This is a genomic window from Flavobacterium celericrescens, from assembly GCF_011392075.1.
Classification (GTDB): domain Bacteria; phylum Bacteroidota; class Bacteroidia; order Flavobacteriales; family Flavobacteriaceae; genus Flavobacterium; species Flavobacterium celericrescens.
Genome location: NZ_JAAJBV010000001.1, coordinates 403,700 through 519,042, shown reverse-complemented (window position 1 = coordinate 519,042; position 115,343 = coordinate 403,700). Strand labels below are relative to the sequence as shown.

Below are 115,343 nucleotides of genomic sequence, written 5' to 3'. Positions count from 1 at the left end.
CTGTTTTATAATAATGAGCCGATTGTTTTGCATTTCCTACATAAAACTCAACATAATCAGTTCCTAAAAGTGGAAGAAAGTCTTGTGCTCCTTCAAATATTTTTTCTAATCCGTACTCTACAGATTTTACTTCTTTTGCCATATTCTAATATATTTTATTAGGTAAAAAATTACCAAAATTGTGTTTAAATTAATTATTCGTCTAACCAAGATTTAAAGTAATCATCGTCAGAAATTGCCATTGCGTCTTCAGTTACCATTAAAGGTTTAAATGTATCAACCATTACTGCTAATTCTAAAGTTTCTTTCTTACCTATACTTCTTTCTGCAGCTCCTGGATGCGGCCCATGAGGAATACCAGCAGGATGTAAAGAAATATTTCCAGCTTTAATATCATTTCTGCTCATGAAATCACCATCAACATAGTACAACACCTCATCAGCATCAATATTACTATGGTTATAAGGCGCTGGAATAGCTAAAGGATGGTAATCGTATAATCTTGGTACAAATGAACAAATTACAAAAGCGCTCGTTTCAAAAGTTTGATGAATTGGCGGAGGTAAATGAATTCTACCTGTAATCGGCTCAAAATCATGAATTGAAAAAGCATATGGATAATTAAATCCGTCATATCCAATTACATCAAATGGATGTGAAGCATAAACTAATTCGAAAATTTCGTCTTTCTTTTTAACTTTAACTACGAAATCTCCTTTTTCATTATAAGTTTCTAATTCTTCTGGACGGCGAATATCTCTTTCACAAAAAGGAGAATGTTCTAATAATTGTCCAAACCAGTTTCTGTATTGTTTTGGTGTATATACTGGCGCATGAGATTCTACAATAAACAAACGATTGTCTTCAGTATCAAAATCAATTTTATAAATCATTCCGCGTGGAACAACTAAATAATCCCCATACTGAAAATCTAAATTTCCAAGCATTGTTCTTAATTTCCCTGTTCCTTTATGAATAAAAATGACTTCGTCTGAATCTGTATTTTTATAAAAATAATCGGTTGTAGATTTTCTAGGTGCAGCTAAAACAATGTGGCAATCAGAATTTGTTAAAACAATTTTTCTACTTTCTAAAAAATCGTCTTGTGGTGCCACATCAAAACCTCGTAATTTATAGGACTGAATATTATTTGATTTTGCGATTTTTGGCGCAACACTATATTGTCTTCTTATTTCTTTAACCTGAGTTGGTCTTTGCTCGTGATATGAATTGGTTGACATTCCGTCAAAACCTACTGTTCCGAACAACTGTTCATAATACAAATCGCCATTTGGTTTACGAAATTGTATATGACGTTTACGAGGAATTTCTCCTAATTTATGATATATTGGCATTGTGTTTTTTGTTTAAATGTTAAAATAAAAAGTTAAAGCACTAGCTAAACTTTACTCATTAATCAAAAAAAAGCACCACTCACTCAGGATTTCTCTTGATGAGGAATTTAAGATGCGACAATAAACCTATCCAAAATGGTTTCATACAATACAAATATCGTAAAAAAATGAAAAAAGCCACTAAAAAGTGGCTTAATTTTATTGTTGATTTTCTTTCCCTAATTTGGCATTTCGTTTTCCATAAAGAAAATACACTATTATTCCGATAACCAACCACCCTAAAGAAAGCATTTGAGCTTCTTTACTTAAGTTAATCATCAAATATGTATTAATAAGTATTCCGCAAACGGCAATTACAGGTAAAGCAGGTACTTTAAATGTTCTTTCTATGTTTGGTTGTTTAACTCTTAGTATCCATACCGCAACACAAACCATGGTAAAGGCAAATAGCGTCCCAAAACTTGTCATGTCGGCCAATTTATTAATTGGAGTAAATGCAGCAACAATAGCAATCACACCTCCTAATATCATTAAATTTGTTTTTGGTGTTCCAGAAATTGGATTAATTCTTGAAAATACTTGAGGAATAAGTCCGTCTTTTGACATTCCTAAGAAAATTCTAGATTGACCCATAATCATAACCATTAATACAGAAATTAATCCGACAGTAGCAGCAATGGTGATAATATATCCTGCCCATGCTTGACCAGCAATATCAAAAGCATAAGCAACTGGAGCTTTAATTGCATCTGGATATTGTCCTAGTGGATCAAAATCTTTATAATTCATCATTCCTGTTAATACAAGTGAAACAAGAATATATAAAAGCGTACAAATTAATAAAGACGCAATAATTGCAAAAGGAACGTCTTTTTTAGGATTTTTAGCTTCTCCCGCCTGTGTTGATACAGCATCAAATCCAACATAAGCAAAAAAGATTGCCGCGGCTCCAGAAACAATTCCAGCTATACCATATGCATCATGAGTGGTTTCTTTATCTATAATTTGTGTTGCCTCAGGAATAAATGGCGTCCAATTTTCAATATTAATAAAGAAAGCTCCAGCAATAATTACAAATATAATAGCTGAAACTTTAAGAATAACTATTAAATTATTTGCTTTAGCTGCACTTTGAGTTCCTTTGATTAATATAGAAATCACAAACAAAACTATTAAGAAAGCAGGTAAGTTCATTGAAAACCCTTCTCCTGTATAACTCGCTGGATCTGAAGTTAGCCATTCCGGAAGCTTTATTCCAAACATTTTGAGTAGTTTATTAAAATATCCGGACCAAGACACTGCGACAGTCATTGACCCCATGGCATATTCTAATATTAATCCCCAACCAATTATCCATGCAAAAATTTCGCCAATTGTTCCATAGGCATAAGCATAAGCCGAACCTTCAACAGGTAAAATTGATGCAAACTCTGAATAGCAAAGGGCTGCAAAAACACATGCTATACCGGCGATGATAAAAGAAATTGCCAAAGCAGGGCCAGCATGATAATAAGCACCTGTTCCTGTTAAAACAAAAATTCCTCCACCAATAATAGCTCCTACTCCAATTGCAGTCAAACTCCATTTTCCGAGAACTTTCTTCAATTCACTTTTTTTCATATCAGCTTCAAAAGCAGAAACTGGTTTAACTCTCCAAATAGACATAAATAATTATTTAAAATTTGAGTTCCAAAAATAAACTTTTTTGAAAACAATACGACAGAAAATTACATTTAATGTATTTTTTTTGTGATTTTTTGATTTTAAAACCAAAAACCTACCGAAAACCAAGTGAAGTGATCACCCGTTTCAGGCGACCAAGAATGTTTTATTTCTAAAGGTCCAATAATAGATTCCATCCCATAGCCAATACCATAACCCGTATATCGAGGCTTTACCAACCAGCCTTCTGTATGTTCAAAAATCCTATTACCCACATTAGCAAAATTTGCTGTAAAATTTAGATGGTGCTTTTTATAAAATTCATAATCTGTTGTTATAGATCCTTTTACATAGCTATCTCCTGCTAAACTTAAAAAATCATACCCAAGAAATGGCTTGATATTATTAACCGAAACAAAACCATAACCACCTAAAACAAAATCAAAAAATGAAATTGTTCGTTCGCCAATAGCAAATCCGCCTTCAGTTTGCAACTTAATTGTAGCTCTTTTAACGGGTTGAAATACAATTCCTATATCTGCTTTTGCTATAGAAAAACGTTCAAACTCATTTGTATAATCTGAAGAATATAAAAATGTTTTTAAATCTCCGGAAAAATACCAGCCTTTCTTTGGAAAATATTTTTGATTAAATGTGTCATACTTTAAATAGCCAAAAGCGGATAAATAATTGCTTTTATCAAAAACAGGCTTCGTATTTTGAAGTGTTTCTGATTCAATATTTAAATATTTAAACTCTAATCCAGCACCAAAAGAAAATTTTTGAGCGAAAATTGTTTGCACATATGCTTGATTAGTTAAGTCGGCAAAATCTATATTCACAGAATTTATTCCTAAATCGGTAAAAATTACGCCATTTTCAAAATCGGTAGCAATGTTTCTGTTGAAAGAATTAAATTTTGAATTAAAACCAAAGCTCCAATAAAATCCATTATCAATATAATAATCAAAATTATACCTGAAATTATCGCCCAAAATAACATCTAAAGAAGCAACATCGTTTTTTACAATCATTTTCTTGTGCGTATAGTTAACTAAAACACCACTTTTATATAAATCATCATAATGCAATCCGAATTTTAAAAATGTATTGTTCTTATTTTCTTTAAGATTTAATGTTAATCTTTCTCCTTTTTGTGTTTTTTCAAAAGAATAACTTATCGCACTAAAATTTTGTGTTGCATTTAAATTTGAAATTCCTTTTTCTATCTGCGTTACTGGAATTTTTGTGTTCTTTTTAATTTTTAACTTCCCTACAATATATGCTCTAGTATAATTTTCTAATTTATTAAAGGTAATATCTCTAATAAATATAGAATCATTTTGAACCACTCTGTATAAGGGTTTTTCATCTACATTTCTCAAAGGCAACAACTCTTTGATATATTCTTTGGCTTTTTCGTTTCCTTTTTTAATAATTTCTTGTCCTTTATCAAAAGATACAACTGAATAACCTTTAATGTCTGGTTGGATATAAATATTGGTTAAACTTCGTTTTCCTTCCATTTTTTCAATCATCGAAAAATTATTAATTTGAGATAAAACAGCGGTGACATCTTTTAATTGTTCTCTATTTTTTAAACCATCTTGCACATCAATTCCAATGATAAAATCAACGTCTCTATTTTTTAATTCTTCAATAGGATAATTATTAACTACACCACCATCTATTAGCAATCTTCCATTAATTTCAACAGGATTATACAATGTTGGTAAAGCACCACTTGCAATTATTGCTTGCGCTAAAATGCCTTCATCTAAAACAATTTGCTCTCCGGTTTCAACGTCGGTAGCAATACAAAGAAAAGGAATGGGTAGTTTATCAAAATCTCTCACATCACTTACATGTTGTGTTAATCTTGACATCAAATTAAAATTATATAGTCCTTTTGAAAGTCCAGAAGGCAATCCTAATTTAAAATTATTGAACGGAAGTGTTAAGGCATAAATTTCGTCATTTCGTTTTTCATAAAATGATTTTGATTCGCGCGGTGTATAATCTTGAAGTAAAGCATCAACATCTATTTTAGAAAAAATAGAGTCTAGTTGATTTCCTGTATAACCCGAAGCATATAAACCACCCACAACAGCTCCCATACTAGTTCCCGCGATATAATCTACTTGTATACCCAGCGAATCAATTACTTTTAAAACACCAATATGAGCTAATCCTTTAGCGCCACCACCGCTTAAAACAAGTCCGATTTTTGGTCGCGCATTTTCTTGTCCTAAGCTGATTTGGGTTAAAAATAGTAGGCTTACAAACAAGAAGATTTTTTTCATGTGCATTATTTATTATTCTTGTAAAAGTCGGAAATTTTTTTGGCTTTTGAAACACCTACAACCTCAGAAATTGCTTTTTCGTCGGCATTTTGCAATCTTTTAACACTTTTAAAATGTTTCATTAATGCAATCATCGTTTTTTCACCGATTCCTGGAATACTTTCCAAACTATTGGTTAAAGCCGATTTACTTCGTTTATCGCGATGATGCGTAATTCCAAATCGATGTGCTTCGTTTCGTAAATACTGAATCACTTTCAAGGTTTCCGATTTTTTATCCAAATACAACGGCACCGAATCACCCGGATAAAACAATTCTTCCAAACGTTTTGCAATTCCGATAATGGCAATTTTTCCTCTTAAACCTAAATCATCAATGCTTTTTAATGCTGATGATAATTGCCCTTTTCCTCCATCAATAATAATCAATTGTGGTAAAGGTTGATTTTCATCTAACATACGTTTGTATCTTCGATACACCACTTCTTCCATCGAAGCGAAATCATTTGGACCTTCAACCGTTTTGATATTGAAATGACGATAATCTTTCTTACTCGGTTTTCCATCTTTAAACACCACGCAAGCCGAAACTGGATTCGTTCCTTGAATATTTGAATTATCAAAACACTCGATGTGTCTTGGCTCTACTGATAATCGCAAATCTTTTTGCATTTGTGCCATAATGCGATTCGTATGACGTTCTGGATCAACGATTTGAATTTGTTTTAATTGATCTAATCGGTAATATTTGGCATTACGTTCTGATAAATCTAAAATTTGCTTTTTATCACCTAATTGAGGAACGGTAACTTTTATATTTTCACCCAAATCAATCGCAAAAGGAACCACAATTTCTCGTGCATTCAAATGAAAACGTTCGCGCAATTCTACTACGGCTAATTCCAACAATTCTTCATTAGTTTCGTCTAATTTTTTCTTTAATTCCAACGTATGCGAACGCACGATTGCACCATGCGAAATCTGTAAAAAGTTCACATATGCCATCGTTTCATCGGAAATAATAGAAAACACATCCAAATTGGTGATTTTCGGATTCAAAACCGTAGAACGCGATTGGTAATTTTCTAAAACTTCAATTTTTTCTTTGATTTTTTGCGCTTCTTCAAACTTCATTTCCATCGCCAAATCGGTCATTAATTTCTTGAAATCTTTCAAACTTTCTTTGAAATTTCCCTTTAAAATTTGACGGATTTTTTCGACTTGATTTTGATAGTTTTCAGCCATTTCATATCCTTCACAAGCGCCTTTGCAATTGCCAATGTGATATTCCAGACAGACTTTGAATTTTCCAGAATCGATATTCGCTTTTGATAAATCGTAAGTACAAGTTCGAAGTGGATACAATTCTTTAATCAAATCTAAAATCGTGTGAACGGTTTTAAAACTCGTGTACGGTCCAAAGTATTCCGAACCATCTTTAATCATTTTTCGAGTAGAGAAAATTCTTGGAAATCGTTCGTTTTTAATGCAAATCCAAGGATAGGTTTTGTCATCGCGGAGCAAGACATTATAACGTGGTTGTAGCTTTTTAATTAAGTTGTTTTCTAACAGTAACGCATCGGTTTCCGTAGGAACAACAATGTGTTTTATGGTTACAATTTTCTTAACTAAAACAGAAGTTTTATAATTGTCGTGGTTCTTGGTAAAATACGATTGAACCCGTTTTTTTAAGTTTTTTGCTTTTCCTACATATAGAATTTTTCCTTCCTTATCATAATACTGATACACACCCGGATTATCAGGCAAGGTTTGGATTTGAAGTTCTAATGGTGTTTGCATTTTTTAAGAAAAGAGTAAAGAACAAAGATAATAGATTTGTTTTAATTGGCACGCTGATGAAACGGATGCTTTGCAGCGCAGATGAAACGGATTTAAACATTGTGCTATTTGCTTTTAAAATGCATGTTCCAATAAAAAATTGATTTTTGAACTTGTTCTTGAACTTGTTCTTGAACTTTTCGTATTTTTAACACCTTAGAATCAACCAAATGACAGCCTCAAAACCACTTGTAATACTAAAAGAAACCATTTTAGCGGGCGAAAGCAAAACCATTAACATGGAAATTGCCAAGTTGCACACCATGAACAAATTGAAAATTCCCATTATTGTGGAACGTTCAAAACTAGATGGCCCAACGGTTTTATTCACAGCTTGTTTGCATGGCGATGAAATCAACGGAACCGAAATTGTACGTCAGTTAATCATTCAAAAAATCAACAAACCAAAACGCGGCACCATTATTTGTATTCCGATTATCAATATTTTTGGATTTGTTAATCAAACACGTGAATTTCCCGATGGTCGCGATTTGAATCGAGTTTTTCCTGGAAGCAAAACAGGTTCGTTGGCGAGTCGTTTTGCGTATTATATTTTGAAAGACATTATTCCGCACGTGGATTATGCAATTGACTTTCATGCAGGTGGCGCCAGTCGTTTTAATGCTCCTCAAATTAGAATTGTACCTGAAAATCCAGAACTTAAAGAACTTTCTGATGTTTTCAATGCACCTTTTACGTTGTATTCGAAAAATATTTCGGGTTCGTTTCGAAATTCTTGCGATAAATTAGATGTTAAAATGTTACTTTTTGAAGGTGGAAAATCATTGGATTTAAACGATACAGTAACACAAGAAGCTGTAGAAGGAACCAAGCGTTTTTTACATCATTTAGAGATGCTAAATCCAAGGAAAAAAATAGCAAATTGCGAAAATAAAACCATTTACATCGAAAAATCGAATTGGATAAGAGCTAAATATTCAGGGATGTTTCATGGTTTAACCGCGATTGGTAGTTTTGTTAAAAAAGGGGATTTATTGGCTACTATTTCTGACCCTTATGGAAAAATCGAACATAAAGTAAAAGCACCTCATGAAGGTTATATTATTAATGTGAATGATGCGCCAATTATTTATCAAGGCGATGCTATTTTTCATATTTCTACACATTTAGCATAAAAACCTAACAATTGTCATATTTTATTGATTTGGCTCTACGTATTTTCGCTAAAATTTTTAGGTATGCAATTTTGGAAAAAACTTACGCAAGAAGAACGAAAACAGAAAATACAATCGGCTCTAAAAGGAAATGTTAACTTTTCTAAAGACGCTTCATTAGGCTATCCAGCATCAAAATTAGACGGACGCGTTTTCTATGATGATGCGCCATTTTTAAAAGATGCGCCTACGCTTCAAACCTACGTTGCTAATCCAAATAACATTGGATGTCACACTTTTGGCACTTCCGAAAAAGCTTTTTTTGGCACACAAGAAATTGAACGCGAAGTATTAAATGTAATTGCCGTTGACATTTTTAAAGCCAAAGAAAATGAATTCGATGGTTATATCGCTCCTGGTGGAACGGAAGCAAATATTCAAGCCATTTGGGTTTTTAGAAATGAATTCATTCATAAATTCGATGCGAAATTAGACGAAATCGCCATTTTAGCTTCGGAAGACACACATTATTCCATTCCAAAAGCTTCTAATTTATTGCAAATTGATTGGTTGAAAATTCCTGTGGCTTTTGAAAATCGTGAAATTGATACAATTGCTTTGGAAAACATCATTTCGGAAGCTAAAAATAAAGGTAAAAAATACTTCATTGCGGTTTCGAATATGGGAACAACTATGTTTGGTTCGGTTGATAATCCTAATGATTATATTTCTGTTTTAGAGAAACACAGCGTTACTTATCGTTTGCATATTGATGGTGCTTATGGTGGATTTGTCTATCCGTTTAGTAATCAAAAATCGAATATCAACTTTAGTAATCCAAAAATTAGTTCGATTACGATTGATGCCCACAAAATGTTGCAAGCTCCTTATGGAACAGGTGTTTTTGTTTGCCGAAAAGGTTTAATCGAAAACGTATTAACCAAAGAAGCGGAATACGTTGAAGGAATGGATTTAACCCTTTGCGGAAGTCGCTCTGGTGCAAATGCGGTGGCGGTTTGGATGATTTTATTCACATATGGCGCTTATGGTTGGTTTGAAAAAGTGAGTGTTTTACAAATGCGTACCCAATTTCTATGTAATGAATTAGACAATTTAAACATCAAATATTTCCGCGAACCGTTTATGAATATCGTAACGATTCATGCCGAATCTATTCCAGAAAAAATTGCTGAAAAGTATGATTTGGTGCCACAACAACACAATGAACACAACAAATGGTACAAAATTGTGTTAATGGATCACGTAGAAGTAGAACATTTGACTAAATTTATAGACGAATTGAAAGCGTCTGTAAATGGATAAGAAAGAAGCAAGAAAAAAGAGCAAAGAAGCAAGAAAACTGATTTCTCAAGAGGAAATCGAAGACAAAAGCTTGGCGATTGCGAACCAATTGTTGCGTATGGACATTTGGGACAAATTGTATTACCATTTGTTTTTAACGATTGAAGAGCAAAAAGAAATCAATACCGAATATATCCTTCAAATTTTAGCGGGAAAAGATAAAGAAATCGTCATTTCAAAGTGCAAATTTGCTACTTTAGGAATGACGCATTTTTTATTAACGGATAATACCAAAATCAAAAAGAACAGTTACAACGTTCCTGAACCGGTTGATGGTTTAGAAGTGCCTGATGCGAAAATTGATGTGGTTTTTGTGCCGCTTTTAGCTTACGATAAGCAAGGAAATCGCGTTGGCTACGGCAAAGGTTTCTACGATAACTTTCTAAGTAAATGCAAGCCCGAAACGATAAAAATTGGGTTATCTTTCTTCCCTCCTGAAGAAAAAATTGAAGATGTTTCTGAAAGTGATGTTAAGTTGGATTTTTGTGTGACGCCTGAGGGGATTTTACAATTTTTAAATTAAACGTATGAAATTCAATTTTAAAATGGTTTTCAGAAGTTTTGTAGTATTCTTTTTGATAGTCGTACTAATTCATTTTGCAATACCTAAACTTGAATTTAGTAAACCTGAACTAAATAGAGGTTTTGGAACTTTTTTTAATATTTTTTGTGTTCTTTTTTCTGTTCTATTATTTTTAAAAATCAGAACAATCAAAAACAAAGTGATGACTATTATTTGTGCTATTTTGAATTTTACTTTTCTGCTCGGAGTGCTAATCAACTTCTATATTTACTCCAACAAAATTGACCCACAAACTCAATTCTTTGACATTTCGACTATTTATAGACATAAAAGTCAAAAAAATGACAAAATTATTTCTCAATATTATGTGAATTGGAAAACGAATAAACATATTCCAACGAATAATAGAGTTTATGATTTTGGGCCATTTCGATACTTTATCGAATATGATATCGATACATTAAATCTCGATACAAAAGAATGGGTAAAAGAAAGATAGATTTTTATTCTGCCGAAACTTCCTCTTTATCCGCATGAGCAAACGCTCTTTTATTAAAAACAATTAAAATACCAACACCTGTTGAAATCGCTACATCGGCTACATTAAAAATAGCGTTGAAAAAAGTAAAATGTTTTCCGCCAACACCCGGTAGCCACGAAGGCAAATTACCTTCCCAAATAGGGAAATAAAACATATCTACTACTTCTCCATGAAACCAAGTTCCGTAAGGATCATTAGAAAAAGCTGTTGCTACTTGATGGTAACTATCGTTAAAAATTACGCCATAAAACACAGAATCTATAATATTTCCTAATGCGCCAGTGAAAATTAAGGCAATGGCAACAATCAAAAAATTAGAACTATTTTTCTTTACAGCATCACACAACCACCATGCAATTCCACCAACAGCAATAATTCTAAAAAGAGTTAGTACAAGCTTTCCATATTCTCCTGGGATTTCTGCACCCCAAGCCATGCCTTCGTTTTCTATAAAGTGAATACGAAACCACTCAAAAACTTTTACTTCTTCGTTGATGAAAAAATGTGTTTTGATATATATTTTTGAAATTTGATCAATTAGCAAAATGCTAATGATTAATAAATAAGCTTTCTTTAAAGACATTTGCAATTATTTTTGGCAAAAATAGTGGTTTTTATGAAATAAAAAACGCTCCAAAGGGAGCGTTAGTCAAATTTTGTAAAAAGATTAACGTTGTAAATTCTTAGCTTCTATACTCATAGTAGCATGAGGAACAATTTTTAATCTTTCTTTCCCTATTAATTTGCCAGTAACTTTACAAATACCATACGTTTTGTTTTCGATACGAATTAAGGCATTTTTTAAATCTCGGATAAATTTTTCTTGACGAATAGCTAACTGCGAATTGGCTTCTTTACTCATTGTTTCGCTTCCTTCTTCAAATGCTTTAAACGTTGGAGATGTATCATCTGTTCCGTTATTTAAATCATTCATATATGCGCTTTTAATAAGCTCTAAATCGCCTTTTGCTTTTTCTAATTTGTTTTGAATAAGTGCTTTAAATTCTGCTAAATCAGCATCTGAATATCTAACTTGCTCCTCTACCATAATTTCAATATTTTATAGTGTTAAACGTGTTTTCAGTAAATCTTTCGATTTCCTATTTTGAAATTAATATACTTGTTTTTATATCATCAAACTCAATTTCTATACCATTTTCGATTTTTTCTTCGAAAATTAATGATTCTGTTAGTGTTTCTGACTTAATATACTCTGAATTTGCTAAAACGGCTTCCTCTAATTGTGCGTTTTTTTCCATTTTTACAACAATCTTATCAGTAACCTCAAAACCTGAATCTTTTCTAATATTTTGAATACGATTGACTAACTCTCTTGCCACTCCTTCTTTTCTTAATTCATCTGAAATTGTGATGTCTAAAGCCACTGTAATTCCATTAGAATTTGCAACCAACCAACCTTCGATATCTTGTGAAGAAATCTCTACATCATCTAGTGATAAAGTTATACTTTTTCCTGAAATATCAATAACCAACTCACCATCACGCTCTAGTTTTGCAATTTCTTCTTGTTTAAAATTTTGTATCTCTTTGGAAATCAATCCCATATCTTTTCCAAAACGCGGTCCTAATGTTTTAAAATTAGGCTTAATTTGCTTCACTAAAACACCCGAAGCATCATCTAATAATTCAACTTCTTTCACATTTACTTCAGCCTTAATTAAGTTAGAAACCGCCTCGATTTCAGCACGTTGATTAGCGTCAAGTACAGGAATCATAACCTTTTGCAACGGTTGACGCACTTTTATCATTTCTTTTTTACGAAGTGATAAAACTAATGAAGAAACCGTTTGCGCTTTCAACATTTTACTCTCTAACGACTTATCAACAAAGTTTTCAACCAAAACTGGAAACTGCGCCAAATGTACACTGTCATAATTTTCTGACGATGTTGCTAACGTTAAATCTCTGTAAAGTTTATCCATAAAAAATGGTGCAATTGGCGCTCCTAATTTAGAAACAGTCAACAAACATGTGTATAATGTTTGATAAGCCGCGATTTTATCTTGTGCATAATCACCTTTCCAGAATCTTCTTCTACACAAACGAACGTACCAGTTACTCAAGTTTTCTTGAACGAAATCAGATATAGCACGAGCCGCTTTTGTTGGTTCGTAATCCGCATATGCTTCATCTACAACTTGAATTAAAGTATGTAATTCCGATAAAATCCAACGGTCAATTTCTGGTCTTTCTTCTAATGGAACTTCGGCTTCACTATAAGTAAATCCATCAATATTAGCATATAACGAGAAAAACGAATACGTGTTGTATAATGTTCCAAAGAATTTTCTACGAACCTCAGCCACACCTTCGATATCAAATTTTAAGTTATCCCAAGGATTTGCATTCGAAATCATGTACCAACGCGTAGCATCTGGACCATATTCAGCCAAAGTAGTGAATGGGTCCACCGCATTTCCTAAACGTTTCGACATTTTTTGTCCGTTTTTGTCTAAAACTAATCCGTTTGAAACTACGTTTTTGTATGCGATTTTATCAAAAACTAAAGTTCCAATCGCATGTAATGTATAAAACCAACCGCGAGTTTGGTCAACACCTTCTGCGATGAAATCAGCTGGAAACGCTTTGTTTTCGTCTATTAATTCTTTGTTTTCGAATGGATAATGCCATTGTGCATAAGGCATCGCGCCTGAATCAAACCAAACGTCAATTAAATCCGTTTCGCGTTTCATTGGCTTTCCTGTTGGAGAAACTAAAACAATTCCGTCAACCACGTTTTTATGTAAATCCACTAAATCGTAGTTAGCTTCACTCATGTCGCCAATTTTAAATCCTTTGTACGGATTTTCTTTTTGGAAACCTGCTGCGATAGACTTCTCGATTTCGTTGTATAATTCCTCAACTGAACCCACTAACATTTCTTCAGTTCCGTCTTCACTTCTCCAAATTGGTAATGGAATTCCCCAATATCTAGAACGTGATAAATTCCAATCGTTAGCGTTTTTTAACCAATTTCCGAAACGACCTTCTCCTGTAGCTTTTGGTTTCCAGTTGATGGTTTCGTTTAAGTCGAACATTCTATCTTTGATTTCGGTTACTTTGATGAACCAAGAATCTAGTGGATAATATAAAATTGGTTTGTCGGTTCTCCAACAATGTGGGTAACTGTGGACGTATTTTTCAACCTTAAAGGCTTTATTTTCTTCTTTTAATTGGATAGCGATTTCTACGTCAGCTGAACGCTCTGGCGCTTCTCCGTCGTTGTAATATTCGTTTTTAACGTATTTCCCAGAATAATCACCTAAACCTTGGATGAATCTTCCTTGTAAGTCTACCAATGGCACAGGATTCCCATTTTCGTCTAAGACTAACATTGGCGGTACTTCTGGAGTAGCTTCTTTAGCAACTTTAGCATCATCAGCTCCGAATGTTGGTGCTGTGTGCACAATTCCAGTTCCATCTTCCGTTGTTACGAAATCTCCTGAAATTACTCTAAACGCATTTTCAGGATTTTGATATGGTAATGCTAATGGTAATAATTGTTCGTAACGAATTCCTACTAAATCAGCACCTTTTGCTTCGGCTAAAATTTGGTAGGGAATCTTTTTATCTTCTGATTTGTAATTTGTAAAATCAGCATCTGATTCTGTAGCAAAATACTTTCCTCCGAATTGTTTTCCAACTAAATTCTTAGCTAAAACTACGTTTACCGCTTCAAAAGTATATTGATTGAATGTTTTTACTAAAACATAATCAATTTTTGGTCCAACGGTTAACGCTGTGTTACTTGGCAACGTCCAAGGAGTTGTCGTCCAAGCTAAGAAATGAACCGTTCCAAAACCTTGTAAAAAACTTGGTAACGTTTCGTCTTTTGCTTTGAATTGCGCTACAATCGTGGTATCCGTAACATCACGGTATGAACCTGGTTGATTCACTTCGTGTGAAGATAAACCTGTTCCCGCTTTTGGAGAATACGGTTGGATTGTGTAACCTTTGTATAGTAAATCTTTGTTATAAATTTGTTTTAGCAACCACCAAACGGTTTCCATGTATTTGGATTTGTATGTCACATAAGGATCTTCCATATCTACCCAATATCCCATTTTTTCCGTAAGGTCATTCCATACGTCGGTGTAACGCATAACCGTTCTTTTACACGCTTCGTTGTATTCAGTAACCGAAATGGTTTTTCCGATATCTTCTTTGGTGATGCCTAATTCTTTTTCGGTACCTAATTCTACAGGTAAACCGTGCGTATCCCAACCCGCTTTACGCTTAACTTGGTAGCCTTTTTGAGTTTTATAACGACAAAAAATATCCTTAATCGCACGCGCCATCACGTGGTGAATTCCAGGCAAACCATTTGCAGATGGTGGCCCTTCAAAAAACACGTAAGGTGTAGCTCCTTCGCGAGAAGTAACCGATTGCTCAAAGACGTTATTTTTCTTCCAAAAATCAAGAACTTCTGACGCTACTGTTGGCAAGTCAAGTCCTTTGTATTCAGTAAATTTTGTACTCATTTTGTCGCTTTCTTAAATCAATTTGCGAAAGTAATGAATTTTAATAAAAGAGAATAGAAAATAGATAAAAGAGAATAGACTTTTATCGAAAATTTAGAAAGAAAGATGATTTTTTATTATTTTATGAAAATACTTCCTTTAAAACTTCTAACGATTTTGGTTTTTTGAAGCCTTCGAGATGTAACGTGTAAAAATCTAAGAGGATTTTTAGCAAAATTTGGCGTTCAATCCCAGCAAATACTTTTTGGTCGGCATCAAATCTTAAGTCCAATAGTTTTTTAAACAAATGCGTTTCGTGTTCGGTTAATGAATTTACACTTTGAAAAGGTGTAAAATAACCTTCTTTAGTATCAAAAAAAGGAAAATCAATTTCAGTCACATCGGGATAAAAACCTAAGTATTTAGTAACTTCCATCATTAAAATTAGATGAAAATTTGCCATTTCGTCGTGTGTATCTAACCAAAGTAAAGCTGTTTCTAAAAAGGAAAATAAGTTTTGATTTTTCTCTTCTTCTTTGATGGCGTGATGTAAAATTTCAGAGAGAAAAATTACAATCGTGCTTTTAACGATATCTGTGTTTATGGTATAATAACTATGTGCTAATCGGATTTCTTTAAAATGTTCGAGTGTACCTTTGTTTTTGTGATTGGCTTCGATTTCAATAATAGTTAATGGCTGAAAATATGCAATTTTTTGATTCGCTTTTTTATTGGAATATGCACTAGGAACGAAATAACTTTTCAAACCATCACTTTCAGTAAAACATTTGACAATCAAGCTTTTTTCTTGATACTTTAAGGCAGAAAGAACGATGGCTTTAGTTTTGACTAGCATTATCGAATAATCATCACTTTTTTAACCGTAGAATCCATTCCGTCTTCTGAGGCCACAAAAATCATATACACACCAGAAGCTACTTTGTATTTGCCAAACGCAGTAGTATCCCATTCAATTGTTCCGCCAGAAGTAGTAGTTTCGTGAACTAAATTTCCTTCTATATCTGTAATTTTTACATTTGCTTTATCAGTTAATCCGCTAATTTTTACCGTTCCTAAAAACTCTGGACGCACTGGGTTTGGATAGACATAAACATTTGCTAAATCATCACTTGGCTTCGTTGATGTACCTAAAAACGACACCATTCCTTTATCTGTTGCAAAAAATACTTCACCTGACACACCATCAATTTCTATGTCGTTTATATTATTGCTAGGCAAAGGAGAATTGTTTTTTGTGAATTGATAATTTGTTTGCTGTCCATTTGCAGAAACCAAAAACACACCTCCATCAGCAATTGAGACCCATTTTCTGTTTGCTCCATCAACTGCAATATCTAAAATAGTTTGCTGATAAAACAACTCTTGTGCTAAATCTCCTTCTTGAATAATAATTGAATTTGCTGTTAATTCCGTTTCGGTTATGAATCTATCAACAGAAACTACTCTTAATCCTGAGTAAGTTCCAATCCATAATTGATTTCTGTTGTCAACAGCTACACATCTTACATCATTATCTGGTAAATTTCCTGTTGTTGAATTTAATACTATAAATTTATTGTTGTAATTTTCATTAAATGCAATTAATCCATCATTTATTGATGGAATCCATTTTGTTTTGTTCTTATCAATTGCCATTGGTCCATATCTTCCTGTTGCAACAGTTGGAGCAATTCCATCCAAACTATAGGATTGCCATTGACCATTTGCGTTGAGAACTTTTATTGCTCTTTCTACAAAGGCATTTGTCATCCATAGATTTCCATCTTTATCAAAAGCTGGACTATTCACCCTAACATCAATGTATGTAGGATTTGGTGGTGTAAGAACAAGCGATTCCAAACCGTTTGGACCTGTATTAGCTTGATTAAAAAGTTCAATTGTACCTCCTTGTATTTTTAATAATCCTGAAAAATAAGAAGTAGCATAAATTTGTGTTTGATTATTAGGGTTAATTACCAAATCACATATTGATTTTGCTTGAAAAATATCGTTATATGGAATTAATTCCCAGCCATCATCTTTTGAATATTTACTGATTCCATATTCTTCAAGTGGATAAGGATTGTATTGACGCGTATAATCTCCATAAACTGCCCACAGATAATTTAGTGCTTTTTTTACTCTGAAAATATAATTTCTTACAGGTCCGTTCGGAGACATATTCTCAAAAACCGTTGGATTTGTTATATCAGTTGAAAACAAGCCGTCTTTTTCTGTTCCTATGTATAATTTAGTTCCAACTACTGTTGCTGCAGTAAACACTGCATTAAAATTTGGAATGGAAGTTATATTTGCTAATTGAGTAAAGGTTTGATTTAATACATAAACGTGATTTGACGTTGTAACTATTAACTCTGTTCCGTTGGTTTTTATTTTTAAACCCGCTTGTATATGATTTAAAATTTCTTGAAAAACTGTTCCATTATAACGATAAGTCCTTGCATTTGTATTCATCCCAATTAATTCGTTATTGAACGTTACAATTCCAGACCAATAACCCCCATCAAAGGTTTGCCATTGACTAAAATCATACAAATTTGGGTTGGTTAGATTTCCTTTTCGAATACCAAAATCTCTAGTTACCGCATAAATTTCATTGCCTAAAACCGTAGTTTGTAACACTTGTGTTTCTTCTCCTGAAGTTCCTATAAAATAGGTAATTATGAATTCTGATGTAGCTACATCAACTACAGAAATACCATAATCTGTTGAAATATAAAGCCTTCCGTTGTGCTCATAAAAATCATTAATCTTCTTTTTATTTGGTGGCACTGGCACTTCATTAATAATATCAACCTTTGTTGTTATTGAGCCGTCTGAATTAATTATTAACAACAAGCCGTTAGTGTTTCCAACAAACGTTTTGTTTGTTAATTCAGAATGGTGAATTGTGGTTATTGACTCAGGTTTTAATCCGTTTATGGAATTATAAATAGTTAAATCGCTTGAAAGAAGTGCTTTGGAAAAAACAGCATTTTGGGTTGCCGCAAAAACTTTATCGGTTGCACTTTCAACATCAACAATTTCGTTGTATGAAAAATAACCTTTCCATAACTGATTGTTTTGTTGCGCAAAAAACAACTGAGAAACAAAAATTAAATATATCCAAATGATTTTTTTCATTGCAAATGTTTACTACAAATATACTACAAACGTATTAATTTCAATTTTGATATGTGAATGTATAAAAAAAGCGCTTCCAAATAAATGAAAACGCTTTTTATTATTTAAAAGATATGTTTATTAAACCACACCTTGAGCTAACATTGCATCAGCAACTTTTACGAAACCAGCAATATTTGCACCTTTCACATAGTTTACATAACCATCTGATTCTGTTCCATAAGTTCTACATTGACTATGAATTCCAACCATGATATCTTTTAATCGCATATCAACTTCTTCGCTTGTCCAATTTAAACGAATAGAATTTTGTGTCATTTCTAAACCAGAAGCAGCTACTCCACCTGCATTTGCCGCTTTTCCAGGAGCAAACAATACTTTTGCGTCTAGAAATTGTTTAATAGCATCAAGAGTACAAGGCATATTGGCTGCCTCAGTAACACACATTACACCATTAGCTATTAATTTTTTAGCATCTTCTTCGTTTAATTCATTTTGTGTTGCACATGGAATTGCGATATCAACTTTAGCCTCCCATGGGCTTTTTCCTTTATGAAAAACAGCACTTGGATATTTTTCAACAAAAGCTTCTGCTCTGTTGTCTCCACTTGCTCTCATTTCTAACATGAAATCAATTTTTTCACCAGAAATTCCATCAGCATCATAAATATATCCATCAGGACCAGAAATTGTCACCAACTTCCCACCTAATTCATTAACTTTCAAAGCAACGCCCCAAGCAACATTTCCAAAACCAGAGATAGCCACTGTTTTACCAGCAATTTTTTCTCCTTTAGTTTTTAACATTTGCTCTGTAAAATAAACTACTCCATATCCTGTAGCTTCAGGACGAATTAAAGAACCTCCATAAGCTAAACCTTTTCCGGTTAAAACTCCTGTAAATTCATTTCTAATTCTTTTATATTGACCAAACATATAACCAATTTCTCTTGCTCCAACACCAATGTCTCCAGCAGGAACGTCTAAATCTGGTCCAATATGACGACATAATTCTGTCATAAAAGATTGGCAAAAACGCATTACTTCAGCATCTGATTTTCCTTGTGGATCAAAATCAGAACCTCCTTTTCCACCACCCATTGGAAGTGTAGTTAAGCTGTTTTTGAAAACTTGTTCAAAAGCCAAAAACTTAAGAACTGATAAATTTACTGTGTTATGAAAACGGATACCACCTTTATAAGGTCCAATTGCCGAATTCATTTGAATACGGAAACCTCTGTTTACTTGAATTTCTCCTTTATCATCAACCCAAGGCACTCTAAAAATTACAGCTCTTTCAGGTTCTGCAATTCTTAACAACAAGTTTTTTCCATCATATTTTTTATTGTCAGCTATAAAAGGAATAACTGTTTCTGCAAATTCTTTTACAGCTTGTAAAAATTCTGGTTCATTTGGATTTTTGGCTGACACTTGAGCCATAAAATCATTAATTTTTTGTTCCATCTTTATTCTAAAATAATTTAGATCAATTAATCTATTTACTCAATTATTTGCTTAATAAAACGTTTTCGTAATTTTAAGTCGACAAATATACATTTTAAATATTACTTGTTATATTTTTAGCAAAATTTTATAATTGCTGTTATATATTTTTTTAGACATGAAAAAAATGACAATAATTTAAACAAGAAAAAGGATGATTTTTTTTTGAAGTGTTGTTTGTTTTTATATATTTGTCCGATAATGGAAAAATTATAGCAATGACTAAAAAATGTAAAACCCTACTAATATTGCTTTTAGGCGTAAATTTTTCGATGACAGCTCAATTTGGCTTTTCGCATGAAGTTGGTGCTTTTGTTGGAGGTGTAGCAATGCAATCTGATTTTGGAGTAAGACACGATTTTGACACAAACAAAGGAAATACTGGGTTTGCGGTTGGTTTAGTTCACTATCTTAATTTTTCATACAGAGCTGAATGTAATTGTTATACTCCAGAAACTTATTTTAACGACCACTTCAAATTACGTTCGGAATTATCGTACAATAGTACTAATTTAGAGCATTTTGGTAAATGGGTTGAAAAAAACTCTATCACGGGTAACCAATTAAAAGCAATGAAGGGTGAAGCCAAAGTTACTGATATTGGTATGCAATTAGAATATTTCCCATTAAGTATTAGAGAATTTACAGCTACTGATGGCGCTTGGGGTCCATTTATTGGATTAGGAGCTCATTATACATTTTTTCAAAACGGAACTTACTCAGAATTAGGAGCGATGGATACTCCAATTTCAACTCCTATTAAATATTATGGAGCTTGGTCTGACGAAGGCGGGAGTACTTGGTCTGTTGTAGCAAGTGTAGGTACACGTTATAAATTAACGGAATTATCTGATTTATTCGCTGAAGTTAGATGGCAATACTACTTTTCTGATTGGGTTGATGGTTTAAACCCAGATCCTGAACTTTATCCTGAAAACAAAGCTAACGATTGGAATGCTTGGTTTCATTTTGGATACATTTATTACTTAAATTAATGACTGAAAACATAAAAAAATCCCGATTCTCACGAATCGGGATTTTTTGTTTTTATTATTTCTATTATTTAAAAGCTTGTTCTAAATCAGCTAATAAATCTTCGATATCTTCAATTCCTACACTCAAACGAACTAAATCATCGGAAATACCCACTTCTTTTCTTTTATCTTCTGGAATAGATGCGTGCGTCATTAAAGCTGGATGATTCGCTAACGATTCCACTCCTCCTAATGACTCTGCTAAAGTGAATACTTTTAAATTTTCTAAAAACTTAATCGCATCTTCTTTTTTACCTGATTTGAAAGTAAAGGTTACCATTCCACCAAAACCACTCATTTGCTTTTTTGCAATTTCATGATAAGGATGTGAAGCTAATCCTGGATAATATACTCTTTCCACTAAAGGATGATTATCTAAATATGTTGCTACTTTTTCTCCATTTTCGCAATGACGTTGTACACGTAAATGCAATGTTTTGATTCCTCTTAAAACCAAGAAAGAATCCATTGGTCCTAATGTTGCTCCTGTTGCAAATTGTTTGAAGTGTAATTCTTCACCTAACGCTTTGTCTTTAATAATTAAAGCTCCCGCAATAACATCAGAATGACCTCCTAAATATTTAGTTGCCGAATGCATCACAATATCAGCACCTAAATCTAATGGTTTTTGCAAATAAGGTGTTGCGAAGGTATTATCTACGGCAAATAAAATATTGTGCTTTTTTGTGATTTGAGCAATCGCAGCAATATCCGCTAATTTCATTAAAGGATTTGTTGGTGTTTCCACCCAAACCAATTTCGTGTTTTCATTAATTAACGATTGGAATTTCTCCAAATCATTCATATCTACAAAATGAAATTTGATACCACTATCTTTATATAATCTAGTGAACAATCTATAAGTTCCACCATATAAATCGTCCATAGCGATGATTTCATCACCTGCTTTAAACATACGTAATAAGCAATCTGTTGCTGCTAATCCTGAAGAAAAAGCTAAACCTCTTGCTCCGTTTTCGATACTTGCTAAAGCGTCTTCTAAAGCCGTTCTTGTTGGATTTGCTGCTCTACTGTATTCATAATCACCAACTGGTTTCCCAGGACTTGATTGCACATAAGTCGAAGTTTGAAACACCGGAGGCATTACAGCTCCCGTTACTTTTTCATGATGCTGCCCACCATGTATGGTTTTGGTATTGAATTTCATTTTTAAAAATTTTTTACAAAGGTAATAAGATTAAAGGAATTTTTTTATCGACATCATAATTCCTAAATGGATGCCTTCATGATAATTATTAAACTCCATCGCCTCTTTCCATGTTCCTAAATGAAATCCTGTTTTAGTTTGATACGGATGATATTCTTTAAAAACTCCGGCTTCAAAATCAGCTTTCGTTTTTTCAACCATTTCGGATAATAATTTCTTGATTTCATCAACTTCAGCTTGCGTAGTTTTTCCATCTGGTCGCGAACCGTTTTGATATTTCTCAAAAAGCGAATCTGGAATATGCATTGGCAAACCCGATAAAGCATATACCAATTTCTGTTGGGAAACAACTACGTGTCCCAAATTCCAAATCAAATTATTACTCATTCCTGCTGGAATTGTATTGAGTTGTTCTAATGAATAATTATCAAAAAACTTCAAATAAATATTTCTGCTAGTTTCCCAAATTTTAAAAGTTGCTTCCATGTCTAATTTTTTTATAAAATTACTGATTTTTAGAATTCAAAAGGCTGTATTTTTGCATCAGAAATTGAAAAACATCAAAATGAACAAAATATACTATTTGGCTTCGTGTGATACGTGCCGAAAAATCATCAAATCACTTCCAAATTCAGATAAATTAACGTTTATTGATATTCGCCAAAATCCAATTTCGGAAAGCGATTTGGAAGAAATGTATAAACTTTCGGGAAGTTACGAAGCGCTTTTCAGCAAAAAAGCGCAATTGTATAAATCATTAGGTTTAAAAGATAAAAATCTAACGGAAGCCGATTTTAAAAAATACCTTTTAGAACATTACACGTTTTTGAGTCGCCCAGTTTTTATTATCGATGGGAAGATTTACATTGGAAATAGTCCAAAAAACATTCACGAAGTAATTACCGTTTTAAGCTAATGTCAAAAAGAAGTTGGGCACTAGTTGCCGCTACCTTAGTTTCCATCATTTACGGCGTAACTTTTACGATTGCTAAAGATGTAATGCCAAAATATGTTGACGCTTTCGGATTTATCGTGATGCGTGTTGGTGGTTCGGTTTTGTTATTTTGGTTGATTTCCTTTTTTGGACCCAAAGAAAAAATCACTAAAGAAGATTTTCCTCGAATTATTGCAGCTGCATTCTTCGGCGTAGCTTTCAATATGCTGACTTTTTTCAAAGGATTGAGCTACACTTCACCTATTATGGGAGCCGTTTTGATGGTAACCACACCTATGATTGTTTTGGTTTTATCAGCATTCATCATGAAAGAACGCATGGAAAACCGAAAAGTGTTGGGAATCATTTTAGGCTTAGCTGGAACGATAACTTTAATTCTCTATGGAAAATCATTGGTAAACGCTACAAACGCATCTTTAGGAAATTTATTGGTTTTCGTAAATGCCGTTTCTTACGGATTTTACCTCATTATAGTAAAGAAATTAATGGATAAATACAACGCCTTCACTTTCGTAAAGTGGATTTACACTTTTGGTTTTTTGATGGTATTACCATTTGGTTGGGGCGAATTTCAAGCCATAGATTTTGCTGATTTGCCAACTGATATTGTCTGGAAAATAGGTTTTGTTGTGGTATTTTCAACCTTCTTAACCTATTTGCTGAATTTAGTCTCCATGCGCGAATTAAAACCAACAACTGTTGCGGTTTTCATCTATTTACAACCCCTTTTCGCTACTATTTTCGCTGTAAGTTTAGGTAAAGACGATTTAAGTTTGGTAAAATTGATTTCAGCTGTGTTGATATTTATTGGGGTTTATTTAGTAACGCAGAAAAAAGTGACTAATGACAAGTAATAGTAACTAGCCTTTTTGAAAAAACTAATCACTATTCACTCTTCACTAATTACTAAGAACTTTTCTTATCTTTGAAGACATTTTTATAACGTATGATACACTCCATGACGGGTTTTGGGAAAGCATCTTTGCAATTACCAACCAAAAAAATTACCGTAGAAATCAAATCGCTAAACAGTAAAGGTTTAGACTTAAATACGCGAATGCCATCGGTTTTTCGTGAAATGGAATTGGGTTTACGCAATCAAATTTCGCAACGTTTAGAGCGCGGAAAGGTTGATTTTTCGCTTTATGTAGAAGTAACTGGCGAAGAAACGACTTCAAAAATCAATGTGCCAATTGTAAAAGGTTACATTAACCAAATGAAAGCCGTAATTCCAAATGCAGATGAAACGGAATTAATGAAAATGGCCGTTCGTATGCCCGATGCTTTAAAAACAGAACGCGACGAAATTGATGAAAACGAATGGAAACAGATCCAAACCGTGATTGATGAAGCGTTGGAAAACATAGCGAATTTTAGAAAAGATGAAGGTGCTTCTTTGGAAAAAGAATTCCAATTGCGCATTTCAAACATCAATAATTTAATGAACGAAGCCGTTTCTTACGATGCGGAACGCGTGGAAACCGTAAAAACTCGTTTAAGAACTGCATTAGACGAATTACAAGTCAATGTAGATGAAAATCGTTTCGAACAAGAATTGATTTTTTATCTAGAAAAATACGATATTACCGAAGAAAAAGTGCGTTTGGGCAACCATTTGAACTATTTTCTAGAAACCTTAAACGGAACAGAAGCCAACGGAAGAAAATTAGGTTTCATTACCCAAGAAATGGGAAGAGAAATCAACACCATGGGTTCTAAATCCAACCATACCGAAATGCAAAAATTGGTAGTGATGATGAAAGATGAATTGGAAAAGATTAAGGAGCAAGTTTTGAATGTTCTTTAATTTTTAGTAAAAAGTGACAAGTGAATAGTAAAAAGCCAAAAAATGAGTAGTATAAGTTCATATAAAGATTTATTAATTTGGAAAAAAGGAATTGTTCTAGTGGTAAAAGTTTATCAATTAACTAAAGCATTCCCATCGGAAGAATTATATGCTCTAACAAACCAAATTAAAAGAGCTTCAGTTTCAATTCCATCTAACATAGCAGAAGGATATGGAAGAAACACTGATAAATCTTTTAGTCATTTTATAGATATCTCAAGAGGTTCTTTATGCGAATTAGAAACCCAATTAATCATAGCGAAAGAATTAGGTTTTATTGTTAATTTTGAATTGTATAATGAAATTTTAGAACTTATTATAGAAGAATCTAAAATGATAAATGCTTTTTCTAAGTCACTTAAATAAGCTTTTCACTTATCACTAATTACTTATCACTAGAAAATAACACAACACAATGACCAAAGGAAAATTATTAGTATTCTCTGCGCCATCAGGTTCAGGAAAGACCACTATAGTAAGACATTTATTAGCCCAACCCGATTTGAATTTAGAATTTTCGATTTCGTGTACTACTCGTGCGCCTCGTGGCGAAGAAGTAGATGGAAAAGATTATTATTTCATCTCTTGGGACGAATTCAAAAAGCACATTAAAGCAGAAGATTTCGTAGAATGGGAAGAAGTCTACACCGATAATTTCTACGGCACTTTAAAAACCGAAGTAGAACGCATCTGGGCTTTAGGAAAGCACGTAATTTTTGATATTGACGTAGCAGGTGGATTGCGTATTAAAAGCAAATTTCCAAACGAAACGTTAGCCGTTTTCGTAAAACCACCAAGTGTTGACGAATTAAAGCGTCGTTTAAAACAACGTTCTACAGAAAGCGAAGACAAAATCAACATGCGTATCGCAAAAGCATCAGTAGAATTAGCAACTGCGCCACAATTTGACACCATCATCAAAAATTATGATTTAGATGTGGCAAAAGAAGATGCTTATCAACTTGTGAAAGATTTTATAAATAAAGAGTAATTAGTAAAAAGTGATTAGTAATTAGCTTAAAATGAATGAAATAAAATCATACAAAGATTTATTAATCTGGAAAAAAGGAATTACAATTGTAAAATTAGTTTATCAACTTGTAAAAACTTTTCCTCAAGAAGAAATGTATGCGCTTTCAAGTCAATTAAAAAGAGCTTCTGTATCAATTCCTTCAAATATTGCTGAAGGTTATGGTAGAAATACAGATAAATCATTTAGTCACTTTTTAGATATCGCAAGAGGTTCTCTATTTGAAATTGAAACACAATTGATTATTGCGAAAGAATTAGACTTTATTACTAATTTGGAATTATTTCATGAATTATTAAATCAAATTGAAGAAGAGTCAAAAATGATTAACGCTTTTTCCAAAACGCTTAAAGCTAATCACTAATCACTCTTTACTAATCACTAAAACAATGAAAATCGGATTGTATTTCGGAACATTTAATCCCATTCACATTGGGCATTTAATTATTGCCAATCACATGGCAGAGCATTCTGATTTGGATCAAATTTGGATGGTAGTTACACCGCATAATCCACACAAGCAAAAAAGTTCGTTATTAGATGATTACCATCGTTTGCACATGGTGCATTTGGCAACCGAAGATTTTCCAAAAATAAAACCTTCGGATATTGAATTCAAGTTACCTCAACCGAATTATACCGTAAATACTTTAGCGCATTTACAAGAGAAATTCCCAAAAAACGAATTTTCATTAATCATGGGCGAAGACAATTTGAACTCGCTTCACAAGTGGAAAAACTATGAAGTTATTTTGCAAAACCACAATATTTATGTCTATCCAAGATTAAATTCCGGGGAAATTGACGAGCAATTTGTAAATCATCCAAAAATTCACAGAGTTGGTGCTCCTGTGATTGAATTGTCCTCAACATTCATTCGCGAAAGCATTAAAAAAGGTAAAAATGTGGTTCCGATGTTACCGAATAAAGTTTGGGAATATGTGGAACATAATTTGTTTTATAAGAAGTAATTTCAAAGAAATATGAACATAGATTTTGAAAAACAAATCGAAAATTTACCTAAAAAAGGGAACTCAATAAAAGACAAACTTTTTAATAAAGATTATTTTTTGCGTTCAACTGAATTTGGCGCTTCAACAATTGATAAAGAAGAAATTATCTTTGATAGTAAAAAATCAAATAATAGAACATTAATAATAATTGGATTAGCAATTGTTTTTATATGTTTTAGATTTAAAGGCAGTGATAATTTTATTCCAATTTTAATTTTTTCAGGAATTGGAATGATTGCAAATATTATTTATTTGAAATTAAGAAAAAATAAGTTGATAAAAATTAATTTATCAGGTTTTGAAATCGAAAACATCAAATTTGAATGGGATGATATTTATGATTTTGGTGCGTTAGTTAAACCTACGCGACATATTACTTATTATGAATTGATAATTTTTTCAAAATCAAAAGGTAAAAAGGTCTATAGCTTATATAATTATCAAAGCGATAAAGATGATATTCTAAAAAACTTGAATTACTTCAAGAAAAAGTTTGAAACTAATAAAAATATCTCTTAACATTCCTTTACCATTCGTTCCCAATCCCATTGCGTAACTTTGTATTCTTAAAAAAATAAAATGTTATGCTAAACTTCGAATTATACAATCCTGTAAACTATGTCTTTGGAAAAGGACAAATTGCTAAACTAACTGATTTAGTTCCATCAAACACTAAGATTCTGCTTGCTTATGGCGGCGGAAGTATCTTCAAAAATGGCGTTTACGACCAAGTAAAAGCCGCTTTACCCAATCACGATATTGTGGAATTTGGTGGTATCGAACCCAATCCTCGTTTTGAAACTTTGATGAAAGCCGTTGAAATTATTCGTACTGAAAAAATTGGTTTCATCTTAGCTGTTGGTGGCGGAAGCGTAATTGATGGTGTGAAATTTATTTCGGCAGCCGTTAATTTTGATGGCGACGAAGCGGATATTTTGAAAAAACGTATTTTATTCAAAGATGTTGCCACTGTTATTCCTTTTGGAACGGTTTTAACCTTACCAGCAACAGGTTCAGAAATGAATTCAGGCGCTGTGGTTACGATTGAAGCTACACAAGAAAAATTAACGCTTGGCGGAAGTGCTTTATTCCCAGTATTTTCAATTGTAGATCCAACGGTAATTACTTCGTTACCAAAAAGACAATTGCAAAACGGAGTTGTGGATGCGTTCACGCACGTTATGGAGCAATATTTGACTTATACACACGATGCATTATTACAAGACCGAATTTCTGAAAGTATTTTACAAACATTAATTGAGATTGGTCCAGATGTAGTAGAAAATCCAAGTGATTATAAATTGGCTTCCAACTTTGTTTGGAGTGCTACCATGGCGTTAAATGGCTTAATTCAAAAAGGAGTTCCTTCGGATTGGGCAACGCACATGATTGGTCATGAATTAACTGCTTTATACGAAATTGACCACGCAAGAACTTTGGCAATCATTGGTCCAAACTTATACCGCGTAATGTTCGATACGAAAAAAGATAAATTAGCACAATACGGCCAACGCGTTTGGAACATTCAAGGCAATTCAACTGAAGAAATTGCAGAAAAAGCGATTGAAAAAACGGTTGAGTTCTTCCACAAAATGGGCATGAAAACCAAAATTTCTGAAAACGCAGAAAACATCGAAAAAACTGCTGATTTCATCGTAAATCGTTTTGAAGAAAGAGGTTGGAAAGCCATGGGTGAAAAGCAAAATATTACTTTAGAAAAAGTAAGAGCGATTGTAGAAATGAGTTATTAAAATCGCTTCGAGCAAACGTTTTTTGTAAATCCTTTTAAAATGATTATTTTTGGTTTTCTAAATCGAAACACATAATGGAAAAAAAGCCAAAGTTTGCCGTCATTGGAGGAGGAAGTTGGGCTACTGCAATTGCAAAAATGCTTTGTGAAAATCAAGATGAAATTGCTTGGTACATGCGAAGTACTTATGCTATTGAGCATTTAAAACATCAAAAACACAATCCAAACTACTTGAGTTCGGTTGCGTTTGACACCAATAAATTAAAACTTACAAATGATATCAACGAGGCGGTGGCTTATGCTGATTATCTAATTTTTGTAATTCCTTCTGCTTTTTTGAGCAAAGAATTAGAAAGTTTGACTGAAAGCTTAAAAGATAAATTCATTTTTTCTGCTATCAAAGGAATTGTTCCAGAGTCGAGCTTAATTGTAGGCGAACATTTTCATACCAAATACGATATCCCATTTGAAAATATTGGGGTTATCACGGGTCCGTGTCATGCAGAAGAAGTAGCAATGGAACGTTTATCGTACTTAACTATTGCCTGTAGCGATAAGAAAAAAGCCAAATTTGTGGCTAAAAATCTAAGTTCACATTACATCAAAGCAAAAACTTCTGATGATATCATTGGAACTGAATATGCTGCCGTTTTAAAGAATATTTATGCTATTGCAGCTGGAATTGCGCATGGTTTAGGCTATGGTGATAACTTTCAAGCGGTTTTAATGAGTAACGGTATTCGTGAAATGAAGAAATTCATTCGTAAAGTGCATCGCATGAAGCGAAATATTAATAATTCGGCTTATTTAGGTGATTTATTAGTAACTGGTTATTCCGTATTTTCTCGAAACAGAATGTTTGGAAACATGATTGGAAAAGGCTACACCGTAAAATCAGCACAAATGGAAATGAGTATGGTGGCTGAAGGATATTACGCTGTAAAAAGTGCTTATAAATTAAATCAAGAATACGGAGCTGATACTCCAATTATTGACGCTGTTTATGAAATTTTATACGAAAATAAAGACGCAAAAACTGTTTTTAAAGAATTAACAGATAAATTAAATTAATTTTAATTTATTGCATTAACACAATTAAAAGATGTAAATAATTGATTTTCATTTGTTTATGTCTTTTTTTATAAAAAATAATTTCACATAAAACATTGATTTACAAATAAATAGCACTGTTTCTCTTGGTGTAAAATAGAAATAGTATTTTCGCAAAATAATAAAAAAAATATGGACAATCTTATCAATCATCCTGGGATTATTACTGCATTTACCATCACTATTTTGGCAATGCTAATTCTTGATTTAGGTGTTTTAAACAAAAAAGGACATGTAGTTTCTAATCGAGAAGCAGCTATCTGGTCAGCGGTATGGATTTCGCTAGCTATGGGTTTTAGTGCAATTATTTACCACTACATGGGAGCCGAAAAATTCATGCAATTTCAAGGCGCGTATTGGATTGAAAAAGCGCTTTCGGTTGATAATTTATTTGTTTTTATTTTAGTTTTTGGTTATTTCAATGTTGCCAAAGAAGCCCAACACAAAGTGTTATTTTGGGGAGTAATTGGTGCTTTGGTTTTTAGAGCTATTTTTATTTTTACCGGAGTTTGGTTACTGAATTACACCTATTTACCCGAAATGGAATTGTTTGGACAAGTAGTAAAAATCAATTATTTACTAACCATTTTCGGAATTATTCTAATTGTTGCGGGAATCAAATCAGGTTTTAGTGATGAAGAAGATGAAGGAAGCAAAGATTTTAGCAAAAGTGCCGGTTCTAAATTTGTACACAAGTTTTTTAAAGTAAGTCCTAATTTTGATGGCGATAAATTTTTCACCATTCAAAACGGAATCAAAATGGCAACGCCTTTATTTGTGGTGGTCGCTATTGTTGAGTTTACCGATTTATTATTTGCGGTAGATAGTATTCCTGCCATTTTCGCCATTGCTCCAAATGATCCGTTTATTTTGTACACATCGAATATTTTTGCGATTTTAGGATTACGTTCGTTGTATTTCCTTTTAGCAAACTTCATGTATATGTTTAGTAAATTAAAATATGGATTAGCTATTATCTTAACTTTTATCGGTGTAAAAATGATTGTAGCGCCATTTTACCATATTGAAACCACTGTGTCGTTAATGGTAGTTGGTGGCGTGTTAATCTTGTCTGTAATCGCTTCTTTGCTCTTTCCTGATAAAGATTAATTTCAAAATATATATCAATAAAAAAGGTTGTCTGTTGAGACAACCTTTTTTATTAGTAGTGAACTTTACTTTATCGTAATCTCATCTACAAAAATAAATGCATCTCCACCAGCACCTTGATGCCATTCTGGTAGTTTGCCGAAGTTTTTAGCGATTACCTTTACGTAACGTGCTTTTTTATCTTTAGTTTCGTTTGAAGTGAAATTTAGAATTGTATTTTCTTCTAATTTTGGGTTTAAAGTATTGTTTACCGAACCGAAAAACGTAAAATTCACATTGTCTTCCGAAATATAATAATCGACTTTAGTTGGCATTAAAATCCATGAACGTTGGTCTTGTAAAAAGCGTGCTGAAATTTCATTAACACTTTTCACTTCTTTTAAATCCACCACCGCTTCAAAATCCTGACTTTGGTAGCCTTGCCAATCGCCTTTTCTCCAGTTCTCCGTTCCTAAAATACCATCTAACAATCCTTCTGGACCTCCGGCATGGTATTGTGGATTGTAAACTGATTTGATGTTGATGCTGTAGTTGTTTGGTTTTTTGAAGAAAGTTGCGGAAATAGTATTGCTTTTTTGTCCATTTTTTTCAATATAAGCAAATACATTTGTTGTTAAATCAATTACAAATGGTTTGGTGTATTTTATAAATATTCTATCATCTAATTTTGAAGTTGTATCATTTGTAGAATAAAAAATCACATCATTTAAATTTTGAGATTTCAATTCAATCTTCAAATTATCTTTAAATGCTTTACTCTCCGCTTGAATTACTGGAACTGGGATAATTAAATTGTATTCTTTTGAAGATCGTAAATAGTTTACTTCAAAACCAAAAGAAGAATTATCTACTATTATTTCTTTTTTATTAATTACATCATCGCTCCCATTTTCAAGTTTTACTTTAATTTCATCAAAAAAAGGCTTAATTACAGTCCAACTAAAATTGCGGTTTCCAGGAGTAACATTGTAAATCCCCATCGAACTCAACACATACCAAGCACTCATTTGACCACAATCTTCGTTTCCAATTAAACCATCTGGCGTATTGGTATAAAAATTATCTAAAATATACTTGACTTTTGCATTCGTTTTTTCAGGTTTTCCTACATAATCGTACAAATACGCCATGTGGTGACTTGGCTCGTTTCCGTGCGCATATTGGCCAATTAAACCCGTAACATCGACTTGTTCTCTACCGGTAGTTTTGCTTTCGCTATTGAACATTTCATCTAACTTGGCTTCGAATTTTTCTTTTCCTCCATAAGCTTGAATCATACCTTCAATATCTTGTGGTACGAAAAATGAGTATTGCCACGAATTGCCTTCGGTAAAATTATTATTGACTTCACGAGGATCAAAAGGTTTATCCCAACCGCCGTTTTTCTTTGGACGCATGAAACCAGTTTCCCAATCGAAAATGTTTTTCCAGTTTTGAGAACGTTTCATGAAATATTGGTAATCTTCTTTCTTGTTTAAAATTTGAGCCATTTGGGCAATACACCAATCGTCATAAGCATATTCTAAGGTTTTAGAAACGCTTTCGTGTTCGTCATCAATCGAAATGAAACCGTTTTTCTTGTAAGCATCCAAGCCTAAAACATCACGCATCGCAGAAGCTTTGCTGGCTTCAAAAGCTTTTTCGTAATCAAAACCAGTAATTCCTTTTGCCATCGCATCGGCAATTACAGAAACGGAATGATATCCAATCATACAATCCGTTTCATTAGAAGCCAATTCCCAAACGGGTAATCTGCCACCTTGTTCGTATTGTTTGATGAAAGTATTAATGTAATCAGCAGTACGTTTTTTATCAATTAAAGTATACAACGGATGTGCGCCTCTAAACGTATCCCAAAGCGAGAACACCGTGTAATAATCAAATCCTTCGGCAACATGAATTTTATTGTCTCTACCGCGGTATTTTCCATCTAAATCTTGAGCGATGTTTGGTTGCATCATCGTGTGATACAAAGCCGTGTAGAAAATCGCTAGCTTGTTTTTATCTTCAGAAGTAACTTCAATTTTTGATAATTCTTTGTTCCAAAGTGCAATAGCTGCTTTATGTACTTTATCGAAATCCCAATGTTTGATTTCGGAACTGTTTAATTTAGCTCCTTCATAACTTGTTGGCGAAAGTGATACTTTTACGAGGATTTTTTCACCTTTTTTGACTTGTTTTGAAAGACTTATTGCGGATTCTGTACCACCCGAATATTCGTCAGATAGCGAGTGCATATAATCTCCATTACTTTTAACCTTGGTAAGTTTTAGTGGTACATTAAACTCAATTCTGGCATATACGTATTGATCTCTTGCCCAAGCTTCACTTCTTCGCGATATTTCAATTGTTCTACTATTGATAATATGAATTTCCCCTTCCAACAATTTATCACGATGATTCAAATCTAAAATAATATTCGCTTGTCCTGCTTTGTTAAACGTGTATTCATGAAAACCAACACGTGTTGAAGCAGTTAAACGCACATCGATGTTGTGTTTGTCTAATTTCACGGAGTAAAATCCAGCGGAAGCTTTTTCATTGGCATGCGAAAAAGTAGAAGAATACACTTTATTATCAAACGAAGGTTCTCCCATAGTCGGCATCAACATGATATCTCCATAATCGGAAACACCGGTTCCATTCAAATGCGTGTGCGAAAATCCGTAAATCACATTATCGGAATAATGATAACCTCCGCAGCCATCCCAACTGCCATCGATTCTAGTGTCAGGAGAAAGTTGCACCATTCCGTAAGGCACAGTAGCACCAGGAAAAGTGTGTCCGTGACCGCCAGTTCCAATAAATGGGTTGACGTGTTTGGCTAAATCTTGTGCTTGGGAAATCGTAGTAGTAAAAAAGGCTAAAGCAATAAGAAATGGTTTCATGTTGTGTTGTTGAAAAAATTTCTTAAAGGTAAAAATATTTTCTTTTTAAATACAAAAAACCACGAATACAGAAATCAATTCGTGCATTCGTGGTTTTACTATTTTGATTTACGAAAATCTAATTCGCGAAAACGCCTCTTTTGTTGATAATTGGTAAATCAGCAGTAGCTTTTTCATTGATGGAATTGGTTCTGAAAACAAAGGTTTTATCGAATAATTGTCCGTTTGAAAAGTACGACAACATGAATTCGTTATTCAATTGTAAAACGTTATTTTCTAACAATTCTACTTTAACGGCAGTTTTTGGTTCTACTTTGGCAAATGCATGACGGAATGTTCCTGTTTTGCGTTCTTCTCCATTGATTAAACCATAAGCGCGTGAAACTACCATAGCCATTTCCAACAAATTATCGGTGTCGTTTACTAAGTAAGCGTACCAAGAATTCTCCATAAAATCGTCGTTCCATTCTTGAAAAGCTACAATGTGAACGTTTGCTACTTTTGGGATGATAATGTCTTTTTTCATTGAAATAGTAGTAAGATTAAAGAATTAATTATTAAGACTTTAACTTAATTATATACTCGATTTGAATTGCTCTAAGAAACGAACGTCGTTTTCATAAAACATACGGATATCGCCAATTTGATACAACAACATCGCAATACGCTCAACCCCCATTCCGAAAGCAAAACCTGTGTGTTCGTCTGGATTGATGCCGCAGTTTTTCAATACGTTAGGATCAACCATTCCGCAACCACCAATTTCTAACCAACCGGTTCCTTTGGTAATTCGGTAATCGGTTTCGGTTTTTAATCCCCAGTAAATATCGATTTCAGCACTTGGCTCTGTAAATGGAAAATACGACGGACGTAAACGAATTTTTGATTTTCCGAACATTTCTTTAGTGAAATATAACAACGTTTGTTTTAAATCGGCAAAGGAAACATCTTTATCAATATACAAACCTTCCACTTGATGGAAAATACAGTGCGAACGCGAAGAAACAGCCTCGTTACGAAAAACTCTTCCTGGAGAAATCGTACGAATTGGCGGTTTGTTGTTTTCCATATAACGCACTTGCACTGATGAAGTGTGAGTTCTCAACAAAACATCTGGATTCGTTTGAATAAAAAACGTATCCTGCATGTCTCTTGCCGGATGGTATTCTGGTAAATTTAATGCAGTAAAATTGTGCCAATCATCCTCTATTTCTGGACCTTCAGACACGTTGAAACCAATGGTTGAAAAAATATCAATCATTTGGTTTTTTACAATAGAAATTGGGTGACGCGAACCAATGTTCATCGCTTCTCCTGGACGCGTGGTATCGCCGTAAATTCCTTTTGCTTCTTCTTTATTTTCTAAAGCGTCTTGAATAGATTTTACCTTTTCTTCTGCCGAAGTTTTCAATTCGTTGATTACTTGACCAAATTCTTTCTTTTGTTCGTTTGGAACATTTTTGAATTCGGCAAAAAAGTCTTTCAACAAGCCTTTACTTCCTAAATACTTAATTCGGAAAGCTTCTAATTGTTCTTTATTATCGGTTTGAAAAGCTTTTACTTCTTCAATATGGGCTTTAATCGTTTCTGTCATCGCGCGTTTTGTAAAATGCAAATTTAGTTATTTTTAGTGATTAGTAAATAAAAAAGTGAATAGTAACTAGTAATTAGTGATTAGCCAAAAAACACTAAAAAGGAAAGCTAATTACTAATCACTCTTCACTAATTACTCTATTAATTCTTTCTCTAAAAAGTAGCTAACAATTGCTTCTTTCATTAGTACTGCTTGTTCGCCTGCTTTTAGTGGTGGCAATTCTTCTTTTACTTTGTAATGCGGCCAACCTTCGTTATCAAAATACTCAAATTCGTAGTAACCATAAGGTTCTAACAAACGACAAATGGCAATGTGCATAAGGTTTACTTTTTCGTCTTTTTTGAAAGTAGCATGAATTTTTCCTAATTCTTGTACACCGATTAGGTAAATAATTCCTTCTAAATCAAGGTCTTCTCCGCCTGAAAATTTTTCTGATAATATATTGACAACGCTTTCCCAACGCTGTTTTAATTGTTCGTCTCTGGACATGTTTTAAATTTAGAAGTTAGAATTTAGAAATTAGAATTCTATTTGTTTTCTAATAAATAATTGCAAAGATAACAACAGAAAACTACTTTCAACAATTCTTTTATCTTTGTTCTTTCATCTATTTTCTTTCAAATGAGTTTTATTGATATTGTTTTTGCGGTTTTATTAGGTTTTGCGGTTTATAAAGGGTTGAAAAACGGACTTTTTGTAGAAGTCGCTTCGTTTGTTGCTTTGATTTTAGGAATTTATTTAGCGATTAAATTTTCTAGTTTAGTTGGTGCTATTTTTACTGGATTTGTACCAAGTTGGAATCCGAAATATATTGAAATAACCGCTTTTATCATTACGTTTTTATTGGTGGTGATTGGGATTCACTTAAGCGCAAAAATTCTAACCAAATTAGCTGATTTTGCTTTTCTAGGTTGGATAAACAAATTAGCTGGTGTGATTTTTAGCTTGTTGAAAACGATTTTAGCTTTGAGTGTAGTACTTTTTATTTTTGAAAAAATCAACATCAATAACATGCTACTTTCTAAAGAAACACAAGAGAATTCGATATTTTATAATCCAATTCAGAATATTTCAAAAGCAATTTATCCTACGATTGAAGGTTGGTATGATAGTTTGAAGAAGGAAGTTGAGAGTGAGGAGAAATAGTTACTCTGTAACACCGATTATTACACCAAAATTCCCATCGATTTGCTCCCAATTTTTCTCTGGAAGATAGGTTCTTGATACAAATCCATCTAAGTATAAGGCATTTTTACAACCCAGTTTTTTAAAATATTCGGCAAAATCATAAAAATTGATTTCCTTTTTTGAAATAGCAAATATGATTTGATTGTTTGGTAAAATTCCAACACCATTACGAATATTCAAATTGGTTGAATTCTTTTTAAATGCAGCATGAATTTCGCCATCAATTACCAACATTGGTCCCGATTGCGTTGCGTATTTTATCATTCCATTGTTTACAAAATCTTCTGTTTTGCAAATTATTAGATTTTTGTCCGTTGTGAGATAAAATATCCCATTAGGCTTTAAATAAAAATTACCATTCCCGTTTGAAGTGTCTATTTCTGATTTAGTAATTGTTTTTTCAACATACAATCCTTGTGGTGAATTGTCTTTTTTATACATTCCGCCATTTGTTGAAAATAGTAGTTTTTTGTTTTTATTTTTTAGCCAAGAAATTAGATTTTCAGCATTCTTAAAATGCTCATCTTTTTCATTTTTCCAAAAAAATTCCAAGTTTTGCTTTTTTGGATTCACAATATAACTTACAAATCTATCATCTTCATTTGATGGTTTCCCAAATTGATAAAACCCAACTGAAATTGACGCTATGATTAATAAAATTATAAGTGTGCCTTTTTTTGACATGATGAAATTATTTCTTCACTTCCTTAATCGCTTCTTTGTCAATCCACGCTTTGGTTTTATCGGTTAGTTCTACTTGTTTCCAATTGCCTAATTCTTCTAAAACGAAAACTTTTGTGCCTTCGTGAAGCGTTACTACATCTTCCGAGCTGTTTTTTGGTTCTGCTTTTAAAGTCGTTGATTCTGAAAAAACGATGGCTGGATTGTAATTCGCGTCGAATTTCTTCTGTAAAAAGGCAGAGAAAACAGTTACACCAATTCCAATTAAAAACAACAGAAACAAACTGAAGAAAGTACGTTTTAAAAATACTGTATTTCCAAAATAATAACCTAAAAACGAAAGTAAACTCAAAAACGCAATAATAACCGCAATCCAAGCCCAAGTGTCATAATGAAATGTACTGGTGAACTCTTTTACCATTTTCTTAAAACCTACTTCTTGAAGGATTTTAATGTCGTCTATTGCCGTTTTTTGAGCAAATGATAGATTGGTTTGAATAGCTTCGTCATCTGGGCTTAAAAGCAATGCTTTTTCGTAATTGTAAATTGATGGCGCTACTTTTCCAAGTTTGTAATAGCAATTGGCGATATTAAAATACAAATCAGCCGATTCGTTGCCTTTATTGGCAATACTTTCGAAAGATTGCAACGCTTGTTCGTAATCGCCTTTATTGTATAAATCGTTTGCTTTTTTGAATGTAGCATCGATGGATTCGCTTGCATTAGCAAATGAAAACAAAAACAAAAGGAAAAGTATAATCTTGTTTTTCATTATTTCAATTGTTTTTCAAGTTCTGAAATTCGTTCCACAGCTCGTTCAAAATCATTAGTCATGGCAATATCTGTTGCTGGAGCGTATCTTGCGAATTCGCAATCGTTCATTAATTCCATTAATTGAGAAATACTTTCTTCTGAAGCGTTTCGTTGTTGTAGCAATTCTATGATATTGTCTTTACTCATTTCAACGGTTTCAATATGTAATTTGGCTTTTAGGAAATTGTGTAATGCCTTTTCCATTGCCATATAGAACGGCACTTTATCTCCCATTTGTTTTTTAGCATCAGACAAATATTTCTTCACTAACTTGCTATTTTGTCTGATTCTATTTCCAACAACATCGGCATCTTTAGCTTCTTTTTGTTTTCTAGCAATCATCACAATTGGAATCAATAATAATGGTGCTAACAACAAACTATAAAACAATCCCGAACCTAAGAAATCTTCTCTCGATTTTGAAACGAATTCGGTTTTCAACTTATTGAACTGGAATACTTCTTTTTTCTGAATGGCTTGTTTATTCGTGTTTTGATTATTTGCAATAGCAGTTCCATCACCTTCTAAAACATCAATTATTATTTCTTTTGATTTGATGGTTTTATACGATTTACTTGCCAAATCATAGTAAGAAAACTCGATTGGTTTAATAGTATATTTTCCTTTAAATTGAGGAATTATCGTGTATTTATCCGAAATTTTACCAACCATTCCTGTAACTGGCGTTTGCACATTTTCGGTATGCGCTGGGTCGTACATTTCCAAAGCGCTTGGGACTACTGGTTTTGGCAATGTAAATAATTTTAGATTTCCTTTTCCAGAAACACTTACTTCTAAATCTAATGATTCACCTGCTTTTAAAGTAGTTTTTGATGGCGTTACTTTGAAATCATATTTCCCTACAGCTCCTGTATAACTTGCTGGTTTTCCGTTTTCAGGCAATGGTTTAACATTGATAGTTTGTATTCCTGTAGAAAGTGATTTTTCTACTGTTTTCATCTCTAATCTACCAAACCAATCACTTCTTCCTGTTGGCACCTCAGCATCTACATCAATCTTAAAAGGTTCTATTTTTTTTGCGCCCGCTTCTAAAGGATATAAAATCACTTTTCTAAGCACCACAACGCCATAATCTTTACCGTTATATTTACCTTTTTCGGCACGAAGTTGTTTCATATCAATATATTGACTCCAAAAATCTTCATATTTTGGTGCTTGAAAATTTCTGAAGTTAGAAACCGAGCTATTATAAGGAAAATATAATTTGTAAATTACAGTAACGGGTTCGTTTACATGCGGGTTTTTAGTAGATAATTCTCCTACTAAATGAATTCCCTCGCCAAAATCATAGTTTTGTTGTCGTTGTCTTGGATTTTGTCCTTGATAGTTTGGCAATTGGATAGGATCGGTAATTGTAATTTTTATAGGTTGTGATTTATAAATCGTTCCGTTATATTCTATAGTTGCAGAACCAATCGTGAAAGTTCCTTTTTTGGTAGGTGTTAAATAATAATAATACTTTGTGTATACCTTTCTTTTATGAGTTATTTTCCCATTTACATAAAAAGTCTCTTCATCTTGGCCTTTAAAGATTGTAGGTCCACTTATTTTAAAGCCCTCAAATTTTGGTGGTTCAAAATTATCCCCTTCATTGTTAATTATAAAAACAAGCTGTATGTTTTCATTTATCCCATAAGAATTTCTTTCCGTTTTTGCTTCAAATTTTACTTGAGCAGAAACCGAAAATGATAAAAAAAATATTAAGCCTAAAACTATCTTTTTCATTTATTACCAATCTTTTTCATTTGAAACAGGACGTGCTTTTATCTTTTTAGCGTTCACCTTGTCCTGTACTTTCTTTTCAGCGTTGTTTACTGCATCTAAAATATTGTCGATACGTTGCTTGTCGGCTCCACTTGGTCTTGGTGATTCGTTTTTATCTTCTTTTTTGTCACCGTTACCTTTATCTTTTTGCTTATCGCCTTCTTTATTTTGGTTTTTCTGATTGTCTTTGTTAGAATCTTTTTTATCGTTTCCTTTATTGTTTTTTCCGTCTTTATTTTCTGGTTGCTGTTTATTGTCTTGACCTCCTCCGCCTTTGTTGTCTTTTTTGTTGTTTTTTGGTGGTGGGTTTTCTTTTTTCTTCTTTTTGGCTAAAGCATAGTTATAGCGCGTTTCTTCATCATGTGGATTATTTCGTAACGCATTTTTATATGCCTCGGCAGCAGCTTCATAATTTTTATCCAACATAAATGTATTGCCTAAATTATGATAAAGTCGGTGCTTTTCATTTTTCGTTTTTGCCGATTCTAATGCTTGAATGTATTTAATTTGTGCTTCGCCCGGCTGATTTTGACGATAGATGCTATTTCCTAAATTGTATCCAGCCACTGCTTTTTTAGGCGATTTTTTTGATTCGGTTACACGATAATCTGCTTCGGCATTGGTGTAATTTTTTTGTGCAAAAGATTGATTCCCGTTATACAGATTTTTATCTTTCTCTTGACTAAAAAGAACACCACTTATCAATAAAACAACTATGTAAACTATCTTATTCATGCTTTTTTTCGTTAAATAAATTCAACTTTTGCACCCAATTTGTTTTTTTCTCTAACAAAAAAACATCTGCTAAAAGTAATAAAAAACCCAATCCTAAAAACCATTGATATTGTGATTCAAAATCGGCTATTTGTTGGGATTCAAATTCTGATTTTTCAATTTTATCTAATGATTTTTTTACTTCTTCAACTACCTCTTTTGTAGAAGAACCCACAATGTATTTTGACTTGGTTTTATTGGCAATATTTTGTAATACTTCTGGATATAATTTTGTGATGACGTTTTCTCCGTTTTGGTCTTTTTTATAGGACGCAATGTTTCCTCTATCGTCTTTTAACGGAATTAAAGCGCCTTTTTCTGTGCCTACGCCAATGGTTAAAATTCGAACACCTTTTTCTTGCGCCATTTCGATAGCTTCGTCAGCACCATCGCCATGATCTTCTCCATCGGAAACTAAAATAATTAGTTTGCTTGTGTCTTTTATATCAAAATAATCCACCGAAAGTTTAATCGCATCGTTAAAAGCCGTTCCTTGCGAAGAAACCATGTTGGTATTCATGCTTTGCAAGTACATTTTAGCAATGCTATAATCGGTAGTCATGGGTAAAACTGGATATGCGCTTCCGGCATAACCCACAATTCCAACGCGGTCATTTCCGAATTGATTGATGATTTGCGAAACCAATTGTTTTGTTTTTTCCAATCGGTTTGGCGCTACGTCTTCGGCTAACATACTTTTGGAAATATCAATTGCAAAAACAATATCAATTCCTTGTCGTCTTACGGTTTCCATTTTGGTTCCCATTTTTGGGTTTACCAAAGCAATTATCACGCAAGCCAAAGCCAAAAGCAAAATAATCAATTTTAAAACGGGTTTAAAGGTTGATTTTTCGGGACTTAATTTTTTAAACAATTCCAAATCGGCAAAAGCAGCTTGCTTTTTTCTTTTCCAAAATAAATTGAATAGAAAAAGTGCCACTACAATTGGAATGAGTGCTAATAAATAAAAATATTTTGGGTTTTCTAATTCAAACATTTTCTCTTTTTCTAAACGATTCCTCTAAAAACTGAATTTCGTAATAATGCTTCAATTCCTAACAAACCAAAAGCGATGAGTGCGAATATTTTATATTTTTCGTCGTAATTATAGAATTTTTTCTCATCAATTTCTGTGGTTTCTAACTTATTAATTTCGTCATAAATGGCTTGAAGTTTTTGGTTTGATGTAGCTCTAAAGTATTTTGCATCGGTTGTTTTTGCAATTTCCTGCATTAATTTTTGGTCGATTTCTACAGGCATCATTCTAAAAACTAATTTTCCGTTGGCATCTTTTGCTACAGGAAACATTGCTTTTCCGTTGGTTCCAATTCCTATTGTATACACTTTTATTCCGTATTCTTTAGCAATTTCGGCAGCTGTTCTTGGGTCAATTGTTCCAGAATTGTTGACACCATCGGTCAATAAAATGATGATTCTACTTTTTGCTTTGCTGTCTTTTATTCGATTAATTGCAGTGGCTAAACCAACGCCTATTCCAGTACCGTCTTCAATAATAGAATCGTCAAATTCAACAGTTTTTAGTGATTGTAAAATAATGGCTTTATCAGAAGTTACAGGCGTTCTGGTATAACTTTCACCTGCGTAAACTACTAAACCAATTCTATCATTAACTCTATCTTGTACAAAGGTTGATGCTACTTTTTTCAAAGCTTCTAAACGATTTGGTTTTAAATCGTTTGCCAACATACTACTCGATACGTCAATTGCCATTACAATATCAATTCCTTTGGTGGTTTTTGATTTCGATGTTACATCAACGCTTCTTGGTCGTGCCAATGCGATAATGACGAAACTCAATGCGATTAATCGTAAAATATACAAAAATGGTTTGGCTTTTGCTAAGAAAGTTCTATTCTGTTTAAATGGTGTAACCGAACTCATTTTCAAAGTTGCTGAAAGCTGATTGCGATTGTAAAATAACCAAGCAATTGCGATTGGTAAAACCAAAAACAGCCACAAAAATTCTGGATTTAAAAAAGTTACTTTTCCCATTATTTTTTTGCTTTTCTTAGTTCAATAGAATTTTGAATTTTCTCAATAATTTGTTTTGCGTGCTCATCATCTTCCTTATAAATTAAGAAAAACTCTTGTGCGCCACCCGCTTGAGCAAAAACCACAATTTCGTAACTCATTTTTTGATCTTCTTTCGTAATTTCATTAAAAGCAGTAAAACTTCCGTAGGCTTTTTTGCCTGATAATCCTTTTACATTTTCAAAATCAGCTGTTTTTACGATGATGTTTTTTGCTCCTAAACGTTCTAATTCTTTTAAATCAGTATCCAAAGCAACTTCCAAATCTAATTTAGTAGTGTCTTTAAATGCTGTCGTAATCAAAACAATTGAAAAATTATCAATCAAACTTCCATACATAAATCGATTATTTGATTTAACATTTTCTGGAAGGTTATTTTGAATTTTTTCGTCATTATTTCGTTTCAGAACTTTTGGTGTTTCAATTATTATTGCTGGTTCGCCATACTCTGAAGTTACCCATTCTTTTTCTAATAATTCTTCTGTTGTGTGACCAATGTAATTGTCTTTTAAATAATCTAACCCAAAAGTATAAGCAAAAATTCCGACCGAAATCACAAATAAAACAACTGCAATTCCAACTGAAACAGCTGTTCGTATGAATTTTTGTTTTTTCAATTCTTTTCTTCGAACTTCTTCTGCAAAAAGAGCTTCGGCTTGTTCTTCAGTTCTTGGTAATGCTTTATCAACGATTAATAAAAATTTATCAACGATACTTTTGTCTTTTTCAATTTCAAATTGTAATGGTTTTGATTTGGCAAATTTTACTAAATCCGCATTTTCTAAAACCTGACGAAATTTGTCTAATTCTTCACGATTTACGAACATTTTTTTCTCTGAAATTGCCTTTTTCAACGAATCCAACAACTCGCTCGATGTGCTTTCCATTGCTGGAATATGAATTGATTCTTCAATGTAAGTTCGGGCAATATCAGTCATTTCCGAATAATATTCTTTCACATCTCCCTTTTGAACCAGTTGCTTTTTATCTAAATTTTGAAGATAAGCAATTGCTTTTTCAATGGGTGAAGCAAAAAATTCTTCTTCTTTGACTTTGCCTTTTTGTAATCGTTTAATAATAAAGTAAGAACCAAAGCCTGAAGCAATTATCAAAGCTAGTAAAACCAACAATTTCCACCATTCGCTACTTGGTTCTTCTTCGGTGGCAATGATGTCTTTGATATCATACATTTGCTGTTTTGTGGTGTCGACTTTTACATTGTTTACCACTATGGAAAGCGAATCGGTTCGAAATTCTTTATTGTTTATTTTTACTAACAATCTCGGAATCAAATATTTTCCTGAATCAAATTGTGTTAATTCATACTTTTTAATTAATTCATATTGTGAATTATTTTTAATGGTATCGATTGGATATGATTCTAAAATTTCTAATGCTCCAAAAAACTTTCCTTCTGGAAAAACAACTTTATCTTTTGCGTTTACCGAAGCTTTTAGCGTTAAATTAAATTGCGACCCAATTTTAATTTGTGAAGAATCAATAGAAGTTGTCAATTTTTGAGCCGAAGTAACGACAGAAAACAACAATATCATCAGCCATTTAAAAGCTGATTGCATTATTTTTATATTATTTTCTATTTGAATTTTCATTTTTCTCATATTCATTATACCTACAAGGTCTTAAAAACCTTGCAGGAAAAACTAATTTCTCGCTTTAAAATAACCCAATAACTTGGTTACATAGCTTTCATCTACTCTCGAGCTAATTGTTCCGGCGCCACATTTTGAAAAAACATCCTTGAAATAATTTACATTTTCATGATAGTATTTTTCATAATCCATTCGGACTTTTTTAGAATTGGTATCTACCAAAAGTGTTTCGCCTGTTTCAGCATCTAACATATTTACAATTCCAATGTTTGGAATACTTTCTTCTCTTTGATCAAAAACACGAATTCCAGTTACATCATGTCGTTTTGAAGCAATTTTTAGCGTGTGCTCGTAATCTTTCACCATGAAATCGGAAATTAAAAACACAATGGCTTTCTTTTTTAAAACGCTTGATAAATATTTTAAGGCTTGCGATAAATCGGTTTTTTTGCTTTTTGGCTCAAATTCAATTAACTCGCGAATGATTCGCAATACGTGTGATTTTCCTTTTTTTGGAGGAATAAACAATTCGATTTGGTCAGAAAACAAAAGCAACCCAATTTTATCATTATTTTGCGTTGCCGAAAAAGCTAATGTGGCAGCAATTTCAGTAACCATATCTTTTTTTAACTGATTTTTTGTCCCAAAACTTTCAGAACCCGAAATATCCACAATTAACATCATGGTTAATTCACGTTCTTCTTCAAACACTTTTACAAAAGGTTCGTTGTAGCGAGCCGTTACATTCCAATCAATAGCTCTAACGTCGTCGCCATATTGGTATTGACGAACTTCTGAAAACGTCATTCCGCGTCCTTTAAAAGACGTGTGATATTCACCCGAAAAGATATGATCACTCAATCTTCGGGTTTTGATTTCAATTTTTCGAACTTTCTTTAGAATTTCTTTGGTATCCATTTTTATTAGTTGGCAGTCGCAGTTGACAGTCGCAGTATTAAAACAGTATTATCTGAAAACTGAGACTGAACACTGATAACTAAATTAAGGCACTTCAATTTCGTTTACGATTTTGCTGATAATGTCTTCTGTGGTTACATTTTCGGCTTCGGCTTCGTAAGTGATTCCGATTCTGTGACGTAATACATCGTATACTACAGCACGAACGTCTTCTGGAATTACGTACCCTCTGCGTTTGATGAAAGCATAACATTTAGCAGCTGTTGCTAAGTTGATACTTCCACGAGGTGAAGCTCCAAAACTGATTAATGGTTTTAAACTTTCTAATTTATATTTTTCTGGATAACGCGTTGCGAATACAATATCTAAGATATATTTTTCGATTTTTTCGTCCATATACACTTCGCGAACCGCTTCTTGTGCTCTTAAAATTTGCTCTAAAGAAACCACTTGGTTTACTTTTTCATAAGCGCCTTTTAAGTTTTGACGAATTACCAAACGCTCATCTTCCATTTTTGGATAATCAATAACTGCTTTTAGCATAAAACGATCCACTTGTGCTTCAGGTAATGGATAAGTTCCTTCTTGATCCACCGGATTTTGAGTTGCCATTACTAAGAACGGTTTGTCAAGTTTGAAAGTTTCATCACCAATGGTAACTTGCTTTTCTTGCATGGCTTCTAACAACGCCGATTGCACTTTTGCTGGAGCACGGTTAATCTCATCGGCTAAAACGAAGTTGGCAAAAATAGGCCCTTTTCGAATAGTAAAGTCGTTTTGTTTTATGTTGTAAATCATGGTTCCAACCACATCGGCTGGTAATAAATCGGGTGTAAACTGAATTCTACTAAAAGAACCATGAACTGCTTGAGATAGCGTATTGATTGCTAAAGTTTTTGCTAGCCCAGGAACACCTTCTAGTAAAATATGTCCTTGTCCTAATAACCCGATAAGTAATCGTTCTACCATGTGTTTTTGACCCACAATTACTTTGTTCATTTCCATGGTAAGTAAGTCGATAAAAGCACTTTCTCTTTCTATCTTTTCATTGATTGCTCTAATGTCTAACGTCGATGTATTTTCTTCCATTTTAAGGTTTAATTTGGTGCTGTGAAATTAACAACATTTTTTAACACCGCAAATTGTAATTTTTTTTACTTTTTAGTTGTTAATATAGCGTTAAAAAACAATAAAAAAAGTAGGATTTGTGAGTGTTTTATGATTCTATTTTATAATTTTAAGAAAAATTTAAAAATAATAAACTATATGTCTGTAAAACTATCACCTATAATTGCTGGAGTTATGAATTGGGGAATTTGGGATAAAAACCTCAACACTAACGAAATGAACCACTTAATTCATTTATTTTTTGAAAACGGCATCACTTCTTTTGACCATGCTGATATTTATGGTGGCTATACAACCGAAGCTGCGTTTGGAAAAGCATGGGCAACTTCAAAAATAGATCGAAAAAAAGTACAATTAATTTCTAAATGTGGTATTCAATATGTTTCTGAAAATCGTCCAGAAAATCACATTAAACATTATAATTATTCTAAAGAATACATCATTTGGTCTGCTGAAAATTCGCTAAAAAATCTACAAACTGATTATTTGGATGTGTTTTTATTACACAGACCAAGTCCTTTACTACAAGCTGATGAGGTTGCCGAAGCAGTAGAGAAATTAAAATCTGACGGAAAAATTCTTTCATTTGGAGTTTCAAATTTCACTCCGTTTCAAACGGAATTATTGCGTCAAAAAACAGCAATTTCATTTAATCAAATTCAATTCTCGGCTACCAATCACGAAGCTATGTTAGATGGAAGTTTAGATTATATGCAATTACACAAAATTACGCCAATGGCTTGGAATCCATTAGGTGTAGTTTTTAGAGAAAATACCGAACAAACGCAACGCTTAAAATTACTTTTTTCAAAATTAGTCGATAAATACCATGTGGGTTCCGACTTAATTTTATTGGCTTGGATTTTACAACATCCTGCTAACATTTTACCTGTAGCCGGAACGATTAATGTGAGTCGCATTCAACAGTTGATGAAAGCAAAATCATTGGTTTTAGACACACAAGATTGGTTTGCGATTTGGACTGAAAGTATGGGGAATAAAGTTCCTTAAAAAAGAGTAATTAGTGAAAAGTGATTAGTAAATAGCTTATATTTCTGCTTATCACTTTTCACTTATAACTATTCACTATAAAATGATTAACAAACGTCTTCTTATCAAAAATTTATTAGCTCACAACGATGAGAATAGTTTTTATGATAAGAAGCGTCAGTTAAACTTACATACTAAAGAAGGAAAAGCTAAGTTTTTAAAACACATTTGTGCGCTTTCTAATTCAAATCCTAGTAACAATTCATATATTGTTGTGGGCGTTGAAGATGCAACGAATGAAATTGTGGGTGATGATTTTTTTGATGATAGTCGCATTCAAAATTTGGTCAATGCTTTTTTGGAAAATCCGCCTAAAATTCAATACGAAAACGTGCCTTTCCCAAGTTTGCCTAAAGATAAAGTTGTAGGATTGGTTACCATTAAACCCAAGTCTAAGACATCCTATTTTAAAAAAGGAATTCACACCATTGTTGCCAATTCTGTTTTTATTCGAAAAGGCAGTAACACCTCGCCAACCACAGAGAAAATTCCGTATTCAAAGCAAAATATTGAAACCGTAATTAGCTTAGAAAACAACTCCCGAAATAGCATTTCTTATACCTTAGAAAGTGTTTTAGATTTTATAAACAACAGACACAAAGATTTAGAATCAAATTATCAGGTTTTTAAAGAACTTTTTGTGGTTTGCTGGGCTGGAAACAAGAAAAAAGTGCGTGATAAAATATATTATTCTCGTGTAGATATTGAATTAGTCAACGAACAAGTGAAGTTGTTTTATTCGGCACTGGATGAAGTAAGTATGTCATTTGATGATGATTCGTTTTCAATTACCGAGTATGTTTGTTTGGGATTGAATGATAAGACAAGTTATTATCCATTAGAAAAAGTAACTATTCATTTTTTTGACAATGGTTATTACAAAATTGAAACCCAAATGCTGTTTGAGCCCCCACAATACAACAAAAAAATGTTGCACCACATTTATAATGCGAACAATGCTATTTTGACTAAACTGCAGAAAGGAGTTGTTTTACAATCATCAGAAAAAAGAGACTTGATTAACATTCCTCACACTTTGATGATTTGTTATTTGAATGGTTTTGAGGAGGCTAAACAAAAACTAATTGATGCCAAATCTTACATGAAGGCATTTGAAAATCCTTTGGTTTATTTATCCTTTAAAGAAGTTATGCGAATTTTAAGAAAAATGAAATATGCTTAATATATTTTTTTGCTTTTTCTTATTAGAATTAACATTAAATAAGCCACTAGAAGAAACACTCCTACTACATAAACCAATCTAAATTGAAGACCATAATCTAGAAAATTAAAAAAGTGTGTGTTTTCTTGAAAAAGTGTATAATACGTTAAATCCACAACAGCATAAATCCAGATTAAACTAAGGATTAAAAGGACGATAACTATTTTTGTATATAACTTCATTCTATTTTTATTTTCTATAAATAGATAATGTGTAAAGTTATAGAATGTATTTATAACGGCATTACAGATTTTCTGTACATTTTGTTAAAGTTTTAGCGGCTCAATATTAATAAAACTAAATCAATCCGTGCTTTTTAGCCTCTCTAATAATGTCTTCATCTGTTCCTCCTTTTTCAATCTTAAAGTAGATTTTTATTTGCGCTTTTCTTTTGTCTATTGCGCTCATAGAAAGATTGATATAATTAGGTAAGTTTTTAGTTTTTATACCTTTTCCAAGTAACGTAATTAATTCTCGATTGTATTCGTCCAATAAAATATTTTGAGAATGAAGTTCAGAAACATTTTCTCTAACAGTTTTACTAATATATGACTGATTGTTAAGCATTTGTTCAAATGCTAATAAGAATTCATCAGCGGTAAAATCACTTTTTACAAGTAGTCCTTTAGGTTCAATGGTTTTAATAATTTTGTCTAAAAGAAAAGCTTCTGCATGAGAAGTCAAAATCACTATTTTACAACTAGGAAATCTGCGTTTAATGAGTAGTGCCAAATCTTCGCCACTATTGATTTGTTTTTCTTCATAGGCAGGAAGACTTAAATCAACAAATGCAAAATCATAAGTATAACGGTCTTCGGTTTCCATAATTATTTTATAGGCCGATTCGCAATTATATGCGGCAGTAGTTTTAATATCTACATCAAAATCATTAAATGACAATATACTTTTATATCCCTCTATCATAGAAGGATGATCGTCAATCATTAAAATGTGTATTGTTTTCTTGCTCACTTTTGTTTGATAAATACCAAATTTACAATTTGACTTTTAATTTTATAGTAGTTCCTTCATTTTTTTCAGAAAAAATTTCAAGTTTTCCGTTAATTGCTTGAGTTCTACTATACATGTTTTTTAAACCGATACCATTTTTTGCTTTTTTAACATTAAATCCAATGCCATCATCAACAATTAGTAACTTCAGGTTGTGATTTTCTACTTCTAATCTTAACGTAATTTTTGTTGCTTTAGCATATTTGTTGATATTATTTAAGGCTTCTTGAATAATTCTATAAACGTGCATTTTTACAACTGCGTTGACATTTTCAATTTCGTCATCTTGTGTCATTTCACAATCACATTCCGTTTCATAGGTTTGTTTTTGATTGTGCATCAGTTCTTCTAATAATGTTTTGAAGTTTCCTTTGGTTAAAAAAGCTTCGTTATTTAACTCATGAGCAATTGCTCGAACCTCTTTTTCAATATCTTGAATTGCGTTTATGTGTTCAATACATTTTTGGATGGTTTCATCGTCTCGTTTGCGAGTTAGTACAAATAAATTAAGTCTTGTGCTGGTTAATCTATTCATGATTCCGTCGTGCAATTCTTGAGAAATTCTTGTTTTTTCTGCTTTTCTGGCCTCGTCTAATTCCTCTTGTTTATCTAACATTAACGTATAGATTTCCTCATTTGATTTTTGTTGTTCCTGATTGAACAATAATTCTTTTTGCTTACTTCTTTGAAAAAGAATTATGTATAATAAAACCCCGAAAAAAATAATCAACAACGATGAAAACAAAATAATTTTTCGTTGGTTAGAAATCGCTTCTTTTTCTACAATAATTTCATCGGTTTCAAATTCAATTCTTGCCAATTTATTCCTAGTTGCTCTTTCTTGTCTTTGTAAACTATCATTTAACTTAATGTATTCTTTTGCATAAAAAAGACCTTCTTTAGGTTTCAATTTGGTATAAAACTCTAAAGTTGTTAAAACTTCTTTGTTAAACTTTGAAGCTTTGGCTAATCGATTCGCTTCTTCGTTATAATGCAGTGCTGTTGTTGTGTCTTTTTTAGATAAATAATACTCTGTTAGGTGAATTCTAGTATTAATTCTACTATAAACATCTTCAATTTTATCACTTACTTCTAATGCTAATTTAAAATCATTTAATCCTTCCTTATTGCTGATTTTAAACCGTGAATATGCAAAATTATCGAGTAAAGAAGCATAAAAAACAGGTTGAATTTCCTTAAGGTTATTAATTTTCAATCCTTCTGCAAATATTTGACTAGCTTCTTTGTATTTTTTTAAATTTAAATAAACAAACCCAATATTATTAAATGTTTGCGCTTGAAATATTGGCTTGTATGCTTCCTCGTTTACATTGTTTATTTGTAATAATGATTTTTGATGATATTCTAATGCTTTCTCATAATTTCCTAAACCCGTTAAAACCTTACCTAAATTGACATAACATTCATATATCAACTCCTGATCATTAAGCTCTTTAGCAATATTCAATACTTCAATTGTTTCCGTCTCACTTTCTATAAAATCTTTTTCATAAGATAAAATATATGCTTTATGTAATTTAGTATTTGCTAGATTAATTTTGTCGATTAATTTTTCATACTTCTTTTCAGCTGCCAAATAATAATAATAAGCACTATCATTTCTTGATGTTGAAAAATAATAATCCCCTAAATAATATTCTGCCTTAGCTAGATTTAAAGTGTCTTTTTTAGATTCCGAAATTTTTAAAATTTCATCTGTAACTAATTTATACTTTTCATATTCTAGAATTCCAAAATATCTATTTGCTACTTTAAAATAATTTTTTATTAGTATCGAATCTCTTGTCTGTGTTTTTTGAATTAAATTTTTTGCTGAATCAATATATATTAAACGCACTTCTCTATCTAAACTAGTATTTGACCCATAATCAAAGTATTTGTCTAGTTTTTTTTGAATAACAGGTTTGTTCTCATTTGAATTACATCCAAAGAGAATAAATAAACTAAATAAAAAGGCTACCTGTTTCAATAAAAATATTTACTTGTAAACAAATTTACTATTTAAAGATAATTATTAATCTTTTTTTACAATAATTATAGGCATACTTATATTTATTGGGTTATCAACTTTTATTGTTACATCCTTTTTTTCAATTTTATAATTTAAAATTTTCTTTATGGAATCTTTTTCTCTGTTTTTTGGTATTCCAGACAAAAATAATGAGCTAGTTATTAAAATAATTAATGCTTTCATCTCTAATAATTTTTAAGTAATTAATCTTTTTTTACAATTATAACATAAGGCGTTCCATCTGCATTTGTCGACGTAGTTTGTGCGGTTTGGGTGTTTTCTTCGTCGCCTTCGCCTTCTCTTGCTAATTCGCTTTGCGTGTTTTCTATTATATTAGCGTTTTTTTCAAGTTCTGCATCATATTCATCTGTAGTACATGAAAAAATAGAAATGCTTACTAATACTAATCCGAATAATTTGATTGTGTTTTTCATAATGATTAATTTTTAAGTGTTTGTTAATTGTTTTGTTAAATAATTTGTTTAATTCTCTATTTTTGAATTCCAAAAATAGAGCTACTTTTTGAAACCATTTTACAGATTTTCTGTATATTTTGTTAAAGTTTTAGTGCTCATTTTCAGTGTTTTATATGAGAAATTTTGTAATTGGAGATATTCATGGAGGGCTCAAAGCGCTCTTGCAAATACTTGAAAAATCAGGTGTTAACGCAAATGATACGTTGATTTTTTTAGGTGATTTTGTAGATGGTTGGAGCGAATCTCCGGCTGTTTTAGATTTTCTAATCGAAATTCAAAAACGTCAAAAGTGTGTTTTTATTCGCGGAAATCATGATGCTTTGTTGCTTGATTGGTTAACGGGGAATACGGAAAATTTTGATGAACAAATGTGGTTTATTCATGGTGGAGCTGCCACCGTGAAGTCCTATGAAAATATTGATGAAACCACTAAAAACAAGCATATTGAATTCTTAAAATCATTACAAGATTATTATATTGATGAAAAAAACAGGTTGTTTATTCATGCAGGATTTACTAATGTAAAAGGGGTGGAATTTGAATACTTTACGCCTTTATACTATTGGGATAGAACACTTTGGGAAACTGCATTAGCTTTAGATACTGCCTTGTCAAAAGAAGCGATAACTTATCCAAATCGTTTAAAAATATACGCTGAAATTTTTATTGGTCATACTCCTGTCACTAAAATTAATGAGACTGTTCCTGTTAATCGGGCTTCTGTATGGAATGTAGATACGGGAGCTGCATTTAAAGGAAAACTTACTATTATGAATGTAGACACCAAAGAATTTTGGCAAAGTGATCCGCTTCCTGATTTATATCCTACTGAAAAAGGAAGAAACTAAAATAGTCCTATATTTGTACCTTAATTAAACCTACAGAATAATGAAAAAGATTTTATTAGTAATTACGTTATTTACTGCTGTTCAACTGTCAAACGCTCAAGCCTTTAAAGGGAAAGGCGATATTAAATTTCAAGTAGGTGCTAATTTTCAAGATGGTGGGACTGGGATTACCTCAACTGTTGATTTTGGTTTAGGTGAAAATATGTCCTATGGTTTTGTGGCAACTTATTTGTTAAATGCCGACAAAATTGCTGGAGAAAAAGCACGTTTTGAAGATAGAGCCGATATTAAAGCACGTTTTAATGCCAACATTGGAAATGTTATTGGATTAGACCCAAAAATGGATGTTTATCCTGGATTAGAATTAGGAACTAGGAATTTTGGCGCACATTTAGGTGTTCGCTATTTCTTTACAGAAGGATTTGGTTTATACACGGAAGCATTTACACCATTAGCAAGATATGATTCTGATGTAAATGGATTTGAACATTACAACAATCAATTTGTGTTTACTTTTGGTGCTTCATTCAATTTATAAGCCATTTTTGAACCATATTTTAAAGCAACTCGTCAAAAAAGTTGCTTTTTTTTATGCTATTCTATTACAATTTATACCTTTGTCTCAAATTATTGTATTAAGTAAAATCCATTCAAAATGAGTGTAATAGAAAGAAAACTGAAAGACCGTAGTGGTTCAGTTTGCGAAATTAGTGGTACTGAGCATGACTTAGTTGTTTATGTATTGCCACCAACAAATGAAAGAACGGTTGAAAATAGTGTTTTAATTGCGAAACACTTAAAAGACCAAATTGAAAACCCAGAAACCATGAATGAAAACGACTGGAGAGGGTTATCAGAAAGTATGTGGAACGAGCATTTACCGGTTCAAATTTTATCTTGGCGTATGCTAGCCCGTTTGAAAAACAACGATTTGCTTGACATGATGTACCTAGACGAAGAAGCATTAGAATGGGCAAAAGCAACAGGCGAAGGCGCAGAAGAAGACGAAAACAAAATTGTACATAAAGACAGTAACGGCGTTATTTTACAAGATGGCGACTCGGTAGTGTTGGTTAAAGATTTGGATGTTAAAGGCGCTACTTTTACTGCAAAACGTGGAGCTGCTGTACACAACATTAAATTAGTTTGGGACGACGCTAACCTAATTGAAGGTAGAGTAGAAAACCAAAGTATTTATATTTTGACGCAATACGTGAAGAAAACGAAGTAATACCTTTTTGTCATTCTGAACTCGTTTCAGAATCTAAAAAAGAGAAGCTGAAACAAGTTCAGCTTGACAGAGCAAAAGATATAAAAACCCTGCAAATTTGATTTGTGGGGTTTTTGGTTTTTGATAACTTTCTGTTACCATTAAGACAACTTAAGTTTTTTATGCTATATCAGTGTTATATCAGTGCTGTAACAGTGCTATATCTATAAAGAAAACACCAACTTGACTACTTAATTATAAAAGTTGACTTTACTTTTTTTAGTTACAATTTGTTATCTTTGATTGAAATGAACCACGCGAAAGGATTCGCGCGGGAGCGGGGGCACGGAATGCAATTCCGCGCTATAGGTTTTTCTATTTTCTACGAGGCCTTTTTGACCATGCTTATATAATTAGCATTTTAATAAATATTTCACTAGCTTTGTTTGAAGGAACTTGTGGGCACGGAATGCAATTCCGCGCTATCGGGTTAGAATGAATAACATTAATAAAGAAGAGTTGATCACTAACCCAACTAGTTTTAGTCTGTATCCAAATCCAGCTGTTACAGCAGTAACCCTTTCTTACTCTCTAGAATTAGAAGGTGCCACCTTGGAAATTTATGATTTGACAGGAAGAAATATTACTAAAAAAGCCTTATCTTCGGCTGATAAGGAAGTCACTTTATCGATTGACTCTTATCCTGCAGGTATGTATATGTTAGTTGTAAAACAAGCAGATGCTATGTTATGGCAACACAAGTTAATTATTAAATAGAATAACCCTAAACAGGTACGCTTTTAGCGTACCTGTTTTTAAACTAACGAATTATGCTTAAAAAAATTACTTTATTCTTTTTATGGGTATATGCTTCTACTTATGGTCAATGCTATAGTGGTTTTAATATTGGCGAATATCATGTTGTCTCTATTAAATCGGATGGCACATTATGGGGATGGGGTTCAAGTGATGCTGGAAGCTTAGGGAATACCAATTCCATAAATCCTTCCTCTTTTCAAATAGGAACGTCTACTGATTGGTTAAAAGTAAGTGCTGGAGCATACAATACTTTTATTATTAAAAATAATGGTACTTTGTGGGCTATGGGAGATGGAAGGTACGGACTATTAGGTAATGGTTCTACAACTACAATAAATCCTACTTTGCAACAAATCGGTAGCGCTACTAATTGGCAGAAGATATCCTCTTCAACTCAAATGACCATTGGATTGAAAACCGATGGCACTATTTGGGGCTGGGGGCAAAATGATCAGTATGAAATGGGGAATAATACGTGTTGTGCCAATCAACTTACACCCATTCAAATTGGCACAGCCAATCATTGGGTAGATATTGAAGGAACTAGTTGGGGTGCCACAGTTTTTGCTTTAAAAAATGATGGCACTATTTGGGGGTGGGGATTGAATACTGCAGGTTTATTAGCTGATAATACCGTTATGGCACGAAGTGTTCCCACTCAATTGAATGCAGATACTGATTGGGCGAGTATTCATGTTGGAGCCGCCCATATTTTAGCTTTAAAAACGAATGGTACTCTATGGTCTTGGGGGGGGGGGGAATATGGACAAACAGGTGATGGTTTGTCTCCTTCATTATATCGTTCGTATCCTAGACAAGTTGGTACTGACACTTGGTCTAAAGTATTTGCAGGTTGGAAAGTATCCTTTGGAATTAAACCCGATGGTACCTTGTGGGCATGGGGGCTTAATGATGTTGGACAGCTTGGAATAGGCAACACTACTAATCAATTTACTCCTGTTCAAGTGGGTACTGATACCGACTGGGTTGATGTTGTTTCAGGTGGTTCTGGTAATGACCAGTTTACTATTGCTACAAAATCCAATGGTACGGTTTGGGCCTGGGGAGATAATCAAGTGGGACAATATGGTAATGGTACTGTTGGAAATCCGGTTTATGTTCCTACCCTAATGACGGGGCTTTGTGCTACCTTAAGCACTGATGAATTTGAACAAGAAAATGTTTTTACGATGTATCCTAATCCTGCTAAGGATGTGGTAAATTTAACTTATAATTTAACTGATGCTAATGCAACTGTTGAAGTTTTTGATTTAACTGGTAGGTTGATTCAAAATGTGGCTTTGAATTCTGTTACAGGAAGTAGTGAGCTGAATGTTAGTGCTTATCCTGCTGGGGTTTACTTGGTTTTGGTTAAGCAAGGAGCTGCCGTGGTTTCTAGTAGTAAGTTGGTTGTTGAGTAGAAAATTTCGGGTTTCAGGTTACGAGTTACGGGTTGTGGACTAAACGGCGTTTAGTGGTGTGCCTAGGGTTAGGAGATTCCTAGCAAGCTCGGAATGACAAGAGAAACGATTCTTAACAAGCGGATACTATCTTATGGCAACACAAATTAATTATTAAATAGAATAACCCTAGACAGGTACGCTTTTAGCGTACCTGTTTTTAAAATAATAATGAATTATGCTTAAAAAAATTACTTTAATCTTTTTATGGATAACTGTTACAGGCTTTAGCCAATGTTATAATGGTTTTGAGATTGGGGACTATCATGTCGTATCTATCAAATCAGATGGCTCGCTATGGGGTTGGGGTTCAAGTGATATTGGTCAATTGAGTATTATTAATTTAATAAATCCCACTCCTTTTCAAATAGGTACAGCTACTGATTGGTTAAAAGTAAGCACTGGAGCTTACAATACATTTATTATCAAAAACAATGGTACTTTATGGGCTATGGGAAATGGTATGTACGGGCTATTAGGTAATGGTTCTACTACTCAGGTAAACCCTACTTTACAACAAATCGGTACCGCCACCAATTGGCAAAAAATTTCGGCTTCAACTGATATGACCATTGGATTAAAAACCGATGGTACCATTTGGGGCTGGGGGCAAAATGATCAATATGAAATGGGGAATAATACCTGTTGTGCCAATCAACTTACCCCAATTCAAATTGGCACAGCCAATCATTGGGTAGATATTGAAACTAGTCGAGGTGCCTCAGTTTTTGCTTTAAAAAATGATGGTACCATCTGGGGATGGGGATTGAATCTTGCAGGTTTATTAGGTAACAGTACTGTTATGGCACGAAGTATTCCTACGCAATTGAATACTGATACCGATTGGGCCAGTATTCATGTTGGAGCTGCCCATATTTTAGCTTTAAAAACAAATGGTACTCTATGGTCTTGGGGGGGGGGAGAATATGGACAAACAGGCGATAATTTTCCTTCCTCTTACTATAGAGACACACCAACACAAGTAGGTACTGATATTTGGTCTAAAGTTTTTGCTGGCTGGAAAGTCTCTTTTGGAATTAAACCCGATGGCACATTGTGGGCTTGGGGGCTTAATGATGTAGGTCAGCTTGGAATAGGTAACACTACTAATCAATTTACTCCTGTTCAAGTGGGCACTGATACCAACTGGGTTGATGTTGTTTCTGGAGGTTCTGGTAATGATCAGTTTACCATTGCTACCAAATCAAACGGTTCAGTTTGGGCATGGGGAGATAACCAAGGGGGTCAATATGGTAATGGTACCGTTGGAAATCCTGTTTATGTACCTACCCTAATGTCTGGTCTTTGTGCTACATTAAGTGCTACAGAATTTCAACAAGAAAATGTTTTTACAATGTATCCTAACCCTGCTAAGGATGTGGTAAATTTAGCTTATAATTTAACAGATACTAATGCAACTGTTTCCATTTATGATGTAACTGGTAGGTTGATTCATGAGGTGGCTTTGGATGCTGTTTCTGGGAATAGTGAGTTGCATGTGAGTACTTATCCAGCTGGGGTTTACTTGGTTTTGGTGAAACAAGGTGCTGCGGTGGTTTCTAGTAGTAAGTTGGTTGTTGAGTAGAAAGTTTTCAGGTTTCAGGTTACGAGTTACGGGTTGTGGACTAAACGGCGTTTAGTGGTGTGCCTAGGTTTAGGAGATTCCTAGCAAGCTCGGAATGACAAGTGAGTAAATACTTGGAATGACAAAATAATGATTTTATAAAAGACCTTTGCTTTTTGCAATTTCTATTAGTTCTTTATCGGAGCCAATATCAAAGATTAATTGCTTCTTGATATTGGCTTTCTTTTTTCAATTGCACTTAATGATAAAGGAATTAATTTGGTTAAATGGGCTGTTTTGTATCCTACTGTCCCTCGCGAATCCTTTCGCGTGGTTCTAAATTAAAACAAACAAAATTACAAACAAAAAACCCTGCAAAAATCAAATTTTACAGGGTTTTCTATATCCAAAAAGTAACTAATCACTAATTACTTTTCACTAATCACTTATTTTAAAAATCAAACTTAATACCTTGAGCCAACGGTAACGCTGTTCCGTAGTTAATTGTATTCGTTTGTCTTCTCATATATGCTTTCCATGCATCAGAACCTGATTCACGGCCACCACCTGTTTCTTTTTCACCACCAAAAGCACCACCAATCTCAGCACCAGAAGTTCCAATGTTTACGTTAGCAATACCACAATCAGAACCCGCAGCAGAAAGGAATAATTCCATTTCTCTCATGTTGTTGGTAAAGATAGAAGAAGATAATCCTTGAGGAACTGCATTTTGCATTGCAATAGCTTCTTCAATTGTGCTATATTTCATTACATATAAAACTGGAGCGAATGTTTCGTGTTGTACAATTTCAAATTCGTTTTTCGCTTCGATAATACATGGTTTTACATAACAACCACTTTCGTATCCTTTTCCTTCTAAAACACCACCTTCTACAATTACTCTTCCGCCTTCTGCTTTTGCTTTTTCGATAGCGTTTAAGTAATCTTGAACTGCACCTTTATCGATAAGTGGACCTACGTGATTGTTAGCATCCAATGGATTTCCAATTTTTAACTGAGCATATGCTTTTGCTAAAACGTCTAATGTTTTATCGTAAACACTTTCGTGAACAATTAATCTACGAGTTGATGTACAACGTTGACCTGCTGTTCCTACCGCTCCAAATACTGCTCCTACCAATACCATTGATAAATCGGCTTCTTTAGAAACGATAATTGCGTTGTTTCCACCTAATTCTAAGATAGTGTTTCCAAAACGCTCAGCCACAGTTTTTGATACGTGACGACCAATTCTTGTAGAACCTGTAAACGATACTAATGGAATACGTTTGTCATTATTGATTAAATCTCCAGACTCGTTACCTACTACTAAACAGCTGATTCCTTCTGGTAAATTGTTTCTTTCTAATACCGTTTGAATGATGTTTTGACAAGCCACACCACACAAAGGCGTTTTTGAACTTGGTTTCCAAATACAAACATCACCACAAATCCAAGCTAACATTGTGTTCCAAGACCAAACTGCTACCGGGAAGTTGAAAGCTGAAATGATTCCAACAATTCCAAACGGATGCCATTGCTCATACATTCTGTGCATTGGACGCTCCGAGTGCATCGTTAATCCGTGTAATTGACGAGATAAACCTACTGCGAAATCACAGATATCAATCATTTCTTGAACTTCTCCAAGACCTTCTTGATACGATTTACCCATTTCAAAAGACACTAATTTTCCTAATGCTTCTTTGTGTTTACGCAATTCTTCTCCCATTTGACGCACGATTTCCCCTCTTTTTGGAGCTGGAACCAAACGCCATGTTTTGAAAGCTTCTTCTGCAGCACTCATAGCTGTTTCGTAATCTTCTTTTGTTGAAGATTTTACTTTTCCAATCAAATCTCCTGTTGCTGGCGAGTATGATTCGATAATTTTTCCGTTAGAAAACCACTTAGAACCTGTTGATGTTCCTTCGTTAATTTCTTTAATGCCTAATTGTTGCAAAGCTTCTTGCATACCAAATTGAATTGCTGCTTCAGATATCATTTTATAACTTTTTTTTCGGTTTTTGTTAAATTTTCACAAATGTAAAAAATATATTTTAAATAGAATGTTGCTTATGTTACGTAGCGATTATTTCTTAATTGTGAACTTAGGATTTGTTTCCATTACAGTACCACATTGTTTACATGTTCTTTTTTCTTCTGAATTATAAAAATCTTGGAAATGCGGTAGAAAATCTTTTTCAATGTTATGCAATTCAAAATAGACTTCGTGTAATTTATGATTGCAGTTGTCGCAAAACCAAAGTAAGCCATCGTTGAAACCTTTTCCAGCGCGCTTCCTTTCAATTACCAAACCTACCGAACCTTCTGTTCTTGCTGGTGAATGTGGCACTTTAGCAGGGTGCAAATACATGTCGCCTTCCGAAAGCTTCATCGCTTTCTTTTGTCCATCTTCTTGAATATAAACAGTTATTTCACCTTTTAATTGGTAAAATAATTCTTCGGTTTCGTTATAGTGGTAGTCTTTTCGGGCATTTGGTCCACCTACAATCATTACGATATAATCGTCAGATTCCACATATAAATTTTTGTTACTTACAGGTGGTTGAAGTAACGCCTTATTTTCTTTAATCCACTTTTGTAAGTTGAACGGTTTAGCTATTCCCATTTTTTAAATATTAAAATGTAAAGTTACAGAAAAAGAAAAAGGTTAGCTGCAATTTAAGCAACTAACCTTTTTAACTTTATAAAATATTTTATTTTACTTCTTGTACTAAATAAATATAGACCGGGAAGTGATCTGAAAACCCTGGAACGCCATTTTGATTACGCAACGGATAGCCTTTATATTGTCCTGTTTTTTGGATTAAGAAAGGTTTGTTGTAAATTCCTGCTTTCCAATATTTGAATGTTGAATAGTCGTTTTTGTCTTTCGGGATAAATTCTTCGCTTACCATAATTTGGTCAAAAATATCACCAGAATCTCTGTAAAACAAAGTTGCATGACCATCTTTTGCCATTTGTTCAAATGGATTAAAAATATCCGCAGGTTTTTTTAGTTCTTCTTTTTTAAGTTTCGCACCAATTCCTTGTTTAACGCTTTTATTATAAGAGCCATCATTTAAATCTCCCATTGTAATGATTTTAGCATTGGGATTGATTTTAATGATAGAATCCATAATTTTTCTGTTTAATCTACCAGCAGCTTCTCTATATGGGCTACTTTTTTTCTCTCCACCAGAACGAGATGGCCAGTGATTTACAATTATATTGATTTCTTCACCATCTAATAAACCTGTTACTAAAAGTTGGTCACGAGTATAAATACGCTTTGTTTTTTTATCGTAGTTAACATTTTCTTCTACCTCTTCTTCTTCTTTTTTGTCTTTTTTATCAGAAACGGTTTCGCTTTCATAAATATATAAAGGCACATTTATGTAACTTGTAGGTTGAAAATGTTTTTCTTGGTATAGAAACCCAACATCGATACCACGTTTGTCTGGAGAATCAAAATGTACTACTTTATAACCTTTATTGATTAAAGTAGGATGTTTTACTAAATCTTCTAAAACTCTTCTGTTTTCAATTTCACAGGCACCAATAATAACTGGAGAATTCTTTTGACTTTCACTTGTTCCTAGTTCAATAAGTACTCTGCTTAAGTTATCAAGTTTTTTCTTATAATTTTTTAACGTCCATCCTTCAGCAGGTGTATATTCTTCATCATAAGTATCTGGGTCATTTATCGTATCAAATAAATTTTCGAAATTGTAAAATGCCACCGTATGCACTTTAAATTTTTTATCTTGAGCAAAAGCATTGCTTATTGATAAAATCACAATAAATAGGGCGATTGAATGCTTAATTTTCATAAAATGTATGTTATATTATTATCAAGTTTAACACAAATTGGGTGCCAAAGGTAAATAATATTATTAAATGTTATACATTTGTAGGCTGTTAAGTTTTTAACGTCTTAACATTAAATTAGTATTAATTTTAATATTCTTTATGAAAAAACTTGTATTAAGCACTTTACTAGTGTTGCAAGCTGTTTTTGTTTTTGCACAGCAAAATCCAGCCTTAAAAGGTAAGGTTATCGATGCTAAAAGTCAAAAACCATTACAAAATGTTGTTGCTACTATTCAAAGCACCAACCAATCTGCCCTTACAGATATTGACGGAAATTTTGTATTTCAAACTATTCCTGCTGGAGACCAAGTATTAGTAGTTAAATCTACAGGATACAGCCAACAGACTTTTATGTTAGAACCATCTAACGGACAAACAATGGATTTAGGAGTTGTTGTATTAGAAGAAGATATTACTTCTGAGCAACAATTAAGTTTAGTAACTATTACAGAAAACGACTTAGGAGATGACAACAGTGGATCTGAAAGTACTTCGGGATTGCTTCAAGCTACTCGTGATACTTATCAACAAGCTGCTGCATTCAACTGGGGACAAGCTCGTTTTAGAATTAGAGGTTTAGACAACGAATATGGTACCACTATGATTAATGGTATTGTAATGAACAAATTATATGATGGAAGACCTCAATGGAGTAACTGGGGAGGTTTGAATGATGCTACTAGAAATCAAGAATTTACAATGGGTTCTGCTCCTTCAGATTATACTTTTGGTGGCGCATTAGGAACACAAGAAATCAACACAAGAGCTTCTTTTTACCGTCCAGGAACAAGAATCTCTATGTCTGGAACAAACACAAACTACAGCTGGAGAATGATGGGAACACATGCTTCAGGAATGGATAAAGACGGATGGGCGTTTGTAGTTTCTGGTTCAAGAAGATGGGCTCAAGAAGGTTACTTTGAAGGTACAGATTATGGCGCAAATTCATTATTTGCAAGTGTTGAGAAAAAATTTAACGACAAACATAGTTTGAATTTAACTGCTATGTATGCTCAAAACAGTAGAGGAAAAACATCTCCAAATACTAAAGAAGTTAATGATTTAATGGGAGTTAAATATAACTCTTATTGGGGATGGCAAAACGGAAAAAAACGTAATTCTAGAGATAAAGACATTGAAGAGCCAATGGTAATGTTATCTCACTACTGGAAGTTATCTGAAAAAACAAACTTAAATACTAATGTTGCTTTCCAAACAGGATCTATTGGAAACTCAAGATTAGATTATCAATTGGGTAACAATCCTGACCCAACTTACTACAGAAATTTACCGAGTTATTATGCTAATCAACCTTCTTTATGGGATGATTTTGTATATGATGATGCTGGAAATCAATTATTTGAAGCAGATGGTGTAACTCCATTATACCAAAATTTAGATGCTCAAAATGCAGAAAATTATTTCAAAACTCATTCACAAATTGACTGGAATGCTATGTATATGGCCAATCAAAATAGTGCCTTTGCAGGAAGAAGTATTTATGTATTGTATGAAGACAGAACAGATGATAATTTATTGAATGCTAATTCAATTATTAACTCAAGTTTATCAGACAACATTAGCTTAAATGCTGGTGTTAATGTTAGAAAATTACGTTCTCATAATTTCCAAAATTTATTAGATTTATTAGGTGGTCAATATTTTTCTGATATTGATGCTTTCTATACAGGAGATGCGGCTCAGTCTGACTTAAACAATCCAAACAGACAAGTTGTTGAAGGTGATACTTATGGGTACAATTATTTATTACACGCATTAACATTTGACGGATTTACACAGTTCAAATTTTCATATGATAAAGCCGATTTCTATTTAGCGCAATCTTTTTCTAGATCAGAATACCAAAGAGAAGGTTTATATAGAAATGGTATTTATGCAGACAATTCATTTGGAAAAGGAAAAAGCGTAACTTTCGAAAACTTCGGTTTCAAAGGAGGTATAACTTATAAATTAAACGGAAGAAACTATTTAGATTTCAACGGTTTATACCAAACAAAAGCACCTAGCTTAAGAAATACTTTTTCAAATGCTAGAATGAACAACGTAATTACTCCAGATTTACAAAGCGAAAGCGTTACAAGTGCAGATGCAAGTTATATCTTAAGAGCGCCTAAGTTCAAAGCGCGTTTAACAGGATTCTATTCTAAAATTAATGATGCAACTGAAATTTCATTCTTCTACGGAGAAGGAATTGGAGGAGGTGAAGATGGTGGTGATGAAGATACATTTGTAAGTGAAATCGTAACCGGAATTGACAAACAAAACATGGGTGCTGAACTAGGTTTAGAGTATCAAATTACTTCAACTATTAAAGCTACTGCTGCTGCTTCTTATGGTCAATATATTTATTCAGATAATGCAAAACTAAAAACTAACGATGATGCTTTAGCTGCTGCTGGAAATAATTCATTAACCGATTTTGGAACTGTTTATCTTAAAAATTATCACCAAGCAGGTATGCCTCAAACAGCGGCTTCTTTTGGTTTAGAATATAGAGATCCTCACTTCTGGTGGGTGGGTGCAAATGTGAACTACTTAGCCGATAGTTATATTGACATTGCAAGTATTTTAAGAACTGATAACTTCAGTATTGATAGTTCAACTGGAGATAATTATTCTGGTGCAACACAAGAAACTGTTAGAGACATTTTAAAACAAGAAAAATTTGACAGTTTTACATTAGTAAACTTAACAGGTGGAAAATCTTGGAGAATTAGTAAAGCAAATCGTAATACAGTAGGTTTCTTTGCATCTGTAAACAATTTATTTGATATTGAATATAAAACAGGTGGTTTTGAACAATCAAGAAAAGCAACTTTCCCTGATTTACAAGCTGACCAAGCAAACGGAACACCTTCTTTTGGTTCTAAATATTTTTATGGATATGGAAGAACGTTCTTTGTTAACTTCTACATAAACTTCTAAAAAATTTTTCTATGAAAATTAAATTTTTAAAAACAATATTTTTGTTAGGACTTGTATCAAGTACACTAACAAGTTGCGTTGGAGATGACGATTATGTTATTCCAACAGTTTACAACTATGCTTTTAATGAAGGTTTTTCTTCGTCTCCAACAGGAAGCGGTTCAAATGAAGTAGCAATTGCATTAGAAGGATGGGTAAATTATAATGGATCAACATCAACGCCATTATCAACGCGTTTATGGCATGCTAGAACATTTGACGACAATATCTATGCTGAATTTTCGTCATTTTATTCAGCAACTGGAACAAATGATGTGGCTTGGTTAATTACTCCAGCTTTAGATTTTACTGCTTCAACAGGTGAAGTTTTATCATTTGCAACTAAAACAAGATTTTCAAATGGCTATCCTATGACAGCATATGTTTCAACAGATTATGATGGAACTACAGCTGGGATTGCAACTGCAACCTGGACACCGTTAACTTTTGCTACGCCAACAGCTGATGACGTATTTACTAGCAGTGGAAACATTGATTTAAGTACGTATGAAAGTGACAACGTTAGAATTGCATTCAAATACACTGGAAGCAAATCTGGAGTTACTACAACTTGTCAATTGGATAACATTAAAATTGTTAAAAACTAATAGCTATGAAAAATTTAAAATTAATCTTAACCGCTGCTGTATTTGCAACTTTAACAAGTTGTGTTAACGGCGACGATTATGGTACACCAAACTTATCTGGTGACTGTAATGATTTAACAGCAAACAAAACTGTTCAAGATGTAGCTGCTTTAGCAACCTCTACAACTCAAATGTACCAAAACACTGATGTTGCTGTAGAAGAAATAATTGAAGCTTATGTTACTTCAAGTGATGAAGGAGGAAATTTTTACAAATCAATCTCTTTAGTTTCTGTTGATGGTACAAAAGGTTTTACGATGCCAATCGATGCTTATAACCTTTATACAAAATATGAACCAGGAAGAAAAGTTTTCATTAAAATGGATTCTTTATATTTTTATAATAATTCACAAATTTCTTCATTAGAAATTGGTGCTTTATATAACAATGGAACTATTGGCGATCCTTCAGACGACGAAGTAGGTAGAATTTCTGGTGTTGCATACGAAAATGTAATTACCAGAGGTTGTACAAAAGTTGACGAAAATGACATCGTTAAACATTTAACAATTACTCAAGCTAAAAACAATCAATATTTAAATATGTTGATTGAGTTTGACGCGGTTCAGTTTACTGATGCATTTGCTGGTAAAACATATTATGATGCAACTAATGATTTAGGAGGCGCAACAAACAATGAAATTACGGATGAATTTGGAAACAAAATCATCGTTAGAGTAAGTGAATTTGCTACATTCGCCGCAAATACAATTCCTTCTGAGAACGGTAAAGTTAGAGGTGTTTTAACAAAATACGGAAGTGATTTCCAATTTATGATTAGAACGTTAAATGACGTGAATTTAACTAATCCAAGATTAACTATCGACATGAATCCTCCAATTGGTGGTTCTGCTATAGTATATGACGCAACGTTAAACGAGCCATTTACTTCATACACTACATCTAATCAACAAATTTTTCCAAAATACATCAATGATGCAGCGGTAGGAAGTAGATATTGGCAAGTGAAAACTTTTGGTGGAAACAAATACATCCAAATGACATCTTTTGGTGGAACTGCAGAAGCTAATCGTACATTGTTTATTGTTCCTGTTGACATGACTGCAGCAAGTACTTTCTCATTTGAAAGTAAAGCTGGTTTCCATAATGGTAATGTGTTAAAAGTATATTATACTACAAATTATACTCCAGGCACGCAGATTACTACTGCAACATTAACAGACATCACTTCAAGTTTTACAATTTCTCCTGGATTGCCTTCAGGATATCCAACAAACTTTACTCCAAGTGGTGTTTATAATATCCCTGCTGGTATTACTGGAAATGGTTTCTTCGTATTTGAATACGTTGGAAACGGAACTGGTGGACCAACTACAACTATGCAAATTGATAATATTGTAATCAACTAATTACAATTCTTATACATTCAAAAGCGGCTCGATTGAGTCGCTTTTTTTATGCGTTCTATTTTGTACCTTTGTGTTCTTAATGAAAGAATATGTTAGAGAAAGAAGTTATTGACTTTGAAAAATCAATCGTAGTAGGAATTGTAACTCAAAATCAAAGTGAAGATAAACTAAACGAATATCTTGACGAATTGGAGTTTTTAACCTATACCGCAGGAGGAACCGTTGTGAAACGTTTTTCCCAAAAAATGGATAAACCGAATCCTAAAACATTTGTAGGGACTGGGAAATTAGAAGAAATAAAATACTATATCAAAGACAACGATATCAAAACTGTAATCTTTGACGACGAATTAACCCCTTCACAATCCAAAAACATCACCAAAGAATTAGATTGTAAAGTTTTGGACAGAACCAATCTTATCCTAGATATTTTCGCACAACGCGCCGAAACCTCTTATGCAAGAACGCAAGTAGAATTAGCACAATGCCAATATTTATTACCCCGTTTAACCGGAATGTGGACACACCTTGAACGTCAAAAAGGAGGAATTGGAATGCGTGGTCCTGGAGAAACCGAAATTGAAACCGACCGTCGTATTGTACGTGATAGAATATCTTTACTAAAAGAAAAAATCAAAGTTATCGACAAACAAATGGCAACACAACGAAGCAATCGTGGTGCTATGGTCCGTGTTGCTTTAGTAGGTTATACCAATGTTGGAAAATCTACTTTGATGAATGCTGTTGGTAAAAGTGATGTATTTGTAGAAAATAAGTTATTTGCAACCTTAGACACAACGGTTCGTAAAACCGTAATTAAGAACTTACCGTTTCTTTTAAGTGATACAGTTGGATTTATTAGAAAACTTCCAACACAATTGGTTGAGTCGTTTAAAAGCACGTTAGATGAAGTGAGAGAAGCCGATTTGTTACTCCATGTGGTAGATATTTCGCATCCTGATTTTGAAGATCATATTGCCTCTGTAAATCAAATTTTGCAAGACATCAAAAGTGCAGATAAACCAACGATTATGGTTTTCAATAAAATTGATGCTTTTAAATCAGTTTATTTTGATGAAAACGATTTAAGTATTGAAAAAACCACAAAACATTATACTTTAGAAGAATGGAAAAGCACTTGGATGAGTAAACTTGGTGAAAACAATACACTTTTCATATCTGCTACTAACAAACAAAATTTTGAAGAATTTAGAGAAAAGGTATATGAAGCGGTTAGAGAAATTCATATTACGAGATTTCCTTATAACAAATTTTTATATCCAGATTATAAAGACGCTGTCGAAAACGAATAAAAAAAGACCTCAAATGAGGTCTTTTTGTTTTGTTTAAATCATCATGAATTAAAAACCATAGTTCAGCCCCAAGCCAATAACTTGTTTTGTTTGAAATCCTCTAAACGCGTTGTCGTCATAGATCGTTTGAAAAGCAAAGTTTGTTGATAAAAATTTATTGATTTTCATTACAATATTTAATTGGTAATCAATGTCAACATTTTGTGGGTCCTCTAAATAATTAGAATAGAAATTCAAAGTGTTTTCAACCGAAACATTTTCCATTAATTTGAATTTGTAATACCCATTTACGGCAGCTCCTAATTCATATCTAGAAGTTTCACCTTGTTCCACACCAAAAGAAGAACCAAACTCTGTAAAATGTTTGTGAACCATAATTAATTTTGATGTTGCAGGAGCAATATTTACTTTTAAATTGTCACTTTTTTTCCATAACATACCTGGTCCAAATTGGAAATAAGCTGGTGAAAAGAAATGTGAAATTCTAACCGTTTGCGTAGCAGGATCTAAACCAGCATCCATCTGTGTTTTAAAGTTGAAAAAAGCAGAATAAAACCAATATCCAGAAGCTTTTTTTCCTAAAAGTGAATTAAACTCCAGTCTGTCATCTGTTTTTTGAGTGTCTGCGCCTTTGATTTTAGTTAAACCGTATGATGCAATGATTTTATTATCCCAATTCCAATCACCATTTTTATAATTGAAATCGTAATTTACACCAACATTACCAGCAAAATTGTTTTGACCACCTGCTTGCCAATTACTAAAAGAAGATTGATTTGTTAAAAAAGTAAAAACTCCTTTTCTAGTCCAATGTTTTGTTGAATCTGTAGCTGTTTCTTGTGCAAAAAGACTTGAAACGATTAATAATAGAGGGATTAAAAATTTTCTCATTTATCTATATTTTAAAATTTGAAGGAGCAAAAGTAGTTATTTACTTAAAAGCACCAAATTTTAAAGATAAAATGAAAGTATAAACGATATAAATTATTTTTTATAGAGCGGAACAGCTGAACAAGCCTCTCCAAACATAACGCTTTTTGCTACTTTAATTAATTTTTGAATGGCCAGAGTATACACCTGATTAGGAACTGATTTTTTAGAACAGCCTTTTAGAATTACCGGTTTTTGAAAATAATCTGTATAATCTAATTTATTTAGAACATCTTGATACCATTCAATAACTGCTAATTCTTTATTGCCCTGAATAACTTTTAAAGCATGAGGCGCTAAATGAACAGAGACCAATGCAAAAGCCCAAGCAGGTAAAATAGCATCTGTAGCACAATATAATGCTACGTATTTATCTTCATATTTAGACCAATCGGTGGCTTTTAATTGTGTTCTGAATTCAGATTCTTTTAAGATAAATCCTTCCAACAACCATTGCGAAATATCTAAATCTACCACATACTCGTCTGGATAGTAATCTTCTAAATCGAATACCATCAAAGAACTTTGCGCTACTTTATTTACTATTTCGTCCATATTCTAGTGTTCAGTGTTCAGGAATTAGTGTTCAGTAAAACTGCTAACTATTAACTGAACACTGCTTACTTATTTAAAGCATTCCTAATTCTAATTTTGCTTCTTCGCTCATTAAATCTTTGCTCCAAGGTGGGTCGAAAGTAATTTCGACTTCACAAGATTTTACTTCATCGATAGATTTTACTTTTTCCTCTACTTCTTGAGGTAACGTTTCGGCTACTGGGCAGTTTGGTGATGTTAAGGTCATTAAGATTTTTACATCATTGTCCTCATTAATCATCACGTCATAGATTAATCCTAATTCGTAAATATCTACTGGAATTTCTGGGTCGTAAATTCCTTTTAAAACTTTGACTACATTTTCGCCTAAGTTGATTGTATCGTTAAATTCTTCCATTTTATTTTAGTATTCAGTGTTCAGTAAAAAGTGTTCAGTAAATCCGAAAACTTGTATATTTAATTATTGCTTCGATTGAAATGCCAAGGCATACATTTTGATTTGTTTTATCATCGAAACTAAACCGTTTGCTCGGGTTGGTGATAAATGTTCTTTTAATCCTATTTCGTCAATAAAATCAGTATTAGCATCTAATATGTCTTTTGGCGATTGATTAGAAAACGTACGAATTAAAATTGCGATAATTCCTTTGGTTAAAATCGCATCACTATCAGCAGTGAACACTATTTTTCCGTCTTGTTCTTCGCCATGAACCCAAACTTTTGATTGGCAACCTTTGATGATATTTTCGTCTACTTTGTATTGTTCGTCAATTAACGGAAGTGTTTTTCCTAATTCGATGATGTATTCGTAGCGTTGCATCCAGTCGTCAAACATTGAAAACTCATCTACAATTTCATTTTGTATTTCTTTAATTGTCATTTTATTTTTCGGTCAATTTCACAATTTTATTTACCAATTTTTCTATTTCCACTGGTGGAAATTCATGATCAAAACCATTAGCCGGATATTCAACACCCTCTGAAATAAAAGTGATATTGGCATGAGGAGCTCCATCGTAAAATCTTTTCTCTGTTGGCCATTTCATATCTTTCACTTTAGACAAATCAACTGCTTTTGCTAATGTTGAAATTTCTTGCCAATCAGCGTCTGAAATTTTTGTTTTTTCTTCATAATCTTTAAAATCGCGCACACGTGAAACATACAATATTTGATTTTCAACTTTTATGTTGAGCGAAATATTACGAGCCATAGCTTCATACTTTATTACAGGTATATTGTTTTGCATCACCACTTCAGATTGATTGTTGTTTGAATATCCTTCTTCAGCTAATCCGTTAGAATGAATAGCGCTTTTTTGACAATTACACCCGGTAATTGTGATGATCAAAGTTGCTAAAAATGTAATTATTTTCATCTGATAATTTTTAAGATAACATCATTTGCGCTTTTTTAACCGCTTCTACAAAGATATCAATTTCTTCCTTGGTATTGTAAAAAGCAAAACTCGCTCTTATCGTTCCTGGAATATTGAAAAAATTCATAATAGGTTGGGCGCAATGATGACCGGTTCTAACCGCTATACCTAACTTATCGATAATTGTGCCAATGTCATACGGATGAATTCCTTCTATGTTAAACGAAATAACCGAAGCTTTGTTTTCACTCGTTCCGTAAATCGTTAACCCTGCTATTTCTTGTAATCTTTTGGTTCCGTAATCTAATAATTCTTGTTCGTAAGCTGCAATCTTATCAAAGCTAATCGAATTCATATAATCAATAGCAGTTCCTAAAACAATTCCACCTTCGATGTTGGGTGTTCCCGCTTCAAATTTATGTGGTAAATCCGCGTAAGTTGTTTTTTCGAATGTAACCTCAGCAATCATTTCGCCTCCGCCTTGATAGGGTGGCAATTTGCGTAACCATTCTTCTTTTCCATATAAAATTCCAACACCTGTTGGTCCACACACTTTATGTCCTGAAAACACATAAAAATCACAATCCAATGCTTGTACATCTGGACGTAAATGCGGTGTTGCTTGTGCTCCGTCGATTAAAACAGCTGCCCCTACTCCATGTGCTTTTTTGATGATGTATTCAATTGGGTTAACCGTCCCTAAGGCATTTGAAATGTGATTTACGGTTACGATTTTCGTCTTGTCGGAAAGTAAGTTGTCGAATTCTGAAAGGATTAATTCTCCTTTTTCATTCATTGGAATTACGACCAACTTTGCTCCTGTTCTTTCACACAAAAATTGCCAAGGCACAATATTACTGTGGTGTTCCAATGCCGAAACCATCACCTCATCGCCTGCATTTAAAAAACTTGCAAAACCATTCGCCACCAAGTTAATTCCGAAAGTAGTTCCCGAAGTAAAAATGATTTCGTGATTGTGCTTTGCATTTAAGTGATTTTGAATCGTATTTCGCGACACTTCATACGCATCAGTAGCTAATTGACTCAACGTATGTACACCACGGTGAATATTCGCGTTGATTTCGCTGTAATATTTGGAAATAGCATCGATAACCACTTGTGGCTTTTGCGAAGTAGCTCCGTTATCAAAATACACTAAGGGTTTGCCATTTACTTTTTGCGATAAAATGGGAAAATCAGCTCTTACTTTTTGAACATCAAACATTTTCATACAATTTGAGTACAAATTTACAACTTGATTGTTTATAATTGGAATAAATAAAGGTTAAAATCTATTGAAAATATTTAACTTCTGTTCCATTATAGTAGCCAATTCCATTGTTTGTGGTTAGAAAGACAAGTTCATTTTCGGAAATAAACTCGAATTTGGTGACATTCATTTGGTAGCCTACCGCATCTGAAAGGCCATCAGACCAATAAATCCATGGTTTAAACAAAAACTTTTTTAAAAAAATGCAATCATCAAACTCTTCAAGTTTAAAAAAACCAAAATTACTGTAATAATAAACAGAATTATTGAAAGGATTAAATTGAATAGGTCCCAAATATTCTTCAATAAAAGATTTTTGCCTTTCTTTTAATTTTTCCTCTGTATCATTTTTATACCAATTTCTTAAAGTATCTACAGATGTCCTTGTCAAAAAGCTATTGTTGTCACAAATTTGATAATTACCCGCAACTTTTTTAATTTTCGAAATATCCCCTGAAAGATAAAAATGCATTTTACTTGAAGTCACATAGATGGTTTCAGAAACAGATGTAATTCCTTTAATTCCAGATCCAATAAAAAAATTATACGGAAACTCAGATCCATTATTATCGTAAATATCATATATAAATTTTTCATTCTGCAAATCAAAAAAACAAACATCTCCTCCCCACTCACCAGCATCATAAGCAAACCACAAATAATTATTTTTATCTAAAAACAAAAAATCTGCTGGTATTAAAAAATCACTTCTTTTCCTTCTTCCCGCCTTTCGATAAAAAGGAGAATCAAAAATTGGAATATATTCAGATTTCTTGTAATGAATAGCTTTGTCAGAAAACACAACAACTTCGTCATGATTATCAACTAAAATTTTATAAAACAAATTTGCTTTTAAAGAATTAATTACTTCAAATTTGTTTGCTTTTATTTGTTTACAAACATTTCCTTTTTTATCAATAAATAGAATCTCACTATTGGCGTTTTTAACTAAAGAAACGGCTGATTTTGACAATATTCTCTTCTTCTTTGTCTCTAAATTAAACCTAACCAAACTATCTCCTTTTGTTACAGCATAAACAATATTTCCAACCACTTCAAATTCTTTATAATTAGTATTGAAAATTTCGATCTTTTTTGCGAAAACAGAATCTTGTTTAATTGCTGTTTGAGCAAAAAAAAGATTCATAAACATAAGAAGAATTAAAACTATTTTACATTTCATAAAAGATGTTTCTTTATAAGAGTTCAATTTACATAAAAAGGTTGGGATTTAAACAAAAAAACCGCCTTTTAGGCGGTTTCTATTATCTAAAAAGAAATAACTACAAATCAAATCCCATATTAACTCCTAATTTATCGGCAATAATTCTACCGATTTTAGCTTTTAATTCAGGTATTTTGATACTGTTGGTTACTTCACTTGTAAACGCATACATCAATAAAGCTTTCGCTTCTTTCTTGGGAATTCCACGTTGTTGCATGTAGAACATCGCGCTTTCGTCTAATTGTCCAATCGTACAACCATGTGAACATTTTACATCATCGGCAAAAATTTCCAATTGTGGTTTTGCGTTGATAGTAGCTTTATCGCCAATTAAAATGTTGTTGTTTTGTTGGAACGCATCGGTTTTTTGCGCTTCTTTTTCTACGAAGATTTTTCCATTGAAAACTCCGGTTGAATTGTCATGCAAAATCGTTTTATAGTTTTGGTGGCTTTCGCAATTTGGTGTTGCGTGTTGTACCAAAGTATAATGATCAACGTGTTGTTTGTCGCCAATAATGGTAATTCCTTTCAAAGTAGAATCGATTCGTTCGCCTTGGTGATAGAAATTCAAATTGTTTCTCGTGATGTTTCCACCAAACGAAAAAGTATGCACTGCTACTCTACTCTCTTGCTTTTGCGCGATGTACGTATTGTCAATCAAATTCGCAGTTTGCACATCGTTTTGTACTTTGTAGTAATCTACAATTGCGCGTTTTTGAGCGAAAATTTCGGTAACCGAATTCGTTAAAACTGGATTAGAATTCAAACTTTGATGACGTTCTACGATTTGCACGTGAGCGTTTTCTCCAACGATGATTAAGTTTCGAGGTTGTACCATCAAAGCTGCTTCATTTCCGGTTGAGAAATAGATGATTTCGATAGGTTTTTCAACCACTTTGCTTTTTGGAATATTGATATAAGCACCTTCCAATGAAAAAGCGGTATTTAGAGAAGTCAAACTCTCTTCTTTACTCGCAATTTGATTGAAATAGGTATCAATTACCATTTTATATTTTGGTTTGGTCAATGCAGAAGACATCAAACAAACATCTAAACCATCATGCGTAGTAGACGACAAAAACGAACTGAAAATTCCGTCAATGAAAACTACTTTATAAGTATCAATTTCGTGTAAGAAATACTTTTTTACATCTTTAAATTCAATCGAATTTTCTTTCTTCGGAAAAACCGAAAAATCATTTTTTAAAATGGTATTTAACGACGTGTATTTCCAAGCTTCCTCTTTTTTTGAAGGGAAACCTTTGTTTTCGAAATTTTTAATGGCGTGATTTCGAACTTCGTGCAAATCTTCATTGTCTTTGATTTTTTCTTCAAAGGCCATGAAGGAAGCCAACATTTTATCTTTCAACTCCATATTATGCTTCTTGTTCTTGTTTAATCCAGTCGTATCCTTTTTCTTCTAATTCTAAAGCTAAATCAGCTCCACCCGTTTTTACGATTTTTCCGTCCATTAAAACGTGAACGAAATCTGGAACGATATAGTCTAACAAACGTTGGTAGTGCGTAATTACTAATACCGCGTTGTTTTCGTTTTTCAATTTGTTTACTCCGTTAGCTACAATTCGTAACGCATCGATATCTAAACCTGAATCGGTTTCGTCCAAAATAGCGATTTTAGGTTCTAACATTGCCATTTGGAAGATTTCATTACGTTTCTTTTCACCACCTGAAAAACCTTCGTTTAAAGAACGTGACAAGAATTTTCTGTCCATTTCTAATAATTCCGATTTTTCACGGATTAATTTCAACATTTCATTCGCTGGCATTTCCTCTTTTCCGTTAGCTTTTCTACTTTCGTTGATAGCTGTTTTGATGAAATTAGTCACCGAAACCCCTGGAATTTCTACTGGATATTGAAACGATAAGAAAACGCCTTTGTGCGCTCTCTCTTCTGGAGCTAATTCTGAAATTTCTTCTCCGTCTAAAAAGATTTCGCCTTCAGTTACTTCGTAATTTTCGTTTCCGGCAATGATAGAAGATAATGTTGATTTTCCGGCACCATTAGGTCCCATAATCGCATGCACTTCTCCTGCTTTAATTTCAAGGTTGATTCCTTTTAATATGTCTTTGTCTTCTACCGAAGCGTGTAAGTTTTTTATCTGTAACATTTTGTAAATGTGTTATATATTCTAATTTATGATTGATTATCCTACTGAACCTTCTAACGAAATTTCCAATAATTTCTGCGCTTCTACTGCGAATTCCATTGGTAATTTGTTCAATACTTCTCTACTGAAACCATTTACGATTAAAGCAATGGCTTTTTCAGTTGGAATTCCGCGTTGGTTGCAATAGAACACTTGGTCTTCTCCAATTTTTGAAGTCGTAGCTTCGTGTTCAATTTTTGCCGAAGCATTTTTACTTTCGATATATGGGAAAGTGTGTGCACCACAATTATTTCCCATTAAAAGCGAATCACATTGTGAGAAGTTACGAGCATTTTCTGCTCTTGCTCCTATTTGTACTAATCCTCTATAACTATTTTGTGATTTTCCTGCTGAAATACCTTTAGAAATAATGGTTGATTTGGTGTTTTTTCCCAAATGAATCATCTTCGTTCCCGTATCTGCTTGTTGGAAATTATTGGTTACGGCAATTGAGTAAAACTCTCCGATTGAATTATCGCCTTTCAGCACACAAGAAGGATATTTCCAAGTTACCGCCGAACCTGTTTCTACTTGCGTCCAAGAAATTTTTGCGTTTTTCTCGCACAAACCTCTTTTGGTAACGAAGTTGTAAACTCCACCTTTACCTTCTTTATTTCCAGGATACCAGTTTTGAACGGTTGAATATTTGATTTCAGCTCCGTCCATTGCAATTAATTCTACAACAGCTGCGTGCAATTGGTTTTCATCACGACTTGGAGCGGTACATCCTTCTAAATAAGACACATAACTCTCTTCATCAGCAACCAATAACGTTCTTTCAAACTGACCTGTTCCTCCTTGATTGATTCGGAAATACGTTGATAATTCCATTGGACAACGAACGCCTTTTGGAATATAACAGAAACTTCCGTCAGAGAAAACAGCCGAATTTAAAGCCGCGTAAAAATTATCTTTCATTGGAACAACCGTTCCTAAATGTTTACGAACTAATTCTGGATGTTCTTTAATCGCTTCAGAAATTGAACAAAAAATAATACCTTTTTCGTTTAATGTTTTCTTGAAAGTCGTTGCCACAGAAACCGAATCTACCACGATATCAATCGCCACGTTATTCATTTTCTTTTGCTCATCAACCGAAATTCCTAACTTTTTGTACATCGCCAAAAGTTCTGGGTCAACGTCTTCTAATTTCTTATTCGGATCGGCTTTTTTAGGTGCCGAATAATACGAAATGGCTTGAAAATCGGGTTTTTCGTAATTTACGTTGGCCCATTCTGGCTCTTCCATTTCTTGCCAAGCGCGAAAAGCTTCCAAACGCCATTCAGTCATCCATTCTGGCTCTTCTTTTTTCTTGGAAATGGCACGAACAATGTCTTCATTTAACCCAACAGGAAACGTTTCCGAGTCCAATTCGGTATAAAATCCGTATTCGTATTCTTTATTTTCTAATTCGACTTTTAAGTCGTCTTCTGTGTATTTACTCATATTTTTTGATTTATAGAGAGAAACTCTCTCCACATCCACAAGTTCTTTGTGCATTAGGATTATTAAAAACAAATCCTTTTCCGTTTAATCCACCTGAAAACTCTAATATAGTTCCAGCCAAGTAAAGAAAACTCTTTTTCTCAACTGCAATTTTCACATTATTATCTTCAAATATTTTATCGTTTTCTCCTATTTCTTTGTCAAATTTTAATTCGTATGACAAACCGGAACAACCACCACTTTTTACGCCTACTCGCACGTAATCTTTGGCCGCATCAAAACCATCTTCCTGCATCATTGCAATGATTTTTTTACTTGCTGTGTCTGATACTTTAATCATAGCTTATTTTGATTTTGTCTAAATTAACCGCAAAGATAAGCCTTAAATTGCTTTTTACAAGAGTTACTAACATTTTTATAACTTATAGATTCATAGTTTCTGTTTATAGTATTTTTTGTAATTTGGCTGAAAAATGATTGAAACATGAAATTACATCCTATTGAAGCAGGAAATTTTAAATTAGACGGTGGTGCCATGTTTGGCGTGGTGCCTAAAACCATTTGGAATAAAACCAATCCAGCCGACGAAAATAATCTTATTGATATTGCAGCTAGATGTCTGTTAATTGAAGACGGAAACCGATTGACTTTGATTGATACCGGAATGGGCAATAAACAATCGGATAAATTTTTTGGATATTATTCGCTTTGGGGTGATCATTCGTTAGATAAATCTTTAAAAAATGCAGGTTTTCACCGTAATGATATTACCGATGTGTTTATGACGCATTTACATTTCGACCATTGTGGAGGAAGTGTAAATTGGAATAAAGACAAAACCGGTTTTGAAGTCGCGTTTAAAAATGCTAAATTTTGGACAAATGACAACCATTGGGAATGGGCAACAAAACCAAATTCAAGAGAAAAAGCCTCGTTTTTACATGAAAATATAATTCCAATGCAAGAAAGTGGTCAATTGAATTTTATTAAAAGACCAGTAGGAGATTTCTTACAGGAATCTGAATTAGGTTTCGGAATTTTCTTTGCAGATGGCCATACAGAAAAACAAATGATTCCACACATCAACTATAACGGAAAAACAATTGTTTTTTGTGGCGATTTATTAGCAACTGCAGGACATATTCCGATACCATATGTAATGGGTTATGACACACGTCCACTTTTAACCATGGATGAAAAAGCTAAATTTATGAATGCCGCAGCTGAAAATAATTATTATCTGTTTTTAGAACATGATGCACACAATGAAATAATTACAGTAGAAAAAACGGAAAAAGGCGTTCGCTTAAAAGAGGTTTTCACCTGTGAAGAAGTTTTAAAATAAAGTTAAAAAAACACAGAACTGTAACAAATAAACAATATTTCAGTCCAATAGCTGAAAATTAATTAATTGAGAAAATGAAGAAAATTTTTAGACCTCTGTATTTAAGCCTAGCTTTAGGATTTATTTTAGCTAGTTGCGGTCCACAAAAAATGATATCAACTCCTGTTGAAAATATCGATAATTTACCATTAAAAATAACTCCTGTTGCAGAAAACGATTTAAAACGCTGGAGTCATTTAGACTTAGTAAAAGATACTGTGCCGGGGATGAGTGTTGACAAAGCTTATGCTGAACTTTTAAAAGGTAAAAAAGGCAAAAAAGTTATTGTTGGAATCGTTGATTCTGGTGTAGATATTAACCACGAAGACTTAAAAGCTGTGATTTGGACTAATCCAAAAGAAATAGCTGGTAATGGGATTGACGATGATAAAAACGGTTACATTGATGACATGCACGGTTGGAATTTCTTAGGAAATGCTGTTAATGAGCAACTTGAAATGACGCGTATCGTTAAAAAAGGGCCGGGAACTCCAGACTATGATAAAGCAAAAGCAAAACTTGAAGAAGAATTAGAAGGAATCAAAGGTCAAAAACAACAATTAGACTTTATTTTAAATGCGGATAAAGCAATCAAAGCGCATTTGAAAAAAGATGATTTTACATTAGAAGAAGTAAAAGCAATTCAATCAGAAGATACTGGTGTAAAACAAGCAAAAGCTATGTTTACACAAATTCTAAGTAATACAACAAAAGCTGAATTTGACGCTCAAATTGAAGAATTCAAAGATTATGTTTACGGACAAGTGAATTACAATTTGAATGTAGAATTTGATGGTCGTTCTATCGTTGGTGATAATCCAAATGATTTAAAAGACACTAAATACGGTAACAATAACGTAGTGGGTCCAGAACCAAAAGAAGCTAAACACGGAACACACGTGGCTGGAATTGTAGCTCAAGTTAGAAGCAACAATATTGGTGGCGATGGTGTTACTAATAATGCTCAAATTATGGCTGTAAGAGCCGTTCCTAATGGTGATGAATACGATAAAGATATTGCTTTAGGAATTCGTTATGCTGTAGACAATGGTGCCAAAGTAATCAATGGTTCTTTTGGAAAATACTTTTCACAAAACAAAGAATGGGTTATTGATGCTATCAAATATGCAGAATCTAAAGATGTTTTAGTAGTTATCGCTGCTGGTAACGAATCTTATGATTTAGATGTTACTAATAAATATCCGAACGATACTTATGATAATTCTCCTGAATTTGCTAAAAACGTTATAATTGTTGGAGCGCTTTCGCCAAGTTATGGTACTAAAATGGTAGCAAGTTTTTCAAATTACGGAAAAAACAATGTAGATATTTATGCTCCTGGTGATAAAATTTATGCTACTACACCATTAAATAACTACGAATATTTACAAGGAACTTCGATGGCATCACCAAACGTGGCTGGTGTAGCAACATTAATTCGTTCATACTATCCAAGTTTAACTGCGGTTCAAGTAAAACAAATTATTATGGAAAGCGGAACACCATTAAAAAACACAGTTACTATTGGCGAAGACAAACACAAAGTAAACTTTGCTGATGCATCAAAATCTGGAAAGATTGTTAATGCATACAACGCATTACTTTTAGCGAAAAAAATGGCAAAAAAATAATTATTGTATATTTTATATTAAAATCCAAAACCTACAGGTTGTCAAATTCTTGTAGGTTTTTCTTTTAAAAAACTGATTATGAAAAACTTACTTTTTATTTTTATTTCTTGTATTGGTTTCGCTCAAAACAATCCAAATCCTGGTTATTGGCAACAACATGTTGACTATAAAATGGATGTCAAAATGGATGTCAAAAAATTCCAGTATACTGGAAAACAAGAAATCATTTATACCAACAATTCTAATGATACTTTACACAAAGTGTATTATCATTTGTACAATAATGCGTTTCAACCAGGAAGCGAAATGGATGCAAGGCTTCAAGCAATCTCTGACCCTGATAAACGAATGGTGCGCACCTTTAAAAAAGAAGGAAAAGATGTAAAAGAAAGTAGAATTAGCACTTTAAAACCAAATGAAATTGGCTATTTAAACATTGCTAATTTTAAACAAGATGGAATTTCTGCGACTACAAAAGTAGTGGGAACTATTTTAGAAGTTACTCTAGTAAAACCTATTTTACCAAAACAAAAAACAACACTTTCATTAGATTTTGATGGCCAAGTGCCACTACAAATTCGTCGTTCTGGAAGAATTTCTGAAGAAGGTGTTGCTTTATCCATGACACAATGGTATCCAAAATTATGCGAATATGATTTTGAAGGTTGGCACGCTAACCCATACATCGCGAGAGAGTTTCACGGTGTTTGGGGAAATTTTGATGTAAAAATTACCATTGATAAATCCTATACTATTGGTGGAACGGGTTATTTACAAAATAAAAACGAAATCGGTCACGGCTATCAAGATGCTGGTGTACAAGTTGTTTATCCAAAGAAAACAAAAACACTAACATGGCATTTTTACGCACCTAACGTGCATGATTTTGCTTGGGGAGCAGATAATGAATTTGTGCACGATATGATTTTGGGACCAAACGGTGTGGAATTACATTTCTTATACAAAAACAAAGCAGAAAACTTAGAGAATTGGAAAAAAATGCAACCTAAAACTGCTGAATTATTAGCGTTTTTTAACGAAAATGTAGGACAATATCCTTACAAACAATATTCGGTAATTCAAGGAGGAGATGGCGGAATGGAGTATGCAATGTGTACATTAATTACTGGAAACAGAGCCTATGGTAGCTTAGTAGGTGTAACAGCCCATGAATTTGCACACAGTTGGTTTCAACAAATTTTAGCAACAAACGAATCGAAACATTGTTGGATGGATGAAGGTTTTACAACTTATATTTCAAATTTAGCTATGCAAAAAGTGTTACCTCCAAAAACACCTGAAAATCCGTTTGAAGATTCATATAACAACTACATTTATTTAGCAAAATCCGGTAAAGAACAACCGTTAACCACTCATGCAGATCGTTACGATTTGAATATGTCTTATGGTATTGGAGCTTACAGCAAAGGAGAAATATTTCTAGCGCAACTTGGCTATCTAATTGGACAAGAAAACCTCAACAAAACCATTAAACGTTACTACAACGAATATAAATTTACACATCCAACACCAAACGACATCAAACGAGTGGCGGAAAAAGTTTCTGGTGCTAATCTAGATTGGTACTTAAACGAATGGGCACAAACCACAAATACCATTGATTATTCGATTAAAAATGTTGAAAGTGCAACCGATGGCGTACAAAGAACAGGTGTTTCGCTAGAACGTAAGGGAAGAATGCCTATGCCATTAGATATTTTAGTAGAATATACTGACGGAACAAAAGAATTTTTCTACATTCCAAATACGTTAATGCGTTGGGAAAAACCAAATCCATATACTGGAATTAAAGCTACATTTTTAAAAGGCTGGGATTGGGCCTATCCAACCTACTTTTTTGAAATTCCAAAAGCAAAAACAGATATAAAATCCATCACTATTGACCCGAGTGGTTTATTAGCCGATGTAAACAAAGAAGACAATGTTTTTGTAAAAAAATAACGAAAAGCGACTTTAGGGTCGCTTTTTTTGTGTGATAGCTTTGATAAACTACCTGATAAATATCATAACTCACGTTTTTAGAATGTCGTAATTTTAAGGTGCTTAAAACGCATTTCAAAAATTATTACGCAATTTAAAAATACAATATTATGAGCATTGCAACCAAAGACATTAGAAACGTGGTATTTCTTGGACATTCTGGTTCAGGGAAAACCACATTTATCGAGACCATGTTGTTTGAAAGTGGTATCATTCCGCGTCGAGGCTCGGTAGAAGCACACAACACGATTTCAGATTTTACCGATTTAGAACACGAAAGAGAAAACACCCTTTACAGTCATTTAATGCACGCCAAATGGCACAACAACAAAATAAATATTATTGACACTCCAGGTTTTGACGATTTTATTGGTGAAGTCGTTTCTTCGTTAAAAGTTTCAGACACGGCTTTAATTCTTTTAAATGCAGCTTCAGGTGTTGAAGTTGGCACCGAAATTGTTTGGGAATATGTGCAAAACTATCAAACTCCTACCTTATTTGTCATCAATCAAATGGATCATCCAAAAGCTGATTATGACACTACTTTAGAACAAGCCAAAAATCGTTTTGGAAGCAAAGTAATTCCAATTCAATATCCGTACAATTCGGGCGAAAAATTCAATAGCATTATCGATGTACTTCGCATGACGATGTATGTTTTTCCAGAAAATGGCGGAAAACCAGAAAAAATGTCTATTCCAACTGCTGAATTAGAAAAAGCAAACGCTCTTCATAATGCATTAGTTGAAGCTGCCGCTGAAAACGAAGAAGGTTTAATGGAAAAATACTTTGAAAAAGGTAATTTAGACGAAGAAGATTTAGCAAAAGGATTAACCATTGCCTTAGCACATCAACAAATTTTTCCAGTTTTTTGTGCTTCAGGATTGAAAGATATGGGAAGCGGAAGAATTATGGGATTTATTGATGATATTGCGCCTTCTCCAGCCGACAGACCTGCTAAAAAATTAGAAAATGGCGCTGAATTAAAATGCGATGCTTCTGATAAAACCACCGTTTTTATTTACAAAACACTTTCTGAACCTCAAGTGGGAATGGTTTCTTATTTCAAAGTGCTTTCTGGCGAATTGAACGCAGGAGATGAATTAGTAAATGCCGATAATGGTGAAATCGAACGCCTAACTCAAATTTTTGTAACCGAAGGAAAACAACGAACCGCAGTGGAAAAATTAGTTGCTGGCGATTTAGGAGCAACAGTTCGTTTAAAATTTGGCCATTCAAATAATACGCTTAACACGAAAGGTGTAGACCGAAAAATCAGAAAAATGCAATTTCCAGACAGCCGAATCAGAAAAGCCGTTTCAACTGCTAATCTTGCTGATATGGAAAAAATGATTAAGGCATTGCATCAAATTCAGGAAGAAGATTTAACTTTAAAAGTGGAACAATCTGCCGAATTAAAACAAACCATTATTCAAGGACAGGGGCAACTACATTTGGATTTAATCAAACACCGCATCGAAAACGAAAACAACATCGAAATTGTGTTTGAAGAGCCAAAAGTTCCCTATCGTGAAACTATCACTTCGGCGGCAAAAGCAGAATACCGTCATAAAAAACAAAGTGGTGGTGCAGGGCAATTTGGTGAAGTACACATCACTATTGAACCTTATTTTGAAGACATGCCAGAGCCGCATGGTGTAAATGTTCGCCATAAAGAAATTGAAGAATTGTCTTGGGGAGGAAAATTTGCTTTCTATTGGTGCATTGTTGGTGGAGCCATTGATAATCGTTATGCAACTGCAATCAAAAAAGGAATCATGCAGGAAATGACTGAAGGTCCATTAACGGGTTCGAATTGTCAAAACATACGTGTTTGTATTTATGACGGAAAAATGCATGCTGTAGACAGCAACGATATTTCGTTTCAATTAGCTGCTTCACACGCATTTAGATTGGCTTTTAACGAGGCTAAACCTCAACTATTAGAGCCTTATTATCATTTAGAAGTATTGTGCGAAGACCATCACACAGGAGATGTTATGGGTGATTTACAAACCAGAAGAGCCATCATTCAAGGAATGGATACAGACGGACATTACCAAAAAATTATTGCAGAAGTGCCTCTAGCTGAATTAAAAGATTATGGTTCAACACTTCGCTCACTAACACAAGGAAAAGCAAAATTCAAATTGCATTTTGCAAATTATCAACTAGTTCCAACACATGTACAGGCCGAATTAGTTAAAAACAAAACCGTTTTAGCAGAAGTATAATTTTGAAATACACACTAAAAAAGCTTCTTCATCATTTGAAGAAGCTTTTTTTATACCTTTGCTCCATGCAATTCACTTATCCCAAAAAAGAAAAATTAAAAAGCAAAACCGCTATTGATTTGCTGTTTTCAGAAGGAAATTCGGTTTCGAAATTTCCACTGCGCTTGGTATATGTTGAAAACAAAGAAGAAAATGCCGAACAAATAAAAATGGGCGTTTCGGTATCAAAAAAATATTTTAAGAAAGCCGTAGACCGAAATTATTTCAAACGTGTTTTACGTGAAACCTATCGTTTAAACAAGCATCTTTTAATTGATAATTTGGAAAAACCGTATGCTTTTATGTTTTTCTATCAAACAAAAGAGCGCCTTTCTTATCAAGAAATTGAGGAAAAAACCATCCAACTTTTTCAAAAATTTAACGAAATTAAAAAGTAAATCACCACAATGGTTTAATTTTTGCACAATATTATTTACTTTCGTAAACTAGTATCAATCAATTCATCAATTCATGAAGCGTTATTTTAAAAGAAAAATAATTTTCCCTATTGTAGCTTTAACTTTCCTGTTCATAGGAGTAAGTTTCAAAAACGATTTTTTTGAAATTGCTAAGCAAATTGAAATTTTTACTGGCGTTTTCAAAACTGTTAATCAAAATTACGTTGATGAAACCAATGCGGGTGAAATGATGGATATTGCCATAAAGAACATGTTAAAAGAGCTAGATCCTTACACTGTTTTTTTTAACGAACAAGATGTATTAAAATTCAAAATCAATAATACAGGCGAGTATACAGGAATTGGTGCCATGGTGCAACGTAAAGACGGAAAAGTTTATTTAAAAGAAATTTATAAAGGTTTTCCAGCAGATAAAGCAGGATTAAAAGCAGGTGATGAAATTACGCAAATTGGTGATGTAAATTTAAAAGAATATAAAGAAGATGCTTCTCAATTGCTTAGAGGTGCCAAAAACACAAATGTTGTTATTCAGTTTCTTAGACAAGGTAAACCACAAACGGCAACCATAATTTTAAACGAAGTAGATATCAAAGCGGTGCCTTTTTATTCGCTTTTAAAAGATAACACAGGCTATATAGTGCTTTCAAAATTTAATGAAAAAGCTAGTTCAGAAACGAAAGCCGCTTTATTGGACTTAAAACAACAAGGTGCCACAAAAATTATTTTAGATTTAAGAGGAAATCCAGGAGGACTGCTTCACGAAGCTGTAAATATTTGTAATCTTTTTGTGGCAAAAAATGAACTGATTGTAACTACAAAATCTAAAAATGTAAAACACAATCACGAATATAGAACAAAAAATGAGCCAACCGATTTAGAGATTCCACTAGCCGTTATTGTTGACGGGAAAAGCGCTTCCGCTTCAGAAATTGTTGCAGGTGCCATTCAGGATTTAGATCGTGGAGTGGTTCTTGGTAGTAGAAGTTTTGGAAAAGGTTTGGTACAACGCCCGCTTGATTTATCATACGGAACTCAAGTAAAAGTAACCATTTCAAGATATTATACTCCTTCAGGAAGATGTATACAAGCTTTAGATTATTCTAAAAAAGATGAAAACGGTAAAGCCACTAAAAAATCACAAAATGAATTCAATGCTTTTAAAACAAAAGCGGGAAGAACGGTTTATGATGGCGGTGGTGTTCTACCCGATATAGAAATTGAAGAAACAAAAACTGCGAACATTACTGATGCAGTAGTAAAAAATGATGCTATTTTTAATTTTGCTACTCAATTGTATTATAAAAACCCTTCTTTAAGTGGAATTCCAACTGTTTCTGATGTTAATTTTGCAAGTTTCAAGGCTTTCTTAAAACAAGAAAAAATAAGCTTAGACACCGAAACCAACAAAGCGCTGAAAAACGTGTTAGAAAGTGCTAAAAAAGAAAAAATAGATACTCAAATCGCTGCTGAATACAAACAATTAGAACTTGCCTTAGAAAGAAATCAAGAAGCTGAATTAGATAAAAATAAAGTCCAAATAAAAAAATTATTACAAGAAGAATTAATTATTCGCTATCAATATCGCGAAGGATTATATACTTTTTATACCAAAAACAACATTGAAATTGAAAAAGCAATTGCGCTATTAAACAATTCAACCCAATATAAATCTATTTTAAAAAAATAAAATGAAACGCTTATTATCCCTATTTCTTATCGTTTTCTCAAGTGTTACTTTCGCTCAAGAAGATGAAGAAGTGCACTCTATTTTTTTTGAATTTGACAAATACAACTTAAAAGAAGAACAAGCTGATGCTGTGGTTAATTTTGTTAGCAAAATTGATACTTCACGTATAGAATCTGTTCAAATTTTTGGGTATTGCGACGATAGAGGTAAAGATGCTTATAATTACACTTTGTCAACAAACAGAGCAAACACAGTAAAAAACAAATTAATTGAAAGAGGCATTAAAAGTAAAATCATCATTACCCTTGAAGGAAAAGGAAGAATAATGCTGGATGAAGATTTACAAACTAATATTCCGGAAGCGCGTTCAAAAAACCGAAGAGTCGATGTAGTGGTAAACTTCAAGCCTATAGTAATTGAAGACTTAAAAATTCCTGGCGTATATAGCTCAGTTCATAAAGATGCTATTGTAGGTGATAGAATTTATCTTGACAAAGTACTTTTTGAACGAGGAAGTAGCCAATTAACCTATCAAGCTAAAAAAGAATTAGATAAAATTGCCATTCAATTGCAAAAGAATAAAAACATTCATTTTGAAATTCAAGGCCATGTATGTTGTACACCTACTTTTCAGAAAGAAGCAATTGATAGAGACACCAAAAAACGTGAACTTTCTACAAACAGAGCAAAACGCGTTTACAACTACCTTATAATGAAACGCATCAGCAAAACCCGAATGACTTTTAAGGGTTATGGCAACACTCAATCTTTGAAAAAAGGAAGCGCGTTAGACCGAAGAGTAGAACTTTTGATTACTAAAAATGAAGCACCAGTAGAAAAGAAAAACTAATTTTTCTTCATCTGAATATGCGGAATATCATCCTCTAAATACATTTCACTTGTTTGGATAAAACCGTGTGATTCGTAAAATTTTTTTAAATATTCTTGTGCAGAAATAGTAATTGTTGTTTCGTTGAAATTTTCTTTTATAGCATTCATTGAAACACGCATTAAGTCGTGACCAAATTTCTTATCGCGATATTTTGGACTAACAATTACCCTTCCGATGGAAGCTTCATCAAAATAATATCCTTTATTAAATATGCGTGAATAAGCAGCCAATTCATTATTATAATACCCTAAAACATGAATTGCCTTCTCGTCTTTGCCATCAATGTCTTGATAAACGCAATTTTGCTCAACCACAAACACTTCTGATCGAAGTTGAAGTAAAGAATATAATTCTGCAGTAGAAAGCTCGTTAAATCGCTTAATTTTAAATGTAATTTCCATTTGGTTTTTATGGTGTAAAAATAACAGACTTCATCATGCTCTCTAATTCAAAAACCAAATCTCTTTTTGCTTTTGAAGGATTATAAGTAAAACCGTCTAAAATTAAATACCTATTGTTTTTTTTATCCTTTATGGCATAATTGATAAATGGTCCGGCCATAAAATCGTTTTTTAACTGCCAAGTTCCTTTCGTTTCAAAAGCAACTTTATTATCAATTTTTGTTTGTAAAAAATAAGGTGAGTATGCGGTTTCAGTAATCATCCATGTTTTACCAAATGTACCATGAATATACTTTTTTCCTAATGAATCTCTAACCGCAATGATGTTATTAACGATATTGTTGTCTTTTTCAATTATTGAAATAGGAACATCGTAAACTAATAAACTATTATATCCTGTGGGAAGTTCTCTTCTTATCCACAAAAATTTTTTAGAAACAATTTCGTATTTATAATTGTTTCGAATGGCCATTTTTACTTTAAATCTTTCTTGAATTATTTGATCAGAAATGGGTGTTTTTATAATTCGAGATTGGTTTTCAATAATTTCAGATTCTTTTAAAAATTTGATAATTTCTCCCGATTTCTGTTCAAGTAATTTTACTATTTCTTCGTTAGAAGTTGCTGTTAGATAAAAAACCTGCTGTGGATTTGCAAAAATATTTTCCTTGTGTTCAAATGAAACCTCGTTTCCTTTTTTTATAACTACAATGTTTCTGTTTTTTTTTACGGTGCCTTCAAATACTTTTGTTGGGTATTGATTTAAAGTAAAAAGCGGTTCTTCTTGAGGTAAACCATCAACTGGTGCGGCTAGTTTTTTACGGATTGTATCTCCTATTTCACCATTCCACAAATTATCATCTACAACTATGGTTATGGAATTAATTTCACCAAAAGAACTATCAGATGCTATTGACTCTTCTCCGCTCTTTTCTACGCACGAAAAAAGCGAAAAAAATGTAATTAATAACACCAATACTGGTTTCATTTTTGATGATTTTTATCCGTTGATTTTTAATTTCATCCCGGGTTGTATATTATCACCACTAATATCATTCCATTTTTTTATTTCTTCAACTGTAACTCCGGGGTGTTTCTTGGCAATTGTGAACAATGAATCTCCTTTTTGAACTGTATAAATACCGTTTTTAGTTGTATTTTCATTGTTTGAAGAAACAACTTTCTTATCAGAATAAATTTTTAACCTTCTTCCTGCTTGAATTGTATTGCCTTTTAAATTATTCCATTTTTTAAGTTCAGAAATTAAAACATTATACTTGTCAGCAATTTCGCCTAAATTATCGCCACTTTTAATAGTATAATATTGTGTTTTTCTTTCGAATTTGGGCTTTGAAACAACTGTTGAATCAACGTTTGTTGCAATAGAATCTTTTGATACAACAATTTCAGTTTTCGATTTTTCTTTAAATGTTTCCAAATATTCTAAATAAGCGTATATTTTTTCTTCGTTTGAAACAAAAAGACCCATTTTGTTTTTTGGTAATCTCAAATAGTGCGCTTTATCTGTTTCAAAAGGAATTACTTTTAACTTATAAATTGGATTCAAAAATTCTAATTGCTCAACCGGAATGTCTAATAATTCAGAAATATGCTTAAAAGACATTTGTTTTTTAATCATTATTGTATCCGTTTCAAAATACGTTAAGGTTGCCTTTTTAGGTTGTAATCCATGCTCTTTTCTAAATTCGTAAATATACATTGTAGCTAAAAAAGCAGGAACATAATTTGCAGTTTCACGAGGAAGGTTTTTACGAATATTCCAATAATTTTGACTTCCTCCAGAACGACGAATTGCTTTTGAAACATTGCCTGGACCAGCATTATAAGAAGCTAAAACCAAACTCCAATCTCCAAAAATTTCATACAAACTAGATAAATACTGACAAGCCGCTTCGGTTGCTTTTAATGGGTCATAGCGCTCATCAACATATGAATTTACCTCTAAATTGTATTGCTTACCTGTAGGATACATAAATTGCCACAATCCTGAAGCACCAACTCTAGATTTTGCTCTTGGGTTTAAAGCTGATTCAACAATTGCTAAATATTTTAGTTCCATCGGAATGTTATATTTTGCCAAATGTTCTTCAAACATTGGAAAATAATATTCAGAAATTGCCATTAATCGCTCAAAAGCTTTGGTTCTGTTTTTTAAAAAAGACTTTATCGTGTTTTCTAAAGCTGGATTATATTCAATATTAAACGGTGATTTTGCATCTAATTTTGCTAATCTTTTCTTCAAAACTTCTGAAGACAAATCATAACTTACTTCAGAATCAAAGTTTATATCCGAAATATCCGAAAACATGCTTTCAGATAATTCAATATTAGCCAATTCTGTTAACCATCGCTCGTCGATACAATTACTTGTACTGTGATTTACAAAGGTTGATTTCAAAGAATCTAAGTACGAAACTTTGGGTAATTGTAAGTTTATTTCTTTTTCTGCATTTTCTTGCCCAAAGCTAAAAAGCGACAACAAAAGTGATGCATATAGGATTGATTTTTTCATTATTGTTTTTGTTTTTTGGGGCACCGTAAAAACTAATAACTTAATTATCAGGTTTTTATTGTGTGATTATTCTAAAATAGCAGCGATTCCAGGTAAGGTTCTTCCTTCAAGCATTTCTAACATTGCGCCACCACCTGTTGACACATAACTCATTTTTGGTTCTAAACCAAACTGTTTAACCGCAGCAACACTGTCGCCACCTCCTACTAACGAAAAAGCACCATTTGCAGTAGATTCTGCTATATATTCTCCCAATGATATTGTTCCTTTAGTAAAGTTTTCCATTTCGAAAACGCCTAATGGACCATTCCATAAAATAGTTTTTGAATCTAAAATTATTCTTCTAAAAATTGCTAATGATTTTGGTCCAGCATCCAAACCTTGCCATCCGTCAGGAATGTGATTTACATCTACAATTTGTGTATTCGCATCGTTTGAAAAAGAATCTGCAGCCACTACATCAACAGGAATATGTATTTGAACTCCTTTTGCTTTTGCTTGTTTTAAAATTTCAATTGCTAAATCTAATTTATCGTCTTCACAAATTGAGTTACCAATTTTTCCGCCCAACGCTTTCACGAAAGTAAAGGTCATTCCTCCACCAATAATCATATGGTTTACTTTGTCTAAAATATTTTCAATCACCGTAATTTTTGAAGAAACTTTACTTCCTCCTAATATCGCAACCACTGGCTTTTCAGAATTTTTCAACACTTTTTCGATGCTTTCAATTTCTTTGGCTAACAAATAACCAAAGCATTTCGCATCTTGGAAAAATTGCGCAATAATAGTAGTTGAAGCGTGTGCTCTGTGAGCCGTTCCAAAAGCATCGTTCACGTAAATATCACCTAAAGCAGCTAATTTTTTCGAAAAATCGACATCACCTTTTTCTTCTTCAGCGTAAAAACGTAAGTTTTCTAATAATAAAATTTCGCCTGATTTTAGATTTTTTGCTGCATTTTCAGCAATTTCTCCGATACAATCCGAAGCAAAATGCACTTTTTGACCTAAAATTTCTTCTGTTTTTGCAACGATGTGTTGTAATGAATATTTCGCTTCAACACCTTTTGGTCTACCTAAGTGACTCATTAAAATTACACTTCCGCCATCTTTCAATATTTTGTCAATTGTTGGCTTTGCTGCCTCGATTCTTGTAGCATCGGTAACCTTAAAATTTTCATCTAAAGGCACATTAAAATCTACTCTGATAATTGCTTTTTTATTATTGAAATTGAAGTCGTTAAGTGTTTTCATTTTAAGTTTTTTTAATTCGAATGAATGCAAATATAATTTATTGTAACCTAAATCTTTATAACAAATATCATATTTAGTAATTTTTTAAAACTTTCGGTTACAGATTTTTTGCCATCTTTTCTATCAATTTTGCTAAATTTTGATTAGGTTTGTTGAATGCTTTTCAAAGATATTTTAGGTCAAGATCATATTAAAAATCACCTCACAAAAAGTGCCGAAGCCGGAAGAATTCCGCACGCCCAATTATTTGTAGGTCCAGAAGGTTGTGGAACACTTCCTATGGCGATTGCTTATGCGCAATATATTTTGTGTGGGAATGGTGGCGGAGAAAATATAGGCGAAAAATCGGCTTGTAATCTAAAATTTGAGCATTTTTCACATCCCGATTTGCATTTTGTTTTTCCGGTTGCAACCACAGATAGTATAAAAAGTCATGCGGTTAGTGATAATTTCATGGTAGAATGGCGCCAATTTTTAACCGAAAGTCCTTATGGAAGTTTGTTTGATTGGTTAAAAAACCTTGGAATTCAGAACAAACAAGGTTTAATTGGTGTTGACGAAGCAACCGAAATCAACAAAAAATTAGCGTTAAAAGCATACGAAGGTGGTTACAAAGTCATGATCATTTGGATGGCGGATAAGATGAATGGTGCTTCAGCCAATAAATTGTTGAAATTATTAGAAGAACCGCCAGCTAAAACTGTTTTCATTTTAATTACCGAAAGCACCAGCGATATGTTGCAAACCATTTTATCGCGTTGTCAAGTAATTGATTTTATTGGTTTGAGTGAAAGTGTGATTGCCGAAGCTTTGGTTTCACGTGAAAACTGCGAGCCTACTATTGCTAAAAAAATCGCACATCAAAGTGAAGGAAATTATAATAAAGCTTTACATATTTTAAGAAAAGAAGACGATGAATTTCCATTTGACGAATGGTTTGTAGAATGGGTGAGAAGTGCTTTTCGTGCTAAAGGAAATGCCGCAGCCATAAACGATTTAATCGCTTGGAGCGAAAACATTGCGTCTACAGGAAGAGAAACTCAAAAACAATTTTTACACTATTGTATTCATTTCTTTAGACAAGCTTTATTGCTCAATTATAAAGCCAATGATTTGGTTTTCTTAGAAACAAAAGTTCCGAAATTTGAATTGGAAAAATTTGCTCCGTTTGTAAATGGCGCAAATATTACAGATATTTACAAAGAATTAGAAGATGCTATTTACCACATTGAAAGAAACGGGAATAGTAAAATAATTCTAACCGATTTATCTATAAAATTAACTAGATTAATACATAAAAACGCATAATTATGACAGAAGCAGCTCCAATTTTAGTCTTAGCATTATTAGCAATTACTTTTTTACAATCTGGATATGATAAAATCAAAGATTGGAAAGGGAATGTAGAATGGTTAACTGGTCATTTTGCAAACACAATCTTAGCTAAACAAGTTCCTATGGCGCTTATGACGATTCTTGTATTAGAAATTATCGCGGGTGTGTTATGTGTTTCTGGAATCATTCAACTTTTTATTCAACAACCTGTCACAAAAGGATTAGGATATTATGGCGCAATCGTTTCTTGTTTAACATTATTGTGTTTACTTTTTGGACAGCGTTTAGCTAAAGATTACGATGGCGCAAGAACTATCGTAATTTACTTTATTCCAGCAGTTTTAGCGGTTTTTTTATTGAGTTAAATTAATTTTTGAACGTTTTTATATTTCATGTTTTAAAAACACATATCTTTGTAGTGTGAATATTCACTCACTTATGACAAATACAAACGAAATATCAATCAGACAACTTGAAATCATAGAAGTTTCAGGAAAAATACTTATTGAAAAAGGAATAAAAGGTTTAACAACAAAAACGGTTGCATCTGAAATGAATTTTTCTGAAAGTGCTATTTATCGCCATTTCAAATCAAAAGAAGAAATTTTAGTTGCTTTATTATCGCTACTAAAACAAAACATGAACAAGCGTTTAACAGCACAAATAAAACCGCAAAATTCTGCAACTGAAAATTTTAAAGCAGTTTTTACAAGTCAATTCAACTATTTTAAAAACAATCCACATTTTGTTGTTGCTGTTTTATCTGATGGATTAATAGATGAATCTAAAGAAATTAAAGCCATAATTCTTCAATTGATGCAAAACAAAATACAATTATTGGCACAAATACTTGAACAAGGAAAACAGAGCAACGAATTTACCACAGAAATTTCAACCGAAGATTTATTGCCAATTATACTCGGTACTTTTCGTTTTCAAATGTTAAAGTGGAAACTTTCTGGTTTTCAATACGATATTTCTATAGAAGGAAACAAAATCATTGAAAACTTATTGCTATTAATACAAAAGAAATGACAATGTGATGAAAAAATTTGAAAATATTCCTATACCTTCAAAAAAAGGATTTTTGATACTCTTTTCAATCTTTTGTGGATTGTCAAGTTTTTCACAAGAAGAAAAAATCGTAAATTCTTTACCAGAAGCGTTACAACTTTCGAAAGAAAAAAATTATGCTTTACAAAATGCAACATTGCAAACGCAATTAGCAAATTTGACAAAAAAAACAGCGATAGGAAATGTATTAAATCCAAGAATTCCAGCAACTGCTCAATCCTTGAATAATTTTGAACAACAAGTAAGTTTTTTACCAGGTCCAATCTTTGGATTACCCGAAGGAACTTTTAAGGAAGTTACTATGGGGCAACAATATACCAGCACCTTTTCGGTACAACCTCAATTTGATATTTTAAATTTTGGAAGTATTGCCCAAATTAAAAGTGCAAAAATCAACGAACAATTAGTTGAAAATCAAAACAAACTAAACGAGCAAAACATTTATAATCAAATTAACGGCGTGTATTTTAACTTGCTTTCGTTTGAAGCTCAGAAAAAAATTCTTCAAGAAAACATCAAAATAGCCGAAAACTTAGTTTTAATAAACCAAAACAAATTTAACGAAGGAATTACAAGAAAACAAGATGTAAATGAAGCAGAAGCTAATTTAATTGCGCTACAAGATAAATTATCGCAACTTATCTTAAATGAAAAGATACAAAAGCAAAGTTTAGCGCTTTTCTTTGAAAATGAATTTGATTTAAAACTTACAGAACCGCTTTCAAATTATGAAAATAGAGAAGATTTGGTTGCAACCAACTCCAATTTTAAAAGCGAAAACTATAAGTTACAATACCAAATGATGCAACAAGATTTAAAAATTGCTCGTTTGCAACAATTGCCTGTTTTATCTTTCATATCATCATTTAATTGGCAAAATCTAAGTAATGTAAACTATTTTGATGCGAATTCAAATTGGGTAAACTATAATTATGTAGGTTTAAAAGTTACTTGGGATTTTCCAACGAATGTGCAAAAATTAGCAACGGTTTACAATAAGAAAATTCAATTGAATCAATTGAAAAACAGCGCAGAACATTCGGAAAAAGAAAATGAATTTGCCAACAAACAACTAGAAATTGAATATGAAAAAGCGATTGAGCAATATAAAAATTTCAAAAAAATATATCTGCTAAAAAAAGACACTTTTGAAAAAAATTTCAATCAATACCAAGAACAAATTTTACCATTAGACAAGCTTCTAATTTCGCAAAATGATTTGTTAATCAGTGAGATAAATCTGGTAAATGCTTTGGCAAACATAGGATTTTCAAAAAATAAAATTGTGATAAACAACAACTAAAAATATTCAAAATGAAAAATAGTCTGCTTCTTTTACTAACACTTTCTACTTTGTTTTCATGTGGAACAAAAGAAGAAGGAAAGCCCGTTGTGCAAGACATTAAAGAATTAGTTTTTGCTTCGGGCGAATTAGAATGGGACAATTCCTATAATCTTACTGCTCAAACAGATGGAATTTTAGTAAATGCAACTTTTGACGTTGGAAATAAAGTAACTGAAAACCAAATTATTGCTTCAATTGACAATAAAACTAATGAAAACAATACCGCTTCTGCTAAAGATTTGGTAGTTATTTCCAAAGAAAACTTAACGGATAATGCTCCAGCTTTGCAACAATTACAGCAAAATATAAAGTTTGCAGAAAGCAAATATCAGCAAGATAAAACGCAAGCCGAACGCTACAAAAGATTATACGATTCGCAGAGTATTGCCAAAGTTGAATATGAAAACATGCAATTAGCCGCAGAAAATTCATTATCGCAATTGAATGCTTTGAAAAAACAGTACCAACAAGTTTTACAACAATCGAAACAAAATTACATCAACACTGAAAATCAATTGAAAAACAATCAAGTGGTTTTAGGGTATAATAAATTAGTTGTTCCACAAAAAGGAACAATTATTAAAAAGCTAAAATTTTCTGGTGATTATGTGAAAAAAGGAGATGTAATTGCCGTAATCGCAGATGAAAATAAAGTTGAAGGAGTTTTAAATGTAGATGAAAATAGTATTGGGAAAGTAAAAATTGGTCAAACCGTTTTTGTGCAATTAAACACCAATAAAAACGAAGTGTATAATGCAAAAATCAGCGAAATTTTAGCCGCTTTTGATGAGCAAACCCAATCGTTTATTTGTAAAGTAATTTTCGACAAACCTTTGAATACTTCGCTTTATGGAACGCAATTAGAAGCTAATATTCTAGTTGGCGAAAAGAAAAATGCACTTTTAATTCCAAGAAACTTTTTGGGCTTTGGAAACAAAGTAATGGTAAAAGGAAAAGACGAAGCCATTATCGTAAAAACAGGGATAGTTTCTACAGAATATGTAGAAATTTTAGACGGAATCACTAAAGAAGATGTTTTGTTGCCTTTAAAACCTTAAGCCATGAACATCAATACCGAAATAGCAAAAACGTATATTATTTCCAACAAAAAATTAACCGCTGTTGCAGCGGCTGGTGTGGTTTTAGGAATGTCTATTTATATTTTTATGAATAGCATGTTAGTTGGATTTGATAAAAGTTCGAGTGCAAGTATTTTCAAAACAACATCTCATATTCGAGTATATAAAGACGACGAAATTAGCAAGGTTTTAGTTAAAAATTCTAAAGAAAATTATGTGATTATTAATCCGAAAATTGTTCCGTCAAACAATACAATTATTAATCCGAAGTTAATTTCTGAAACCATTTTAAAACAGCCCGAGGTTACTGTAGTTACGCCTCAAGTAAGCGTTAATGTTTTTTATAACAATGGAAAATCACAAATCTCGGGATTAGCAATTGGCATCAAACCTGAAGAAGCGAATGTGATGTACAACATCAAATCGTTTATGGCCGAAGGTAATTTCGACTTATTAAAATCAAATCCAAACGGAATTATTATTGGAAGCGGAATTGCAGAAAAAATGAATGCAAAAATTGGCGATAATATCAATTTAACTTCCTCAAAAAGTGTAAACAAAACGTACAAAGTTGTTGGAATTTTTAAAACCAATAATTCAAAAGTTGATAAATCAAATTCCTATGTAAATTTAGCTAGTTCTCAACAATTATTGAAAGAAGGAGCGTCCTATATTACAGATATTAACGTAAATATTGTTGATCCAGAAAAGGCAAAAGTAATAGCTGAAAAAATTTCTAATATAACGGGTTACAAAGCAGAAGGATGGAAAGAAGCTAACGAAACTTTTATGGCTGCCAACAAAATGCGAAAAATGATTATCACTTTTGTTTCTCTAACTATTTTGTTAGTCGCAGGTTTTGGAATTTATAACATTTTAAACATGACGGTTTCACAAAAAATTAATGATATCGCCATTTTAAAAGCTATGGGTTTTAAAGGGAAAGATGTCATTAGAATATTCGTGACACAAGCAGTAACAATAGGAATCATGGGCGTTATCGGAGGAATGATTATGGCAACCGTTTTAATAACTTTTTTGAAAAAAGTATATGTTGGTGGTGATATTGGTTATTTTCCTATTGATTATGAACCTATAAAATATTTACAAGGCGTTGTTATTGGTTTAGTAATTACTTTTTTCGCAGGTTATATTCCAGCAAAAAAAGCAGCACAAGTTGATCCTGTAACCATTTTTAGAAAATAAATTATGCGTCAAACTATTCTAAAAACCGAAAATATAGATAAATATTTCTATGACCCAATTGAATTTCAAGTCTTGAAAAATATTTCATTTGAAGTCCAAAAAGGAGAATTTCTTTCAATGGTTGGAAAATCGGGCAGTGGAAAATCTACACTATTGTATGTTTTATCAACAATGGATACTGAATACAAAGGAAATTTATTCATTGATAACGAATTAATGACGGGTTTATCAACTGATAAATTAGCAGCAATTCGAAATGAAAAAATTGGGTTTGTTTTTCAATTTCATTACTTACTTTCAGAATTTACATGCTTAAAAAACGTTATGATTCCTGCAATTAAACTTGGAAAACTTTCCGAAAAAGAAATCGAAGAAAAAGCATACGAAAAACTCAAAATTCTTGGATTAGAAGATCAAGCTTTAAAACCTGCCAACAAACTTTCGGGCGGGCAACAACAGCGTGTAGCAATTGCTCGTGCATTGATAAACGACCCATTATTAATCATGGGTGACGAACCTACTGGAAATTTAGACAGTAAAAACACCAACATTGTTTTTGATATTTTTCAGGAATTAACCCAAAACTATGGCCAAACCATCATTGCTGTAACACACGATGATGATTTTGCGAAAAAAAGTGACCGAATTATAGAAATGAAAGATGGTTTAATTGTTTAAACTAGCTTTATACAACCGCAATTCATCCCAAGAGAATTGATCACCGTGAATTTCTTTTAATTCGCCTAAACTTTCGCCTTTAAAATCTTTGAAAGCAGCTCTTAAATCTGAAATTTTATCTTCTGGTAAAATGTCGGAAAGTTGCACGATTTCCATTTGGATTAACTTAGCAAAATGGTTGTAAATCGTTTGAGGTGTTAGCTTTCTGTGTTTTGCAATTTCGTAAATCGATAAGTTTTGTTTCCACAATTCCAAGGTGTCTTCGTAAGTCGATTTTTTTGGTTCTTTTGTTTTTTTCTTTTTTGAATCCGTGTAATACGAAACGTCTTCATCATCTTCTACCAAAGCTGCATGCGAAGTTCTAAAGCGTTCTGCCACAACCACTAACTTATTGATTTTGTAAGTACTCATGTCTTCCGAAATTAAATTTTTCTTCGAAATTTCTTTTCCTTCAACAATGATATTCGTTAATAATTTTGCTTTTTTAAGCTGTAAAATCGCTTTGATTTGAAGTTCTTCTAAAACCAATAATTCATCATAAAACGCTTTTACTTTTTTGATGCGTTTGACTTCTTCGATCTTCAACAACAATTCTTCGGCTACAGTGTCTAAAGTTTTAAAAAAGTACTGATAAGCCGCATCACATCGCTCTTTTACGAAATTGACATCCAAATTTTCATCGGAAAAAATTTTATGCAATTGCGACATAAATTTCCCTGAAGGTTCTAAAATTTCAGCGATTTTATCATTTTGAGTTTTTGCCCAATCGTTATGCTTTGTTTTTGGCGATTTTGGTGCTTCGGAATTGTAACTGAACAAATGATTGCGCCATTCTTGACCTAATTCTTTGAAATCAAATGAATTAAGCAAAGTATTCAACCAAAAAAACAAGGTTTCTTTAGCTAACGAATGTTGTAAAATTTCTTCAGAAGCTTTGTTTTCAGCATAACTGAGCACTTGTTCATCGCTCGAAATGCCATTCATTCGCAACGGAGAAAGCAAAATAAGCCCTTTTAACGAACGCAAACGCGATAAAGCCACGTACGCTTGTCCAGGTGCAAAAACTTGCGATACATCGAGCGCTGCTTTGTCGAAAGTTAAACCTTGACTTTTATGCACGGTAATCGCCCAAGCCAATTTGATAGGGTAGTGGACAAATGTTCCTATGACTTCTTCTTCGATTTCTTTGCTGTTTTCGTTGACTTTGTAGCGAATGTTTTGCCATTCGTAACGTTCCACTTCAATCGTTTTGTTTTCTTCTGGAAAATGAACAAAAATTTCTTTTTCGGTTAACGAACTGATGATACCCATTTTTCCATTGAAGAATTGCTTTTCGAAATTCAAATCGTTTTTAATAAACATGACTTGTGCTCCGACTTTCAACTGCAATTGTTCTTCTAATGGATAGATTTTTTCGGAAAAATCTCCGGTAATTTCAGGTAAATAAGTGAATTGTTTTCCTTCTAAATCTTTTAACGACTGAGCATTTATGGTATCTGCTTTGGAATTATGTGTGGTTAAAATAATGAAACCTTTGTTTTTCTTTAGATCAAAATCGGCTTTAACAAACTGATTTAGCAGTTGCACATCTTCCGAAGTGATTTTATTATGTCTCAAATTGTTCAGAACATCAATAAATTCCGCATCCGTTTGACGGAAAATTTTATCTAATTCAATGTATAAAGGCGGAAATTGCTGAATTACGTGCGAATGAAAAAAGAACATGCCTCGATAGTAATTCTTAAGCATTTCCCATTCTTCATTTTTTACGACAGGTGGTAATTGTAGTAAATCTCCTATAAATAATACTTGAGCTCCACCGAAAGGTCTTTCATTTCTTCGGACTTTTCGCATCATAAAATCCATGGCATCAAGCACATCAGCTCGTAACATAGAAACTTCATCGATGACCAACAATTCCATATTTCTAATAACGGAGCGTTTCACGTTATTCATTTTGAAATGACGTCCAAGTGAATCGCGATTTTCGAATTTTACAGTGTCGGAAAAATGCGGAAGTTGCTTATTATCAGGTATAAAAGCAGCAAAAGGCAATTGAAACATGGAATGAATTGTTACTCCATTAGCGTTCAAAGCGGCAATTCCTGTAGGAGCTACAACAACCGTGTTTTTATGTGTTGTGGCGATAATTTCTTTTAAAAGAGTAGTTTTTCCGGTTCCTGCTTTTCCGGTAAGGAAGATGGATTTATTGGTCTGATTAATAAATCTGAGGGTGTAATTGGCTGCGGCTGATACTTGTTCCATGTGGCGTAAAATTTTAATAAACAAATATATAGAAAGGATTAGAAATAAAAAAGTCCTGATTTCTCAGGACTTGAATTTATTTTTTTACAGCTGTTTTTTCTTCTTTTTTATCTGAAGCTTTATAATTATCATTCAGTTCTTTTAAAACTTCATCTGTAATATTATAAGCGTCTTTAGCGTACAAAATAGTAGCCGCATCACCTGTACCATATACATAATCATAACCTTTCTTTTTACCATATTCCTTGATAAAAACTTTAACTTCTTTTATAATAGAATCTCTTAAAACACCGCCTTCTTGCTGTAATTGTTGTAATAAAGCGTTTTGCTCCATACCTAATTGTTGCTCTCTTTGAGTTAATTCAGCACCTTTTTGTTGTGCCCATTGCGGTCCTTTTACTTGAGCATTTTGTTGAAAATTTTGAGCTTCAGCTTGAAAAGCTTTCACTTTTGCTTCTAAAGGACGTCCCATTTCTTGAGATTTCACTTTGAATTTTTCATCTTCTGCTTTGAATTTTTCATATTTTTCTAAAATTTCTGCAGTATCAATATATGCTGTTTTTAAACTTTCTGATTTTCCTTCATTTTTGTTACAAGCTAAAATGCTTAATGCAACGCCTAAAATTAAAATGGCTTTTTTCATTTGTTGTAAATAATTAATAATTTTTGTAAAAGTAATAATAAGTTATCAAGTTACAAATTTGTTGGTTTTTTATTTATTTTTCGATTATAAGAATTTCTTATATACTTTTTTAAAAATGATAGATTCAAGCTATTAAAAGCAGCTCTCATAGATTAATTAGATTAAATCTTTCAAAAAAAGACAATAATTCTTATCAAAACCATTAAGAAAATGGCTAAAATCGCTTTAAAATGGTTTTTACTTGTTTTTTAACACATAAATATGCGATGAAAACTCTTTTTTAAAGAATCCTGACACATTTGAGATCAAACCGATAAAAAATCCAGAAATGAAATTCATTTTTCTGGTTTTATATTTTTCTGACAAAAGTGACACATAAAAACTATCAAACCACATTGGTTTAATATCTTCAAGATTCATATTTTGTTTGTCGAATAATTTTTCAATTGCTGTTTTTGAGAAATGCCACAAATGTCTAGGCACATCATAAGCTGCCCAAAATTCTTTGTAATATTTCGCATCATACGATTTGAAATTAGGAACTGCAATAATAATTGTTCCCGATGGTTTCAATAAACGTTTCAATTCAGCAACTTGATATTCGACATCTGGAACGTGTTCTAAAACATGCCACATGGTAATTACATCAAAAGAATTGCTTTCTAACTTTTCGATAGTATCGCCAAATTTAATTCCTTTTCCAACAGCAATTCCTTTTGCTTTATCGTTTGGCTCAATTCCAAGAATATCCCAATTCTGATTTTTACATTCCAAAAGGAAATCTCCTGTTCCAGCTCCGATGTCTAAAATTTTTCCTTTAACAGGTTGGTACGAATTAATTAATTTCACTTTATCACGAATTGCTTTTCTTTTGATGAAATGATACATTTTTTCAAATAGTGTACGTTTTCCATCAGTGTGCGAAATGTAATCTTCGAATTCGTAATACGAACCTAATTTATCTAAAGTAGGTTGGGGATGTGTTTTTAAAATTTGATATTCCTCATTTAACAACAAGGAAAAAGATTCTCCAGAAACTGAAAAATCTTTAACGGTAATAAAACTTTTATCTTCTAAAAAATTCATTTATTTTATTTTTATGCGAAAGGCTTATTTTAATGGGGTTGACGACGTTGTTTCACGTGAAACATATTCAGTTGGCAGTCGCGGTGTTCAGTCGCAGTTAAATAAAAAACTAGAACCTGAGACTGAAAACTGAGACTATCGACCCATATATATTAATAACACTGAAATATCACTTGGCGAAACTCCACTTATGCGAGAAGCTTGTGCGATAGTTCGTGGTCGAATTTTATTTAATTTTTGTTTGGCTTCAATTGAAATGGATTGGATTTTATCAAAATTAAAATTATCCGGTATTATCATATCTTCTAAACGAGTTAACTTATCCGCATTATTTTTTTCCTTTTCAATATAACCAGAATATTTCACTTGAATTTCGGCTTGCTCAACTACTTCTTGATCTAAATCATGTTCTTCGATATAAGCCGCTACTTTTTTGAATTTTCTAAAATCTTCCAAATCCAATTGCGGACGAGAGAACACTTTGAACATTTTATCAGGCTGACTCATCGGAGCAGAACCTTTAGCTTCTAAGATTGGATTAGCTTCTTCAGGTTTTAAACTTGTTTCTCTGAAGAAATTTACCATCGCATCCGATTGAGAGAATTTTTGTTCCATACGAATCAAACGCTCTTCTTTAGCTAAACCAATTTCAAAAGCTTTTGGTGTTAATCTAAAATCAGCATTATCTTGACGAAGTAACGTTCTGTATTCAGCACGAGAAGTAAACATTCGATATGGTTCTTCTGTTCCTTTTGTAATTAAGTCGTCAATTAAAACTCCGATATAGGCTTCGTCTCTTTTTAAGATAAACGGCTCTCTATTCTGTACTTTTAATGCTGCATTTATTCCAGCCATTAAACCTTGAGAGGCTGCTTCTTCATAACCAGTCGTTCCATTAATTTGTCCTGCGAAATACAACCCATCAACCAACTTGGTTTCTAAAGTGTGTTGCAATTGCGTAGGAGGGAAGTAATCGTATTCGATTGCATAACCTGGTCTGAAAAATTTCACATTCTCAAATCCAGCAACCGAGCGCAATGCTTTGAATTGAATATCTTCTGGTAACGAAGTTGAGAAACCATTGATGTAATATTCGCAAGTTGTCCAACCTTCAGGTTCAACAAAAAGCTGATGGCGTTCTTTATCTGCAAAACGATTAATCTTATCTTCAATTGATGGACAATATCTCGGGCCTAAACTTTTGATTCTTCCGTTGAACATTGGACTTCTATCAAAACCTTCACGTAAAATATCATGCACTTCTAATGAAGTATACGACATCCAACAAGAGCGTTGTGTTTTTAATGGAGCCGTCAAATTAGAATACGAAAACTTTTCTGGAACTTCATCACCAGGTTGTTCCACCATTTTAGAAAAATCCAAAGATCGACCATCGACACGTGGAGGAGTTCCCGTTTTCATTCTTCCGGATTCAAAACCTAATTTCACCAAATCTTCTGTGATTCCAAAAGAAGCACTTTCACCTGCACGACCACCACCAAATTGTTTATCTCCAATATGGATCAAACCATTTAAAAAAGTTCCGTTTGTCAATACAACCGCCTTGGCTTTGATTTCCACTCCAAGAGAAGTTTTCACTCCAACCACCTTTCCATTCTCAGACAAAATTCCAGCCACCATTTCTTGGTAGAAATCCAAGTTCGGAGTATTCTCCAACATCGATCTCCATTCATCTGAAAAACGCATTCTGTCTGATTGTACTCTAGGAGACCACATAGCTGGTCCTTTTGATTTGTTCAACATCTTGAATTGGATCGCAGTTTTATCTGAAACAATTCCAGAGTATCCACCCAAAGCATCAATCTCACGCACAATTTGTCCTTTTGCAATTCCTCCCATAGCAGGATTACACGACATCTGTGCAATGTTTTGAAGATTCATTGTCACCAAAAGCGTAGAGCACCCCATGTTGGCAGCAGCAGCAGCAGCTTCACAACCGGCGTGACCAGCACCCACAACAATTACATCATATTGATTTAAAAACATCTTCTATAAATATTATGTTCCACGTGAAACATTTAAAAAAATTCTAGTTTATAAGCTTAATGTTCCACGTGAAACATTTTCATTTTTTCTTCTTCCTTTGAACGCATCAATGCTTCGTCTTTAGGAGATTTATCTTTATATCCACAGTAATGTAAAACACCGTGAGACAATACACGTTTCAATTCTTCATCGAAAGAAACATTAAAATCATTGGCATTATCTTGAACGCGCTCTATGGAAATAAAAATATCGCCTTGTACTAAATTTCCTACTGTGTAATCAAAGCTAATGATATCAGTTAATGTGTCATGATCTAGATACTCAACATTAATTTTATGCAAGTATTCATCATCACAAAAAATATAATTGATTTCTCCTTCATCAAATCCTTCTGATTCTATGATTCGAGAAATCCAATCTTCATATTGTGTTTCGTTTTCTAGCTCGAAATCTGTTTCGTAATTAAAACTAATCATTGCCTTTAAAATAGTTTTGAACCTTCTGATTAAAATTGGGTTGCAAAGGTAAGCTTTGTCTGTTTAATATTTCAACACTATTCAAATATTCTTTCAATTCCTTAGAAAGCGGAGTAGTGGTACCGTTATAGTTTTTGTCATTAGTTTTAGATTGACGTTTGGTATCTTCACCTTGTTGTTGAATTGCTTTCTCTAATTTCAAAAGTTCATGTTTTAAATTAAGCATCTTTTGTAAAGTTTCATTTTTAAAACCTTTATTTATAAGTTGCTTTTCTAATTCTTTCATCTGATTAAGAACGTTCTGCCCTTGACCAGTCATACCTTCTTTTTCCAATGCTTTTTGTAAAGCATCACGCAATTGTCTTTGCTCTTTAAGAATCTCTAATACTTTTCCCGCATTACCTTCTGATCCGTTTTCTCCCTCTTGAGAACCTTCTCCAGATTCTCCTTTACCATCCTTACCTTTTTGTTTTCCTTCGCCGGGTTTTTCACCAGGTTTTTCTCCTGGCTTCATGCCCTCTTTCATTTTTTCACCTAACCCATCTTGCTTTTTAATAATATCTGGTAATTGCATTCCAGAGCCTTGACCTTTTCCATGTTTTGGTTTTCCTTGACCTTGACCTTGCATTTCCATGCTCATTTGACTTTGTATATTACTCAAGAAATCCGCCAAACGGTTAGCAGAAGTTAAAACATATTGTTGATGAGAAGCGCCTTTAGCAATATTATTATCAGCAAGTGTTTCTAAACTCTTGTCTAAATTGTAATGTATTTCTCCAACTTCTTTAAGAATTGTCTCAGTGATTTGAGGATTGCGCATTGAAACAGCAAACAAACTATCATCGACATGTTTGAATTGCAACTTCAAATCTTGTTGTCTTTTTAAAACTTTATTTAATTCTAAAGAACGTGTTTGCGTTGCATTAGTAGTTTTAATCAGTGATTCTTCATCAAATGAAAAAGCCAATAAATTATCAAGAATTTGACGAAGTAATTTTGCGTCTTCAGCCATCTCTTTCATATCACCTGCAGACATAGAAGCGGACATTTTTTGACCCATTTCTTTCATCTTTTTGGATGCTGTTTTCTGCTTAGGTTTGGCTTTTTGCTGGTTTTGTTTTTGTAATTCACTAGAAGCTTTTTCTAAATCCTTTTTAATATCTTCTTGTTCATTCTTATCATTTGGAATATCCATAGGAGATTTTAAATCCTTATTTTCTTTATCTAATTCTTGCAATTCTTCTTGAATAGCATCAAACTCTTTATTTATTTCTTCCTGATTTTTTTCTGTGTTTTCCTTTGAATCTTCAGAAAGCTTATCTTGCTTTTCAGAAAGTTTATCTAATTTGTCAGCAATTTGCTCCGCTTTTTTCTCTACATAAAAACGTTTTGTCAACTCAACTAACTGTTCTAAATTCTGCTTTTGATTTTTAGCATTTTGTTTCAATTTATCTGCTTTGTCAAAAAGTTCTTCTTTCTCTAACTTTTTAGAAAGCTCTTCCAATTCTTTTAACAACTTTTCGTTTTTCTCAGATTGTTTTTCGGCTTCTTCTAATCTTCGTAGTAATTCTTCTTTGTCTTTATCTTGCGATTTTGGATTGAATTCTTCTAAATTTTCGGTTAGCTTTTTAGTGAATTCTTTCATCATTTCGTCTTGTTGTTTTTGACGATTGATAAAGTCTTCCACTTTCTTTTGATCTTTAAAATCAAGAGTAGATTTTTCTTTATTCATTTTTTGGAGTTTATCCAATTCTGAAATTTGCTTATCTTGATTTTGAAGCGATTTTTCTAAGCTATTGATATTTTCATTCTGCTCTTGCAGTTGTTTGTCTTCTTTTTGCTCTTCAGTAAGTTCATAATGAAGAAAAACAGAAGATTTTGTGCTTTTATAATTGTTAACTACATCATTATCAAATACTTCAAAGTAATATTCGTAATTTACACCTTCTTCAATCGATAATCCATTAGGAAACGAATAAATAAATTGGTCAACCGCTTGTTTGTTAATCGCTAAATTCGCTTTTCGAACTGCATTTGGATTTCCTTTCGGATAAAAAACAACTTGTAATTTTGATAAACCATGATCATCGGCAACTTGACCAATTATCATTTTTGATTTTAACTTTAAGGAATCAGGCGCAATTTGAACCGAGATTGTTGGATATTGATCTTTAATGGTTGCGATTTGATACGACAATTTTTCAAACTCGTTGATATTTCTGTTTGAAGTAATTATTTCATAACTTAAATTATCGGTGATTCTTCTTGAAAGCGAAAAGTTGTTTTCTTTAATAGCGAAAACACTCACTTGATTGTTCGATTTGAAACTCACTTTATCCGTAGCCAAAGCGTTAATTCTCCAATTCACAACTGTTCCTTCAGGAACAACAGCATTTCCAGTTCCTTGTATAATTTCAGATTTCTTTCCTAAGTAAGAAGGATATTGCAATACCATTTCGAAATTGGCAATCGTTGGAACATCAACCACATTAATTTGATAATCTTTTGAATTCAAACCATTAGCTTGAAACGAAAAAGTAACATCTTTTGATAGTTTTGAAAACGTATATTCGAAAAGGCCTGGCTTTGTACTTTGTAAAAAATATTCTTCATCACCAATTTGAATCGCAACATTTTCAGGCATTACTTTTCCTTGTGTTTTCACTTGAAGTACAAAATCGGAATTCTGTTGTGCGATCAAAGATTTATTCAACACCACAAATTCAAATGGTGCTGGTGGAGCAAATTTCGTCTCATAATTCACCACACGAGCAAAACTTTTCGAAATAATTTCTGAATTTCCGGTAACGAAAAACAGTATCAATAATAAAATTGGAACAATCGCATAAGGCAAAAACTTTTTGTTCTTGGCAAAATTCACAGCATTCGAAAATGGAATCGGTTGTAAAGAAGCTGCTTTCTGTTCGATTGATGCTGCTAATAATTCTGAAGTTTGGCTTTGATTCGCCAATTGTAGAAAATTCAACAACTTATCTTGTACTTCCGAAAAGTGATTACCAATGATTTCTGAAGCTTGTTCGTAATTAATTCCTTGTTGCAGTTTGAATAATTTGAACAACGGGAAAGCGATGAATCGAATCAATAAAAAAGATTCTATTCCAATGAACAACCAGAACAAAATGGTTCTTCCTGATGTGGATAACCATAAAAAGTATTCAATCAATAAGGTAAAAATAAAATACAACAAGCCCAAACCAATAAAAAGAATGACTCCTTTTATCAGTTCGTTGGTGTAAAATTTCTTGATAAACCCTTCGAGTTTATCGAAAATAATGCTTTTTGCTTCCAAAATTGTTGATATACTGTTTATAACCGATAAAAATACAACATCTTCCTAGAATTGTCAATAGGTTTTTAGTGAAACTTAACATTTGCAGCATCGGATTGTTAATAACATAATGATTTTCTAAAATCTAAATTCTAACTTCTAAATTGGAATCGTATCTTTGCACAAAATTTAATGAAATGTCAGTAAGAGTAAGATTTGCACCAAGTCCAACAGGACCTTTGCATATTGGTGGTGTTCGTACCGCTTTATTCAATTATTTATTTGCCAAAAAACATGGTGGTACTTTCTATTTACGAATTGAAGATACCGATCAAACGCGTTTTGTTCCAGGAGCAGAAGCCTATATTTTTGAAGCTTTAGAATGGTTAGGAATTGCGCCAGATGAAACCGTTGGAAAGAACGAAAAATTTGGACCTTATCGTCAAAGCGAACGCAAAGCGATGTACCAACAATATGCAGACCAGTTGATTAATTCAGGTTGGGCGTATTATGCTTTTGATACAGCAGAAAGTTTAGATGCGATGCGAAAAGAAGCTGAAGCAAATGGAAAAACATTCATTTATAATCATTCGGTAAGAGAGCAATTAGATAACTCGTTGACGGTTTCACGTGAAAAAGTGGAAGAGAGAATTACAGCTGGCGAACAATATGTTATCCGATTTAAAACACCTGTGAATGAAATTTTAGAATTGAAAGACATCATTCGTGGCGACATTAAATTTGATACGAATTTATTAGACGATAAAGTGTTGTTCAAATCAGATGGTATGCCAACGTACCATTTAGCGAATATTGTGGATGATCATTTAATGGAAACTTCGCATGTAATTCGCGGTGAAGAATGGTTGCCAAGTTTGCCTTTACACCATTTATTATACAAAGCCTTTGGTTGGAACGCACCAGAATTTGCGCATTTACCACTGATTTTAAAACCAATCGGTAACGGAAAATTATCAAAACGTGATGGTGATAAAATGGGATTCCCAGTATTTCCTTTGGAATGGAAAACAGAAGAAGGAATTTCATCAGGATATAGAGAAAACGGATTTTTCCCTGAAGCGGTGATCAACTTTTTAGCTTTATTAGGTTGGAATGATGGAACCGAACAAGAGATTTTCTCATTAGAAGAATTGGTACAAAAATTTGATTTAAACCGAATTCACAAAGCAGGAGCAAAGTTTGACCCAGAGAAAAACAAATGGTTCAATCATCAGTATTTACAAAAACAATCTGATGTAAGTTTAGCAGAAAGCTTTAAAGTGATTTTAGATAAAAAAGGAATCTCGACTTCTCTTGATTTAACAAAAGTTGTTTCTTTAATAAAAGAAAGAGCGCATTTTGTGAATGAATTTTGGGATTTAGCCGATTATTTCTTTGAAGCGCCAACAACTTACGACGAAAAAGCGGCTAAAAACTGGAAAGAGGAAACGCCAGGATTAATGCAACAAGTGATTTCAGAATTGAATAAAATTGAAGATTTTACTTCAGTTAACATCGAAACCTTATTAAAAGAATGGATGACGACGAACGAAATTGGAATGGGGAAAGTAATGCAACCGTTACGATTGAGTTTAGTAGGAGCTTTAAAAGGCCCACATTTATTTGATATTATCGAAATGATTGGAAAAGCTGAAACGGTAAAAAGAATAGAAAAAGCAATTGCTAGTTTATAAAAGAAAAGCCCTGATAATTCAGGGCTTTTTTGTTAAAGATATATCGTAATCTGACCACTAATCAAACCAATATTTCCTTTCATTTTTTCGCCAAGCAACTTAACGTTATCGTTGTTTTTTAAGTTACCGAAGAAATTCGTTAAACCATATTGGTAACCAATTCTAGCTCTTACGTTTTTAATTCCGCCATTGATTCCTACGTAGAAATTGGCGTTTATTTTTGAAACATCAACAATATCTTTAGCTATTAAACCTGGCTGGTCTAGTAATAAATTGTTTTCATCATCTTTGTCAATAGTTAGCTTACCATTAATTTGTAAAACAGGACCAAATTCTAAATTCAAATGGTCTTCAATAGCTACATAACTAGGAACAATATAAATTTGAACTGCCGACATTTTGTACATTGTTTTACCTTGCAACAATCCATTTTGAGATGGAATTGAGAAATTACTATCGGTAAAAAACATTCCGAAACTCATTTGCCAATTGTTGTAATAGTTTCCTCTAACACTCAATCCACCAATCCATCCAGCTTCTGGAGTCACAGAAAAATTATCGGTATATATACTCATTTGGGTTAAACCCGCCCCAATTCCTATTCGGTTACTGTCTTTATGTCCGCGTTGTGCTAGGGAAACACTTGAAATCATCACAAACAAAACAACTAATTTCTTCATTACTATAAATTTAGGCGCCAAAAGTAAACTTAATAATTTGTATTCTGTAACTTTTTACTTAAAAAAGCGTATAACTACAAATCTAAAAACTATAAATTATGGAGTTTATTATGTTTCCAATTTTATTTATTGGAGTAATTGTTCTTTTTTCTTCTTTCTTTACTGTAAAACAGCAAACATCGGTTGTTATTGAACGTTTTGGAAAGTTCATGAGTATTAGAAACTCGGGTTTACAGCTTAAAATCCCTATCATAGATAGAATTGCCGGAAGAGTAAATCTTAGAATTCAACAACTTGATGTTATTATCGAAACAAAAACCAAAGACAATGTGTTTGTAAAAATGAAAGTTTCGGTACAATTTAAAGTCATTCAAGAAAAAGTATATGAAGCTTTTTATAAATTAGAATATCCACATGATCAAATTACAGCCTATGTGTTTGACGTAGTGCGTGCTGAAGTTCCTAAATTAAAATTAGATGATGTTTTTGAACGTAAAGATGATATTGCAATTGCGGTTAAACGTGAATTAAATGAAGCAATGATGGCGTATGGTTATGACATTATAAATACTTTAGTAACTGATATTGACCCAGATATTCAAGTAAAAAATGCAATGAATAGAATTAATGCTGCAGACCGAGAAAAAACAGCAGCAGAGTTTGAATCTGAAGCACAACGTATTAGAATTGTAGCAAAAGCAAAAGCAGAAGCAGAAAGCAAACGTTTACAAGGTCAAGGTATTGCAGATCAACGTAGAGAAATTGCTCGTGGACTGGTAGAAAGTGTTGAAGTATTAAATAATGTAGGAATTAATTCTCAAGAAGCTTCGGCATTGATTGTAGTTACACAACATTATGACACCTTACAAGCAATTGGTGCTGATACAAATAGTAATTTAATTTTATTACCAAATTCACCACAAGCTGGAAGTGATATGTTGAACAATATGGTAGCTAGTTTTACGGCAAGTAACCAAATAGGTGAAACCATGAAAAATCAACCAAAACGTTCTAAGAAAAAAGATGATCATACATCAACAGATTATAATCCATCAGATACTTCTAACGAAGTTTCTTAATTTGATTAAAACCTATTTTTAAAACCATCAATTTTTAATTGGTGGTTTTTTTATAACCAAATGTTATAATTTTATAAATTCAGTGATACTTTTATAAAAGTAATTACAAGAAGAGAAAATCAGAATAAAATTACCTCAATTTTTGGTAAAAATTAAAATAAAGCGATTTCAGCCGCTTTCACAACTAAAGATGTAAAAACACTTTACCTAAAAAAAATATTTTCTTACAAATTAATTATGAAAGTCATTTTTTAAAGTTTTTAATTATTTAAAATTAAATTTTGATAGTTTTTACTAATAATAACAAAAAAAGATTAAAAATTAAAACTCCATTGATGTTATTTATTTTAACCAAATAGAAATAAAAAAACCTGCAAAGAAAATTTTGCAGGTTTAAATTATTTAAAAAATCTCGACTTCGCTCGATTTGGCAAAAAAATAGAAATTTTTATTGCTCAGAAATTTTTGCCCAAGTATCTCTTAAGCCAACTGTTTTGTTGAAAACTAATTTTTCAGCTGTTGAATCTCTATCTACACAAAAATATCCTAAACGTTGAAATTGAAAATGATCTAATTCTTTTGAAGTAACTAAACTTGGTTCTACATAACCTGTAATTACTTTTAATGAATTTGGATTGATAAACTCTTTAAAATCAACTTCTTTGTCTTTATCTGGACTTTCGTTTGTAAATAATCTATCATACACACGAACTTCTGCTTCTTTTGCATGAGGAATTGAAACCCAATGAATCGTTCCTTTTACTTTTCTTTGACTAGCTTCTGTTCCACTTCCTGATTTAGAATCTACGTCGTAAGTAGCGTGAATTTCGGTAATATTTCCGTTTTCATCTTTTATAACAGACTCACCTTTAATGATATAGGCATTTTTTAAACGAACTTCAGTTCCTAATGTCAAACGGAAAAATTTCTTATGTGCTTCTTCTTGAAAATCTTCTCTTTCGATATACAATTCTTTAGAAAATGGCACTTTTCTGTACGTCATTACCTCTTCTTCTGGATTATTTTCAGCTTCTAACCATTCTTCTTGACCTTCTGGATAATTCGTGATTACTAATTTCACAGGATCTAAAACCGCCATTACACGAGGTGCAACTTTGTTCAAATCTTCACGAACACAGAATTCTAAAAGCGAAACATCAATCAAATTATCGCGTTTTGCAATTCCGATTGTGTTAGCAAAATTCACGATAGAGTTTGGTGTATAACCACGTCTTCTCATACCTGAAATCGTTGACATTCTCGGGTCATCCCAACCTGTAACATGTTTTTCTTCAACTAATTGTAATAATTTACGTTTAGAAACTACGGTATGCGATAGATTTCTACGCGCAAATTCTCTTTGCTTTGGTCGCACTTTAGTTTCATCATAAATTTGATTCAAAAACCAATCATATAATTCACGGTGAGGTAAGAATTCTAACGTACAAAACGAGTGCGAAATTTGCTCTAAATAATCACTTTCACCATGAGCCCAATCGTACATTGGATAAATACACCAATCGTTTCCTGTTCTGTGGTGATGTGCGTGCATGATACGATAAATAATAGGATCACGCATCAACATATTGTTGGCACCCATTGAAATTTTAGCACGTAAAACGTGAGTTCCTTTTTCAAATTCTCCGTTTTTCATACGTGTAAATAAATCTAAATTCTCTTCGATAGAACGATTTCTGTACGGAGAATCGGTTCCTGGTTGCGTTGGAGTTCCTTTTTGTTGCGCCATTTCTTCCGAAGTTTGGCTATCTACATACGCTTTATCTTTTTTGATTAATTCCACTGCCCAATCATACAATTGTTGGAAATAATCTGAAGCATAACATTCTTTATCCCATTTAAAACCTAGCCATTCTACATCGCGCTTGATAGCATCAACATATTCTTGCTCTTCTTTAGATGGATTCGTATCGTCGAAACGAAGGTTTACCGGCGCTTTATAATCGATTCCTAAACCAAAATTTAAACAAATAGCACTAGCATGACCTACGTGTAAATACCCATTTGGCTCTGGTGGAAAACGAAAACGTAATTTATCTTTTGACAAACCATTTTTTAAATCTTCTTCAATGATTTGTTCTATAAAATTCAATGATTTTTCTTCTGTTGACATAGTATCAAAAATTTATGCAAAGATATATAAACTTTCATGGTTTAATACCTTAAAAATGGCTAAAAATTGGTAAATTTGGTATATAATAAAAGAAAAAATGGGAACAATTAAATTACAAAATATCCGAACATTCTCTTACCATGGTTGTTTGATTGAGGAAGGAAAAATTGGATCAGATTATAGTGTAGATTTGGAAATAAAAACAGATTTACGCAAATCGTCTCAAACCGACGAATTAGCCGATACCGTTGATTATGTATTATTAAACAAAATTGTGGTAGAAGAAATGGCAATTCGTTCTAAATTATTAGAGCATGTTGCCCAACGTATAATCACTAGATGCTTTTCTGAAATTCCAGCAGTTTCTAGAATAAAATTAGCGGTTTCTAAATTGAATCCTCCAATTGGTGGTGATGTAGAAGCTGTTACAATAGAAATGGAAGAGTTTAGAAATTAAAAAAGAGCTTTAAAAGCTCTTCTTTTTATTCTAATCTATACTTTCTTCCTTTATATAAATTGCTCGACGCTACTATATGAGCCAAAGCATCTTTTGCTAATTCTTTATCCAATGGAGTTGGAATTAATTCGGTATCACTTTTTATTTTAAATTGTAATGGCTTTGCATTTGGATTCATAATAATGACATCATTTTCAACACGAAAAGCATATGTTTCATGAAACAACATTATTGTTCTTCCTTTTATTCCTTTTGGCAATTTTATTAAATTTCTACCAGGCATTGTTGAATTTGTGGTAATTCCTGATAATGCCAAAACGGTTGAAGGAATATCCATTTGACTTGCTAAATTATCATAAGTTGTTCCTTTTTTAACATTAGGAGCAATAATTAAAGCTGGAATATGAAACTTATTAATTGGAACTAAATTTTTTCCGTAAGTTCTAGTATTATGATCAGCGATTACAACAAAAATTGTGTTTTGAAAATAAGCTTCTTTTTTAGCTAATTCAAAGAATTTACCAATTGAAAAATCGGCATATTTCATGGCGTTATTTACAGTATTTTTAGGTTTTTCATACAATTCTATTCTTCCTTCTGGAAATTCAAAAGGCTCATGATTTGAAGTAGAAAACATTAAAGAAAAGAATGGTTTTTTACCCAAAGATTTAAAATAATCGTTTGCTTTAACCGCTAAATCTTCATCGGAATAGCCCCAAGTTCCTTTCATGGCATATTTTTTTCCATCTTTATCAAAATCGGTTTCATCTATGATGTTTTTAAAACCATTTCCATTAAAAAAAGAAGCCATATTATCAAAATTTGCCATACCACCATATATAAAACTGGTATCATAATTTTGTTTTCCGAAAACTTCAGCTAATGTAAAAAAGCCTTGCTGCGAACCACTTAATTTTACCACACTCTCAGAAGGATTCGGTAAAAAACCTGACGTTACTTGTTCAATTCCTCTTACGCTTCGTGTTCCGGTACAATATAAATTGGTGAATAATAAACCTTCTTTTGATAATTTATCCAATTCAGGTGTTAAGGGTAAACCGTTTAAACAACCAACATATTCAGCTCCTAAACTTTCTTGTAAAAAAATAACAACATTATATTTTGGTTGTATAGTATCAGGTTTTACATGATGCAAAAAAGGTATTTCTGGATTGATAAATTCAGTTACATCCATGTATTTTTTTACACGAGTATAAGCT

At 32.9% G+C, this 115,343-nt stretch carries 103 protein-coding genes (2 of these 103 running past the window's edge); 46 read left to right on the top strand and 57 right to left on the bottom strand.

The window, feature by feature from the left end; all coding sequences use genetic code 11:
• The 5 genes from hppD to uvrC all read right to left on the bottom strand — a co-directional run.
• Nucleotides 1-142, bottom strand: partial view of a 4-hydroxyphenylpyruvate dioxygenase gene (gene hppD / locus G4L40_RS02400; protein WP_166235553.1) — the 5' portion only. The gene continues 1,019 nt to the left of window position 1, outside the view; the window shows 142 of its 1,161 coding nt (coding positions 1-142); it begins with the start codon at nt 140-142; its stop codon lies off the left edge, out of view.
• 52 nt (nt 143-194) lie between these two features.
• Nucleotides 195-1,355, bottom strand: a complete 1,161-nt coding sequence (locus G4L40_RS02395; RefSeq protein WP_166235552.1) for a homogentisate 1,2-dioxygenase — start codon at nt 1,353-1,355, stop codon at nt 195-197.
• A gap of 198 nt (nt 1,356-1,553) precedes the next feature.
• On the bottom strand, nt 1,554-3,020 hold the full coding sequence (locus G4L40_RS02390; RefSeq protein ID WP_166235551.1) for an APC family permease: 1,467 nt from the start codon (nt 3,018-3,020) through the stop codon (nt 1,554-1,556).
• A gap of 98 nt (nt 3,021-3,118) precedes the next feature.
• A complete protein-coding gene (locus G4L40_RS02385; protein WP_166235550.1) occupies nt 3,119-5,320 on the bottom strand; it encodes a patatin-like phospholipase family protein in 2,202 nt (733 codons plus the stop codon).
• A gap of 5 nt (nt 5,321-5,325) precedes the next feature.
• Nucleotides 5,326-7,119, bottom strand: coding sequence for an excinuclease ABC subunit UvrC (uvrC, locus tag G4L40_RS02380; protein WP_166235549.1), 1,794 nt, complete (start codon nt 7,117-7,119; stop codon nt 5,326-5,328).
• A 209-nt stretch (nt 7,120-7,328) separates the two neighbouring features.
• Here uvrC and G4L40_RS02375 point away from each other — a divergent pair, with 209 nt between their 5' ends.
• The 4 genes from G4L40_RS02375 (at nt 7,329) to G4L40_RS02360 (ending at nt 10,657) form a co-directional block, all read left to right on the top strand.
• Nucleotides 7,329-8,294, top strand: coding sequence for a succinylglutamate desuccinylase/aspartoacylase family protein (locus G4L40_RS02375; protein ID WP_166235548.1), 966 nt, complete (start codon nt 7,329-7,331; stop codon nt 8,292-8,294).
• A 63-nt stretch (nt 8,295-8,357) separates the two neighbouring features.
• Entirely contained in the window at nt 8,358-9,596 is a 1,239-nt protein-coding gene (locus tag G4L40_RS02370) for a pyridoxal-dependent decarboxylase (protein WP_166235547.1), read from the top strand.
• The gene (locus G4L40_RS02365; RefSeq protein ID WP_166235546.1) at nt 9,589-10,158 is read left to right on the top strand and encodes a 5-formyltetrahydrofolate cyclo-ligase; all 570 of its coding nucleotides are present in this window, start codon (nt 9,589-9,591) and stop codon (nt 10,156-10,158) included. The genes G4L40_RS02370 and G4L40_RS02365 overlap by 8 nt, the downstream gene beginning before the upstream one ends.
• 4 nt (nt 10,159-10,162) lie before the next feature.
• On the top strand, nt 10,163-10,657 hold the full coding sequence (locus G4L40_RS02360; protein WP_166235545.1) for a hypothetical protein: 495 nt from the start codon (nt 10,163-10,165) through the stop codon (nt 10,655-10,657).
• Between the two features lie 4 nt (nt 10,658-10,661).
• Here the strand turns inward: G4L40_RS02360 and G4L40_RS02355 are convergent, their stop codons facing one another.
• The 6 genes from G4L40_RS02355 to gdhA form a co-directional block, all read right to left on the bottom strand.
• Nucleotides 10,662-11,282 carry a lipoprotein signal peptidase gene (locus tag G4L40_RS02355; RefSeq protein ID WP_166235544.1) on the bottom strand — a complete coding sequence of 207 codons (621 nt, stop codon included), beginning with the start codon at nt 11,280-11,282 and terminating at the stop codon, nt 10,662-10,664.
• Between the two features lie 84 nt (nt 11,283-11,366).
• Nucleotides 11,367-11,747 (bottom strand): TraR/DksA family transcriptional regulator, encoded by a 381-nt coding sequence (locus G4L40_RS02350; RefSeq protein ID WP_166235543.1) that lies wholly within the window; start codon nt 11,745-11,747, stop codon nt 11,367-11,369.
• Nucleotides 11,748-11,799: 52 nt separating this feature from the next.
• Nucleotides 11,800-15,201 (bottom strand): isoleucine--tRNA ligase, encoded by a 3,402-nt coding sequence (gene ileS / locus G4L40_RS02345; RefSeq protein WP_166235542.1) that lies wholly within the window; start codon nt 15,199-15,201, stop codon nt 11,800-11,802.
• Nucleotides 15,202-15,322: 121 nt separating this feature from the next.
• The gene (gene recO / locus G4L40_RS02340; RefSeq protein ID WP_166235541.1) at nt 15,323-16,036 is read right to left on the bottom strand and encodes a DNA repair protein RecO; all 714 of its coding nucleotides are present in this window, start codon (nt 16,034-16,036) and stop codon (nt 15,323-15,325) included.
• On the bottom strand, nt 16,036-18,324 hold the full coding sequence (porZ, locus tag G4L40_RS02335; protein WP_166235540.1) for a type IX secretion system anionic LPS delivery protein PorZ: 2,289 nt from the start codon (nt 18,322-18,324) through the stop codon (nt 16,036-16,038). Before porZ ends, recO begins: the two co-directional genes overlap by 1 nt.
• A gap of 120 nt (nt 18,325-18,444) precedes the next feature.
• Entirely contained in the window at nt 18,445-19,788 is a 1,344-nt protein-coding gene (gene gdhA / locus G4L40_RS02330; protein ID WP_166235539.1) for an NADP-specific glutamate dehydrogenase, read from the bottom strand.
• Between the two features lie 257 nt (nt 19,789-20,045).
• Between gdhA and G4L40_RS02325 the strand changes: the two genes are divergently transcribed.
• A complete protein-coding gene (locus tag G4L40_RS02325) occupies nt 20,046-20,822 on the top strand; it encodes a THC0290_0291 family protein (RefSeq protein WP_166235538.1) in 777 nt (258 codons plus the stop codon).
• A gap of 64 nt (nt 20,823-20,886) precedes the next feature.
• On the opposite strand, the gene G4L40_RS02320 is transcribed toward G4L40_RS02325, so the two are convergent.
• A complete protein-coding gene (locus G4L40_RS02320) occupies nt 20,887-22,029 on the bottom strand; it encodes a cystathionine gamma-synthase (RefSeq protein WP_166235537.1) in 1,143 nt (380 codons plus the stop codon).
• 30 nt (nt 22,030-22,059) lie between these two features.
• Nucleotides 22,060-22,515 (bottom strand): DinB family protein, encoded by a 456-nt coding sequence (locus G4L40_RS02315; RefSeq protein WP_166235536.1) that lies wholly within the window; start codon nt 22,513-22,515, stop codon nt 22,060-22,062.
• A gap of 79 nt (nt 22,516-22,594) precedes the next feature.
• Here G4L40_RS02315 and G4L40_RS02310 point away from each other — a divergent pair, with 79 nt between their 5' ends.
• The 11 genes from G4L40_RS02310 (at nt 22,595) to G4L40_RS02260 (ending at nt 30,843) form a co-directional block, all read left to right on the top strand.
• A complete protein-coding gene (locus G4L40_RS02310) occupies nt 22,595-22,945 on the top strand; it encodes an arsenate reductase family protein (RefSeq protein WP_166235535.1) in 351 nt (116 codons plus the stop codon).
• Nucleotides 22,945-23,838 carry a DMT family transporter gene (locus G4L40_RS02305; RefSeq protein WP_166235534.1) on the top strand — a complete coding sequence of 298 codons (894 nt, stop codon included), beginning with the start codon at nt 22,945-22,947 and terminating at the stop codon, nt 23,836-23,838. The genes G4L40_RS02310 and G4L40_RS02305 overlap by 1 nt, the downstream gene beginning before the upstream one ends.
• Nucleotides 23,839-23,930: 92 nt before the next feature.
• Nucleotides 23,931-24,791, top strand: coding sequence for a YicC/YloC family endoribonuclease (locus tag G4L40_RS02300; protein WP_166235533.1), 861 nt, complete (start codon nt 23,931-23,933; stop codon nt 24,789-24,791).
• Between the two features lie 42 nt (nt 24,792-24,833).
• Complete coding sequence (locus G4L40_RS02295; RefSeq protein WP_166235532.1) at nt 24,834-25,196, top strand: four helix bundle protein; 363 nt, start codon at nt 24,834-24,836, stop codon at nt 25,194-25,196.
• A 49-nt stretch (nt 25,197-25,245) separates the two neighbouring features.
• The gene (gmk, locus tag G4L40_RS02290; protein WP_166235531.1) at nt 25,246-25,821 is read left to right on the top strand and encodes a guanylate kinase; all 576 of its coding nucleotides are present in this window, start codon (nt 25,246-25,248) and stop codon (nt 25,819-25,821) included.
• Nucleotides 25,822-25,852: 31 nt separating this feature from the next.
• Complete coding sequence (locus tag G4L40_RS02285) at nt 25,853-26,224, top strand: four helix bundle protein (RefSeq protein ID WP_166235530.1); 372 nt, start codon at nt 25,853-25,855, stop codon at nt 26,222-26,224.
• Between the two features lie 25 nt (nt 26,225-26,249).
• The gene (gene nadD, locus G4L40_RS02280) at nt 26,250-26,831 is read left to right on the top strand and encodes a nicotinate (nicotinamide) nucleotide adenylyltransferase (RefSeq protein WP_166235529.1); all 582 of its coding nucleotides are present in this window, start codon (nt 26,250-26,252) and stop codon (nt 26,829-26,831) included.
• Nucleotides 26,832-26,843: 12 nt separating this feature from the next.
• Nucleotides 26,844-27,392 carry a hypothetical protein gene (locus G4L40_RS02275; protein WP_166235528.1) on the top strand — a complete coding sequence of 183 codons (549 nt, stop codon included), beginning with the start codon at nt 26,844-26,846 and terminating at the stop codon, nt 27,390-27,392.
• A gap of 65 nt (nt 27,393-27,457) precedes the next feature.
• Nucleotides 27,458-28,624 (top strand): iron-containing alcohol dehydrogenase, encoded by a 1,167-nt coding sequence (locus tag G4L40_RS02270; RefSeq protein ID WP_166235527.1) that lies wholly within the window; start codon nt 27,458-27,460, stop codon nt 28,622-28,624.
• Nucleotides 28,625-28,698: 74 nt separating this feature from the next.
• Nucleotides 28,699-29,694 carry an NAD(P)H-dependent glycerol-3-phosphate dehydrogenase gene (locus G4L40_RS02265; protein WP_166235526.1) on the top strand — a complete coding sequence of 332 codons (996 nt, stop codon included), beginning with the start codon at nt 28,699-28,701 and terminating at the stop codon, nt 29,692-29,694.
• 171 nt (nt 29,695-29,865) lie between these two features.
• Complete coding sequence (locus G4L40_RS02260) at nt 29,866-30,843, top strand: TerC family protein (RefSeq protein WP_166235525.1); 978 nt, start codon at nt 29,866-29,868, stop codon at nt 30,841-30,843.
• A 65-nt stretch (nt 30,844-30,908) separates the two neighbouring features.
• Here G4L40_RS02260 and G4L40_RS02255 read toward each other — a convergent pair whose 3' ends face one another.
• The 4 genes from G4L40_RS02255 to G4L40_RS02240 form a co-directional block, all read right to left on the bottom strand.
• Entirely contained in the window at nt 30,909-33,731 is a 2,823-nt protein-coding gene (locus G4L40_RS02255; RefSeq protein WP_166235524.1) for a GH92 family glycosyl hydrolase, read from the bottom strand.
• Nucleotides 33,732-33,849: 118 nt separating this feature from the next.
• Nucleotides 33,850-34,257, bottom strand: a complete 408-nt coding sequence (locus G4L40_RS02250) for a hypothetical protein (protein ID WP_166235523.1) — start codon at nt 34,255-34,257, stop codon at nt 33,850-33,852.
• Between the two features lie 48 nt (nt 34,258-34,305).
• On the bottom strand, nt 34,306-35,325 hold the full coding sequence (pheS, locus tag G4L40_RS02245; RefSeq protein ID WP_166235522.1) for a phenylalanine--tRNA ligase subunit alpha: 1,020 nt from the start codon (nt 35,323-35,325) through the stop codon (nt 34,306-34,308).
• A gap of 132 nt (nt 35,326-35,457) precedes the next feature.
• Complete coding sequence (locus G4L40_RS02240; protein ID WP_166235521.1) at nt 35,458-35,814, bottom strand: hypothetical protein; 357 nt, start codon at nt 35,812-35,814, stop codon at nt 35,458-35,460.
• A 132-nt stretch (nt 35,815-35,946) separates the two neighbouring features.
• Between G4L40_RS02240 and G4L40_RS02235 the strand changes: the two genes are divergently transcribed.
• Nucleotides 35,947-36,471, top strand: a complete 525-nt coding sequence (locus tag G4L40_RS02235; protein ID WP_166235520.1) for a CvpA family protein — start codon at nt 35,947-35,949, stop codon at nt 36,469-36,471.
• On the opposite strand, the gene G4L40_RS02230 is transcribed toward G4L40_RS02235, so the two are convergent.
• The 9 genes from G4L40_RS02230 to G4L40_RS02190 all read right to left on the bottom strand — a co-directional run bounded on the left by G4L40_RS02230 (nt 36,472) and on the right by G4L40_RS02190 (nt 46,235).
• The gene (locus tag G4L40_RS02230; protein ID WP_166235519.1) at nt 36,472-37,197 is read right to left on the bottom strand and encodes a phosphodiester glycosidase family protein; all 726 of its coding nucleotides are present in this window, start codon (nt 37,195-37,197) and stop codon (nt 36,472-36,474) included. It abuts the gene before it with no gap.
• Nucleotides 37,198-37,204: 7 nt separating this feature from the next.
• Nucleotides 37,205-37,966: a tetratricopeptide repeat protein gene (locus G4L40_RS02225; RefSeq protein WP_166235518.1), complete on the bottom strand. Its 762-nt coding sequence runs from the start codon at nt 37,964-37,966 to the stop codon at nt 37,205-37,207.
• Nucleotides 37,966-39,753 carry a BatD family protein gene (locus G4L40_RS02220; protein ID WP_166235517.1) on the bottom strand — a complete coding sequence of 596 codons (1,788 nt, stop codon included), beginning with the start codon at nt 39,751-39,753 and terminating at the stop codon, nt 37,966-37,968. The genes G4L40_RS02225 and G4L40_RS02220 overlap by 1 nt, the downstream gene beginning before the upstream one ends.
• Before the next feature lie 3 nt (nt 39,754-39,756).
• A complete protein-coding gene (locus G4L40_RS02215; RefSeq protein ID WP_166235516.1) occupies nt 39,757-40,527 on the bottom strand; it encodes a tetratricopeptide repeat protein in 771 nt (256 codons plus the stop codon).
• Nucleotides 40,520-41,563, bottom strand: a complete 1,044-nt coding sequence (locus tag G4L40_RS02210) for a vWA domain-containing protein (RefSeq protein WP_166235515.1) — start codon at nt 41,561-41,563, stop codon at nt 40,520-40,522. The genes G4L40_RS02215 and G4L40_RS02210 overlap by 8 nt, the downstream gene beginning before the upstream one ends.
• Nucleotides 41,564-41,574: 11 nt before the next feature.
• Complete coding sequence (locus G4L40_RS02205) at nt 41,575-42,579, bottom strand: vWA domain-containing protein (protein ID WP_166235514.1); 1,005 nt, start codon at nt 42,577-42,579, stop codon at nt 41,575-41,577.
• The gene (locus tag G4L40_RS02200; protein ID WP_235922564.1) at nt 42,579-44,228 is read right to left on the bottom strand and encodes a BatD family protein; all 1,650 of its coding nucleotides are present in this window, start codon (nt 44,226-44,228) and stop codon (nt 42,579-42,581) included. Before G4L40_RS02200 ends, G4L40_RS02205 begins: the two co-directional genes overlap by 1 nt.
• Before the next feature lie 51 nt (nt 44,229-44,279).
• Nucleotides 44,280-45,146, bottom strand: a complete 867-nt coding sequence (locus G4L40_RS02195; protein ID WP_166235513.1) for a DUF58 domain-containing protein — start codon at nt 45,144-45,146, stop codon at nt 44,280-44,282.
• A gap of 84 nt (nt 45,147-45,230) precedes the next feature.
• Nucleotides 45,231-46,235, bottom strand: a complete 1,005-nt coding sequence (locus tag G4L40_RS02190; RefSeq protein ID WP_166235512.1) for an AAA family ATPase — start codon at nt 46,233-46,235, stop codon at nt 45,231-45,233.
• 177 nt (nt 46,236-46,412) lie between these two features.
• Between G4L40_RS02190 and G4L40_RS02185 the strand changes: the two genes are divergently transcribed.
• Together G4L40_RS02185 and G4L40_RS02180 are read left to right on the top strand one after the other, a co-directional pair.
• Complete coding sequence (locus G4L40_RS02185; RefSeq protein WP_166235511.1) at nt 46,413-47,285, top strand: aldo/keto reductase; 873 nt, start codon at nt 46,413-46,415, stop codon at nt 47,283-47,285.
• Between the two features lie 82 nt (nt 47,286-47,367).
• The gene (locus G4L40_RS02180; protein ID WP_166235510.1) at nt 47,368-48,507 is read left to right on the top strand and encodes an ATP-binding protein; all 1,140 of its coding nucleotides are present in this window, start codon (nt 47,368-47,370) and stop codon (nt 48,505-48,507) included.
• Nucleotides 48,508-48,843: 336 nt separating this feature from the next.
• Here G4L40_RS02180 and G4L40_RS02175 read toward each other — a convergent pair whose 3' ends face one another.
• From G4L40_RS02175 to G4L40_RS02160, 4 genes are read right to left on the bottom strand one after another with little or no spacing between them, the layout of a single operon-like run.
• Nucleotides 48,844-49,491, bottom strand: coding sequence for a response regulator (locus tag G4L40_RS02175; protein ID WP_166235509.1), 648 nt, complete (start codon nt 49,489-49,491; stop codon nt 48,844-48,846).
• A gap of 49 nt (nt 49,492-49,540) precedes the next feature.
• Nucleotides 49,541-51,547 carry an ATP-binding protein gene (locus tag G4L40_RS02170; protein WP_166235508.1) on the bottom strand — a complete coding sequence of 669 codons (2,007 nt, stop codon included), beginning with the start codon at nt 51,545-51,547 and terminating at the stop codon, nt 49,541-49,543.
• Nucleotides 51,548-51,592: 45 nt separating this feature from the next.
• The gene (locus G4L40_RS02165; RefSeq protein ID WP_166235507.1) at nt 51,593-51,772 is read right to left on the bottom strand and encodes a hypothetical protein; all 180 of its coding nucleotides are present in this window, start codon (nt 51,770-51,772) and stop codon (nt 51,593-51,595) included.
• 20 nt (nt 51,773-51,792) lie between these two features.
• The gene (locus G4L40_RS02160; RefSeq protein WP_166235506.1) at nt 51,793-52,023 is read right to left on the bottom strand and encodes a hypothetical protein; all 231 of its coding nucleotides are present in this window, start codon (nt 52,021-52,023) and stop codon (nt 51,793-51,795) included.
• A gap of 155 nt (nt 52,024-52,178) precedes the next feature.
• Between G4L40_RS02160 and G4L40_RS02155 the strand changes: the two genes are divergently transcribed.
• From G4L40_RS02155 to G4L40_RS02130, 6 genes are all read left to right on the top strand, one after another.
• Nucleotides 52,179-52,913, top strand: coding sequence for a metallophosphoesterase family protein (locus G4L40_RS02155; RefSeq protein WP_166235505.1), 735 nt, complete (start codon nt 52,179-52,181; stop codon nt 52,911-52,913).
• 40 nt (nt 52,914-52,953) lie between these two features.
• The gene (locus G4L40_RS02150) at nt 52,954-53,451 is read left to right on the top strand and encodes a DUF6646 family protein (protein ID WP_166235504.1); all 498 of its coding nucleotides are present in this window, start codon (nt 52,954-52,956) and stop codon (nt 53,449-53,451) included.
• A 117-nt stretch (nt 53,452-53,568) separates the two neighbouring features.
• On the top strand, nt 53,569-54,144 hold the full coding sequence (locus tag G4L40_RS02145) for a PhnA domain-containing protein (protein WP_166235503.1): 576 nt from the start codon (nt 53,569-53,571) through the stop codon (nt 54,142-54,144).
• Nucleotides 54,145-54,579: 435 nt separating this feature from the next.
• A complete protein-coding gene (locus G4L40_RS02140; RefSeq protein WP_166235502.1) occupies nt 54,580-54,900 on the top strand; it encodes a T9SS type A sorting domain-containing protein in 321 nt (106 codons plus the stop codon).
• Between the two features lie 53 nt (nt 54,901-54,953).
• Nucleotides 54,954-56,363, top strand: a complete 1,410-nt coding sequence (locus tag G4L40_RS02135; RefSeq protein WP_166235501.1) for a T9SS type A sorting domain-containing protein — start codon at nt 54,954-54,956, stop codon at nt 56,361-56,363.
• A gap of 217 nt (nt 56,364-56,580) precedes the next feature.
• On the top strand, nt 56,581-57,987 hold the full coding sequence (locus G4L40_RS02130; RefSeq protein ID WP_166235500.1) for a T9SS type A sorting domain-containing protein: 1,407 nt from the start codon (nt 56,581-56,583) through the stop codon (nt 57,985-57,987).
• A 430-nt stretch (nt 57,988-58,417) separates the two neighbouring features.
• On the opposite strand, the gene amaB is transcribed toward G4L40_RS02130, so the two are convergent.
• The 3 genes from amaB to G4L40_RS02115 all read right to left on the bottom strand — a co-directional run bounded on the left by amaB (nt 58,418) and on the right by G4L40_RS02115 (nt 61,799).
• Nucleotides 58,418-59,968, bottom strand: a complete 1,551-nt coding sequence (amaB, locus tag G4L40_RS02125) for an L-piperidine-6-carboxylate dehydrogenase (protein WP_207785305.1) — start codon at nt 59,966-59,968, stop codon at nt 58,418-58,420.
• An 87-nt stretch (nt 59,969-60,055) separates the two neighbouring features.
• Nucleotides 60,056-60,595 carry a 3-hydroxyanthranilate 3,4-dioxygenase gene (locus tag G4L40_RS02120; protein ID WP_166235499.1) on the bottom strand — a complete coding sequence of 180 codons (540 nt, stop codon included), beginning with the start codon at nt 60,593-60,595 and terminating at the stop codon, nt 60,056-60,058.
• An 88-nt stretch (nt 60,596-60,683) separates the two neighbouring features.
• Nucleotides 60,684-61,799, bottom strand: coding sequence for an endonuclease/exonuclease/phosphatase family protein (locus G4L40_RS02115; protein ID WP_166235498.1), 1,116 nt, complete (start codon nt 61,797-61,799; stop codon nt 60,684-60,686).
• 139 nt (nt 61,800-61,938) lie between these two features.
• Here G4L40_RS02115 and G4L40_RS02110 point away from each other — a divergent pair, with 139 nt between their 5' ends.
• The 4 genes from G4L40_RS02110 to hflX all read left to right on the top strand — a co-directional run bounded on the left by G4L40_RS02110 (nt 61,939) and on the right by hflX (nt 68,154).
• Entirely contained in the window at nt 61,939-64,785 is a 2,847-nt protein-coding gene (locus G4L40_RS02110; RefSeq protein WP_166235497.1) for a TonB-dependent receptor, read from the top strand.
• Nucleotides 64,786-64,796: 11 nt separating this feature from the next.
• The gene (locus tag G4L40_RS02105; protein ID WP_166235496.1) at nt 64,797-65,432 is read left to right on the top strand and encodes a choice-of-anchor J domain-containing protein; all 636 of its coding nucleotides are present in this window, start codon (nt 64,797-64,799) and stop codon (nt 65,430-65,432) included.
• A gap of 5 nt (nt 65,433-65,437) precedes the next feature.
• A complete protein-coding gene (locus tag G4L40_RS02100; protein WP_166235495.1) occupies nt 65,438-66,841 on the top strand; it encodes a DUF5689 domain-containing protein in 1,404 nt (467 codons plus the stop codon).
• Nucleotides 66,842-66,930: 89 nt separating this feature from the next.
• The gene (hflX, locus tag G4L40_RS02095) at nt 66,931-68,154 is read left to right on the top strand and encodes a GTPase HflX (RefSeq protein ID WP_166235494.1); all 1,224 of its coding nucleotides are present in this window, start codon (nt 66,931-66,933) and stop codon (nt 68,152-68,154) included.
• A 48-nt stretch (nt 68,155-68,202) separates the two neighbouring features.
• Here hflX and G4L40_RS02090 read toward each other — a convergent pair whose 3' ends face one another.
• The 11 genes from G4L40_RS02090 to G4L40_RS02040 form a co-directional block, all read right to left on the bottom strand.
• Complete coding sequence (locus tag G4L40_RS02090; RefSeq protein WP_166235493.1) at nt 68,203-69,045, bottom strand: DUF3078 domain-containing protein; 843 nt, start codon at nt 69,043-69,045, stop codon at nt 68,203-68,205.
• 93 nt (nt 69,046-69,138) lie between these two features.
• On the bottom strand, nt 69,139-69,639 hold the full coding sequence (locus tag G4L40_RS02085) for a DUF2480 family protein (protein WP_166235492.1): 501 nt from the start codon (nt 69,637-69,639) through the stop codon (nt 69,139-69,141).
• Nucleotides 69,640-69,712: 73 nt separating this feature from the next.
• Nucleotides 69,713-70,036 (bottom strand): SUF system Fe-S cluster assembly protein, encoded by a 324-nt coding sequence (locus tag G4L40_RS02080; RefSeq protein WP_026725381.1) that lies wholly within the window; start codon nt 70,034-70,036, stop codon nt 69,713-69,715.
• Nucleotides 70,037-70,099: 63 nt separating this feature from the next.
• A complete protein-coding gene (locus G4L40_RS02075) occupies nt 70,100-70,519 on the bottom strand; it encodes a SufE family protein (protein ID WP_166235491.1) in 420 nt (139 codons plus the stop codon).
• A 1-nt stretch (nt 70,520) separates the two neighbouring features.
• Nucleotides 70,521-71,015 (bottom strand): hypothetical protein, encoded by a 495-nt coding sequence (locus G4L40_RS02070; protein WP_166235490.1) that lies wholly within the window; start codon nt 71,013-71,015, stop codon nt 70,521-70,523.
• Nucleotides 71,016-71,025: 10 nt separating this feature from the next.
• Nucleotides 71,026-72,240, bottom strand: a complete 1,215-nt coding sequence (locus G4L40_RS02065) for an aminotransferase class V-fold PLP-dependent enzyme (RefSeq protein ID WP_166235615.1) — start codon at nt 72,238-72,240, stop codon at nt 71,026-71,028.
• Between the two features lie 67 nt (nt 72,241-72,307).
• The gene (locus tag G4L40_RS02060) at nt 72,308-73,432 is read right to left on the bottom strand and encodes a hypothetical protein (protein ID WP_166235489.1); all 1,125 of its coding nucleotides are present in this window, start codon (nt 73,430-73,432) and stop codon (nt 72,308-72,310) included.
• A 136-nt stretch (nt 73,433-73,568) separates the two neighbouring features.
• Complete coding sequence (gene sufD, locus G4L40_RS02055; RefSeq protein WP_166235488.1) at nt 73,569-74,885, bottom strand: Fe-S cluster assembly protein SufD; 1,317 nt, start codon at nt 74,883-74,885, stop codon at nt 73,569-73,571.
• Between the two features lies 1 nt (nt 74,886).
• On the bottom strand, nt 74,887-75,639 hold the full coding sequence (gene sufC / locus G4L40_RS02050; RefSeq protein WP_111566550.1) for a Fe-S cluster assembly ATPase SufC: 753 nt from the start codon (nt 75,637-75,639) through the stop codon (nt 74,887-74,889).
• Nucleotides 75,640-75,675: 36 nt separating this feature from the next.
• On the bottom strand, nt 75,676-77,124 hold the full coding sequence (gene sufB, locus G4L40_RS02045) for a Fe-S cluster assembly protein SufB (protein ID WP_166235487.1): 1,449 nt from the start codon (nt 77,122-77,124) through the stop codon (nt 75,676-75,678).
• Nucleotides 77,125-77,134: 10 nt separating this feature from the next.
• On the bottom strand, nt 77,135-77,464 hold the full coding sequence (locus G4L40_RS02040; protein ID WP_166235486.1) for a HesB/IscA family protein: 330 nt from the start codon (nt 77,462-77,464) through the stop codon (nt 77,135-77,137).
• Nucleotides 77,465-77,608: 144 nt separating this feature from the next.
• Between G4L40_RS02040 and G4L40_RS02035 the strand changes: the two genes are divergently transcribed.
• The 7 genes from G4L40_RS02035 (at nt 77,609) to G4L40_RS02005 (ending at nt 87,369) form a co-directional block, all read left to right on the top strand.
• Nucleotides 77,609-78,469, top strand: a complete 861-nt coding sequence (locus G4L40_RS02035) for an MBL fold metallo-hydrolase (protein ID WP_166235485.1) — start codon at nt 77,609-77,611, stop codon at nt 78,467-78,469.
• 74 nt (nt 78,470-78,543) lie between these two features.
• Nucleotides 78,544-80,139: a S8 family peptidase gene (locus G4L40_RS02030; protein WP_166235484.1), complete on the top strand. Its 1,596-nt coding sequence runs from the start codon at nt 78,544-78,546 to the stop codon at nt 80,137-80,139.
• 78 nt (nt 80,140-80,217) lie between these two features.
• Complete coding sequence (locus G4L40_RS02025) at nt 80,218-82,101, top strand: M1 family metallopeptidase (RefSeq protein ID WP_166235483.1); 1,884 nt, start codon at nt 80,218-80,220, stop codon at nt 82,099-82,101.
• A gap of 149 nt (nt 82,102-82,250) precedes the next feature.
• Nucleotides 82,251-84,374, top strand: coding sequence for an elongation factor G (locus G4L40_RS02020; RefSeq protein ID WP_166235482.1), 2,124 nt, complete (start codon nt 82,251-82,253; stop codon nt 84,372-84,374).
• Between the two features lie 65 nt (nt 84,375-84,439).
• Nucleotides 84,440-84,811 (top strand): ribonuclease P protein component, encoded by a 372-nt coding sequence (gene rnpA, locus G4L40_RS02015; RefSeq protein ID WP_166235481.1) that lies wholly within the window; start codon nt 84,440-84,442, stop codon nt 84,809-84,811.
• Between the two features lie 73 nt (nt 84,812-84,884).
• Nucleotides 84,885-86,519 (top strand): S41 family peptidase, encoded by a 1,635-nt coding sequence (locus G4L40_RS02010; RefSeq protein WP_166235480.1) that lies wholly within the window; start codon nt 84,885-84,887, stop codon nt 86,517-86,519.
• Nucleotide 86,520: 1 nt separating this feature from the next.
• On the top strand, nt 86,521-87,369 hold the full coding sequence (locus G4L40_RS02005; RefSeq protein ID WP_166235479.1) for an OmpA family protein: 849 nt from the start codon (nt 86,521-86,523) through the stop codon (nt 87,367-87,369).
• On the opposite strand, the gene G4L40_RS02000 is transcribed toward G4L40_RS02005, so the two are convergent.
• The 4 genes from G4L40_RS02000 to G4L40_RS01985 form a co-directional block, all read right to left on the bottom strand.
• Entirely contained in the window at nt 87,366-87,812 is a 447-nt protein-coding gene (locus G4L40_RS02000; RefSeq protein WP_166235478.1) for a GNAT family N-acetyltransferase, read from the bottom strand. The two genes, G4L40_RS02005 and G4L40_RS02000, sit on opposite strands and share 4 nt — an antisense overlap.
• 7 nt (nt 87,813-87,819) lie before the next feature.
• Nucleotides 87,820-88,800, bottom strand: coding sequence for a DUF4837 family protein (locus G4L40_RS01995; RefSeq protein WP_166235477.1), 981 nt, complete (start codon nt 88,798-88,800; stop codon nt 87,820-87,822).
• Nucleotides 88,801-88,812: 12 nt separating this feature from the next.
• A complete protein-coding gene (locus G4L40_RS01990; protein ID WP_166235476.1) occupies nt 88,813-90,345 on the bottom strand; it encodes a lytic transglycosylase domain-containing protein in 1,533 nt (510 codons plus the stop codon).
• 66 nt (nt 90,346-90,411) lie between these two features.
• Nucleotides 90,412-91,599, bottom strand: a complete 1,188-nt coding sequence (locus tag G4L40_RS01985; protein WP_166235475.1) for a phosphoglycerate kinase — start codon at nt 91,597-91,599, stop codon at nt 90,412-90,414.
• A 156-nt stretch (nt 91,600-91,755) separates the two neighbouring features.
• On the opposite strand from G4L40_RS01985, the gene G4L40_RS01980 reads away from it, so the two are divergent.
• The 7 genes from G4L40_RS01980 (at nt 91,756) to G4L40_RS01950 (ending at nt 98,316) form a co-directional block, all read left to right on the top strand.
• Nucleotides 91,756-92,907, top strand: coding sequence for a DNA polymerase III subunit (locus G4L40_RS01980; protein WP_166235474.1), 1,152 nt, complete (start codon nt 91,756-91,758; stop codon nt 92,905-92,907).
• 2 nt (nt 92,908-92,909) lie between these two features.
• Nucleotides 92,910-93,299: a DoxX family protein gene (locus G4L40_RS01975; RefSeq protein WP_166235473.1), complete on the top strand. Its 390-nt coding sequence runs from the start codon at nt 92,910-92,912 to the stop codon at nt 93,297-93,299.
• A gap of 73 nt (nt 93,300-93,372) precedes the next feature.
• Nucleotides 93,373-93,969, top strand: coding sequence for a TetR/AcrR family transcriptional regulator (locus G4L40_RS01970; protein ID WP_166235472.1), 597 nt, complete (start codon nt 93,373-93,375; stop codon nt 93,967-93,969).
• 7 nt (nt 93,970-93,976) lie between these two features.
• Nucleotides 93,977-95,311, top strand: a complete 1,335-nt coding sequence (locus tag G4L40_RS01965) for a TolC family protein (RefSeq protein ID WP_166235471.1) — start codon at nt 93,977-93,979, stop codon at nt 95,309-95,311.
• 11 nt (nt 95,312-95,322) lie between these two features.
• Nucleotides 95,323-96,411 (top strand): efflux RND transporter periplasmic adaptor subunit, encoded by a 1,089-nt coding sequence (locus G4L40_RS01960; RefSeq protein ID WP_166235470.1) that lies wholly within the window; start codon nt 95,323-95,325, stop codon nt 96,409-96,411.
• 3 nt (nt 96,412-96,414) lie between these two features.
• On the top strand, nt 96,415-97,638 hold the full coding sequence (locus G4L40_RS01955; protein WP_166235469.1) for an ABC transporter permease: 1,224 nt from the start codon (nt 96,415-96,417) through the stop codon (nt 97,636-97,638).
• A 3-nt stretch (nt 97,639-97,641) separates the two neighbouring features.
• Complete coding sequence (locus G4L40_RS01950; protein ID WP_166235468.1) at nt 97,642-98,316, top strand: ABC transporter ATP-binding protein; 675 nt, start codon at nt 97,642-97,644, stop codon at nt 98,314-98,316.
• On the opposite strand, the gene G4L40_RS01945 is transcribed toward G4L40_RS01950, so the two are convergent.
• From G4L40_RS01945 to G4L40_RS01920, 6 genes are all read right to left on the bottom strand, one after another.
• On the bottom strand, nt 98,305-100,581 hold the full coding sequence (locus tag G4L40_RS01945; protein WP_166235467.1) for a helix-turn-helix domain-containing protein: 2,277 nt from the start codon (nt 100,579-100,581) through the stop codon (nt 98,305-98,307). The genes G4L40_RS01950 and G4L40_RS01945 overlap by 12 nt on opposite strands.
• A gap of 76 nt (nt 100,582-100,657) precedes the next feature.
• Nucleotides 100,658-101,224: an OmpH family outer membrane protein gene (locus G4L40_RS01940; RefSeq protein ID WP_166235466.1), complete on the bottom strand. Its 567-nt coding sequence runs from the start codon at nt 101,222-101,224 to the stop codon at nt 100,658-100,660.
• A gap of 237 nt (nt 101,225-101,461) precedes the next feature.
• The gene (locus tag G4L40_RS01935) at nt 101,462-102,310 is read right to left on the bottom strand and encodes a class I SAM-dependent methyltransferase (RefSeq protein ID WP_166235465.1); all 849 of its coding nucleotides are present in this window, start codon (nt 102,308-102,310) and stop codon (nt 101,462-101,464) included.
• A 135-nt stretch (nt 102,311-102,445) separates the two neighbouring features.
• The gene (gene mnmG, locus G4L40_RS01930; RefSeq protein ID WP_166235464.1) at nt 102,446-104,317 is read right to left on the bottom strand and encodes a tRNA uridine-5-carboxymethylaminomethyl(34) synthesis enzyme MnmG; all 1,872 of its coding nucleotides are present in this window, start codon (nt 104,315-104,317) and stop codon (nt 102,446-102,448) included.
• A 56-nt stretch (nt 104,318-104,373) separates the two neighbouring features.
• Nucleotides 104,374-104,793 carry an rRNA maturation RNase YbeY gene (gene ybeY / locus G4L40_RS01925; RefSeq protein ID WP_166235463.1) on the bottom strand — a complete coding sequence of 140 codons (420 nt, stop codon included), beginning with the start codon at nt 104,791-104,793 and terminating at the stop codon, nt 104,374-104,376.
• Nucleotides 104,786-108,103, bottom strand: a complete 3,318-nt coding sequence (locus G4L40_RS01920; RefSeq protein ID WP_166235462.1) for a DUF4175 family protein — start codon at nt 108,101-108,103, stop codon at nt 104,786-104,788. Before G4L40_RS01920 ends, ybeY begins: the two co-directional genes overlap by 8 nt.
• A 176-nt stretch (nt 108,104-108,279) precedes the next feature.
• On the opposite strand from G4L40_RS01920, the gene gltX reads away from it, so the two are divergent.
• Nucleotides 108,280-109,776: a glutamate--tRNA ligase gene (gene gltX / locus G4L40_RS01915; protein WP_166235461.1), complete on the top strand. Its 1,497-nt coding sequence runs from the start codon at nt 108,280-108,282 to the stop codon at nt 109,774-109,776.
• 32 nt (nt 109,777-109,808) lie between these two features.
• Here the strand turns inward: gltX and G4L40_RS01910 are convergent, their stop codons facing one another.
• Nucleotides 109,809-110,456 carry a PorT family protein gene (locus tag G4L40_RS01910; RefSeq protein WP_166235460.1) on the bottom strand — a complete coding sequence of 216 codons (648 nt, stop codon included), beginning with the start codon at nt 110,454-110,456 and terminating at the stop codon, nt 109,809-109,811.
• 98 nt (nt 110,457-110,554) lie between these two features.
• On the opposite strand from G4L40_RS01910, the gene G4L40_RS01905 reads away from it, so the two are divergent.
• Nucleotides 110,555-111,535: an SPFH domain-containing protein gene (locus G4L40_RS01905; RefSeq protein ID WP_166235458.1), complete on the top strand. Its 981-nt coding sequence runs from the start codon at nt 110,555-110,557 to the stop codon at nt 111,533-111,535.
• Between the two features lie 448 nt (nt 111,536-111,983).
• On the opposite strand, the gene G4L40_RS01900 is transcribed toward G4L40_RS01905, so the two are convergent.
• Nucleotides 111,984-113,666, bottom strand: coding sequence for a glutamine--tRNA ligase/YqeY domain fusion protein (locus G4L40_RS01900; RefSeq protein WP_166235456.1), 1,683 nt, complete (start codon nt 113,664-113,666; stop codon nt 111,984-111,986).
• Nucleotides 113,667-113,763: 97 nt separating this feature from the next.
• Between G4L40_RS01900 and folB the strand changes: the two genes are divergently transcribed.
• Nucleotides 113,764-114,123, top strand: coding sequence for a dihydroneopterin aldolase (gene folB, locus G4L40_RS01895; RefSeq protein WP_166235454.1), 360 nt, complete (start codon nt 113,764-113,766; stop codon nt 114,121-114,123).
• A gap of 25 nt (nt 114,124-114,148) precedes the next feature.
• Here the strand turns inward: folB and G4L40_RS01890 are convergent, their stop codons facing one another.
• Nucleotides 114,149-115,343, bottom strand: the 3' portion of a protein-coding gene (locus G4L40_RS01890) for an LTA synthase family protein (RefSeq protein WP_317163918.1). It continues 617 nt past the right edge of the window; 1,195 of the gene's 1,812 nt are visible here — the last part of the coding sequence; its start codon lies off the right edge, out of view; it ends in the stop codon at nt 114,149-114,151.

Coding starts and splice junctions, on each gene's coding strand:
- G4L40_RS02175 (WP_166235509.1), bottom strand. CDS start 49,491: ATGATTGACGATCATCCTTCTATGATAGAGGGATATAAAAGTATATTG.
- ileS (WP_166235542.1), bottom strand. CDS start 15,201: ATGAGTACAAAATTTACTGAATACAAAGGACTTGACTTGCCAACAGTA.
- G4L40_RS01960 (WP_166235470.1), top strand. CDS start 95,323: ATGAAAAATAGTCTGCTTCTTTTACTAACACTTTCTACTTTGTTTTCA.
- G4L40_RS02305 (WP_166235534.1), top strand. CDS start 22,945: ATGTCAAAAAGAAGTTGGGCACTAGTTGCCGCTACCTTAGTTTCCATC.
- sufC (WP_111566550.1), bottom strand. CDS start 75,639: ATGTTACAGATAAAAAACTTACACGCTTCGGTAGAAGACAAAGACATA.
- ybeY (WP_166235463.1), bottom strand. CDS start 104,793: ATGATTAGTTTTAATTACGAAACAGATTTCGAGCTAGAAAACGAAACA.
- G4L40_RS02265 (WP_166235526.1), top strand. CDS start 28,699: ATGGAAAAAAAGCCAAAGTTTGCCGTCATTGGAGGAGGAAGTTGGGCT.
- G4L40_RS02235 (WP_166235520.1), top strand. CDS start 35,947: ATGAGTTTTATTGATATTGTTTTTGCGGTTTTATTAGGTTTTGCGGTT.
- G4L40_RS02320 (WP_166235537.1), bottom strand. CDS start 22,029: ATGAAATTCAATACCAAAACCATACATGGTGGGCAGCATCATGAAAAA.
- sufD (WP_166235488.1), bottom strand. CDS start 74,885: ATGGAGTTGAAAGATAAAATGTTGGCTTCCTTCATGGCCTTTGAAGAA.
- G4L40_RS02105 (WP_166235496.1), top strand. CDS start 64,797: ATGAAAATTAAATTTTTAAAAACAATATTTTTGTTAGGACTTGTATCA.
- G4L40_RS02130 (WP_166235500.1), top strand. CDS start 56,581: ATGCTTAAAAAAATTACTTTAATCTTTTTATGGATAACTGTTACAGGC.
- G4L40_RS01985 (WP_166235475.1), bottom strand. CDS start 91,599: ATGAAAACACTTAACGACTTCAATTTCAATAATAAAAAAGCAATTATC.
- G4L40_RS02230 (WP_166235519.1), bottom strand. CDS start 37,197: ATGTCAAAAAAAGGCACACTTATAATTTTATTAATCATAGCGTCAATT.
- G4L40_RS02010 (WP_166235480.1), top strand. CDS start 84,885: ATGAAGCGTTATTTTAAAAGAAAAATAATTTTCCCTATTGTAGCTTTA.
- G4L40_RS01970 (WP_166235472.1), top strand. CDS start 93,373: ATGACAAATACAAACGAAATATCAATCAGACAACTTGAAATCATAGAA.
- G4L40_RS02310 (WP_166235535.1), top strand. CDS start 22,595: ATGAACAAAATATACTATTTGGCTTCGTGTGATACGTGCCGAAAAATC.
- amaB (WP_207785305.1), bottom strand. CDS start 59,968: ATGATATCTGAAGCAGCAATTCAATTTGGTATGCAAGAAGCTTTGCAA.
- G4L40_RS02020 (WP_166235482.1), top strand. CDS start 82,251: ATGAGCATTGCAACCAAAGACATTAGAAACGTGGTATTTCTTGGACAT.
- hflX (WP_166235494.1), top strand. CDS start 66,931: ATGTTAGAGAAAGAAGTTATTGACTTTGAAAAATCAATCGTAGTAGGA.
- G4L40_RS02100 (WP_166235495.1), top strand. CDS start 65,438: ATGAAAAATTTAAAATTAATCTTAACCGCTGCTGTATTTGCAACTTTA.
- G4L40_RS02285 (WP_166235530.1), top strand. CDS start 25,853: ATGAATGAAATAAAATCATACAAAGATTTATTAATCTGGAAAAAAGGA.
- G4L40_RS02090 (WP_166235493.1), bottom strand. CDS start 69,045: ATGAGAAAATTTTTAATCCCTCTATTATTAATCGTTTCAAGTCTTTTT.
- G4L40_RS02115 (WP_166235498.1), bottom strand. CDS start 61,799: ATGAAAATTAAGCATTCAATCGCCCTATTTATTGTGATTTTATCAATA.
- G4L40_RS01910 (WP_166235460.1), bottom strand. CDS start 110,456: ATGAAGAAATTAGTTGTTTTGTTTGTGATGATTTCAAGTGTTTCCCTA.
- G4L40_RS02210 (WP_166235515.1), bottom strand. CDS start 41,563: ATGTTTGAATTAGAAAACCCAAAATATTTTTATTTATTAGCACTCATT.
- G4L40_RS01900 (WP_166235456.1), bottom strand. CDS start 113,666: ATGTCAACAGAAGAAAAATCATTGAATTTTATAGAACAAATCATTGAA.
- G4L40_RS02255 (WP_166235524.1), bottom strand. CDS start 33,731: ATGAAACCATTTCTTATTGCTTTAGCCTTTTTTACTACTACGATTTCC.
- G4L40_RS02365 (WP_166235546.1), top strand. CDS start 9,589: ATGGATAAGAAAGAAGCAAGAAAAAAGAGCAAAGAAGCAAGAAAACTG.
- G4L40_RS02005 (WP_166235479.1), top strand. CDS start 86,521: ATGAAACGCTTATTATCCCTATTTCTTATCGTTTTCTCAAGTGTTACT.
- G4L40_RS02120 (WP_166235499.1), bottom strand. CDS start 60,595: ATGGGAATAGCTAAACCGTTCAACTTACAAAAGTGGATTAAAGAAAAT.
- G4L40_RS01995 (WP_166235477.1), bottom strand. CDS start 88,800: ATGAAACCAGTATTGGTGTTATTAATTACATTTTTTTCGCTTTTTTCG.
- G4L40_RS02315 (WP_166235536.1), bottom strand. CDS start 22,515: ATGGAAGCAACTTTTAAAATTTGGGAAACTAGCAGAAATATTTATTTG.
- porZ (WP_166235540.1), bottom strand. CDS start 18,324: ATGAAAAAAATCATTTGGATATATTTAATTTTTGTTTCTCAGTTGTTT.
- G4L40_RS01955 (WP_166235469.1), top strand. CDS start 96,415: ATGAACATCAATACCGAAATAGCAAAAACGTATATTATTTCCAACAAA.
- G4L40_RS02270 (WP_166235527.1), top strand. CDS start 27,458: ATGCTAAACTTCGAATTATACAATCCTGTAAACTATGTCTTTGGAAAA.
- G4L40_RS01950 (WP_166235468.1), top strand. CDS start 97,642: ATGCGTCAAACTATTCTAAAAACCGAAAATATAGATAAATATTTCTAT.
- G4L40_RS02060 (WP_166235489.1), bottom strand. CDS start 73,432: ATGAATCTTTTTTTTGCTCAAACAGCAATTAAACAAGATTCTGTTTTC.
- G4L40_RS02360 (WP_166235545.1), top strand. CDS start 10,163: ATGAAATTCAATTTTAAAATGGTTTTCAGAAGTTTTGTAGTATTCTTT.
- uvrC (WP_166235549.1), bottom strand. CDS start 7,119: ATGCAAACACCATTAGAACTTCAAATCCAAACCTTGCCTGATAATCCG.
- pheS (WP_166235522.1), bottom strand. CDS start 35,325: ATGACAGAAACGATTAAAGCCCATATTGAAGAAGTAAAAGCTTTTCAA.
- G4L40_RS01975 (WP_166235473.1), top strand. CDS start 92,910: ATGACAGAAGCAGCTCCAATTTTAGTCTTAGCATTATTAGCAATTACT.
- G4L40_RS02215 (WP_166235516.1), bottom strand. CDS start 40,527: ATGAATAAGATAGTTTACATAGTTGTTTTATTGATAAGTGGTGTTCTT.
- G4L40_RS02145 (WP_166235503.1), top strand. CDS start 53,569: ATGAGTGTAATAGAAAGAAAACTGAAAGACCGTAGTGGTTCAGTTTGC.
- G4L40_RS02375 (WP_166235548.1), top strand. CDS start 7,329: ATGACAGCCTCAAAACCACTTGTAATACTAAAAGAAACCATTTTAGCG.
- G4L40_RS02395 (WP_166235552.1), bottom strand. CDS start 1,355: ATGCCAATATATCATAAATTAGGAGAAATTCCTCGTAAACGTCATATA.
- G4L40_RS01940 (WP_166235466.1), bottom strand. CDS start 101,224: ATGAAAAAAGCCATTTTAATTTTAGGCGTTGCATTAAGCATTTTAGCT.
- recO (WP_166235541.1), bottom strand. CDS start 16,036: ATGCTAGTCAAAACTAAAGCCATCGTTCTTTCTGCCTTAAAGTATCAA.
- G4L40_RS02295 (WP_166235532.1), top strand. CDS start 24,834: ATGAGTAGTATAAGTTCATATAAAGATTTATTAATTTGGAAAAAAGGA.
- G4L40_RS01935 (WP_166235465.1), bottom strand. CDS start 102,310: ATGAATTTTTTAGAAGATAAAAGTTTTATTACCGTTAAAGATTTTTCA.
- G4L40_RS02030 (WP_166235484.1), top strand. CDS start 78,544: ATGAAGAAAATTTTTAGACCTCTGTATTTAAGCCTAGCTTTAGGATTT.
- G4L40_RS02385 (WP_166235550.1), bottom strand. CDS start 5,320: ATGAAAAAAATCTTCTTGTTTGTAAGCCTACTATTTTTAACCCAAATC.
- G4L40_RS02325 (WP_166235538.1), top strand. CDS start 20,046: ATGACTAAAAAATGTAAAACCCTACTAATATTGCTTTTAGGCGTAAAT.
- G4L40_RS02150 (WP_166235504.1), top strand. CDS start 52,954: ATGAAAAAGATTTTATTAGTAATTACGTTATTTACTGCTGTTCAACTG.
- G4L40_RS02180 (WP_166235510.1), top strand. CDS start 47,368: ATGATTAACAAACGTCTTCTTATCAAAAATTTATTAGCTCACAACGAT.
- G4L40_RS02135 (WP_166235501.1), top strand. CDS start 54,954: ATGCTTAAAAAAATTACTTTATTCTTTTTATGGGTATATGCTTCTACT.
- G4L40_RS02390 (WP_166235551.1), bottom strand. CDS start 3,020: ATGTCTATTTGGAGAGTTAAACCAGTTTCTGCTTTTGAAGCTGATATG.
- G4L40_RS01980 (WP_166235474.1), top strand. CDS start 91,756: ATGCTTTTCAAAGATATTTTAGGTCAAGATCATATTAAAAATCACCTC.
- G4L40_RS02300 (WP_166235533.1), top strand. CDS start 23,931: ATGATACACTCCATGACGGGTTTTGGGAAAGCATCTTTGCAATTACCA.
- G4L40_RS02355 (WP_166235544.1), bottom strand. CDS start 11,282: ATGTCTTTAAAGAAAGCTTATTTATTAATCATTAGCATTTTGCTAATT.
- G4L40_RS02075 (WP_166235491.1), bottom strand. CDS start 70,519: ATGACAATTAAAGAAATACAAAATGAAATTGTAGATGAGTTTTCAATG.
- G4L40_RS01965 (WP_166235471.1), top strand. CDS start 93,977: ATGAAAAAATTTGAAAATATTCCTATACCTTCAAAAAAAGGATTTTTG.
- G4L40_RS02070 (WP_166235490.1), bottom strand. CDS start 71,015: ATGAAAATAATTACATTTTTAGCAACTTTGATCATCACAATTACCGGG.
- G4L40_RS02260 (WP_166235525.1), top strand. CDS start 29,866: ATGGACAATCTTATCAATCATCCTGGGATTATTACTGCATTTACCATC.
- G4L40_RS02035 (WP_166235485.1), top strand. CDS start 77,609: ATGAAATTACATCCTATTGAAGCAGGAAATTTTAAATTAGACGGTGGT.
- gmk (WP_166235531.1), top strand. CDS start 25,246: ATGACCAAAGGAAAATTATTAGTATTCTCTGCGCCATCAGGTTCAGGA.
- G4L40_RS01905 (WP_166235458.1), top strand. CDS start 110,555: ATGGAGTTTATTATGTTTCCAATTTTATTTATTGGAGTAATTGTTCTT.
- G4L40_RS02200 (WP_235922564.1), bottom strand. CDS start 44,228: ATGAAAATTCAAATAGAAAATAATATAAAAATAATGCAATCAGCTTTT.
- G4L40_RS02185 (WP_166235511.1), top strand. CDS start 46,413: ATGTCTGTAAAACTATCACCTATAATTGCTGGAGTTATGAATTGGGGA.
- G4L40_RS02250 (WP_166235523.1), bottom strand. CDS start 34,257: ATGAAAAAAGACATTATCATCCCAAAAGTAGCAAACGTTCACATTGTA.
- gdhA (WP_166235539.1), bottom strand. CDS start 19,788: ATGGAACAAAAAATTAATGATTTTATGGCTCAAGTGTCAGCCAAAAAT.
- gltX (WP_166235461.1), top strand. CDS start 108,280: ATGTCAGTAAGAGTAAGATTTGCACCAAGTCCAACAGGACCTTTGCAT.
- G4L40_RS02220 (WP_166235517.1), bottom strand. CDS start 39,753: ATGAAAAAGATAGTTTTAGGCTTAATATTTTTTTTATCATTTTCGGTT.
- G4L40_RS02190 (WP_166235512.1), bottom strand. CDS start 46,235: ATGGAAGAAAATACATCGACGTTAGACATTAGAGCAATCAATGAAAAG.
- G4L40_RS02000 (WP_166235478.1), bottom strand. CDS start 87,812: ATGGAAATTACATTTAAAATTAAGCGATTTAACGAGCTTTCTACTGCA.
- G4L40_RS02205 (WP_166235514.1), bottom strand. CDS start 42,579: ATGGGAAAAGTAACTTTTTTAAATCCAGAATTTTTGTGGCTGTTTTTG.
- G4L40_RS02085 (WP_166235492.1), bottom strand. CDS start 69,639: ATGGACGAAATAGTAAATAAAGTAGCGCAAAGTTCTTTGATGGTATTC.
- G4L40_RS02240 (WP_166235521.1), bottom strand. CDS start 35,814: ATGTCCAGAGACGAACAATTAAAACAGCGTTGGGAAAGCGTTGTCAAT.
- G4L40_RS02110 (WP_166235497.1), top strand. CDS start 61,939: ATGAAAAAACTTGTATTAAGCACTTTACTAGTGTTGCAAGCTGTTTTT.
- sufB (WP_166235487.1), bottom strand. CDS start 77,124: ATGAGTAAATACACAGAAGACGACTTAAAAGTCGAATTAGAAAATAAA.
- G4L40_RS01990 (WP_166235476.1), bottom strand. CDS start 90,345: ATGAAAAAATCAATCCTATATGCATCACTTTTGTTGTCGCTTTTTAGC.
- G4L40_RS02195 (WP_166235513.1), bottom strand. CDS start 45,146: ATGGATACCAAAGAAATTCTAAAGAAAGTTCGAAAAATTGAAATCAAA.
- G4L40_RS02155 (WP_166235505.1), top strand. CDS start 52,179: ATGAGAAATTTTGTAATTGGAGATATTCATGGAGGGCTCAAAGCGCTC.
- G4L40_RS02025 (WP_166235483.1), top strand. CDS start 80,218: ATGAAAAACTTACTTTTTATTTTTATTTCTTGTATTGGTTTCGCTCAA.
- G4L40_RS02275 (WP_166235528.1), top strand. CDS start 26,844: ATGAACATAGATTTTGAAAAACAAATCGAAAATTTACCTAAAAAAGGG.
- nadD (WP_166235529.1), top strand. CDS start 26,250: ATGAAAATCGGATTGTATTTCGGAACATTTAATCCCATTCACATTGGG.
- G4L40_RS01945 (WP_166235467.1), bottom strand. CDS start 100,581: ATGGAACAAGTATCAGCCGCAGCCAATTACACCCTCAGATTTATTAAT.
- G4L40_RS02040 (WP_166235486.1), bottom strand. CDS start 77,464: ATGATTAAAGTATCAGACACAGCAAGTAAAAAAATCATTGCAATGATG.
- G4L40_RS02165 (WP_166235507.1), bottom strand. CDS start 51,772: ATGAAAGCATTAATTATTTTAATAACTAGCTCATTATTTTTGTCTGGA.
- G4L40_RS02225 (WP_166235518.1), bottom strand. CDS start 37,966: ATGAAAAACAAGATTATACTTTTCCTTTTGTTTTTGTTTTCATTTGCT.
- G4L40_RS02080 (WP_026725381.1), bottom strand. CDS start 70,036: ATGGAAGAATTTAACGATACAATCAACTTAGGCGAAAATGTAGTCAAA.
- G4L40_RS02065 (WP_166235615.1), bottom strand. CDS start 72,240: ATGTTTGATGTTCAAAAAGTAAGAGCTGATTTTCCCATTTTATCGCAA.
- mnmG (WP_166235464.1), bottom strand. CDS start 104,317: ATGTTTTTAAATCAATATGATGTAATTGTTGTGGGTGCTGGTCACGCC.
- G4L40_RS02370 (WP_166235547.1), top strand. CDS start 8,358: ATGCAATTTTGGAAAAAACTTACGCAAGAAGAACGAAAACAGAAAATA.
- rnpA (WP_166235481.1), top strand. CDS start 84,440: ATGCAATTCACTTATCCCAAAAAAGAAAAATTAAAAAGCAAAACCGCT.
- folB (WP_166235454.1), top strand. CDS start 113,764: ATGGGAACAATTAAATTACAAAATATCCGAACATTCTCTTACCATGGT.
- G4L40_RS02350 (WP_166235543.1), bottom strand. CDS start 11,747: ATGGTAGAGGAGCAAGTTAGATATTCAGATGCTGATTTAGCAGAATTT.
- G4L40_RS02160 (WP_166235506.1), bottom strand. CDS start 52,023: ATGAAAAACACAATCAAATTATTCGGATTAGTATTAGTAAGCATTTCT.